Source organism: Streptomyces fulvorobeus (assembly GCF_013167895.1).
Lineage (GTDB): Bacteria > Actinomycetota > Actinomycetes > Streptomycetales > Streptomycetaceae > Streptomyces > Streptomyces fulvorobeus.
The window spans coordinates 1198762-1311900 of sequence record NZ_BLWC01000001.1 but is presented as its reverse complement, the minus strand read 5'-3'; the positions used below and the strand labels follow the sequence as shown (position 1 = coordinate 1311900).

At 71.7% G+C, this 113139-nt stretch carries 104 protein-coding genes, 8 pseudogenes and 1 riboswitch (2 of these 113 cut by a window edge); of the genes and pseudogenes, 66 read left to right on the top strand and 46 right to left on the bottom strand.

Annotated elements, in window-relative coordinates; genetic code table 11:
• The 5 genes in view from pgl to tkt are tightly spaced (at most 34 nt apart) and all read right to left on the bottom strand, a layout consistent with a single transcriptional unit that may run on beyond the window.
• Nucleotides 1-497: the 5' portion of a 6-phosphogluconolactonase gene (gene pgl / locus Sfulv_RS05885; RefSeq protein WP_173312345.1), read on the bottom strand. 286 nt of this gene lie to the left of the window's left edge; only the first 497 of its 783 coding nucleotides appear in the window; its start codon is at nucleotides 495-497; the stop codon falls past the left edge of the window.
• Nucleotides 494-1537: a glucose-6-phosphate dehydrogenase assembly protein OpcA gene (gene opcA / locus Sfulv_RS05880; protein WP_173312343.1), complete on the bottom strand. Its 1044-nt coding sequence runs from the start codon at nucleotides 1535-1537 to the stop codon at nucleotides 494-496. Before opcA ends, pgl begins: the two co-directional genes overlap by 4 nt.
• A complete protein-coding gene (zwf, locus tag Sfulv_RS05875) occupies nucleotides 1534-3066 on the bottom strand; it encodes a glucose-6-phosphate dehydrogenase (RefSeq protein WP_173312341.1) in 1533 nt (510 codons plus the stop codon). Before zwf ends, opcA begins: the two co-directional genes overlap by 4 nt.
• A 5-nt stretch (nucleotides 3067-3071) precedes the next feature.
• Nucleotides 3072-4190 carry a transaldolase gene (tal, locus tag Sfulv_RS05870; protein WP_173312339.1) on the bottom strand — a complete coding sequence of 373 codons (1119 nt, stop codon included), beginning with the start codon at nucleotides 4188-4190 and terminating at the stop codon, nucleotides 3072-3074.
• 34 nt (nucleotides 4191-4224) lie between these two features.
• Nucleotides 4225-6312 carry a transketolase gene (gene tkt / locus Sfulv_RS05865; RefSeq protein ID WP_173312336.1) on the bottom strand — a complete coding sequence of 696 codons (2088 nt, stop codon included), beginning with the start codon at nucleotides 6310-6312 and terminating at the stop codon, nucleotides 4225-4227.
• A 281-nt stretch (nucleotides 6313-6593) separates the two neighbouring features.
• Here tkt and Sfulv_RS05860 point away from each other — a divergent pair, with 281 nt between their 5' ends.
• Both Sfulv_RS05860 and Sfulv_RS05855 read left to right on the top strand, forming a co-directional pair.
• A complete protein-coding gene (locus Sfulv_RS05860; RefSeq protein WP_173312333.1) occupies nucleotides 6594-7547 on the top strand; it encodes a heme o synthase in 954 nt (317 codons plus the stop codon).
• A 98-nt stretch (nucleotides 7548-7645) separates the two neighbouring features.
• Nucleotides 7646-8002 (top strand): hypothetical protein, encoded by a 357-nt coding sequence (locus Sfulv_RS05855; RefSeq protein ID WP_173312330.1) that lies wholly within the window; start codon nucleotides 7646-7648, stop codon nucleotides 8000-8002.
• Between the two features lie 123 nt (nucleotides 8003-8125).
• Here Sfulv_RS05855 and Sfulv_RS05850 read toward each other — a convergent pair whose 3' ends face one another.
• The 3 genes from Sfulv_RS05850 to Sfulv_RS05840 all read right to left on the bottom strand — a co-directional run bounded on the left by Sfulv_RS05850 (nucleotide 8126) and on the right by Sfulv_RS05840 (nucleotide 10861).
• Nucleotides 8126-9097: a COX15/CtaA family protein gene (locus tag Sfulv_RS05850; RefSeq protein ID WP_173317612.1), complete on the bottom strand. Its 972-nt coding sequence runs from the start codon at nucleotides 9095-9097 to the stop codon at nucleotides 8126-8128.
• A gap of 73 nt (nucleotides 9098-9170) precedes the next feature.
• Nucleotides 9171-9938 carry an ABC transporter permease gene (locus Sfulv_RS05845; protein WP_173312327.1) on the bottom strand — a complete coding sequence of 256 codons (768 nt, stop codon included), beginning with the start codon at nucleotides 9936-9938 and terminating at the stop codon, nucleotides 9171-9173.
• Nucleotides 9935-10861, bottom strand: coding sequence for an ABC transporter ATP-binding protein (locus tag Sfulv_RS05840; RefSeq protein ID WP_173312324.1), 927 nt, complete (start codon nucleotides 10859-10861; stop codon nucleotides 9935-9937). The genes Sfulv_RS05845 and Sfulv_RS05840 overlap by 4 nt, the downstream gene beginning before the upstream one ends.
• A 184-nt stretch (nucleotides 10862-11045) precedes the next feature.
• Here Sfulv_RS05840 and Sfulv_RS05835 point away from each other — a divergent pair, with 184 nt between their 5' ends.
• The 12 genes from Sfulv_RS05835 to Sfulv_RS30145 all read left to right on the top strand — a co-directional run bounded on the left by Sfulv_RS05835 (nucleotide 11046) and on the right by Sfulv_RS30145 (nucleotide 22965).
• Entirely contained in the window at nucleotides 11046-11783 is a 738-nt protein-coding gene (locus tag Sfulv_RS05835) for a helix-turn-helix transcriptional regulator (RefSeq protein ID WP_173312320.1), read from the top strand.
• Nucleotides 11780-13201, top strand: coding sequence for a Fe-S cluster assembly protein SufB (gene sufB / locus Sfulv_RS05830; RefSeq protein WP_173312317.1), 1422 nt, complete (start codon nucleotides 11780-11782; stop codon nucleotides 13199-13201). The genes Sfulv_RS05835 and sufB overlap by 4 nt, the downstream gene beginning before the upstream one ends.
• A 58-nt stretch (nucleotides 13202-13259) precedes the next feature.
• Entirely contained in the window at nucleotides 13260-14477 is a 1218-nt protein-coding gene (gene sufD, locus Sfulv_RS05825; protein WP_371874635.1) for a Fe-S cluster assembly protein SufD, read from the top strand.
• Entirely contained in the window at nucleotides 14477-14794 is a 318-nt protein-coding gene (locus Sfulv_RS05820) for a bifunctional 3-phenylpropionate/cinnamic acid dioxygenase ferredoxin subunit (RefSeq protein WP_173312314.1), read from the top strand. The genes sufD and Sfulv_RS05820 overlap by 1 nt, the downstream gene beginning before the upstream one ends.
• A 7-nt stretch (nucleotides 14795-14801) precedes the next feature.
• Nucleotides 14802-15566, top strand: a complete 765-nt coding sequence (sufC, locus tag Sfulv_RS05815; RefSeq protein WP_173312311.1) for a Fe-S cluster assembly ATPase SufC — start codon at nucleotides 14802-14804, stop codon at nucleotides 15564-15566.
• Nucleotides 15563-16831, top strand: a complete 1269-nt coding sequence (locus Sfulv_RS05810) for a cysteine desulfurase (RefSeq protein WP_173312308.1) — start codon at nucleotides 15563-15565, stop codon at nucleotides 16829-16831. Before sufC ends, Sfulv_RS05810 begins: the two co-directional genes overlap by 4 nt.
• A 25-nt stretch (nucleotides 16832-16856) precedes the next feature.
• Complete coding sequence (sufU, locus tag Sfulv_RS05805) at nucleotides 16857-17312, top strand: Fe-S cluster assembly sulfur transfer protein SufU (protein WP_305961361.1); 456 nt, start codon at nucleotides 16857-16859, stop codon at nucleotides 17310-17312.
• Complete coding sequence (locus tag Sfulv_RS05800) at nucleotides 17309-17644, top strand: metal-sulfur cluster assembly factor (RefSeq protein WP_173312305.1); 336 nt, start codon at nucleotides 17309-17311, stop codon at nucleotides 17642-17644. The genes sufU and Sfulv_RS05800 overlap by 4 nt, the downstream gene beginning before the upstream one ends.
• A 208-nt stretch (nucleotides 17645-17852) precedes the next feature.
• Nucleotides 17853-18851 carry a 2,3,4,5-tetrahydropyridine-2,6-dicarboxylate N-succinyltransferase gene (gene dapD, locus Sfulv_RS05795; protein ID WP_173312302.1) on the top strand — a complete coding sequence of 333 codons (999 nt, stop codon included), beginning with the start codon at nucleotides 17853-17855 and terminating at the stop codon, nucleotides 18849-18851.
• Between the two features lie 448 nt (nucleotides 18852-19299).
• Nucleotides 19300-20817, top strand: coding sequence for a hypothetical protein (locus Sfulv_RS05790; protein WP_173312299.1), 1518 nt, complete (start codon nucleotides 19300-19302; stop codon nucleotides 20815-20817).
• Between the two features lie 135 nt (nucleotides 20818-20952).
• Nucleotides 20953-22467: an alkaline phosphatase PhoX gene (locus tag Sfulv_RS05785; protein WP_173312297.1), complete on the top strand. Its 1515-nt coding sequence runs from the start codon at nucleotides 20953-20955 to the stop codon at nucleotides 22465-22467.
• A 267-nt stretch (nucleotides 22468-22734) separates the two neighbouring features.
• The gene (locus tag Sfulv_RS30145; protein ID WP_073720249.1) at nucleotides 22735-22965 is read left to right on the top strand and encodes a hypothetical protein; all 231 of its coding nucleotides are present in this window, start codon (nucleotides 22735-22737) and stop codon (nucleotides 22963-22965) included.
• Nucleotides 22966-23074: 109 nt separating this feature from the next.
• Here Sfulv_RS30145 and Sfulv_RS05775 read toward each other — a convergent pair whose 3' ends face one another.
• Nucleotides 23075-24289: a TerD family protein gene (locus tag Sfulv_RS05775; protein WP_173312295.1), complete on the bottom strand. Its 1215-nt coding sequence runs from the start codon at nucleotides 24287-24289 to the stop codon at nucleotides 23075-23077.
• Nucleotides 24290-24411: 122 nt separating this feature from the next.
• On the bottom strand, nucleotides 24412-25221 hold the full coding sequence (locus tag Sfulv_RS05770; protein ID WP_173312292.1) for an NAD-dependent epimerase/dehydratase family protein: 810 nt from the start codon (nucleotides 25219-25221) through the stop codon (nucleotides 24412-24414).
• 256 nt (nucleotides 25222-25477) lie between these two features.
• Here Sfulv_RS05770 and Sfulv_RS05765 point away from each other — a divergent pair, with 256 nt between their 5' ends.
• From Sfulv_RS05765 to Sfulv_RS05700, 14 genes and pseudogenes are all read left to right on the top strand, one after another.
• Entirely contained in the window at nucleotides 25478-26452 is a 975-nt protein-coding gene (locus Sfulv_RS05765) for a 5-dehydro-4-deoxyglucarate dehydratase (RefSeq protein ID WP_173312289.1), read from the top strand.
• A pseudogene (locus tag Sfulv_RS05760) lies at nucleotides 26449-27626 on the top strand (hypothetical protein). The gene Sfulv_RS05765 and the pseudogene Sfulv_RS05760 overlap by 4 nt, the downstream one beginning before the upstream one ends.
• 556 nt (nucleotides 27627-28182) lie before the next feature.
• Nucleotides 28183-28839 carry a GntR family transcriptional regulator gene (locus Sfulv_RS05755; protein ID WP_173312286.1) on the top strand — a complete coding sequence of 219 codons (657 nt, stop codon included), beginning with the start codon at nucleotides 28183-28185 and terminating at the stop codon, nucleotides 28837-28839.
• Between the two features lie 32 nt (nucleotides 28840-28871).
• Nucleotides 28872-29774: a dihydrodipicolinate synthase family protein gene (locus Sfulv_RS05750; RefSeq protein WP_173317605.1), complete on the top strand. Its 903-nt coding sequence runs from the start codon at nucleotides 28872-28874 to the stop codon at nucleotides 29772-29774.
• Complete coding sequence (gene araD / locus Sfulv_RS05745; protein WP_173312283.1) at nucleotides 29771-31498, top strand: L-arabinonate dehydratase; 1728 nt, start codon at nucleotides 29771-29773, stop codon at nucleotides 31496-31498. The genes Sfulv_RS05750 and araD overlap by 4 nt, the downstream gene beginning before the upstream one ends.
• Before the next feature lie 114 nt (nucleotides 31499-31612).
• Complete coding sequence (locus Sfulv_RS05740; RefSeq protein WP_173312280.1) at nucleotides 31613-32542, top strand: carbohydrate ABC transporter permease; 930 nt, start codon at nucleotides 31613-31615, stop codon at nucleotides 32540-32542.
• Nucleotides 32539-33450 (top strand): carbohydrate ABC transporter permease, encoded by a 912-nt coding sequence (locus tag Sfulv_RS05735; protein WP_173312276.1) that lies wholly within the window; start codon nucleotides 32539-32541, stop codon nucleotides 33448-33450. The genes Sfulv_RS05740 and Sfulv_RS05735 overlap by 4 nt, the downstream gene beginning before the upstream one ends.
• A 5-nt stretch (nucleotides 33451-33455) precedes the next feature.
• Entirely contained in the window at nucleotides 33456-34631 is a 1176-nt protein-coding gene (locus tag Sfulv_RS05730; protein WP_173312273.1) for a Gfo/Idh/MocA family protein, read from the top strand.
• On the top strand, nucleotides 34628-35455 hold the full coding sequence (locus Sfulv_RS05725) for a DUF6807 domain-containing protein (RefSeq protein WP_173312270.1): 828 nt from the start codon (nucleotides 34628-34630) through the stop codon (nucleotides 35453-35455). Before Sfulv_RS05730 ends, Sfulv_RS05725 begins: the two co-directional genes overlap by 4 nt.
• Nucleotides 35452-37008, top strand: a complete 1557-nt coding sequence (locus Sfulv_RS05720; RefSeq protein ID WP_173312267.1) for a glycoside hydrolase family 43 protein — start codon at nucleotides 35452-35454, stop codon at nucleotides 37006-37008. Before Sfulv_RS05725 ends, Sfulv_RS05720 begins: the two co-directional genes overlap by 4 nt.
• 63 nt (nucleotides 37009-37071) lie before the next feature.
• Entirely contained in the window at nucleotides 37072-38406 is a 1335-nt protein-coding gene (locus Sfulv_RS05715) for an ABC transporter substrate-binding protein (protein WP_173312264.1), read from the top strand.
• 113 nt (nucleotides 38407-38519) lie between these two features.
• Nucleotides 38520-39317: a rhamnogalacturonan acetylesterase gene (locus Sfulv_RS05710; protein ID WP_173312262.1), complete on the top strand. Its 798-nt coding sequence runs from the start codon at nucleotides 38520-38522 to the stop codon at nucleotides 39315-39317.
• Between the two features lie 34 nt (nucleotides 39318-39351).
• A pseudogene (locus Sfulv_RS05705) lies at nucleotides 39352-40652 on the top strand (pectate lyase family protein).
• Nucleotides 40653-40745: 93 nt separating this feature from the next.
• Nucleotides 40746-41849 carry a pectinesterase family protein gene (locus tag Sfulv_RS05700; RefSeq protein WP_173312259.1) on the top strand — a complete coding sequence of 368 codons (1104 nt, stop codon included), beginning with the start codon at nucleotides 40746-40748 and terminating at the stop codon, nucleotides 41847-41849.
• 18 nt (nucleotides 41850-41867) lie between these two features.
• Here the strand turns inward: Sfulv_RS05700 and Sfulv_RS05695 are convergent, their stop codons facing one another.
• From Sfulv_RS05695 to Sfulv_RS05680, 4 genes are all read right to left on the bottom strand, one after another.
• Entirely contained in the window at nucleotides 41868-42581 is a 714-nt protein-coding gene (locus tag Sfulv_RS05695) for a hypothetical protein (RefSeq protein WP_173312256.1), read from the bottom strand.
• Entirely contained in the window at nucleotides 42581-43153 is a 573-nt protein-coding gene (locus Sfulv_RS05690) for a SigE family RNA polymerase sigma factor (protein ID WP_173312253.1), read from the bottom strand. The genes Sfulv_RS05695 and Sfulv_RS05690 overlap by 1 nt, the downstream gene beginning before the upstream one ends.
• Before the next feature lie 173 nt (nucleotides 43154-43326).
• Complete coding sequence (locus Sfulv_RS05685; RefSeq protein WP_173312250.1) at nucleotides 43327-43800, bottom strand: GNAT family N-acetyltransferase; 474 nt, start codon at nucleotides 43798-43800, stop codon at nucleotides 43327-43329.
• Nucleotides 43801-43803: 3 nt separating this feature from the next.
• The gene (locus Sfulv_RS05680; RefSeq protein ID WP_173312247.1) at nucleotides 43804-44574 is read right to left on the bottom strand and encodes an IclR family transcriptional regulator; all 771 of its coding nucleotides are present in this window, start codon (nucleotides 44572-44574) and stop codon (nucleotides 43804-43806) included.
• A 158-nt stretch (nucleotides 44575-44732) separates the two neighbouring features.
• Between Sfulv_RS05680 and Sfulv_RS05675 the strand changes: the two genes are divergently transcribed.
• Nucleotides 44733-46253 (top strand): aldehyde dehydrogenase (NADP(+)), encoded by a 1521-nt coding sequence (locus Sfulv_RS05675; protein ID WP_173312244.1) that lies wholly within the window; start codon nucleotides 44733-44735, stop codon nucleotides 46251-46253.
• Nucleotides 46254-46992: 739 nt separating this feature from the next.
• Nucleotides 46993-48063, top strand: a complete 1071-nt coding sequence (locus Sfulv_RS05670) for an aminotransferase class V-fold PLP-dependent enzyme (protein WP_173312241.1) — start codon at nucleotides 46993-46995, stop codon at nucleotides 48061-48063.
• Nucleotides 48064-48081: 18 nt separating this feature from the next.
• On the opposite strand, the gene Sfulv_RS05665 is transcribed toward Sfulv_RS05670, so the two are convergent.
• Nucleotides 48082-48591 carry a MarR family winged helix-turn-helix transcriptional regulator gene (locus Sfulv_RS05665; RefSeq protein WP_173312238.1) on the bottom strand — a complete coding sequence of 170 codons (510 nt, stop codon included), beginning with the start codon at nucleotides 48589-48591 and terminating at the stop codon, nucleotides 48082-48084.
• A 177-nt stretch (nucleotides 48592-48768) separates the two neighbouring features.
• Between Sfulv_RS05665 and Sfulv_RS05660 the strand changes: the two genes are divergently transcribed.
• Both Sfulv_RS05660 and Sfulv_RS05655 read left to right on the top strand, forming a co-directional pair.
• Nucleotides 48769-49836, top strand: coding sequence for an alkene reductase (locus tag Sfulv_RS05660; RefSeq protein ID WP_173312235.1), 1068 nt, complete (start codon nucleotides 48769-48771; stop codon nucleotides 49834-49836).
• A 14-nt stretch (nucleotides 49837-49850) separates the two neighbouring features.
• Complete coding sequence (locus tag Sfulv_RS05655) at nucleotides 49851-50084, top strand: hypothetical protein (protein ID WP_173310079.1); 234 nt, start codon at nucleotides 49851-49853, stop codon at nucleotides 50082-50084.
• 5 nt (nucleotides 50085-50089) lie between these two features.
• On the opposite strand, the gene Sfulv_RS05650 is transcribed toward Sfulv_RS05655, so the two are convergent.
• The 6 genes and pseudogenes from Sfulv_RS05650 to Sfulv_RS05625 all read right to left on the bottom strand — a co-directional run bounded on the left by Sfulv_RS05650 (nucleotide 50090) and on the right by Sfulv_RS05625 (nucleotide 55798).
• The gene (locus tag Sfulv_RS05650; protein ID WP_173312232.1) at nucleotides 50090-51100 is read right to left on the bottom strand and encodes a VOC family protein; all 1011 of its coding nucleotides are present in this window, start codon (nucleotides 51098-51100) and stop codon (nucleotides 50090-50092) included.
• Nucleotides 51101-51185: 85 nt separating this feature from the next.
• A pseudogene (gene thpD, locus Sfulv_RS05645) lies at nucleotides 51186-52078 on the bottom strand (ectoine hydroxylase).
• Between the two features lie 3 nt (nucleotides 52079-52081).
• Complete coding sequence (locus Sfulv_RS05640; protein ID WP_136328578.1) at nucleotides 52082-52480, bottom strand: ectoine synthase; 399 nt, start codon at nucleotides 52478-52480, stop codon at nucleotides 52082-52084.
• A 63-nt stretch (nucleotides 52481-52543) separates the two neighbouring features.
• Nucleotides 52544-53812: a diaminobutyrate--2-oxoglutarate transaminase gene (ectB, locus tag Sfulv_RS05635; protein ID WP_173312229.1), complete on the bottom strand. Its 1269-nt coding sequence runs from the start codon at nucleotides 53810-53812 to the stop codon at nucleotides 52544-52546.
• A 34-nt stretch (nucleotides 53813-53846) separates the two neighbouring features.
• Entirely contained in the window at nucleotides 53847-54311 is a 465-nt protein-coding gene (gene ectA / locus Sfulv_RS05630; protein ID WP_371874633.1) for a diaminobutyrate acetyltransferase, read from the bottom strand.
• Between the two features lie 380 nt (nucleotides 54312-54691).
• The gene (locus Sfulv_RS05625; protein ID WP_173312224.1) at nucleotides 54692-55798 is read right to left on the bottom strand and encodes a pyridoxal-phosphate-dependent aminotransferase family protein; all 1107 of its coding nucleotides are present in this window, start codon (nucleotides 55796-55798) and stop codon (nucleotides 54692-54694) included.
• A gap of 104 nt (nucleotides 55799-55902) precedes the next feature.
• Here Sfulv_RS05625 and Sfulv_RS05620 point away from each other — a divergent pair, with 104 nt between their 5' ends.
• Nucleotides 55903-57003, top strand: a complete 1101-nt coding sequence (locus Sfulv_RS05620; RefSeq protein ID WP_173312221.1) for an amidohydrolase family protein — start codon at nucleotides 55903-55905, stop codon at nucleotides 57001-57003.
• A 323-nt stretch (nucleotides 57004-57326) separates the two neighbouring features.
• The gene (locus Sfulv_RS05615; protein WP_281385752.1) at nucleotides 57327-58223 is read left to right on the top strand and encodes an SCO1860 family LAETG-anchored protein; all 897 of its coding nucleotides are present in this window, start codon (nucleotides 57327-57329) and stop codon (nucleotides 58221-58223) included.
• A 56-nt stretch (nucleotides 58224-58279) separates the two neighbouring features.
• On the opposite strand, the pseudogene cobC reads toward Sfulv_RS05615, so the two are convergent.
• A pseudogene (cobC, locus tag Sfulv_RS05610) lies at nucleotides 58280-59820 on the bottom strand (Rv2231c family histidinol phosphate aminotransferase CobC).
• Nucleotides 59821-59930: 110 nt separating this feature from the next.
• On the opposite strand from cobC, the gene Sfulv_RS05600 reads away from it, so the two are divergent.
• The gene (locus tag Sfulv_RS05600; protein ID WP_173312212.1) at nucleotides 59931-60653 is read left to right on the top strand and encodes a ZIP family metal transporter; all 723 of its coding nucleotides are present in this window, start codon (nucleotides 59931-59933) and stop codon (nucleotides 60651-60653) included.
• Nucleotides 60654-60696: 43 nt separating this feature from the next.
• On the opposite strand, the gene Sfulv_RS05595 is transcribed toward Sfulv_RS05600, so the two are convergent.
• From Sfulv_RS05595 to Sfulv_RS05565, 7 genes are all read right to left on the bottom strand, one after another.
• Nucleotides 60697-62055 carry a cobyrinic acid a,c-diamide synthase CobB gene (locus Sfulv_RS05595; protein WP_173312209.1) on the bottom strand — a complete coding sequence of 453 codons (1359 nt, stop codon included), beginning with the start codon at nucleotides 62053-62055 and terminating at the stop codon, nucleotides 60697-60699.
• Nucleotides 62049-62648 (bottom strand): cob(I)yrinic acid a,c-diamide adenosyltransferase, encoded by a 600-nt coding sequence (gene cobO, locus Sfulv_RS05590; protein ID WP_173312206.1) that lies wholly within the window; start codon nucleotides 62646-62648, stop codon nucleotides 62049-62051. Before cobO ends, Sfulv_RS05595 begins: the two co-directional genes overlap by 7 nt.
• Nucleotides 62648-64681 carry a putative cobaltochelatase gene (locus Sfulv_RS05585; protein WP_173312202.1) on the bottom strand — a complete coding sequence of 678 codons (2034 nt, stop codon included), beginning with the start codon at nucleotides 64679-64681 and terminating at the stop codon, nucleotides 62648-62650. Before Sfulv_RS05585 ends, cobO begins: the two co-directional genes overlap by 1 nt.
• Nucleotides 64678-66396: a cobyric acid synthase gene (locus tag Sfulv_RS05580; protein ID WP_173312199.1), complete on the bottom strand. Its 1719-nt coding sequence runs from the start codon at nucleotides 66394-66396 to the stop codon at nucleotides 64678-64680. The genes Sfulv_RS05585 and Sfulv_RS05580 overlap by 4 nt, the downstream gene beginning before the upstream one ends.
• Complete coding sequence (locus tag Sfulv_RS05575; protein ID WP_173312196.1) at nucleotides 66393-67337, bottom strand: cobalamin biosynthesis protein; 945 nt, start codon at nucleotides 67335-67337, stop codon at nucleotides 66393-66395. Before Sfulv_RS05575 ends, Sfulv_RS05580 begins: the two co-directional genes overlap by 4 nt.
• Before the next feature lie 125 nt (nucleotides 67338-67462).
• Nucleotides 67463-67592, bottom strand: a riboswitch (cobalamin riboswitch).
• 143 nt (nucleotides 67593-67735) lie between these two features.
• Nucleotides 67736-67963 (bottom strand): hypothetical protein, encoded by a 228-nt coding sequence (locus tag Sfulv_RS05570; RefSeq protein WP_173312193.1) that lies wholly within the window; start codon nucleotides 67961-67963, stop codon nucleotides 67736-67738.
• Nucleotides 67964-67981: 18 nt separating this feature from the next.
• Nucleotides 67982-69238 carry an inorganic phosphate transporter gene (locus Sfulv_RS05565; RefSeq protein ID WP_173312190.1) on the bottom strand — a complete coding sequence of 419 codons (1257 nt, stop codon included), beginning with the start codon at nucleotides 69236-69238 and terminating at the stop codon, nucleotides 67982-67984.
• Nucleotides 69239-69513: 275 nt separating this feature from the next.
• On the opposite strand from Sfulv_RS05565, the gene Sfulv_RS05560 reads away from it, so the two are divergent.
• From Sfulv_RS05560 to Sfulv_RS05550, 3 genes and pseudogenes are all read left to right on the top strand, one after another.
• A complete protein-coding gene (locus tag Sfulv_RS05560) occupies nucleotides 69514-70173 on the top strand; it encodes a class II aldolase/adducin family protein (protein ID WP_173312187.1) in 660 nt (219 codons plus the stop codon).
• 76 nt (nucleotides 70174-70249) lie between these two features.
• Nucleotides 70250-71377, top strand: coding sequence for an alpha/beta hydrolase family protein (locus tag Sfulv_RS05555; protein ID WP_173312184.1), 1128 nt, complete (start codon nucleotides 70250-70252; stop codon nucleotides 71375-71377).
• A gap of 183 nt (nucleotides 71378-71560) precedes the next feature.
• Nucleotides 71561-72870, top strand: a pseudogene (locus tag Sfulv_RS05550) (hypothetical protein).
• Nucleotides 72871-72906: 36 nt separating this feature from the next.
• Here the strand turns inward: Sfulv_RS05550 and Sfulv_RS05545 are convergent.
• Nucleotides 72907-73320: a VOC family protein gene (locus Sfulv_RS05545; RefSeq protein ID WP_173312181.1), complete on the bottom strand. Its 414-nt coding sequence runs from the start codon at nucleotides 73318-73320 to the stop codon at nucleotides 72907-72909.
• 216 nt (nucleotides 73321-73536) lie between these two features.
• Between Sfulv_RS05545 and Sfulv_RS05540 the strand changes: the two genes are divergently transcribed.
• The 3 genes from Sfulv_RS05540 (at nucleotide 73537) to Sfulv_RS05530 (ending at nucleotide 76674) form a co-directional block, all read left to right on the top strand.
• A complete protein-coding gene (locus Sfulv_RS05540; RefSeq protein WP_173312178.1) occupies nucleotides 73537-75135 on the top strand; it encodes an ABC-F family ATP-binding cassette domain-containing protein in 1599 nt (532 codons plus the stop codon).
• A gap of 372 nt (nucleotides 75136-75507) precedes the next feature.
• Nucleotides 75508-75729: a helix-turn-helix domain-containing protein gene (locus Sfulv_RS05535; protein ID WP_175607140.1), complete on the top strand. Its 222-nt coding sequence runs from the start codon at nucleotides 75508-75510 to the stop codon at nucleotides 75727-75729.
• 153 nt (nucleotides 75730-75882) lie between these two features.
• A complete protein-coding gene (locus Sfulv_RS05530; protein WP_173312172.1) occupies nucleotides 75883-76674 on the top strand; it encodes an enoyl-CoA hydratase/isomerase family protein in 792 nt (263 codons plus the stop codon).
• 13 nt (nucleotides 76675-76687) lie between these two features.
• Here the strand turns inward: Sfulv_RS05530 and Sfulv_RS05525 are convergent, their stop codons facing one another.
• The gene (locus Sfulv_RS05525; protein WP_173312170.1) at nucleotides 76688-77398 is read right to left on the bottom strand and encodes a hypothetical protein; all 711 of its coding nucleotides are present in this window, start codon (nucleotides 77396-77398) and stop codon (nucleotides 76688-76690) included.
• A 93-nt stretch (nucleotides 77399-77491) separates the two neighbouring features.
• Here Sfulv_RS05525 and Sfulv_RS05520 point away from each other — a divergent pair, with 93 nt between their 5' ends.
• Genes Sfulv_RS05520 through amaP form a run of 5 tightly spaced genes read left to right on the top strand, consistent with a single transcriptional unit; the run spans nucleotide 77492 to nucleotide 79836 of the window.
• Nucleotides 77492-77971, top strand: a complete 480-nt coding sequence (locus Sfulv_RS05520; RefSeq protein ID WP_173312167.1) for an Asp23/Gls24 family envelope stress response protein — start codon at nucleotides 77492-77494, stop codon at nucleotides 77969-77971.
• Nucleotides 77972-78003: 32 nt separating this feature from the next.
• Nucleotides 78004-78195 carry a hypothetical protein gene (locus Sfulv_RS05515; protein ID WP_173312164.1) on the top strand — a complete coding sequence of 64 codons (192 nt, stop codon included), beginning with the start codon at nucleotides 78004-78006 and terminating at the stop codon, nucleotides 78193-78195.
• Complete coding sequence (locus Sfulv_RS05510; RefSeq protein WP_173312161.1) at nucleotides 78192-78545, top strand: Asp23/Gls24 family envelope stress response protein; 354 nt, start codon at nucleotides 78192-78194, stop codon at nucleotides 78543-78545. Before Sfulv_RS05515 ends, Sfulv_RS05510 begins: the two co-directional genes overlap by 4 nt.
• Complete coding sequence (locus Sfulv_RS05505; protein WP_173312158.1) at nucleotides 78542-79252, top strand: DUF6286 domain-containing protein; 711 nt, start codon at nucleotides 78542-78544, stop codon at nucleotides 79250-79252. Before Sfulv_RS05510 ends, Sfulv_RS05505 begins: the two co-directional genes overlap by 4 nt.
• On the top strand, nucleotides 79249-79836 hold the full coding sequence (gene amaP / locus Sfulv_RS05500; RefSeq protein WP_173312156.1) for an alkaline shock response membrane anchor protein AmaP: 588 nt from the start codon (nucleotides 79249-79251) through the stop codon (nucleotides 79834-79836). The genes Sfulv_RS05505 and amaP overlap by 4 nt, the downstream gene beginning before the upstream one ends.
• 22 nt (nucleotides 79837-79858) lie before the next feature.
• On the opposite strand, the gene Sfulv_RS05495 is transcribed toward amaP, so the two are convergent.
• From Sfulv_RS05495 to Sfulv_RS05475, 5 genes are all read right to left on the bottom strand, one after another.
• Nucleotides 79859-80614, bottom strand: coding sequence for an SDR family oxidoreductase (locus tag Sfulv_RS05495; protein WP_173312154.1), 756 nt, complete (start codon nucleotides 80612-80614; stop codon nucleotides 79859-79861).
• A 4-nt stretch (nucleotides 80615-80618) separates the two neighbouring features.
• The gene (locus Sfulv_RS05490; RefSeq protein WP_173312152.1) at nucleotides 80619-82412 is read right to left on the bottom strand and encodes a glycoside hydrolase family 15 protein; all 1794 of its coding nucleotides are present in this window, start codon (nucleotides 82410-82412) and stop codon (nucleotides 80619-80621) included.
• A 55-nt stretch (nucleotides 82413-82467) separates the two neighbouring features.
• Nucleotides 82468-83277: an SURF1 family cytochrome oxidase biogenesis protein gene (locus tag Sfulv_RS05485; RefSeq protein WP_173312150.1), complete on the bottom strand. Its 810-nt coding sequence runs from the start codon at nucleotides 83275-83277 to the stop codon at nucleotides 82468-82470.
• A 68-nt stretch (nucleotides 83278-83345) separates the two neighbouring features.
• Entirely contained in the window at nucleotides 83346-83579 is a 234-nt protein-coding gene (locus Sfulv_RS05480) for a metallothionein (RefSeq protein ID WP_173312147.1), read from the bottom strand.
• A gap of 63 nt (nucleotides 83580-83642) precedes the next feature.
• Nucleotides 83643-84623, bottom strand: coding sequence for a DEDDh family exonuclease (locus Sfulv_RS05475; RefSeq protein WP_173312144.1), 981 nt, complete (start codon nucleotides 84621-84623; stop codon nucleotides 83643-83645).
• Nucleotides 84624-84960: 337 nt separating this feature from the next.
• Between Sfulv_RS05475 and Sfulv_RS05470 the strand changes: the two genes are divergently transcribed.
• Genes Sfulv_RS05470 through Sfulv_RS05460 form a run of 3 tightly spaced genes read left to right on the top strand, consistent with a single transcriptional unit; the run spans nucleotide 84961 to nucleotide 87062 of the window.
• Nucleotides 84961-85863, top strand: coding sequence for a sterol desaturase family protein (locus Sfulv_RS05470; protein ID WP_173312141.1), 903 nt, complete (start codon nucleotides 84961-84963; stop codon nucleotides 85861-85863).
• Nucleotides 85860-85997, top strand: a complete 138-nt coding sequence (locus Sfulv_RS05465; RefSeq protein ID WP_173312138.1) for a hypothetical protein — start codon at nucleotides 85860-85862, stop codon at nucleotides 85995-85997. The genes Sfulv_RS05470 and Sfulv_RS05465 overlap by 4 nt, the downstream gene beginning before the upstream one ends.
• Nucleotides 85998-86018: 21 nt before the next feature.
• On the top strand, nucleotides 86019-87062 hold the full coding sequence (locus tag Sfulv_RS05460; RefSeq protein WP_173312135.1) for a zinc-dependent alcohol dehydrogenase family protein: 1044 nt from the start codon (nucleotides 86019-86021) through the stop codon (nucleotides 87060-87062).
• A gap of 61 nt (nucleotides 87063-87123) precedes the next feature.
• Here the strand turns inward: Sfulv_RS05460 and Sfulv_RS05455 are convergent.
• Nucleotides 87124-88661, bottom strand: a pseudogene (locus Sfulv_RS05455) (S8 family serine peptidase).
• Between the two features lie 308 nt (nucleotides 88662-88969).
• Between Sfulv_RS05455 and Sfulv_RS05450 the strand changes: the two are divergent.
• The 3 genes from Sfulv_RS05450 (at nucleotide 88970) to moaA (ending at nucleotide 92140) form a co-directional block, all read left to right on the top strand.
• Entirely contained in the window at nucleotides 88970-89329 is a 360-nt protein-coding gene (locus tag Sfulv_RS05450; RefSeq protein ID WP_173312132.1) for a DUF485 domain-containing protein, read from the top strand.
• Nucleotides 89326-90966, top strand: a complete 1641-nt coding sequence (locus Sfulv_RS05445) for a monocarboxylic acid transporter (protein ID WP_173312129.1) — start codon at nucleotides 89326-89328, stop codon at nucleotides 90964-90966. Before Sfulv_RS05450 ends, Sfulv_RS05445 begins: the two co-directional genes overlap by 4 nt.
• 184 nt (nucleotides 90967-91150) lie before the next feature.
• Nucleotides 91151-92140 carry a GTP 3',8-cyclase MoaA gene (moaA, locus tag Sfulv_RS05440; RefSeq protein ID WP_173312126.1) on the top strand — a complete coding sequence of 330 codons (990 nt, stop codon included), beginning with the start codon at nucleotides 91151-91153 and terminating at the stop codon, nucleotides 92138-92140.
• Here moaA and Sfulv_RS05435 read toward each other — a convergent pair.
• Together Sfulv_RS05435 and Sfulv_RS05430 are read right to left on the bottom strand one after the other, a co-directional pair.
• Entirely contained in the window at nucleotides 92123-92371 is a 249-nt protein-coding gene (locus tag Sfulv_RS05435) for a hypothetical protein (RefSeq protein ID WP_173312123.1), read from the bottom strand. The two genes, moaA and Sfulv_RS05435, sit on opposite strands and share 18 nt — an antisense overlap.
• Before the next feature lie 222 nt (nucleotides 92372-92593).
• Entirely contained in the window at nucleotides 92594-92971 is a 378-nt protein-coding gene (locus tag Sfulv_RS05430) for a DUF3099 domain-containing protein (RefSeq protein WP_173312120.1), read from the bottom strand.
• A 209-nt stretch (nucleotides 92972-93180) separates the two neighbouring features.
• Here Sfulv_RS05430 and Sfulv_RS05425 point away from each other — a divergent pair, with 209 nt between their 5' ends.
• Nucleotides 93181-93459: a GlsB/YeaQ/YmgE family stress response membrane protein gene (locus Sfulv_RS05425; protein ID WP_173312117.1), complete on the top strand. Its 279-nt coding sequence runs from the start codon at nucleotides 93181-93183 to the stop codon at nucleotides 93457-93459.
• A 95-nt stretch (nucleotides 93460-93554) separates the two neighbouring features.
• Here Sfulv_RS05425 and tyrS read toward each other — a convergent pair whose 3' ends face one another.
• From tyrS to Sfulv_RS05410, 3 genes are all read right to left on the bottom strand, one after another.
• Complete coding sequence (gene tyrS / locus Sfulv_RS05420) at nucleotides 93555-94823, bottom strand: tyrosine--tRNA ligase (RefSeq protein ID WP_173312114.1); 1269 nt, start codon at nucleotides 94821-94823, stop codon at nucleotides 93555-93557.
• Between the two features lie 79 nt (nucleotides 94824-94902).
• Nucleotides 94903-96297 carry a metallopeptidase TldD-related protein gene (locus tag Sfulv_RS05415; protein ID WP_173312111.1) on the bottom strand — a complete coding sequence of 465 codons (1395 nt, stop codon included), beginning with the start codon at nucleotides 96295-96297 and terminating at the stop codon, nucleotides 94903-94905.
• Nucleotides 96294-97817: a TldD/PmbA family protein gene (locus tag Sfulv_RS05410; protein WP_173312108.1), complete on the bottom strand. Its 1524-nt coding sequence runs from the start codon at nucleotides 97815-97817 to the stop codon at nucleotides 96294-96296. The genes Sfulv_RS05415 and Sfulv_RS05410 overlap by 4 nt, the downstream gene beginning before the upstream one ends.
• Nucleotides 97818-98039: 222 nt before the next feature.
• On the opposite strand from Sfulv_RS05410, the gene fabG reads away from it, so the two are divergent.
• The 3 genes from fabG (at nucleotide 98040) to Sfulv_RS05395 (ending at nucleotide 100078) form a co-directional block, all read left to right on the top strand.
• Nucleotides 98040-98759 (top strand): 3-oxoacyl-[acyl-carrier-protein] reductase, encoded by a 720-nt coding sequence (gene fabG / locus Sfulv_RS05405; protein WP_173312105.1) that lies wholly within the window; start codon nucleotides 98040-98042, stop codon nucleotides 98757-98759.
• A 5-nt stretch (nucleotides 98760-98764) separates the two neighbouring features.
• Nucleotides 98765-99532, top strand: a complete 768-nt coding sequence (fabI, locus tag Sfulv_RS05400) for an enoyl-ACP reductase FabI (RefSeq protein ID WP_173312102.1) — start codon at nucleotides 98765-98767, stop codon at nucleotides 99530-99532.
• Between the two features lie 186 nt (nucleotides 99533-99718).
• Nucleotides 99719-100078 carry a hypothetical protein gene (locus Sfulv_RS05395; RefSeq protein WP_173312099.1) on the top strand — a complete coding sequence of 120 codons (360 nt, stop codon included), beginning with the start codon at nucleotides 99719-99721 and terminating at the stop codon, nucleotides 100076-100078.
• Nucleotides 100079-100086: 8 nt separating this feature from the next.
• On the opposite strand, the gene Sfulv_RS05390 is transcribed toward Sfulv_RS05395, so the two are convergent.
• Nucleotides 100087-100761, bottom strand: a complete 675-nt coding sequence (locus tag Sfulv_RS05390; protein ID WP_173312096.1) for a FadR/GntR family transcriptional regulator — start codon at nucleotides 100759-100761, stop codon at nucleotides 100087-100089.
• A gap of 57 nt (nucleotides 100762-100818) precedes the next feature.
• On the opposite strand from Sfulv_RS05390, the gene Sfulv_RS05385 reads away from it, so the two are divergent.
• The 4 genes from Sfulv_RS05385 to Sfulv_RS05375 all read left to right on the top strand — a co-directional run bounded on the left by Sfulv_RS05385 (nucleotide 100819) and on the right by Sfulv_RS05375 (nucleotide 103210).
• Nucleotides 100819-102105, top strand: coding sequence for a CynX/NimT family MFS transporter (locus Sfulv_RS05385; protein ID WP_173312093.1), 1287 nt, complete (start codon nucleotides 100819-100821; stop codon nucleotides 102103-102105).
• A gap of 26 nt (nucleotides 102106-102131) precedes the next feature.
• A complete protein-coding gene (locus Sfulv_RS30130) occupies nucleotides 102132-102242 on the top strand; it encodes an SGM_5486 family transporter-associated protein (RefSeq protein ID WP_256669232.1) in 111 nt (36 codons plus the stop codon).
• A gap of 146 nt (nucleotides 102243-102388) precedes the next feature.
• Nucleotides 102389-102595 (top strand): hypothetical protein, encoded by a 207-nt coding sequence (locus Sfulv_RS05380; RefSeq protein WP_173312090.1) that lies wholly within the window; start codon nucleotides 102389-102391, stop codon nucleotides 102593-102595.
• Nucleotides 102596-102691: 96 nt separating this feature from the next.
• Nucleotides 102692-103210: a SixA phosphatase family protein gene (locus tag Sfulv_RS05375; protein WP_173312087.1), complete on the top strand. Its 519-nt coding sequence runs from the start codon at nucleotides 102692-102694 to the stop codon at nucleotides 103208-103210.
• A 72-nt stretch (nucleotides 103211-103282) separates the two neighbouring features.
• Here Sfulv_RS05375 and serB read toward each other — a convergent pair whose 3' ends face one another.
• A complete protein-coding gene (gene serB / locus Sfulv_RS05370) occupies nucleotides 103283-104476 on the bottom strand; it encodes a phosphoserine phosphatase SerB (protein ID WP_173317601.1) in 1194 nt (397 codons plus the stop codon).
• A 401-nt stretch (nucleotides 104477-104877) separates the two neighbouring features.
• Here serB and Sfulv_RS05365 point away from each other — a divergent pair.
• Nucleotides 104878-107407: pseudogene (locus Sfulv_RS05365) on the top strand (ABC transporter ATP-binding protein/permease).
• Nucleotides 107408-107496: 89 nt separating this feature from the next.
• Here the strand turns inward: Sfulv_RS05365 and Sfulv_RS05360 are convergent.
• Nucleotides 107497-108252, bottom strand: a complete 756-nt coding sequence (locus Sfulv_RS05360) for a transglycosylase SLT domain-containing protein (protein WP_173312084.1) — start codon at nucleotides 108250-108252, stop codon at nucleotides 107497-107499.
• A gap of 506 nt (nucleotides 108253-108758) precedes the next feature.
• On the opposite strand from Sfulv_RS05360, the gene Sfulv_RS05355 reads away from it, so the two are divergent.
• Together Sfulv_RS05355 and Sfulv_RS05350 are read left to right on the top strand one after the other, a co-directional pair.
• Nucleotides 108759-109904 carry a GAF domain-containing sensor histidine kinase gene (locus Sfulv_RS05355; protein ID WP_173312081.1) on the top strand — a complete coding sequence of 382 codons (1146 nt, stop codon included), beginning with the start codon at nucleotides 108759-108761 and terminating at the stop codon, nucleotides 109902-109904.
• A complete protein-coding gene (locus tag Sfulv_RS05350) occupies nucleotides 109897-110541 on the top strand; it encodes a response regulator (protein WP_173312078.1) in 645 nt (214 codons plus the stop codon). The genes Sfulv_RS05355 and Sfulv_RS05350 overlap by 8 nt, the downstream gene beginning before the upstream one ends.
• Before the next feature lie 174 nt (nucleotides 110542-110715).
• Here Sfulv_RS05350 and Sfulv_RS29655 read toward each other — a convergent pair.
• A pseudogene (locus tag Sfulv_RS29655) lies at nucleotides 110716-111503 on the bottom strand (Rv1486c family protein).
• Between the two features lie 145 nt (nucleotides 111504-111648).
• On the opposite strand from Sfulv_RS29655, the gene Sfulv_RS05340 reads away from it, so the two are divergent.
• From Sfulv_RS05340 to Sfulv_RS05330, 3 genes are all read left to right on the top strand, one after another.
• Nucleotides 111649-112446 (top strand): ABC transporter ATP-binding protein, encoded by a 798-nt coding sequence (locus Sfulv_RS05340; RefSeq protein ID WP_173312075.1) that lies wholly within the window; start codon nucleotides 111649-111651, stop codon nucleotides 112444-112446.
• A gap of 67 nt (nucleotides 112447-112513) precedes the next feature.
• On the top strand, nucleotides 112514-112942 hold the full coding sequence (locus Sfulv_RS05335) for an NfeD family protein (protein WP_173312072.1): 429 nt from the start codon (nucleotides 112514-112516) through the stop codon (nucleotides 112940-112942).
• Between the two features lie 127 nt (nucleotides 112943-113069).
• Nucleotides 113070-113139 carry the 5' portion of an SPFH domain-containing protein gene (locus Sfulv_RS05330; RefSeq protein ID WP_173312069.1) on the top strand. It continues 878 nt past the right edge of the window, so only the first 70 of its 948 coding nucleotides appear in the window; its start codon is at nucleotides 113070-113072; the stop codon falls past the right edge of the window.

Sequence of the window (113139 nt, the reverse complement as noted above, 5' to 3'; positions counted from 1 at the left end):
GGCAGCTCGGGGAAGAGCGACGCGACGTGCGTGTCGGGTCCGACGCCCAGCATCAGCACGTCGAACGCCGGCACCGGGCCGTGGTCCCCCGGACCCGCGGCCGCCGCGAGTTCGGCCGCGTAACCGGCGGCGGCCGCGTCCACGTCGTCGCCGTACGGGCCGTCCGAAGCGGGCATCGCGTGCACCCGGGCCGGGTCGAGCGCCACCGAGTCCAGCAGGGCCTCACGGGCCTGCGTGACATTGCGCTCCGGATCGCCCTCGGGCAGAAAACGCTCGTCGCCCCACCACAGGTCGAGCCGCGACCAGTCGACCGCGTCCCGCGCGGGTGTGGCGGCGAGCGCGGCCAGCAGGCCGTTGCCGTTGCGCCCGCCGGTCAGCACCACCGAGGCGTGACCGCGTGCGGCCTGGGCGTCCACCACCTTCGTGATCAGCCGGGCCGCCGCGGCCTGCGCCATCAGCTCCTTGTCGCGGTGCACGACCAGTTGCGGGACGCTCACTTCGACGCCGCCTTCCTCGCGGCGACCTTCTTGGCTGCCGCGGCCGTGGCAGCGGCCGTCGCCGCCGGGCTCTCGGGCGGGGGCTTCTCCGCGGAACCCGCGGGCTTCGCCTGCGGGCCGCCGAGCTTGTCCGGACCGAACTTCACCGCCGACGCGTAGGTGTTGTCCGGGTCGAGGCGCCGCAGCTCCTCCGCGAGGAGTTCGGCGGTCTCCCGCCGCTTGAGCGCCACCCCGCGGTCCGGCTGGCCCTGCATGGAGAGCGTGGCCAGCGAACCGTCGGGCCGGTGCAGTGTGACCGTGCCCGTCCTGGTCTCCATCCGGACGGCCGTCAGGCCGGGGCCCTCGGACTGCGTCCGCTCCACCGGGACCCCGAGCCGGTCCGCGAGCCACATGGCGAGCAGCTCGCAGCTCGGGTTGTCCGACTCGCCCTCCACGGCGGCTGAAAGCACCTCAGCGGCCTGCTGGTCGAGCGCGGCGGCCAGCATGGAACGCCACGGCGTGATGCGGGTCCAGGCCAGGTCGGTGTCACCGGGGCTGTACGTCGCCCCGCGCACGGCCAGCTCGTCGAGCGGGCGGACCGCCGAGTAGGTGTCCGTGATGCGGCGCTGGGCCAGCGCGCCCAGCGGGTCCTTCGCCGGGTCGGCGGGCGCGTCCTGCGGCCACCACACCACGACGGGCGCGTCAGGCAGCAGGAGCGGGAGGACCACCGACTGCGCGTGGTTGGCCAGTTCGCCGTGCAGCCGCAGGACGACCGTCTCACCGGTGCCCGAGTCGGAGCCGACCCGCACCTCGGCGTCGAGCCGCGCGTCACGCCGGCTGCGCGGGGAACGGCTGACCCGCTTGATCACCGCGATGATCCGCGAGGGGTGCTCACGGGAGGAGTCGCTCGCCGCCTTGAGGGCGTCGTACGCGTTCTCCTCGTCGGTGACGATGACGAGGGTCAGCACCATGCCGATGGCCGGTGTGCCGATGGCACGGCGGCCCGACACGAGCGCCTGATTGATCTTGCTGGACGTGGTTTCCGTGAGATCGATCTTCATGGCCGGCGCCAGCTCCGTCCGTCTCGTGCGAGCATCTCGTCAGCCTCGGCCGGACCCCAGGTACCGGCCGCGTACTGAGCGGGCTTGCCGTGCTTGTCCCAGTACTCCTCGATCGGGTCGAGGATGTTCCAGGAGAGTTCGACCTCCTGGTGGCGCGGGAAGAGGTTGGCGTCGCCGAGCAGCACATCGAGGATGAGCCGCTCGTACGCCTCGGGACTGGACTCCGTGAAGGACTCGCCGTACGCGAAGTCCATCGTGACGTCCCGGACCTCCATCGAGGTGCCGGGCACCTTGGAGCCGAACCGTACGGTCACGCCCTCGTCCGGCTGGACCCGGATGACCAGGGCGTTGCCGCCCAGTTCCTCGGTCGCGCCCGACTCGAAGGGCAGGTACGGGGCGCGCTTGAAGACGACCGCGATCTCCGTCACCCGGCGGCCGAGCCGCTTTCCGGTACGGAGGTAGAACGGCACGCCGGCCCAGCGGCGGTTGTTGATCGTCAGCTTGATCGCGGCGAAGGTGTCGGTCACCGACTTGGGGTCGATGCCGTCCTCCTCCAGGTAGCCGAGGACCTCTTCGCCGCCCTGCCACGCGTGGCAGTACTGGCCGCGCACGGTGTGCTTGCCCAGGTCGTCCGGGAGTTCCACCGCGGTGAGGACCTTGAGCTTCTCGGCGACCAGGGCCTTGGGGTGGAAGGAGCCCGGCTCCTCCATCGCCGTCAGCGCCAGCAGCTGGAGCAGGTGGTTCTGGATGACGTCACGGGCGGCGCCGATGCCGTCGTAGTACCCGGCCCGGCCCCCGATGCCGATGTCCTCGGCCATCGTGATCTGGACGTGGTCGACGTAGGACCGGTTCCAGATCGGCTCGAACATCGTGTTGGCGAAGCGCAGCGCCAGGATGTTCTGGACCGTCTCCTTGCCCAGGTAGTGGTCGATCCTGAAGACCTCGTTGGGCGGGAACACGTCGTGCACGAGCTGGTTGAGCTCCTGCGCGCTCGTGAGGTCGTGGCCGAACGGCTTCTCGATGACGGCACGCCGCCAGGAGCCTTCCTTCTGGTCGGCCAGCCCGTGCTTCTTGAGCTGCTGGACGACCTGCGGGAAGAACTTCGGGGGCACGGACAGGTAGAAGGCGAAGTTGCCGCCCGTGCCCTGTGCCTTGTCGAGCTCCTGGATGGTGGCCTTCAGGGTCTCGAAGGCGTCGTCGTCGTCGAAGTTGCCCTGGACGAAGCGCATCCCCTGGATGAGCTGCTGCCAGACCTCCTCGCGGAACGGCGTACGGGCGTGCTGCTTGACGGCGTCGTGGACCTCCTGTGCGAAGTCCTCGTTCTGCCACTCGCGGCGCGCGAAGCCGATGAGCGAGAAGCCCGGTGGCAGCAGGCCGCGGTTGGCCAGGTCGTAGACAGCGGGCATCAGCTTTTTACGGGACAAATCGCCCGTGACGCCAAAGATGACCAGGCCCGACGGCCCCGCGATGCGCGGGAGCCGTCGGTCCTGGGCGTCACGAAGCGGGTTGGCTCCGGGAACACCAGACAAGGTGGTCAGCCCTCCGAAGGGGCGAGGCGCTTCAGTTCCGCCTCGGTGGAGTTGAGCAGGTCGGTCCAGGCCGCCTCGAACTTGTCGACGCCCTCGTCCTCCAGCAGCCGGACGACGTCGTCGTAGCTGACCCCGAGCTTCTTGATCGCTTCGAGGTCGGCGCGGCCCTGGTCGTAGCTGCCCGCGATGGTGTTGCCGGTGATCTCGCCGTGGTCGGCGACCGCGTCGAGCGTGGCCTCCGGCATGGTGTTGACCGTGTTCGGGGCGACGAGCTCGTCGACGTACAGGGTGTCCTTGAGGGACGGGTCCTTCACGCCGGTGGACGCCCACAGCGGGCGCTGCTTGTTGGCCTGCGCCTTGTCCAGGGCGGCCCAGCGGTCGCCCGCGAAGACCTCCTCGTACGCCTCGTAGGCCAGCCGCGCGTTGGCCAGGGCGGACTTGCCCTTGGCGGCCTTCGCCTCGTCGGTGCCGATCGCGTCGAGCCGCTTGTCGATCTCGGTGTCCACCCGGGACACGAAGAACGAGGCGACCGAGTGGATCGTGGCGAGGTCCAGCCCCGCGGCCTTCGCCTTCTCCAGGCCCGCCAGGTACGCCTCCATGACCTCGCGGTAACGCTCCAGCGAGAAGATCAGCGTCACGTTGACGCTGATGCCCCGGCCGATGACCTCGGTGATCGCCGGCAGGCCGGCCTTGGTCGCCGGGATCTTGATGAGCGTGTTCGGCCGGTCCACCAGCCAGGCGAGCTGCTTGGCCTCGGCGACCGTCGCCAGGGTGTTGTGCGCCAGGCGCGGGTCGACCTCGATGGAGACCCGGCCGTCCTGGCCCTGGGTGGCGTCGAAGACCGGACGCAGGATGTCGGCTGCGTCGCGGACGTCCGCCGTCGTGATCATGCGGATGGCTTCCTCGACGGTGACCTCGCGGGCGGCGAGGTCGGTGAGCTGCTGCTCGTAACCGTCACCGTGCGAGATCGCCTTCTGGAAGATCGACGGGTTCGTGGTGACACCCACCACGTGCTGCTGGTCGATCAGCTCGGCGAGGTTGCCGGACGTGATCCGCTTGCGCGAGAGGTCGTCGAGCCAGATCGCCACGCCCTCGTCGGAGAGGCGCTTGAGTGCGTCTGTCATGGGGATTGCATCTCCTACTGTCGTGATACCTGCGTCAGCGCGCGGAGGCGGCGAGGGATTCCCGGGCGGCGGCGGCGACGTGCTCGGCGGTGAAGCCGAACTCGCGGAAGAGGACCTTCGCGTCGGCGGAGGCACCGAAGTGCTCGAGCGAGACGATCCGGCCGGCGTCACCGACGTACCGGTGCCAGGTCAGGCCGATGCCCGCCTCGACGGCGACACGCGCCTTCACGGACGGCGGCAGGACGCTGTCCTTGTACGCCTGGTCCTGCTCCTCGAACCACTCGACGCACGGCATCGACACGACACGCGTCGGCACACCGGCGGCCTGGAGCTGCTCGCGCGCCTCGACGGCGAGGTGCACCTCGGAGCCGGTGGCGATGAGTACGGCCTGGAGCTCGCCGCCCTCGGCGTCGAAGAGCACGTAACCGCCCCTGGCGGTGTCCTCGTTCGCCTCGTACGTCGGCACGCCCTGCCGGGTCAGCGCCAGACCGTGCGGGGCGCCCTCGCCGAACACCTTGGTGTAGCGGCGCAGGATCTCACGCCAGGCGATGGTGGTCTCGTTCGCGTCGGCCGGGCGCACGACGTTCAGGCCCGGGATCGCGCGCAGCGAGGCCAGATGCTCCACCGGCTGGTGGGTCGGGCCGTCCTCGCCGAGGCCGATCGAGTCGTGCGTCCACACGAAGGTCACCGGCAGGTGCATCAGCGCGGACAGCCGCACGGCGTTGCGCATGTAGTCGGAGAACACCAGGAAGGTGCCGCCGTAGACGCGCGTGTTGCCGTGCAGCGCGATGCCGTTCATGGCGGCGGCCATGGCGTGCTCGCGGATGCCGAAGTGGATCGTCCGGCCGTACGGGTCCGCGCCGGGCAGCGGGTTGCCCGCCGGGAGGAACGACGACGTCTTGTCGATCGTCGTGTTGTTCGAGCCCGCCAGGTCGGCGGAGCCGCCCCACAGCTCGGGGATGACGTCGCCGAGGGCCTGGAGGACCTTTCCGGAGGCGGCGCGGGTGGCGACGGCCTTGCCGGACTCGAACACCGGGAGCTTCTCCTCCCAGCCCGCGGGCAGCTCGCCGGAGGCGACGCGGTCGAACTCGGCGGCGCGCTCGGGGTTGGCGGTACGCCACGCGGCGAAGGACTTGTCCCACTCGGCCCTGGCGTCACGGCCGCGGTCCAGCGCCTCGCGGGTGTGCGCGATGACCTCGTCGGAGACCTCGAAGCTCTTCTCGGGGTCGAAGCCGAGCACGCGCTTGGTGGCGGCCACCTCGTCGTCGCCGAGCGCCGAGCCGTGCGCGGCCTCGGTGTCCTGGGCGTTGGGGGCGGGCCAGGCGATGATCGAGCGGGCCGCGATGAACGACGGGCGCTCGGTCTCGGCCCGGGCCGCCTGGAGCGCCCGGTAGAGGCCCGCCGGGTCGAGGTCGCCGCTGGGCAGCTGCTCGACGCGCTGGACGTGCCAGCCGTACGCCTCGTACCGCTTGAGGGTGTCCTCGGAGACCGCGGTCTCCGTGTCGCCCTCGATCGAGATGTGGTTGTCGTCCCACAGCATCACGAGGCTGCCGAGCTTCTGGTGCCCGGCCAGCGACGACGCCTCCGCGGAGATGCCCTCCTGGAGGCAGCCGTCACCGGCGATGACGTAGACGTTGTGGTCGAACGGGGAGGTGCCGGGGGCCGCCTCCGGGTCGAACAGGCCGCGCTCGTAGCGGGCGGCCATGGCCATGCCGACGGCGTTGGCGACACCCTGGCCGAGCGGCCCGGTCGTCGTCTCCACGCCGGTGGTGTGGCCGTACTCCGGGTGGCCCGGGGTCTTGGAGCCCCAGGTGCGGAACGCCTTGAGGTCGTCGAGCTCCAGACCGTATCCGGCCAGGTAGAGCTGGATGTAGAGCGTCAGGCTGGAGTGGCCCGCCGAGAGGACGAACCGGTCGCGCCCGGTCCACTCCGCGTCCGCGGGGTCGTGCCGCATCACCTTCTGGAAGAGGGTGTACGCGGCGGGAGCCAGGCTCATCGCCGTACCCGGGTGGCCGTTTCCGACCTTCTGTACGGCGTCCGCGGCGAGGACACGGACAGTGTCCACGGCCCGCTGGTCCAATTCGGTCCACTGGAGGTCTGTGGTGGTCGGCTTGGTGCTCACCCTGAGTCAGGGCTCCTCTCCACTGTCGTGTACCGGTGGCTGTTACCGCACCGGGCGATGTCGAGCCTACCCCTGACACCACGCGCTGCTTTCGGGTAGTTACCAGGGTGGCGGCGAGCTGAGGAGTTCGCCTCCTGGCGGAGGGTGCCCGTTCATCACCGCGTCACTCCGACGCGAGCCCACCCCGCGAGGAGCGGTGTGTCGGCAACGTCTACAGTGGTCTGGTTCGCGCAAGTCTTTACCGGGCCCTCCCGGAGCTTGCTGGGATTTCTCTGTCAGGGGTGTGCGTGACGGCCGTCGAGTCCCGACCCGCAGGGGTCGCCTTGACTCCGAGCCCAGGGGGCCATCGCCCGTTCGGGGCCCGCATCAAGGCATTCGTGGCGCTTACCAAGCCCCGAATCATCGAGCTGTTGCTCATCACCACCGTTCCGGTGATGTTCCTCGCCGCTCAAGGTGTTCCAGACCTGTGGCTCGTACTCACTACCACCATCGGCGGATATCTCTCCGCGGGTGGTGCCAACGCGCTGAACATGTACATCGACCGCGACATCGACGCGCTCATGGACCGAACGTCGCAGCGCCCGCTGGTCACCGGCATGGTGAGCCCCGTCGAGTGCCTCGTGTTCGGTATCTCCCTCGCGGTCGTCTCCACCGTCTGGTTCGGCCTGCTCGTCAACTGGCTCTCGGCGGCACTCGCGCTCGGGGCCCTGCTCTTCTACGTCGTCGTCTACACGATGCTCCTGAAGCGCCGCACCTCGCAGAACATCGTGTGGGGCGGAATCGCCGGCTGCATGCCGGTCCTCATCGGCTGGTCAGCGGTGACCGACTCCCTCTCGTGGGCCGCGGTCGTGCTCTTCGCCGTCATCTTCTTCTGGACGCCGCCGCACTACTGGCCGCTGTCGATGAAGGTGAAGGAGGACTACGCCAGGGTCGGCGTGCCGATGCTCCCCGTCATCGCCACCAACCAGGTGGTCGCCCGCCAGATCGTCATCTACAGCTGGGTGATGGTGGCGGTGTCGCTGCTGCTGACCCCGCTCGGCTACACGGGCTGGTTCTACACGACGGTGGCCGTCCTGACCGGCGGCTTCTGGCTCTGGGAGGCGCACGGTCTGAAGACCCGGGCCAGCTCCGGGGTGACCGGCGCCAAGCTCAAGGAGATGCGGCTGTTCCACTGGTCCATCACCTACGTCTCGCTGCTCTTCGTCGCCGTCGCGGTGGACCCCTTCCTGAGGTGACCGGCGCGCGGACGCCTCCGCCGACGGGCGGGCCACGTGGCACAGACCACGCGGCCCGCCCGTCGCCAGTTGATCTACTGCTCGGTAGCATCCAGGGCATGGCAGAGACGGCAGGGACCCAGCAGGTGGACAGCAGGCAGGCGGCCCGCGCGGAGCGCAGGGCGGCGAAGCTGGCCAGGCAGATCGGCGCGTTCGCCAAGGAGCACGGCGGCGCGGAGGGCCACCTCGCGCACACCGGGCAGTCGGGCACCCGGATCGTCCTCGTCGGGCAGGACGGCGGCTGGGGCGACCTCGTGGCGCCCTCGTACGCGGTGGCCGACAGCGCGGCGCGGAAGTCCGGCATCACGATGCACGAGAGCTTCGACGGCGACTTCGCGGCCAAGGTGCGCACAGGGCCGTACGAGTGGTCCCGGATGGCCGGTATCCAGCTCGGCGGGCCGTCCGGCAACCGCTGAGCCGTCCGGGACCGCACACGGGCGATACCTGAGCCAGGGCTAGGGCGCTCACTCGTCCGGCCGTGCGTGCGCACGCCGTCGCGGGGAGCCCCGGCCGGCCCGCCGGAGCGCGGCCGCCGCAGGTCAGCTCGCGACGGTGACGGCCGGAACCTCCCGCGCGGGGGTGCCGGCCGTGACCTCCGGACGCTCCCGCATGCCGAGGAACAGCCGCAGCACGGCGATCCACATCAGCGCGGAGCCGAGCATGTGGAGGCCGACCAGGATCTCGGGGACGTCGCTGAAGTACTGCACGTACCCGATCGCTCCCTGCGCGAGCAGCACGATCAGCAGGTCACGGGCGCGCGCCCGGGTGTCGGCCGGGGCGTCCACCACCCGCAGTGCCAGCCACACGGCGACGGCCAGGGCGCAGACGACCCAGGCGGCGACGGCGTGCACGTGCGCGGCGGCGGTCCAGTCCCACGGCATGCGCGGTACGTCGCTGCTGTCACCGGCGTGCTTGCCGGAACCGGTCACCGTCGTGCCGAGAGCGATCAGGGCCACCGTGGTGACGAGGACGGCCCAGGACAGGCCGCGTACCGGCCTCGGGACGCGCGGGCGCGGCGCGCCGTCGCCCTCGCCGGTCCGCACCCAGGTGATGACGGCGACCGCGAGCAGGCAGTTGGCGAGCAGGAAGTGCCCGGCCACCGTCCACGGGTTCAGGCCCGCCCAGACCGTGATCCCGCCGAGTACGGCGTTCCCCATCACGAGCCAGAACTGGGACCAGGCGAGCCGGGTCAGGCCGCGGCGCCTGGGCTTCGCGGAACGCACCGCGATGATCGCCCAGCCGACGGCGGCGGACAGGACGTAGGTGAGCATCCGGTTGCCGAACTCGATCGCGCCGTGCAGCCCCTGCTCGGGGGTCGCGAAGAGGCTGTCGTCCGTGCACTTGGGCCAGGTGTCGCAGCCGAGACCGGAACCGGTCAGCCGGACGGCACCGCCCGTGACGATGATGAACACGCTCATCACGACTGCGGAGAGAGCGGCGCGCCGGACCACATCGGTGGACGGAGTCCAGCGCTTGGCGATGTAGGAGAGGGGGGTTTCCACGCGGACCATCGTAGGCCGGGGCTTGTGCATGTTTTCACGAGGGGTGCGGTATGCCCGGATGGTGTGGGTCACAGCCGGACGCCTACTCCCAGCGGAAGAACCTCGCCGCGGCGCCCAGCCCCAGCCCGGCCCAGAGCGCGAGGACACCGGCCTCGCTCCACGGCGTCGGCGAGCCGTGCTGGAGCACGTCCCGCAGCCCCTCGGAGAGGGCCGAGACGGGCAGCAGGCCCAGGACCGACCGGAGCGCGTCGGGGAACTCGTCGAGCGGCACGATGACGCCGCCGCCCACCAGCAGCAGCAGGAAGACCAGGTTCGCGGCGGCGAGCGTCGCCTCCGCCTTCAGCGTCCCCGCCATCAGGAGACCGAGGCCCGAGAACGCCGCGGTGCCGAGCACCAGGAGCAGCAGTACGGCGAACGGGTTGCCCTCCGGCGACCAGCCGAGCGCGAACGCGATCCCCGTCAGCAGCACGATCTGGAGCACCTCGGTGACCAGCACCGACAGGGTCTTCGCGGTCATCAGCGCCCAGCGGGGCAGCGGTGAGGCGCCGAGCCGCTTGAGCACGCCGTAGCGCCGTTCGAAGCCGGTGGCGATGGCCTGGCCGGTGAAGGCCGTGGACATCACGGCCAGCGCGAGGACGCCGGGCGTCAGGAAGTCGACCGGGTCGCCCGCGCCCGTGTCCACCACGTCCACCGTGCTGAACAGCACGAGCAGCAGCGCCGGGATGATCACCGTGAGGAGCAGCTGCTCGCCGTTGCGCAGCAGCATCCGCGTCTCCAGCGCGGTCTGCGCGGCGATCATGCGGGGCAGAGGGGCGGCGCCCGGGCGGGGGGTGTACGTACCGGCGCTCATGCGCGCAGCTCCTTGCCTGTCAGTTCCAGGAAGACGTCCTCCAGCGTGTGCCGCTCCACGGAGATGCCGGACGGCATCACTCCGTGCTGGGCGCACCAGGAGGTCACGGTGGCCAGCAGCTGCGGGTCGACCTCTCCCGTGATGCGGTACGTGCCCGCGGGCGTCTCCGCCGCCGCCGTACCGTCCGGCAGCGCCTTGAGCAGGGAGGCGAGGTCGAGACCGGGACGGCCGGTGAAGCGCAGGGTGTTCTCGGCGCCGCCGCGGCACAGTGCCTCCGGGCTGCCCTGGGCGATGACCCGGCCCGCGTCGATGACGGCGACGTCGTCGGCGAGCTCCTCGGCCTCGTCCATGGAGTGCGTGGTCAGCACGGTCGAGACGCCGTCGGCGCGCAGTTCCCGTACGAGTTCCCAGGTGGCGCGGCGCGCCTGCGGGTCCAGGCCCGCGGTCGGCTCGTCCAGGAAGACCAGCTCGGGGCGGCCCACGACGGCCATCGCGAGGGCGAGCCGCTGCTGCTGGCCCCCGGAGAGCCGGCGGTAGGTGGTGCGCCCGCAGCTGCCGAGGCCCAGCCGTTCGGTCAGGGCGTCGACGTCCAGGGGGTGGGCGTACAGCCTGGCCATGTGGCGCAGCATCTCGTCGGCCCGCGCGCCGGAGTAGACCCCGCCGGACTGGAGCATCACGCCGACCCGGGGGCGCAGCGCCGCGGCGTCGGCGACGGGGTCGAGGCCGAGGACGCGTACGGTCCCGGCGTCCGGCTTCCGGTAGCCCTCGCAGGTCTCGACGGTGGTGGTCTTGCCTGCGCCGTTCGGGCCGAGGACCGCGGTGACCGCGCCGGCCCTGACGTCGAGGTCGAGGCCGTTCACCGCGGTCTTCGCGCCGTACCGCTTCACCAGACCGGTGATCTGGACGACGGGCTCGCTGTTCATGGCCGGAAGTCTAGGTCCGGCGGTCCGGGGGGCGGGGCGCGGGTCCCGGGCGGCGGGGAGGGGCGCTAGGAGCGGTTTGATCATTTCCGCAGGTCAACTTAGGTATGCCTAAGTGACGAATCCATCACGCCATGATCGGGGCGGCGGGTTGTCAGGGTCCGGTGAATTACGCAACAATGGCGTTGTGAAATACGTTGGCGAGGCTCCGCAGGAGGAACTCGCGACCGGTGAGCGCTCGACGCGCAACCGGGTCGCGCGCTCCATCCTGGACCACGGCCCGTCCACCGCCGCCGACCTCGCCGAACGCGTCCGGCTCACTCAGGCCGCCGTCCGCCGTCATCTCGACGCACTCGTCTCGGACGGGGTCGTCGAGGCCCGGGATCAGCGGGTGTACGGGGCGCGGACCCGGGGCCGCCCCGCCAAGGTGTTCGCCCTGACCGACTGCGGGCGGGACGCCTTCGACCAGTCCTACGACAAGCTCGCCGCCGACGCCCTGCGCTGGATCTCCGAGACCGCGGGCGAGGAGGCGGTCGTCGCGTTCGCCCGCGCCCGGATGGCCGCCCAGGCCGAGGCGTACCGCGTCGTGGTCGAGTCGGCCGCCCCGGAGGACCGCACCGACGCGCTCGCCAGGGCCCTGTCGGCCGACGGGTACGCTGCTACGGCGCGAAGTGCGCCCGGCCCGCAGCAGGGCGAGCAGTTGTGCCAGCACCACTGCCCGGTCGCGCATGTCGCCGAGCAGTTCCCGCAGCTGTGCGAGGCGGAGACGGAAATCTTCTCCAGCCTGCTCGGGACGCATGTGCAGCGTCTGGCCACGCTCGCCCACGGCGACGGTGTGTGTACGACATACGTGCCGCGCAGCGGCCACGCACCAGCACGGACCACCTCAGTATCTGCAAGCACTGCCGGGAGGAACCCCGCATGACGCTCCCCACGGAGACTGCCCACCCTGAGCTCGAGGGTCTGGGCACGTACGAATTCGGTTGGGCCGACTCCGACGCGGCAGGCGCTGCGGCCAAGCGCGGCCTCTCCGAGGCTGTCGTGCGCGACATCTCGGAGAAGAAGAACGAACCCGAGTGGATGCTGAAGCTGCGGCTCAAGGGCCTCAAGCTCTTCGGTAAGAAGCCCATGCCGAACTGGGGCTCGGACCTCTCCGGCATCGACTTCGACAACATCAAGTACTTCGTGCGCTCCACGGAGAAGCAGGCGGAGTCCTGGGAGGACCTGCCCGAGGAGATCAAGAACACGTACGACAGGCTCGGCATCCCCGAGGCGGAGAAGCAGCGCCTCGTCGCCGGTGTCGCCGCGCAGTACGAGTCCGAGGTCGTCTACCACCAGATCAACGAGGAGCTGGAGGCGCAGGGTGTCATCTTCATGGACACCGACACCGCGCTGAAGGAGCACCCGGAGCTCTTCCAGGAGTACTTCGGCACCGTCATCCCCGTCGGTGACAACAAGTTCGCCTCGCTGAACTCGGCCGTGTGGTCCGGCGGCTCCTTCATCTACGTGCCGAAGGGCGTGCACGTGGAGATCCCGCTCCAGGCTTACTTCCGTATCAACACGGAGAACATGGGCCAGTTCGAGCGGACGCTGATCATCGTCGACGAGGACGCCTACGTCCACTACGTCGAGGGCTGCACCGCGCCGATCTACTCCTCGGACTCGCTGCACTCCGCGGTCGTCGAGATCATCGTGAAGAAGGGCGGCCGCTGCCGCTACACGACGATCCAGAACTGGTCGAACAACGTCTACAACCTCGTCACCAAGCGCGCCGTGGCGTACGAGGGCGCGACCATGGAGTGGGTCGACGGCAACATCGGCTCCAAGGTCACCATGAAGTACCCCGCCATCTACCTGATGGGCGAGCACGCCAAGGGCGAGACCCTGTCCATCGCCTTCGCGGGCGAGGGCCAGCACCAGGACGCCGGCGCCAAGATGGTCCACATGGCTCCGAACACCTCGTCCAACATCGTCTCCAAGTCCGTGGCGCGTGGCGGCGGCCGTACGTCCTACCGCGGTCTCATCGAGATCGGCGAGGGCGCCCCGGGCTCCAAGTCCAACGTGCTCTGCGACGCGCTCCTCGTCGACACGATCTCCCGCTCGGACACGTACCCGTACGTGGACGTCCGTGAGGACGACGTGTCCATGGGCCACGAGGCGACCGTCTCCAAGGTCTCCGAGGACCAGCTCTTCTACCTCATGAGCCGTGGACTCACCGAGTTCGAGGCCATGGCGATGATCGTGCGCGGCTTCGTCGAGCCGATCGCCAAGGAGCTGCCCATGGAGTACGCCCTGGAGCTGAACCGGCTGATCGAGCTGCAGATGGAGGGTTCGGTCGGCTAGTACGCCCGCCGACCGCGTCCCCGACTTCTTGACTGAGAAAGCGAGCACTACGACAGCCATGGCTGAGGCTCTGAACACCCCCACTCTCGGCTCCGCACGAGCGGGGGGACCCCCTCCGGCGGGCTCCACCACTGCCGGGTCCATCGCGGTGGCCGCCGAGTCGACCGTCGCCACGCGCATGAGCGCGCCGCCCTCCTTCGACGTCGCGGACTTCCCCGTCCCGCACGGCCGTGAGGAGGAGTGGCGGTTCACGCCGCTGGAGCGGCTGCGCGGCCTGCACGACGGCACCGCGGTCGCCACCGGCGACGCGGTGAAGGTCGCGGTCGACGCCCCGGAGGGGGTCACCGTCGAGACCGTCGGCCGCGAGGACTCGCGGCTCGGCAAGGCCGGCACCCCGGTGGACCGCGTCGCCGCCCAGGCGTACAGCTCGTTCACCCGGGCGTCGGTCGTCACGGTCGCCAAGGAGGCCGTGCTCACGGAGCCGATCCGGATCGCCGTGCACGGCGAGGGCGGTGTCGCCTTCGGCCACCAGCTCATCGAGCTCGGAGCCTTCGCCGAGGCCGTCGTCGTCATCGACCACACCGGTGACGCCGTGCTCGCCGCCAACGTCGACTACGTCCTGGGCGACGGTGCCAAGCTCACCGTCGTCTCGGTCCAGGACTGGGACGCGAACGCGGTCCACGTCGGCCAGCACAACGCCCTGATCGGCCGGGACGCCTCGTTCAAGTCGATCATCGTCACCTTCGGCGGCGACCTGGTCCGCCTGCACCCGCGCATCAGCTACGCGGCCCCCGGCGGTGAGGCCGAGCTCTTCGGCCTGTACTTCACCGACAAGGGGCAGCACCAGGAGCACCGCCTCCTCGTCGACCACAACACCCCGCACTGCAAGTCCAACGTGGCGTACAAGGGTGCGCTCCAGGGCCAAGGCGCGCACGCGGTGTGGATCGGCGACGTCCTCATCCAGGCCGCGGCCGAGGGCACCGACACCTACGAGATGAACCGCAACCTCGTCCTCACGGACGGCGCGCGGGTCGACTCGGTGCCGAACCTGGAGATCGAGACCGGCGAGATCGTCGGCGCCGGCCACGCCTCCGCGACCGGCCGGTTCGACGACGAGCAGCTGTTCTACCTCCAGTCGCGCGGAATCCCCGCCGAGGAGGCCCGCCGCCTCGTCGTGCGCGGCTTCTTCGCCGAGCTCGTCCAGCAGATCGGCCTGCCGGACGTCGAAGCGCGTCTGCTCGACAAGATCGAGACCGAGCTGAAGGCGTCCGTCTGATGGCCTTCGTCAAAGCCTGTGCGCTGAGCGAGCTGGAGGACGACACCCCGAAGCGGGTGGAGCTCGACGGCACGCCGGTGTCCGTGGTGCGCACCGAGGGCGAGGTGTTCGCGATCAACGACATCTGCTCGCACGCGAACGTCTCGCTCTCGGAGGGCGAGGTCGAGGAGTGCATGATCGAGTGCTGGCTGCACGGATCGAGCTTCGACCTGCGCACCGGCAAGCCGTCCGGCCTTCCCGCGACGCGCCCCGTTCCCGTTTACCCCGTAAAGATCGAAGGGGACGATGTGCTCGTCTCCGTCACCCAGGAGACCTGAGTCACTCATGGCAACGCTTGAAATCCGCGACCTGCACGTCTCCGTCGAGGCCGACAACGCCACGAAGGAGATCCTCAAGGGCGTCGACCTGACCGTGAGGCAGGGCGAGACCCACGCCATCATGGGCCCCAACGGCTCCGGCAAGTCCACCCTCGCCTACTCGCTCGCGGGTCACCCCAAGTACACGATCACCAGTGGCACGGTCACCCTGGACGGCGAGAACGTCCTGGACATGACCGTCGACGAGCGCGCCCGTGCCGGGCTCTTCCTCGCCATGCAGTACCCGGTCGAGATCCCCGGCGTCTCCGTCTCCAACTTCCTGCGCACCTCCGCCACCGCCATCCGCGGCGAGGCGCCCAAGCTGCGTACGTGGGTGAAGGAGGTCAAGGAGACGATGACCGGCCTCCAGATGGACCCGGCCTTCGCCGAGCGCAACGTCAACGAGGGCTTCTCCGGCGGTGAGAAGAAGCGCCACGAGATCCTTCAGCTGGAGCTCCTCAAGCCGAAGATCGCCATCCTCGACGAGACCGACTCCGGCCTCGACGTGGACGCCCTGCGCGTCGTCTCCGAGGGCGTCAACCGGGTCCGCGAGACCGGTGAGGTCGGCACCCTGCTGATCACGCACTACACGCGGATCCTCCGGTACATCAAGCCCGACTTCGTGCACGTCTTCGCCCACGGCCGCATCGCCGCGTCCGGTGGGGCCGAGCTCGCCGACAAGCTGGAGAACGAGGGCTACGAGGTTTACACGAAGGGTGGCGCTTCCGCGTGACTGACGCCCGACAGGGGCTCTCCGGCCTCCTCGACACCGAGGCGATCCGCAAGGACTTCCCGATCCTGGACCGCACGGTCCACGACGGCAAGAAGATCGTTTACCTGGACAGCGCGGCGACGTCGCAGAAGCCGCGCCAGGTCCTCGATGCGCTCAACGAGTACTACGAGCGGCACAACGCCAACGTCCACCGCGGTGTCTACACCATCGCGGAGGAGGCCACCGCGCTGTACGAGGGCGCGCGTGACAAGGTCGCGGCCTTCATCAACGCGCCGAGCCGCAACGAGGTGATCTTCACGAAGAACGCCTCCGAGTCGCTCAACCTCGTGGCCAACATGCTCGGCTGGGCCGACGAGCCCTATCGGGTGGACAGTGACACGGAGATCGTCACCACGGAGATGGAGCACCACTCCAACATCGTGCCGTGGCAGCTGCTCTCGCAGCGCACCGGCGCGAAGCTTAAGTGGTTCGGCATCACCGACGACGGCCGTCTCGACCTGTCCGACATCGACGAGGTCATCACGGAGAAGACGAAGATCGTCACCTTCACCCTGGTCTCGAACATCATGGGCACGATCAACCCGGTCGAGCAGATCATCCGCCGCGCCCAGCAGGTCGGCGCGCTGGTCTGCATCGACGCCTCGCAGGCGGCCCCGCACATGGTGCTCGACGTGCAGGCGCTCCAGGCGGACTTCGTGGCCTTCACCGGCCACAAGATGGTCGGCCCGACCGGCATCGGCGTGCTGTGGGGACGGCAGGAACTCCTGGAGGACCTGCCCCCGTTCCTCGGCGGCGGCGAGATGATCGAGACCGTGTCGATGCACTCCTCGACGTACGCCCCGGCGCCGTACAAGTTCGAGGCGGGTACGCCTCCGATCGCCCAGGCGGTCGGCCTCGGCGCGGCCGTGGACTACCTCTCGGCGATCGGCATGGAGAACATCCACCGCCACGAGCAGGCCATCACCGAGTACGCGGTGAAGCGGCTCCTGGAGGTCCCGGACCTCAGGATCATCGGTCCGTCGACGGCCGTGGACCGGGGGGCGGCGATCTCCTTCACGCTCGGTGACATCCACCCGCACGACGTGGGCCAGGTGCTGGACGAGCAGGGCATCGCCGTCCGGGTCGGCCACCACTGCGCGCGGCCGGTGTGCCTGCGGTACGGAATTCCTGCGACCACACGAGCGTCGTTCTATCTGTACTCCACGCCCGCCGAGGTCGACGCCCTGGTGGACGGTCTCGAACACGTCCGGAACTTTTTCGGTTAATGCCACAACTGCTGAGGGTTGACTGGTGAAGCTTGATTCCATGTACCAGGAAGTGATCCTGGACCACTACAAGCACCCCCACGGGCGCGGCCTGCGGGACGGCGACGCCGAGGTGCATCACGTCAACCCGACGTGTGGCGACGAGATCACACTCCGGGTGAGGTACGAGGGCGAGAGGATCGCCGACATCAGCTACGACGGCCAGGGCTGCTCCATCAGCCAGGCCAGTGCCTCCGTGCTGAACGAGCTGCTGGTCGGCAAGCAGCTCGGCGAGGCGCAGAAGATCCAGGGCGCGTTCCTGGAACTGATGCAGTCGAAGGGCCAGCTGGAGCCGGACGACGCCATGGAGGAGGTACTGGAGGACGCGGTCGCGTTCGCCGGTGTCTCCAAGTACCCGGCCCGGGTCAAGTGCGCGCTGCTGAGCTGGATGGCGTGGAAGGACGCGACGGCGCAGGCGCTGTCCGAAGGGAAGACCGCATGAGTGAAGAGACAGTCGCACTGAAGCCGGCCTCCGAGGAGGAGGTCCGCGAGGCGCTGTACGACGTAGTCGACCCCGAGCTGGGTATCGACGTCGTCAACCTGGGCCTCATCTACGGCATCCACGTCGATGACGCCAACATCGCCACCCTCGACATGACGCTGACGTCCGCGGCCTGTCCGCTGACCGACGTCATCGAGGACCAGGCGAAGTCCGCGACCGACGGCATCGTCAGCGAGTTGCGGATCAACTGGGTCTGGATGCCGCCGTGGGGCCCGGACAAGATCACGGACGACGGGCGCGAGCAGCTGCGCGCGCTCGGCTTCAACGTCTGACAGCCCGGCCGGGCGCACGCCTGGCCGGTGCCACGGTCCGCTGCCGCGGGGCGTCTTTCCCTTGCCGAAGGGGAGAGGCGCCCCGCGGTGCTGTGTGCGGGGTTCGTGCATGGGTCCGATGCGCCGGCCGGGAGGTCCGCCGCGCAGCGGTGCGCCGGACCCTGAGACCGGTTCGCCCGCGCGGCCCCCGGCCGGTTAGGTTCTGGTCATGACCGACACGATTTCCCAGGGTTCGCCCCGTTCCACCGGCGCCGTCGCCGCCGGCCTCGCCACCATCGCCGGTGACGGCACCGTCCTCGACACCTGGTTCCCCGCCCCCCAGCTCTCGGCCGAGCCCGGCCCGGCCGGCACGCAGCGCCTGACGCCGGACGAGGCCGTGAACCGGCTCGGCGAGGCCGCGGCCAGGGCCGTCGGTGTGGACGCCCGACGCGGTGTGGAGGTCGTGGCCGTCGCCACGGTCATCTCCTCGCTGGACGACAAGCCCCTCGACGCGCACGACGCGTACCTGCGCCTGCACCTGCTCTCCCACCGCCTCGTCCAGCCGCACGGGCAGAATCTGGACGGCGTCTTCGGCCTCCTCGCCAACGTCGCCTGGACCTCGCTCGGTCCGGTCGCCGTCGACGACCTGGAGAAGGTCCGGCTGAACGCCCGAGCCGACGGTCTGCACCTCCAGGTCACCTCGGTGGACAAGTTCCCGCGGATGACGGACTACGTCGCGCCCAAGGGGGTACGGATCGCCGACGCCGACCGTGTCCGTCTCGGTGCGCACCTGGCGTCCGGTACGACCGTCATGCACGAGGGCTTCGTGAACTTCAACGCGGGCACGCTCGGTACGTCGATGGTCGAGGGCCGCATCTCCGCGGGCGTCGTCGTCGGTGACGGCTCCGACATCGGCGGCGGCGCGTCCACGATGGGCACGCTCTCCGGTGGCGGCAACGTCCGGATCACGATCGGCGAGCGCTGCCTGGTCGGCGCGGAGGCGGGCGTCGGGATCGCGCTGGGCGACGAGTGCGTCGTCGAGGCGGGGCTGTACGTCACGGCCGGTACCCGCGTCACGATGCCGGACGGCCAGATCGTCAAGGCCCGTGAGCTCTCCGGGGCCTCGAACATCCTCTTCCGCCGCAACTCGGTCACCGGCACGGTGGAGGCCCGTCCGAACAACGCGGTGTGGGGCGGTCTCAACGAGATCCTGCACCACCACAACTAGCGGACCCGACCCGTCCTCCCCGGTCGCGGCGGTCAGCCGAGCGCGGGCCCTTCGCCGGCAGGGTCCTGGCCGTCACCGTGCCGGGGAGGCCGTCATCAGCTCGACCAGGCCGACGGTGAGCTGGTCGGGGCGGCCGGCCCCTACGGGGGTGTCCCGGCCCGCATTTGACGAGGTGCCACATCGGCGCCCCTGGGGTCACAGAGCCCAACACGCTGGGTGGACGCGGTGTCCGACGCGCTCGCCGGACCCGGCGACGGCATCGGGTCCCCGACTCCCGCCCGGCGGTAGGCGCGGACCTTCCCCGGCGTGACGGGCGGCGGGGTGAACCGCTGCACGACGGCGCCGAGCATGGTCCCGAAGGGGCGAGGCGTGAAGTACGTCTAGGCTTGGGCGGCCTGAACTCCGTACCCGCGGGCTAGGCCCGAGTCGTCCCGAGGAGAACCACCTGATGTCCGCAGAGCGCCCCTCCCTGCCGCCGGTGCGGCTGCACTCCGAGGCCGAACTGGCGCGGGACGCGCTCGCCGCCCCGCTGCTCGCCCGTGCCGTCAGGCTCGCCCGCTGGGCGGGGCCCGGGACGCGGGTCGGCGCGGGCGGGGAGCTCGCCGAGGACCAACTGCCCGCGGCGGCCGAGCACCTGGGCCTGGACGCCGACGAGGACGGTGCCGCGTACGCGAGCGAGGCGTGGCGCCTCGCGGTCGACACCGGGCTCGTGGACGTCGAGGACCCGGCGGATTCCGAGCACGGGGCCGATGGTGAGGCCGAGGGCGGGGAAGGTGCCGGCGGCCCGGAGGAGGGGGAGGCCGAGGGTGCCGTCGCCGTGGGCGAGAACCTGGCCCTGCTGACCGGTGGTTCCCCCCAGGACGTGCTGGCGATCTGGCTGGACGCTCTGGAGGCCGTGTACGCCGACGCCACCGCCCCGGCCTTCGACGACTTCGCCGACCTCGTCAACGAGGACGGCTCGGTCGACTTCGACGCCCTGGACTGGGACCCGGAGGCCGAGGCGGAGTTCCTCGACGGGGTGCTCGGCAATCTCTACCTGCTCACCGTCTCGGAGGCGGGCCCCGGCAGGGGCCCGCTGCCGCTGCCCGCTCTCGCCGCGTCGATGATCGTCCCCGACGACATGGGCGAGCCCACCGACGACGTCCTGGAGCAGGTGTCGGAGGCGATGATGCGCCTCGACGACCAGTTCAGGGTGCTCGAACCCATCGGCATCGTCGAGTACCGGCCGCTGGACGAGGCGCTGCTGACCGAGGAGGGCGAGGACGGCGCCGCGCCGGCCGACGAGGAGGACGTCACCCGCTACGGGCTGGTCAAACTGACGCCGCTCGGTCTGTACGGCGTACGGGCCCGGATGCTGGAGGCCGGGGTGGACGCTCCCGCGATCGGCGACCTCGCCGAGAAGGGGGCCGATGAGCTCCTGGCGGGCATCGGCTACTACCCCGAGGCCGCCGTCCGGGCCGAGACCGAGCTGTGGCTCGCCCGGCACGGCGGCGGCGCGGGCGCGGTGACGGCCGCGCGCGAGCTGCTGAGCGCCTCGCGCGGGGCCGACGCGGGAGCGCCGCTGCGACGGCTGCACTGCCAGCAGGCCCTGGCCCTGGCCGGTCCTGAGGCGGAGCCCGCCGTGCGCGCGGTGCTCGACGACCCCGAACTGGGCGGCCTCGCGCGGGTCTGGCTCGCGGAGCGGGGCGCGGCCGACGTACCCGCGCCGCCGGAGTCCATGATCTTCTGGCTGGCGGTCGACACGATCGCCGCCCAGCTCGACGCCGACGGCGATCTGGGCGAACTCCAGGAGCTGGTGGAGGGGCTGTCGGGTCAGCACAGCGGGTTCTTCGACGAGGTGTGGCGGGTGGACCACCCCGGCACGGCCGAGGTCCTGGAGGCGATGGGGCGGCTGCACGGCGACAAGAAGGCGGCGAAGGAAGCACGGAAGGCGGCGTTCAAGGCGCGGTCGCGCAGGAGCGGCTGACGCCCCGCGGCGCCGCCGGGCCCCTGAGCCGCAAGGATGCCGCCCGAAGTCGTTTCTTGTTCAACCTCCGTTGGTGTGCGGGAGGCAGCCTGGGCGCGCCACCACCCCCGCCAGATGCCTCACATGGAGTCCGCGATGTCCTTCACCCGCAGGGAATTCACCCGGCAGTCCGCCCTCACCGGTGCGGGCATCGCCCTCACCGGCGCGGTCGGCGCGCTCGCCACCGCGCCCGGCGCGCTCGCCGCCGACGACCCGGAACACGGCCGGGACCAGGGCTCAGGGAACGGCCGGGGCGGGGGTCACGGCCACGACAGGTCGCCCGGCTACGGGCCGCTGCTCCCCGACCCCGAGGGCATTCTCGCCCTGCCCGCCGGATTCTCGTACCGGATCGTCACGCACAGCGGTGTCACCACGCTGGAGACCGGGGAGCCCACCCCCTCCAACCACGACGGCACGGCCGCCTTCGAAGGCCCGCGCGGAGTCACGCTGCTCGTCAACAACCACGAGCTCAAGGGTCCGCGCGCCAAGTGGAAGTACCCCGTCCCGCTCACCGATGGCCTGGTCTACGACCCCGCCGCGGCCGGTGGCTGCACGGTCGTCGAGACCCGTAACGACGGCCGCACCGCCGAGTGGGTCGGCATCGCGGGCACCTCCACCAACTGCGCGGGCGGCTCCACCGCGTGGGGCACCTGGCTGACCTGCGAGGAGAACTCGGACAAGGCCGGCCAGAACGGGATGACCAAGGACCACGGCTACACGTTCGAGGTCGACCCCTACGACCGGCGCGCCAACCGCGACCCGCGGCCGATCAAGGCGTTCGGCCGGTACGACCACGAGGCCGTCGTCATCGACCCCCGGGCCGGTCACGCCTACCTGACCGAGGACGCCTCAGGCCCCAACGGGCTGTTCTACCGCTGGGTCCCGCCGCAGGGCTTCAGGCACGGCCGCGGCAGACTGCGCACCCTCGCCGACGACGCAGGTGTCCTCCAGGCCGCCAAGTGCTTCGACCGCAACGGCGTCTTCGTCGACGACCTCTCCCGCGCCACGAAGACCGGCACGGTGTACGGCGTGGACTGGGTCGACGTCCCCGACCGCGACGCGAGGACCGTGCCCGTGCGCAAGCAGTTCGGTCAGCTGGACGTCACCCGGGGCCGCAAGCTCGAAGGCATGTGGTGGGGCGACGGAGGCGCCTACGTCGTCTCCTCCTACGCCCGTGACGAGAGCCCCGTCGCGCACGACGGCCAGGTCTGGTTCTACGACCCCAAGCGCCGCACGCTGACCCTGAAGGTGCTGCTCGGCGTCAACCCCGACCCGTCCGTGGACGGCGCCTTCGACAGCCCCGACAACATCACCGTCTCGCCCTACGGCGGACTCGTGATCGCCGAGGACGGCGAAGGTGTCTCCCACCTGTTCGGGGCCACCGAGAACGGCCGTACGTACCCGATCGCGCGCAACGACCTCAACGTGGGCACGGCCGATGACCCGCGGTTCAGCGAGTTCGCCGGAGTCACCTTCTCGCCCGACGGGAAGACGCTCTTCGCCAACATCCAGACGCCCGGAATCCTGCTCGCCATCACCGGCCCGTGGAAGCGCCAGCCGAACCGGCCCCGCACCGCGGACAGCGCCACGGACACCGGTTCCTCCAGCTGACCGTTACCCAATGTGATCGAAAACACACGGTTTGTCGCAGCTTCGCAAGGGGAGGCCCGGCGGCGGGTGGGCCACGCCCCGCCAGGAAGCGAGAACCGCCACACCTTCGGGGGGCGCTCCAGGGGCGCATTCCTGGCAGCGCCCCTGGTGGCAACGGGCAGAAGCCCCGTGTGGCACCGGAACGGCTGATTACGAATCCGGCACTACTGCGCCCCCAGGAGTGGTCGGGCATGGCGTCGGGCGCTCTCAAGGCGCATACTCAAGTTAATGAAACAGTCAGCCGGTTCCCGGCGTCACCTGCCTTCCAGTCCCTTCAACCGCCCGGCCCAGGCGGCCCCACCGGTCGAATGTTTCGATGTGGGCGACAGGGTGTCGCACGACCAGTTCGGGCTCGGCAGAATCCTCGCTGTCGAGGGCGACAACGATGCGGTCCTCATCGACTTCTCTGGGCGACAGGGGAGGATTCTGAGCCCGTACTCCAAGCTGACCAAGCTCTGAGAAGCATCACGAGCTCACAAAGCGTCCGCCTGGAGAATCTCCGGACCCGGGGCACCTGAGAGTCATCAGGTGCCCCGGAAGCCGTTTCCGGGCTCGTCCCGTCGCCGGGTTACAGGGACTTGGCGGCGGGCTTCACCATGCCCCGCACCGTGCGCGACTTCACGAACTCGCCCATGCCCGTCATCTCCCACTCACCGGTGAACTGCTTGATCAGCTTGGCCATCATCACGCCGGTCTGCGGCTCCGCGCCGGTCAGGTCGAAGCGGACCAGCTCCTCGCCGGTGGCCGCGTCCATCAGCCGGCAGTACGCCTTGGCGACCTCGGTGAACTTCTGGCCGGTGAACGAGTTGACCGTGAAGACCAGGCCGGTCGCCTCGGCGGGGATGCGGCCGAGGTCCACGACGATCACCTCGTCGTCACCGGCGCCCTCACCCGTGAGGTTGTCGCCGGAGTGCTTGATCGCGCCGTTGAGGATGGAGAGCTTGCCGAAGTAGCAGCTGTCCAGGTGGTTCCGGTTGGGGCCGTAGGCGATGACGGAGGCGTCCAGGTCGATGTCCTTGCCGCGGAAGGCGGGCTCCCAGCCGAGGCCCATCTTCACCTGGGAGAGCAGCGGCTTGCCGCCCTTGACGAGGGAGACGGTCTGGTTCTTCTGGAGGCTGACGCGGCCCTTGTCCAGGTTGATCTTGCCGGAGCCCGCAGGCGCCGGGGCAGCGGCGGCCGCGACGGGCGCGGCGGGCGGGGCCTGGGGTGCGACCCGCGGGTCGGCGGGGGCGGCCTGCGGGACCGGCGGGGCCTGCGGCGCGGGGGCTGCCGCCGGGGCGGGTTCCTCCACCGACACGCCGAAGTCCGTGGCGATGCCCGAGAGTCCGTTCGCGTACCCCTGGCCCACGGCGCGGGCCTTCCAGGCGCCGTTGCGCAGATAGATCTCGATGACCACGAGCGCTGTCTCGGCGCCCAGCCGGGGCGGCGTGAACGTGGCGAGCGCCGTTCCGTCGTCCGCGTTGCGCACGGTGGCCGTGGGCTCGATGCCCATGAAGGTCTGGCCCGCGGCGTCGGGGCTCGCGGTGACCACGATCTTCTCGATGCCGGGCGGGATCGCCGCGGTGTCCACCACGATCGCGTCGGGCGCCGAGCCGCCGCCGGAGCGGTACGTCACGCCGGAGCCCGAGGGCTGGTTGTAGAAGATGAAGTCGTCGTCCGAGCGCACCTTGCCGTCGGCGGTGAGTAGCAGGCCCGAGACGTCGAGCCGCACGGGAGCGGCGACGTCCACCGCCACGCGGGCGGCGGAGAGAGGGATGTTCGAGCCGGGGGTCATTGCGGTCATGCACAGAGTAACGAACGACCCGGCTTTGCCGTTCCCTTACCTTCTCCCCGCGTGCTCCGTACGGCTCAGCGGCAGCCCCGGCCGGGGCTGCCGGGAGGGCTGCGCGGTGCCCGTGCGTCCGGTCAGTGGGGCCAGATCGGCGGGTCGGTGAGGAAGTGGCCGCCGATGTGCGCGTGCTCCGGCCTGGCGGGGTCCAGCTCGCCCTGTTCGGCGATGAGCTTCTCCGCGTACGGCTCGGAGTCGTCCTGCGGGTCGTACCCCAGGGCCCTGGCCGAGCTCAGGTCCCACCACAGGCGCGTGTTGTCCGAGGAGCCGTAGACGACGGTGTGCCCGACCTCCTCGGCGGTGAGCGCGGCGTGGAACAGCCGGGCGGCGTCGGCGGGGCTCATCCAGACCGAGAGCATCCGTACCGAGGTGGGCTCCTCGAAGCACGAACCGATGCGCACGGAGACGGTCTCCATGCCGTGGCGGTCCCAGTAGAGCTGGGCGAGGTCCTCGCCGAAGGACTTGGAGAGGCCGTAGAAGGTGTCGGGGCGCCGGGTGACCTCGACCGGGATCAGCGGGTCGCCCGGGGACGGGCGCGGGACGTAGCCGATGGCGTGGTTGGACGAGGCGAACACCGTGCGGCGCACGCCCTCCTCGCGCGCGGCCTCGTAGAGGTTGTAGGTGCCCTCGATGTTCGCCCGCAGAATCTTGTCGAAGGAGGCTTCCAGGGAGATGCCCGCGAGGTGGATGATCGCGTCGACGCCCCGCACGGCCTCGCGCAGCGCCTCCTTGTCGCCGAGGTCGGCGCTGATCGCGTCCGGTTCACCCTCGACCGGGGCGATGTCGAGGAGCCGGAGCTCGTATCCGTACGCGGGCAGCAGGGCGCGCATCAGAGTGCCGAGGCCGCCGGCGGCGCCGGTGAGCAGGACGGTGCGGGGAGCGGGCATTCGGGGATCTCCTCGGTCCGGTCGCGGACGTGACGGACGCGCGCAACACGCCAACTGCATGGATGGCATTCACATGCATGGACAAGTTACGAATGCTCGACGGATCACGTCAAGGGTTTCGTACGGCGGATGACTCCGTCTCCGGGTCGGTGTTCCTGCCTTGACCTGCACCGGGTGGCTGCTTTAGCGTGGCGCCGTTCATAAGTATGGACACTGATCATAGTTGTGCACGCCTGAACCTGCTCAGGGAGCGCCCGTGACCTCAGCCCCCCTCGCCGCCCGGCTCACCCATGTCGCCGGGCCGCTCTTCTTCCCCGTCACCGCCTACGGACCGGACGGCGCCATCGGCCCGGCCGCCTTCCGCGCGCATGTGCGCCAGGGGATCGACGCCGGTGCGGCCGCGGTCTTCGCGTGCTGCGGCACGGGTGAGTTCCACGCGCTCACGCCGGAGGAGTTCCGGGTTCTCGTCGCCGCGGCGGTCGAGGAGACGGCCGGGCGGGTGCCCGTCGTCGCGGGCGTCGGATACGGCACCGCGCTCGCCGTCCAGTACGCGGAGCTCGCCGAGGAGGCGGGCGCCGACGGACTCCTCGCCCTGCCCCCGTACCTCGTCGTCGCCGGTCAGGAAGGGCTGCTGCGCCACTACGCGGCGCTCGCCGCCGCCACCCGGCTGGAGACGATCGTCTACCAGCGCGACAACGCCGTCTTCACCCCCGAGACCGTCGTCGCGCTCGCCGGGACGCCCGGGATCATCGGGCTCAAGGACGGCCTCGGCGACCTCGACCTGATGCAGCGGATCGTCAGTGCCGTCCGCACCCGGCTGCCCGGCCAGGACTTCCTGTACTTCAACGGCCTGCCGACCGCCGAGCTCACCGGCCTCGCCTACCGGGGCATCGGTGTCACGCTCTACTCCTCGGCCGTCTTCGCCTTCGCCCCCGACATCGCCCTCGCGTTCTACCGGGCGCTCGACTCGGGCGACGACGAGCTGGTCAACGACCTGCTCGACCACTTCTACCGGCCGCTGGTCGAGCTGCGCTCCAAGGGCCACGGCTACGCCGTCTCGCTGGTGAAGGCCGCCGTCAGGCTCGGCGGACTTGACGTAGGAGAGGTGCGCACCCCGCTCATGGAACCGTCCGCCGCACACGTCGGGGAACTCACCCGGATCATCGCCGGCGGACGCGCCCAGCTGGCGGGGCGCGCGGCCCGGGCGGGGACGGCGGGGGCGCGCGGATGAAGACCTCGGCCTTCCTCTATCCGTGGGACGTCGTCGGGGACCCGGACGCGGCGGCGCGCGTCGCCGCCCTCGGCGTCCAGCAGGTGACCCTCGCCTCCGTCTACCACTCGACCCGGGCGCTGACCCCGCGCCACCCGGGCCGCCGGATCGTCACCGCCGAGTACGCCGCGGTGCTCTACCCGCCGGACCCGGCCCGCTGGTCGGGACAGCCGCTGCGGCCCCACGAGCAGTCCTGGGTGCCGGGCGCCGACCCGTACGCGGAGGCGGCGCGGGCGCTGACCGACGCCGGTCTCCAGGTGCACAGCTGGGTCGTGCTCGCGCACAGCTCCCGGCTGGGCGCCGAACACCCCGACACCTCGGTGGTCAACGCCTACGGTGACCGCTACCCGTGGGCGCCCTGCATCGCGCGGCCGGACGTCCGCGCCTACCTGGTCGCCCTGGCCGCCGAGGCGGCGGTCCGCGAGGGGACGCTCGGCACCGAACTGGAGTCCTGCGGCTGGTACGGCTACGGCCACCTGCACGCCCACGACAAGACCGCGGGTGTCGGCCTGGGGGAGGCGGCGCAGTATCTGATGTCGCTCTGCTTCTGCCCGGACTGCCGGGCCGGATACGGCGAGCACGGCGTGGACGCGGACGAGCTGCGCGCATCCGTGCGGTGGGCCCTGGAGCCCGTATGGGCCGGATCGGGCGGCCCCCGGCCACCGGCTGGTCCGGGGTCGGCGAGCTGCTCGGAGCCGGGCTCGCCGAGGCCACCCTCCAGTGGCGCGGGCAGGTCGCCCGTACGCTCCAGGAGTCCGTGGTCGCCTCGGTGCGGGAGGCGGCGGGGGCCGGGTTCCAGGTGCTCCTGCACGCCGACCCGGCCGCGTACCGCACGGGCGCCAACGTGGGGGTCGACGCCCGGCACGTCCTCTCCGTGGCCGATGGCGTGGTGCTGCCCTGTACGGGTGGCGACGCGGCGCGTGAGGCGGTGCTCGGGCCGTTCGCGGATGCCTCCGGTGTGCTCGCCGCGAACTTCGGCATCGTCTCCGGGATGGGCGGGAGCCCCGGCACGCTCGCCCGGGACGCCGCCCACGCGGCCTCGCTCGGCGCCGGCCAACTGCGGCTCTACCACGCGGGGCTGGCCTCGGACCAGGACCTCGAAGCCGTCACCGACGCGCTCCGGCACATCGGCTGAGGACGGGGGCGGGCGGGGGAGCCCTTCCAGCCACGCCCGCCCCGTTCGCCCGCCCCCGCCCCGGCCGCCTGCCCCGCCCCGTTCGCCCGCCCCCGCCCCGGCCGGCACCTCCGCCCTCGGCGCCCGCCCTCACCCGGGTCGCCGTGCCTGCCGCCGGCACCGCCGTGAACGCCCGCTCCGGCATGCGCCGCTACAGCGGGCCCCCGTCACCGGCCCGAGCCGCACGGAACCGGCGTCCCGGCCCGCGTGGAACACCCCACCCCGGTGAGCGGCATCGTCACCGCCCCCGCGCGCACCCCCGTCCCCGGTCGCGTCCCAGCCGGCCGCAGGCCACTGACTCATCCGAGCGGCCGTGCGCCGTCCGGTTGTCCGGCCGTCCGGGCGTCCGTGCGTTCAGCGTCCGCTGCCGCTCGCCACGGCCCCCTGGGTGGCAGGCCGGGAAAGTTCTTCTGTCAGAAGCGTTGACGAAACATTCGGCACCGCTCTAGCTTCATCGCGTCGTACTTCGTACGTCATATATGAGACGCGATACGCGAGATGCGAGAGCCCTTCACCCATGACCTTTGCGCCCACCCCGATTCCGTCCCGCACCCAGTACGTGCTGGAGGCGATCAAGCACGCGATCCTCACCGCGCAGCTGAGACCAGGGCAGGCGCTGGTGGAGACCGAACTCGCCGCGCAGTTCGGGGTCTCCAAGACCCCGGTGCGGGAGGCGCTGAAGACACTGGCCGGTACCGGGCTCGTCGTCATGAGCCAGTACAAGGGCGTCACCGTCCGGCTCGTCGACGCGGCCATGGCCCGCGAGGTCTACGACGTACGCCTCCTCCTGGAGCCCGAGGCGCTGCGCCGTTCGATCACCCGCAAGGGTTCGCTCGACGAGGCCCAGGAAGCCCTGGAGCGCGCCGACTCGGCGCTGGACAAGGCCGAACGCTCCCTGGCCAACCGGGACTTCCACCGGGCGCTCTACCTGCCCTGCGGAAATCCGCTGCTCGCCCGGATGCTCGACGAGGTCCGCGACCAGGCCGCTCTGGTGTCGACCGTCGCCTGGTCGGCCATTCCGACCTGGGAGCGGGAGGCGGCCGAGCACCGGGAGATCCTGCGGCTCGCGCTCACCGGAGACGGCGAGGCGGCCGCCGGGGCTCTGCACGACCACATCGCGTCGTTCGTGCGCCGCGCCTTCCCCGACGACGTGGACGGGGGTGACGTGGCGTGAACCAGCAGCACACCGACGAAAGGCCCGTCCGCATGGACCTCACACCGCTGAAGGCGGCCCTCGCAGATGTCGTGGCCATCCCGGTGACCCCGTTCGCCGAGGACGGCACCATCGACACGACGGCGCACCGCGCCCTGCTGCGACGGCTGCTCGACGGCGGCGTCCGCATCCTCACCCCGAACGGCAACACCGGGGAGTTCTATGCGCTCACGCCCGACGAGCGGCGTGCCGTCACCGAGCTGACCATCGAGGAGGCGGGCGGCCGCGCCACCGTCCTGGTGGGCGTCGGGCACGACGTGCCGACCGCCGTCGCCGCCGCCCGGCACGCCGGGGAGGCCGGCGCCCAGATGGTGATGGTGCACCAGCCGGTCCACCCGTACGTCTCCCAGGACGGCTGGACCGACTACCACCGGGCCATCGCCGAAGCCGTACCCGAGCTCGGCGTCGTCCCCTACATCCGCAACCCGCTGCTCGGCGGCGAGGCGCTGAGCGACCTCGCCGACAGCTGCCCCAACGTCATCGGTGTGAAGTACGCCGTCCCGGACGCGGCCCGCTTCGGCGCCTTCGCCCGGGACGCCGGTCTGGAACGCTTCGTCTGGGTCGCGGGCCTCGCCGAGCTGTACGCCCCCTCCTACTTCGCCACCGGCGCCACCGGCTTCACCTCCGGCCTGGTCAACGTCGCCCCCGGCGTCTCGCTGGCCATGCTGGAGGCCCTGCGGGCCGGGGACTACGTGGCGGCGATGAAGGTCTGGGAGCAGATCCGCCGCTTCGAGGAACTGCGCGCCGACCGGCAGTCCGCCAACAACGTGACGGTCGTCAAGGAGGCCCTGGCCTCGCTCGGGCTCTGCCGCCGCGATGTCCGCGCACCCAGCAGGGTGCTGCCGGAGGCGCAGCGCGCCGAGGTCGCCGACCAGGTCGCCGGGTGGTCCATATGACCGCTCGCCTCACCTCAGGGGAACTGCGCAGTCACCAGTGGTACGGCACGGACGGGCTCCGCTCGTTCAGCCACCGGGCCCGCACCCGCCAGCTCGGCTACCTGCCCGAGGAGCACCTGGGCAAGCCGGTCATCGCGATCCTGAACACCTGGTCGGACATCAACCCCTGCCACGTCCATCTGCGCGACCGCGCGCAGGCGGTCAAGCGGGGGGTCTGGCAGGCGGGCGGCTTCCCGCTCGAATTCCCGGTCTCCACCCTCTCGGAGACCTTCCAGAAGCCGACCCCCATGCTCTACCGCAACATGCTGGCGATGGAGACCGAGGAGCTGCTGCGCTCCTATCCGGTCGACGGCGCCGTGCTGCTCGGGGGCTGCGACAAGTCGACGCCCGCGCTGCTCATGGGCGCCGCGTCCGTCGACCTGCCGGCCGTGTTCGTCCCGGCGGGTCCCATGCTGCCGGGCCACTGGCGCAACGAGGTCCTGGGCTCCGGGACGGACATGTGGAAGTACTGGGACGACAAGCGGGCCGGGCTCATCGGTGACTGCGAGATGGCCGAGCTGGAGAACGGGCTGGCCCGTTCGCCCGGTCACTGCATGACGATGGGGACCGCGTCCACCCTGACGGCCGCCGCCGAGGCGCTGGGCGTCACGGTGCCCGGTGCCTCGTCCATCCCGGCCGTCGACTCCGGCCACGACCGGATGGCGGCGCAGTCGGGCCTCCGGATCGTCGAACTGGTCTGGCAGCAGCTCACGTTGTCGAAGATCCTCACGGCGGACGCGTACGAGGACGCCGTCGCCACGGTCCTCGCGCTCGGCGGTTCCACCAACGCCGTGATCCACCTGATCGCGATGGCGGGCCGCTCCGGGGTCAAGCTCACCCTGGACGACTTCGACCGCGTCGCCCGTACGGTGCCGGTGCTCGCCAACCTCCGTCCGGGCGGGAAGTACCTCATGGAGGACTTCCACTTCGCGGGCGGGCTGCCCGGCTTCCTGGCCAGGCTCACCGACGTACTGCACCTGGACCGTCCCACCGTCTCGCACACCTCGATGCGTGAGCAGCTGGACGGGGCGCTCGTGCACGACGCGGACGTCATCAGGGAACGGGACAACCCCCTGGCCGACGAGGGCGGCGTCGCGGTGCTGCGGGGGAACCTCTGCCCGGACGGCGCGGTCATCAAGCACATCGCCGCCGAACCGCACCTGCTGCGCCACACCGGCCCGGCGGTCGTCTTCGACGACTACCGGGAGATGCAGCGCACCATCAACGACCCGGCCCTGGGCCTCACGGCCGACCACGTCCTGGTGCTCCGCAACGCGGGGCCCAAGGGCGGACCGGGCATGCCGGAGTACGGGATGCTGCCGATCCCCGATTACCTGCTGAGACAGGGCGTACGGGACATGGTGCGGATCTCCGACGCCCGGATGAGCGGCACCAGCTACGGGGCGTGCGTGCTGCACATCGCCCCCGAGTCGTACGTCGGCGGGCCGCTCGCACTTGTCCGTACCGGTGACGCGATCACCCTGGACGTCGGGGCGCGCCTGCTCCACCTCGATGTGTCCGAGGAGGAGCTGACACGCCGCCGCGACGCGTGGGAACCGCCGCCCAACCGCTACGGGCGCGGGTACGGGGCCCTCTACCAGGACCAGATCACCCAGGCCGACACCGGCTGCGACTTCGCCTTCCTGGCCCGGCAGGGAGACGTGCCCGACCCCTACGCCGGCTGAACCGGCGCCCAGAACTCCTGCGCACCGCCTCGTTCGACAGGCCGAACGGCATGCGGGAAGCGCTTGCGCACCCCACGCGACACACCCGCACACCGCACAGAACGGAGACGTGTCATGGCCCAAGCCGCAGCCGTGGCCAAACCGCCCAAGGTGCCCCGGCGCCGAACGGCGAGCCCGCGCCGTCTGCCCTACCTGCTGATCGCGCCCGCCGGGCTGCTGATGCTGGGCTTCATCGCCTATCCGGTGATCAGCGTCTTCTACTACAGCCTGCAGAACTACAACGTCACCAAGCCGTGGCGGAACGGCTTCGCCGGGTTCGACAACTTCTCCCGCATCTTCACCGAGGACGACCACTTCTGGACGACGCTCGGCTTCAGCGCCCAGTGGGTCGGCGTCCAGGTCTCGCTCCAGCTCGCGCTGGGCCTCGCTCTCGCGCTCATCGTGAACCAGAGCTTCATCGGCCGCGGCATCTCCCGGGCGATGGTGTTCTCCCCCTGGGCCGTCTCCGGAGTCCTCACCAGCACCATCTGGATTCTGCTCTACAACTCCTCGACCGGCTTCAGCCGCTACCTCGCGGACGCCGGGATCGGTGACTACGGCACCTCGGTGCTCTCCGACACCGGCACCGTCTTCTGGGCCGCCACGGTCGCCGAGCTCTGGCGCGGCGTCCCCTTCTTCGCCATCCTCATCCTCGCCGACCTCCAGTCCGTGTCCAAGGAGCTGTACGAGGCGGCATCGGTCGACGGGGCCGGGCGGATGCGCCAGTTCCTCCACATCACCCTGCCGCACCTGCGCGACGCGATCATCCTCGCCACCCTGCTCCGCGGGGTCTGGGAGTTCAACAACGTCGACCTGCTGTACACCCTCACAGGCGGCGGACCGGCCGGCGAGACCACCACCCTGCCGCTCTACGTCGCCAACACCGGTATCGAGGGCCACGACTTCGGTTACGCCTCCGCGCTCACCACCGTCGCCTTCGTGATCCTCCTCTTCTGCTCGATCGTCTATCTGCGCCTGAGCAAGTTCGGAGGCGACCACAAGTGACTGCCGCACTCGCCGAGAAGCACACGGGCCCGGCCCCGCAACCCGTACGGAACAGCCCGCCGCCCCCCGCGCGGCGCGGCCGAGGCCGCGAGCGCGCCTTCGACGACGTACCGCGCTGGCAGATCTACGTCCCCCTGGGCATCTACCTGGTCTTCACCCTCATCCCCTTCTACTGGATGTTCCTCTTCGCCGTACGGCCCGCGGGGTCCACCTCGCTGGTGCCCTGGCCGATGACGGGCGAGCACTTCTCCAAGGTCTGGAACGAGCGCAGCTTCGCGGTCTTCTTCCAGAACAGCATGATCGTCGGAGTCGCCACCCTGTTCGCCACCACGCTGGTGGCCCTGGCGGGCGGCTACGCCCTGGCCCGCTTCGACTTCAGGATCAAGAACGGGTTCATGCTGGCACTGCTCTGCTCCCAGTTCATCCCGGGCGCGCTGATGCTCGTACCGCTCTTCGAGATCTTCAAGAACCTCCAGATGATCAACTCCCTCGGCAGCGTCATCATCGCCGAGACGGTCTTCCAGCTGCCGCTGTCGATCATCCTGATCAGCGGGTTCATCAAGAACGTGCCCATGACGCTGGAGGAAGCCGCCTGGGTGGACGGCTGTTCGCGCTTCCGTGCCTTCTGCGCGGTCGTGCTCCCGCTGCTGCGGCCCGGACTGATCGCCGTCGGCTCCTTCGCCTTCGTGCACAGCTGGAACCACTTCCTGTTCGCCCTGATGTTCCTCAGCGAACAGGACAAGCAGACGATCCCGGTCGGTCTGAACACCCTCATCGGCGCCGACAGCGTCGATCTGGGAGCGCTCGCCGCGGGTGGTGTCATCGCCGCCGTGCCCGTGGTGATCGTCTTCGCCTTCATCCAGAAGTGGCTGATCACCGGCTTCAGCGCCGGCGCAGTGAAGGGCTGAGCCACATGAGCGCACCCCCCACCCCTCTGCCCCTCGTCCTGGCGGGGGCCCGCGGCCACGGGCGCTGGCACCTCGCCAACATCCGCCGGCTCCAGGACCAGGGCGTCGTCCGGCTCGCCGGGATCTGCGAACTGACACCGCTCGGCCCCGGCGAACTCGGCACCTTCGCCGGGGAACCCCCGGCGCAGTCCGCCGACTTCGGGGCGCTCCTGGACTCCACCGGAGCCCGCGCCGCCGTCGTCTGCACTCCCATCCAGACGCACACCGAACTGGCTCTCACCGCCGCCGCACGGGGGGTCCACCTCCTCCTGGAGAAACCGCCCGCCGCCACCTACGCCGACTACACCCGGATGACCGACGCGGTACGGGAGGCGGGCGTCGCCTGCCAGATCGGCTTCCAGTCCTTCGGCTCGCACGCGGTACCCGCCATCCGGCAGCTGGTCCGCGCCGGCGCGATCGGCACCGTCCAGGGCTACGGCGCCGCCGGTGCCTGGGTCCGCGACGACGCCTACTACCGGCGGGCACCCTGGGCCGGCCGCCGCAGGATCGGCGGCACCGACGTGGTCGACGGGGTCCTCACCAACCCCCTCGCCCACGCCGTCGCCACCGCGCTGGAACTCGCGGACAGCGGGACGGCCGACGACGTGGCGGGCATCGACACGCAGCTGTTCCGGGCCAACGACATCGAGGCCGACGACACCTCCTGCCTCCGCGTCACCACGGCGGGCGGTGCGCCGGTCACCGCCGCGGTCACCCTCTGCGCCGAACGGGCCGGTGAACCGTACGTCATCGTCCACGGCGACCGGGGCCGGATCACCTTCTGGTACAAGCAGGACCGGGTCCTCGTCCAGCGCGCCGGCCGTGGCCCCGAGGAAGCCGTGCACGGGCGGACCGACCTGCTGGAGAACCTGGCCGCCCACCTCGCGCACGGCACCCCGCTCCTCGTACCCCCGCACCGCACCGGCGCGTTCATGCGCGTCGTCGAGGCCGTGCGCACCGCCCCCGAACCCGCCGCCCTGCCCGCCGGCGCCTGGTACACCGAGCCGGCCACGGCCACCACCGGGGCACGGCGTGTCGTACGCGGCATCGACGCCCTGGTCGCCGCGGGCGCCGACACCCTCAGCCTCTTCTCCGAACTCGGCGCCCCCTGGGCGCACCCCAGCGAGGTGAGTACACCGTGACCACCACCCTGCTCAGCTGCGCGGGCCGCACCGTCGGCCGCTACAGCCACCTGCCCGCCGCCCAGGACGGCCGCCCCTTCCTCCACCCCGTCACCACGCTGGCCGGCATCCCCGTCACGGAGGCGCGGCCCGCCGACCACATCCACCACCTCGGTGCCTCCGTCGCCGTGCCCGACGTGGCCGGGCACAACTTCTGGGGCGGACGCACCTTCGTCCGCGGCCAGGGTCCCACCGAACTCGACAACCACGGGGTCCAGCGCCACCTGGGGTGGAAGCTGCGCGACCCGGACGGCTTCGTGGAGGAGCTCAGCTGGGAGGCCGGCGGCGCCGAACTGCTGCGCGAGCACCGCACGGTGGCCGTCACCCCCCTCTCGCCCACCGCCTGGGCGCTCGACTTCTCCTTCTCCCTCACCAACCGGGGGTCCACCGGGCTCTCCATCGGCAGCCCCGCAACCAACGGCCGCCCGGGCGCCGGATACGGCGGCTTCTTCTGGCGCGCCCCCAAGGAGCCCGCGCCTCCCGTGGTGTTCGGCGCGGAGCTGGACGGCGAGGAGGCCGTGCACGGCAGCGCCGCCGCCTGGGTGGCCCTCGCCGGGGACGGCTGGACCCTCGTCTTCGCCGGGGCGACCGGGGAGACCCGGCGCGACCCCTGGTTCGTCCGCGGCCAGGAGTACCCGGGAGTGGGTTCCTCCCTCGCGGCCGTCCGGCGGCTGACCGTAGCCGCGGGGGCCACCCTGGTACGCCGTGTCGTCACCGTCGTCGCCGACGGCACACTCGACCGGGAGACCGCGGACGCCTACGTCCGCAGGGTCGTGACGGCGTGAACGGCCACAGCGTGCTCCGCTCCGCCGACCTCGGCGACGGCACCTACCGCAACCCGGTCCTGCACGCCGACTGGTCCGACCCCGACGTCGTGCGCGACGGGGACGACTACTACATGACCGCCTCCAGCTTCGGCCGGGTCCCCGGACTGCCCCTGCTGCACTCCCGGGACCTGGTCAACTGGTCCCTCATCGGCCACGCCCTCGAACGCCTGGAGCCGGCCGCCGACTTCACCGTGCCACGCCACGACGGCGGGGTGTGGGCGCCCTCGCTGCGCCACCACGACGGACGGTTCTGGATCTTCTGGGGCGACCCCGACCACGGCGTCCAGCAGATCAGCGCCGCGGACATCCGGGGCCCGTGGAGCGCGCCGCACCTCATCAAGGCGGGCAAGGGACTGATCGACGCCTGTCCGCTCTGGGACGAGGAGACCGGCGAGGCGTACCTCGTGCACGCCTGGGCCAAATCCCGCTCCGGGATCAAGAACCGGCTCACCGGGCACCGGATGAGCCCTGACGGACGCGAGCTGCTCGACGAGGGCAGGACCCTGGTCGACGCCGACCTGATACCCGGCTGGTTCACCCTCGAAGGCCCCAAGCTCTACCGCCACGACGGCCACTTCTGGATCTTCGCCCCGGCCGGCGGGGTGGAGACGGGCTGGCAGGGCGCCTTCCGCTCGCGGGACTTCTTCGGCCCGTACGAGGAGCGCGTCGTCCTCGCCCAGGGCGGCACCGGGGTCAACGGACCGCACCAGGGCGGCTGGGTGCGTACGGCGCGGGGCGAGGACTGGTTCCTGCACTTCCAGGCCAAGGGGGCGTACGGGCGCGTCGTCCACCTCCAGCCGATGCGCTGGGACGCGGAGGGCTGGCCGGTCATCGGCGACGCGGGCGAACCGGTCTCCGTACACACCAAGCCCCTCGCCCCCGAGCGGCCCCCGGAAGTGCCCGCCTTCGACGACGACTTCCCCGGGGGCCGCTTCGGCCGGCAGTGGCAGTGGACGGCGGCGCCCAGGGCCGGCTGGACGGTCGAGCACGGCGGCGACGGCCTGCGGCTCAGCTGCGTACGGACCGCGTACGCGCACGACCTGCGGGCCCTGCCCAACGTGCTGGTCCAGCGACTGCCCGCCGAGACGTTCACCGTCGGGACGGCGCTCGTCCTGAACAGTGCCGAGCCGGGCGCCAAGGCCGGAGTCGCCGTGCTGGGCGACGCGTTCAGCTGGATCGGCCTCGAAGCGGGGGAGGACGGGGCGCCGCGCCTCGTGCACCGGTACGCCGAGACGGTCGCCGGACACGAACGCGACGCCGAGCACGCCCGCCCGGCTCCGCACGGCCGGGTCCGCCTCCGCGTCGACGTCACGGCCGGCGCCCGCTGCCGCTTCCTCGCCGACACGGGTGACGGCAGCGGGTTCCGTCCCTCCGGCCAGGTGTTCGCCGCGACCCCCTGGCGCTGGGTCGGCGCACTCCTCGGACTGTTCGCGACCGCGCCCCCGGGGCCGGGACCCGCGGGAACGGCCGACTTCACCGCCTTCCGCGCCCTGGACCGGCCGCGGCACTGAACTTCCTCCCCGCATTCCCCCGATCACCAGCACGGCGAACGAACCGAGAGAGAAGAGCCGACCATGAACATCTCCAAGACGTACCGGGGGCGTACCGCGGCAGCGGTCTCCCTCACGGCAGTGCTCGCGCTGACGGCCACGGCCTGCGGTGACGACGGCAGCGGCTCGGGCAACGAGGGCAGCGGCAAGGGCGAGATCACCTTCTGGGACAACAACGGCGGTCCGCGCACAGCTGTCTGGACCGAGATCATCAAGGAGTTCGAGAAGAAGAACCCGGGCATCGAGGTCAAGTACGTCCCGATCCCGATCGCCGACGTCCAGTCCAAGTACGACACCGCGATAGCGGGCGGCGGGCTCCCGGACGTGGGTGGCGTCGGCACCGCGTACCTCTCCAACATCGTCTCGCAGGAGGCGCTGGAGCCGGTCCAGGACCGGATCAAGAGCTCCGGCCTGAACGGCAAGCTCGTCGAGTCCATGGCCGACAGCGTCAAGGTCGCCGGCGGCCGGGGCGAGGACATGTACACCGTGCCGACCTCCGCGAACAACGGCACCCTCTGGTACCGCACCGACCTCTTCAAGGCCGCGAACCTGGAGGCGCCCACCACCTGGGCGAAGTTCTACGAGGCGGCGGAGAAGCTGACCGACGCCAGGAACAACAAGTTCGGCTACACCATCCGCGGTGGCGCGGGCTCCATCGCCCAGGCCATCGACGCCTCGTACGGCCAGTCCGGCATCACGGAGTTCTGGAAGGGCGACAAGACGACGCTCAACGACCCGAAGAACGTCGCCGCGCTGGAGAAGTACGCCGGGCTCTTCAAGAGGACGACGCCGTCCGCCGACGTCAACAACGACTTCACCAAGATGGTCGCCCAGTGGGACACCGGCAGCATCGGGATGCTCAGCCACAACCTCGGCTCCTACCAGGACCACCTGAAGGCGCTGGGGCCCGACAAGTTCGCCGGAATCCCCAACCCGCTGAGTGACGGCGGCCGGCGCGTGCAGGTCTCCAACCCCGTCGACGGGCTCGGCCTCTTCCGGGCGAGCAAGAACAAGACGGCGGCCTGGAAGTTCATCGAGTTCGCGGCCTCGCACGAGTCCAACAGCAAGTGGAACGAGTCGGCCGGTGCCATCCCCGCCAACACCGAGGCGGCGAAGGACCCGTGGATCGCCGCCTCCGAGCCGACCGCGCTCGGTGCCAGGTCCCTGACGGACGGCTCCACCACGATCGTCCAGCTGCCGTACTACCTGCCCGACTGGAACAACATCAGCAAGGCCGACAACGAGCCGGAGTTCCAGAAGCTGCTCCTCGGCAAGGTCACGGCCAAGCAGTTCCTCGACAAGATCGCCGATGAGCTGAACGCCGCGCAGAAGGAGTGGAAGGAGCTGGGCAACGGCTGATCCGGCCCTCTCCGCCGCCCCCTGACCGGGACCGGCGGCGGTACGGGTCGCGCCCCGCCGCCGGTCCCACCTGACGCAGGACCACCCCACCCCCCGAGAGAGGCAGTCCCCCCATGTCCCTCACCCGCAGAAGGACGGCAGCCGCGCTGCTCGCGCTGCCCCTCGCCTTCACCGCCACCCCCGCCTTCGCGCGGAGCGGCGGCGGCCGGCCGAGGCCCCGGACCCTGCACATCGCGGGCGACTCCACGGCCGCCCGCAAGTACGCCGACGCCGCACCCGAGACCGGCTGGGGCATGGCCCTGCCCTTCTTCCTCGGGCACGGCGTGGAGGTCGCCAACCACGCGGTGAACGGCCGCAGTTCGAGGAGCTTCATCGAGGAGGGCCGGCTCGACGTGCTCCTGGCGGGCGTCGGAGAGGGCGACCTCGTGCTCGTCCAGTTCGGGCACAACGACGCGAAGAGCGCCGACCCGACGCGCTACACGGAGCCCTGGTCGACGTACCAGGACCACCTGCGGCGGTACGTCGACGGGGCGCGGGCCCGGGGTGCGCTGCCCGTGCTCGCCACCCCGGTGGAGCGCAGGAGGTTCGACGCGGGCGGTACGGCCCTGCCCACCCACGGTGAGTACCCGGCGGCCATGCGGGCGCTGGCCGAGGAGGAGGACGTGGCGCTGGCCGACATCCAGGCCGGTTCGCTCGCCCTGTGGCAGGAGCTCGGCGCCGAGCGGACCAAGGCGTACTTCAACTGGACCCCGGCCGAGCAGGACAACACCCACTTCAACCCGCCCGGCGCGATCGCCGTGGCCCGGCTCGTCGCGGCCGGGCTGCTGGAGCACCGCGCGCTCGCCCCGCGCGAAGTGCGCCGGCTCGACGACGAGATCCCCGAGTCCTGGATCACCTGGCCCCAAGCCTGAACCGTGCCTGAACCGTACGAAGGAGAGCCGCACGATGAGAAGTCAGAAATGTCATGGGCGCGTCATGATCACGCTGGTCGGCTGCACCGCCCTCGTCCTCGCCGCCACCGGGACCGCGCAGGCCGGGGGCCACCGCCCCGACCCCGCGCGCCAGACCCTCGCCGCGCAGGACGGCTGGGCCTCCGAGGGCGCCGGAACCACCGGTGGTTCGGCGGCCGACGCCACACACGTCTTCACCGTCACCACCTGGGCCGGGTTCAGGGCCGCCCTCGCCGCCGCCGGGGGCGCCCCGTCGATCATCAAGGTCAAGGGCACCATCGACGCCACCGCCGAGGGGTGCGCGTCCTTCGAGGCACCCGGCTACGACTTCGACCAGTACCTCGCCGACTACGACCCGGCGCTCTGGGGCCTCGACACCCCGCTCACCGGCGAGCAGGAGGAGCTGCGGGCCGCCTCGGCGGACAACCAGAAGCTCGGCATCATGGCGTACGTCCCCGCCGACACGACCATCGTGGGCGTGGGGAAGGGCGCCGGGATCAGGGGTGCCAGCCTCCAGATCAAGGGGGTGCGCAACGTCATCCTGCGCAACCTCACCATCGAGGCGCCCCTCGACTGCTTCCCCGCCTGGGACCCGACCGACGGTGCCACCGGCGCCTGGAACTCCGAGTACGACGCGGTCGTCGTGTACGGCTCCCAGCACGTCTGGGTCGACCACAACACCCTGACCGACGGCCGCTACCCGGACTCCACCCTCCCCTCGTACTTCGGCGAGATCTACCAGCAGCACGACGGCCTCCTGGACATCGTCCGGGGCGCCGACCTCGTCACCGCCTCCTGGAACGTCCTCACCGACCACGACAAGACCCTCATGATCGGCAACAGTGACAGCGCGGGCGCCGACGACCGGGGCAAGCTGCGCGTCACCCTCCACCACAACCACTTCGACGGCGTCGTCGAGCGCGCCCCGCGCGTCCGCTTCGGCAAGGTCGACGCGTACAACAACCACTTCACGGTCACCGAGGGCCAGAAGTACGGCTACTCCTTCGGCATCGGCATCGAGTCCCAGCTCGTCGCCGAGAGGAACTCCTTCTCCCTGCCGCCGTCCGTGCGGGCCGGCACGGTCCTCAAGAAGTGGAAGGAGGCCCCTTGACGGCCTCCGGCAACTACGTCAACGGCACCGCAACCGACCTGATCGCCGTCCACAACGCCCAGTACCCGGCCGAGCAGCTGGCGTCCGGTGCGGGCTGGACCCCCGAGCTCCGCACCAGGGTCGACGACCCGCGCGCACTGCCCGCCCTCGTCACCAGGAAGGCCGGCGCGGGCAAGGTCCGCTGACCGCACGCTCCCCGCCGGGGCGGGCGGGCACCGCACAGGCGACGCCCGCCCCGGCCCTCCCCGTCCCCGCGCCGCACCGGAGGTTCCTCCCGCATGACCGCGTACACCCCCCTCGCCCGCCGCTCCCTCCTCGCGGGCGCCCTCGCCACCGCCGGACTCGCCCTCGCGCCCCGGGCACACGCCGGGGGAGCGGCCCCCTTCGGCCGGTACGGCTCACCGTCCGGGCGGCTCACCGCGCGGACGCTCTACGTCGATCCGCTCGGCCGCGGCGACCACACCACCGTCCAGGCCGCCGTCGACGCGGCCTCCGGCACGGGCCACGTCCTGGTCCTGGCCCCCGCGCTCTACCGCGAGACCGTCACCGTCCCCGAGACCCGCACCGGCCTCACCCTCATCGGGGCGGGCGAGGACCCGCGCGCCACGGTCATCGTGTACGGCAACGCGGCCGGCACCCCCAAGCCCGACGGCTCCGGCACCTACGGCACCAGCGGATCGGCCACCACCACCGTCCGGGCCGCGGACTTCACCGCGCACCGGGTCACCTTCGCCAACGACTGGCTGCGCGCCGACCACCCGGGGACCACCGCCACCCAGGCGGTGGCCATCAAGGTCATGGGCGACCGCTCGGCCTTCCGCCACTGCCGCTTCCTCGGCCACCAGGACACGCTGTACTCCGACACGCTCTCGCTGCCCGTCTTCGCCCGGCACCACTTCTCGCACTGCTACGCCGAGGGTGACGTCGACTTCGTCTTCGGCCGGGGGACCAGCGTCTTCGAGCACTGCCGCTTCCACGCCCTGGACCGGGACGTCGATTTCACCCCCAAGGGCATGTACTTCGCCCCCTCCACGGCCCGCGCCAACCCGCACGGCTTCCTGGCGGTGCGGTGCCGGTTCACCAGCGGCGCGCAGGACGGGGCCTACAAGCTGGCCAGGCCGTGGGTGCCGAGCTCCGACCCCACCGCGCGTCCGTCACTCGTCGTACGCGAGTCGGTCATCGGACCGGGTACGGACGCCACCGCCCCGTACACCGACATGGCGTCCGGCCACCCCTGGCAGGACCAGCGCTTCGCGGAGTACGCCAACACCGGTCCCGGAGCCCGCGTCCCGGTCCCCGGGAACCGCCCCCAGCTCACCCGGGAGGAGGCGCGGCGGCACACGCGCGCCGCCTACCTGGGCGACTGGAACCCTCACCCCTGAGAATCCCCCGGGTCCCGGTCACGGGAGTTGCCGGGTGAAGGCCCCGCCCACGGCGGCCTGTCCGCCCAGGGCGCCGGCGCGGGCCGTGTAGTCGTCGCCCCGGAAGTCCCGGGCGCCCTCGGCGTGGTTGTACTGGCCCGCGAACGTGTGCGTACCGGCGGGGGCGGTCCGCCCCGGCTTCAGCGTCCAGCGGTAGACGAGGAAGCCGCCCTCCTCCCGCACCGATGCCGCGAAGTCCTCCACCGGGAGGGAACGCCAGGCCCCGGTGCTGTTCACCCCGCCCGTCTGCGCGATCCGCAGCTCCACGGTGAGCGCCGGGAGAGGGGCGGCGGTCCGCACCGTGACCCGGCTCTGCGCCCAGTACCGGTTCCTGTCCGAGCTCACCGAACCGCCCGACCGCAGCGGCCCGTCGTCGGCGGGCAGCGCGGCGCCCCGCGCGGGCGCCGTCCAGGACGGCGGAGCGGTTCCCACCAGCCGGTGCGCGCCCTTGCTGTCGTCGCGGGCCGCCGAGGTGACCGCGAGCGTGCCCGCGGCGAGCACCCCGCACACCGCCGCCGTCGCCCCCGCGATCCGCAGCCACGGCACCGGGGTACCGGGGAGACGCGGAACCCGCCCCGCGCGCACCCGGCGTTCGTCCGCCATCCCGCGCTCCAGCCGGGCCCGCATCCGTTCCCTGTCCGGCCGGTGGGCGCGTGCCGCGCCCTGGAGCCTTCGTCGCAGCTCGTCGTCCATCAGTGCCTTCCTTCGCCGCGCCGCGCCGCGGCGGCCACCCGCGCCCGCGCGGCGCCTCCGTGCGGTCCGAGCAGGCGTTGCAGCTCCGCGACACCGCGCGAGGTCTGGCTCTTCACCGTGCCGACCGATATCCCGAGCACGAGCGCGGTGTCCCGCTCGGACAGGTCGAAGGCGTGCCGCAGGACCACACACGCCCGCTTGCGGAACGGCAGTCGGCGCAGGGCCTCCTGGACGTCGACGACCGCCGGTACGTCGGGCCCCTCGGCCGCGAAGCCGTCCGCGCCGCCGCGCGGGGTCCAGAACAGCGCCACCCTGCGCCGCTCCCGCACCGCGCCGCGTATCCGGGTCCTGGCCAGGTTCGCCACGACACCCCGGGCGTACGCCACGGGGTGCTCGGCGGACCGCACCCGGTCCCACCGGTGCCAGAGCGCCAGCAGCGCGTCCGCCGCCAGATCGTCGGCGGCGTCGGCCTCGCCTGTCAGCATGTGGGCGAGCCGGGCCAGTTCGGCGTAGTGGGCCTCGAAGAACTCATGGAACTCGGCGGCAGCGGCATCGCCGACGGCTCTGTCCACGCGTACCTCTCTCTGGAGCGCCCCACGGAGGGCGGGCGGGGCGAGAGCGTACCAGCGCCCCGCGCAAGCGCTTCGACACGAGGGCGGGACCCGGCCCCGGCGGTCCTCGCGTCCGTGCCTCTGCTCACCCGTTTCCCGCGGGCCGCTCCGGGGGTGTTCCGCGGGGGCGCGGCTCAGGCGTCCAGGGTGAGGAGCACCTCGTCGGTCTCCTCCCCGCGCGCCTCGGCGAAACCGCGGTCCCCGCCCGTCACGGTGAAACCGCATTTGCGCAGCACCCGGATGGAGCCGAGGTTGTCGGCGGCGGCCCGCGCGTGCAGCGGACGCTCCGGTACGAGGGCGAGCAGCGCGCGCAGGGCGGCGGTCGCGACACCGTGACCCCAGTGGGCCCGGTCGATCCAGTACGTGACCTGCCGGTCGTCCGGCGGTCCGTACACCCCGGTGTTGCCCACCACGGCCCCGTCGGCGAGCACCGTCCGCATGAGTATGTTCCCGGCCGCCCGGATACGGGCCCAGTGGGCGTCGAAGGCGGCCCGGTCGGTGGGGTCCTTGGCCGTGAAGGCCGCGACCCGGGTCGCTTCCGGGTCGCTCATGTACACGAAGAAGAGGGGCAGGTCCCCGTCGCGCACCTCGCGCAGCGTCACATCCACGGGTCAGAGCCTGCGGGTCGCGAGGGTGAGCCGGTCGCGGGCGTCGAAGAGCGAGTCCTTGACCATCTGCTCGTGTCCCGGGGTGAGCCGGGCCACCGGCACCGAGCAGCTGACCGCGTCCCGCGCCGGGGTCCGGTAGGGGATCGCGATGCCGAAGCAGCGCAGCCCGAGGGTGTTCTCCTCGCGGTCCACCGCGTAACCCTGCTCGCGGATGACGTCCAGCTCCCCGATGAGCTTCTCGCGGTCGGTGATGGTGTGCTCGGTCAGCGCGGGCAGGGTCTGCGGGAGCAGCTTGCGGACCTGCTCGTCGCTGTGGGTGGCCAGCAGCGCCTTGCCGAGCGAGGTGGAGTGGGCGGGCAGCCGGCGGCCGACGCGGGTGAAGGGGCGCAGGTAGTGCTGGGACTGCCGGGTGGCGAGGTAGACGACGTTCGTCCCGTCGAGGCGGGCCAGGTGGATGGTCTCCGTGGTGTCGTCGGAGAGCCGGTCCAGGGTGGGGCGGGCGGCGGCGACGACCTCGTCGCCGTCGATGTAGGACGTGCCGACGAGCAGGGCCCGCACCCCGATCCCGTACCGCGTGCCCGTGGCGTCGGTCTCCACCCAGCCGAGCTCGACCAGGGTCCGCAGCAGCATGTAGAGGCTGGACTTCGGGTAGCCGACGGCCTCCTGCACGGCGGCCAGCGCGTGCATACCGGGGCTCCCCGCGAAGTACTCGAGCAGCTCGACCGTCCGCACCGCGGACTTGACCTGCGCCCCACCAGACTCGGCAACCGACATGCCCTGCGCCCCTTCCGACCCTCACGGCAAAACCCTGCGACTTCTTGCCAACACTGATCGCCCGGAAATAGAGTCCCCGGTAAGTTCACGATCAGGAACGCTGTTCAGAATACCGAACAACTCCTGGTGGTGCGGTAGAGGAGCGGGAAGGAATCACGGTGGCAGCAGCACCAGTCTGGAGCGTCGACCCCCGAACCGGGAACCCGCGCGAGCAGGTTGCGGAGGAGGCTACAGCGGAGGAGGTCGACCGGGTGGTCCGGGCCGCCCACGCCGTACGCGGCTCGCTCGCCGACCGCACGGTGCGCGCCGCGTTCCTGCGTACCGCGGCCGATCTGCTCACGGAGGCCGCCGAGCACGTCATCGAGGCCGCCGACGCCGAGACGGCGCTCGGCCCGGCCCGGCTCACCGGCGAGCTCGCACGCACGGCCGCGCAGCTCAGGGCGTTCGCGGAGGTCGTGGAAGAGGGCGCTTATCTCGACATCCACATCGACCACGAGGACGGCAGCCGGACCCCGCCCTGGCCGGATCTGCGCCGCTACAAGATCCCCCTCGGCGTCGTCGCCGTCTACGCGGCCAGCAACTTCCCGCTCGCCTTCTCCGTACCCGGCGGCGACACGGCCAGCGCGCTCGCCGCGGGCTGCCCCGTCGTCGTCAAGGCGCACCCCGACCACCCGGCCACCTCCGAACTCTGCGCCTCCGTACTGCGCCGGGCCGCCGCTCACCACGGCCTGCCCGAGGACGTGGTGAGCCTGGTGCACGGCTTCGACGCGGGCGTCGCACTGGTCAAGCACCCGCTCGTCTCGGCGGCCGGCTTCACCGGCTCGGTCCGGGGCGGACGCGCCCTGTTCGACGCGGCGGCGGCCCGGCCCACCCCGATCCCCTTCCACGGCGAGCTCGGCTCCCTCAACCCGGTGGTCGTCACCGAAGCCGCCGCCGCCGAGCGCGGCGAGCAGATCGGCGCCGGGCTCGCGGGCTCGATGACCATGGGCGCGGGCCAGTTCTGCACGAAGCCCGGCTTCGTCCTCGTACCGGCGGGCGGCACGGGAGACCAGCTGATCAAGTCCCTGACCGACGTGGTCAGCGACAGCCGGTCCGCCGTCATGCTCGACCAGCGCATGCGGGACGCCTTCGTCGCGGGTGTACGGGAACGGGCCGAACTCGCGGACGTCACGGCGCCCGTCACCCCCGGCGCGGGCGGCGAGCACACCGTCTCCCCGGGCTTCCTGACCGTACCGGCGCGGCGGCTGACCGAGGAGGGCCCGCACGACGCCCTGCTGGAGGAGTGCTTCGGCCCGGTCACCGTCGTCGCGCGCTACGAGAGCGAGGAGGAGATCACCGCGGTCCTCTCCCGCCTCCCCGGCAACCTCACCGCCACGCTCCAGACGGCTGGTGAGGAGACCGACGAGAGCGCCGCACGGCTCCTCGCCGCGCTGACCCCGCTGGCCGGCCGCGTCCTGGTCAACGGCTGGTCGACCGGCGTGGCCGTCGCCCCGGCCCAGCACCACGGCGGCCCCTACCCGGCGACCACCTCCACCTCGACCTCGGTGGGCGCGACGGCGATCGAACGCTGGCTGCGCCCGGTCACCTACCAGACGACCCCGGACGCGCTGCTGCCGCCGGAACTGCGCGAGTCCAACCCGCTGGGCCTGCCCCGCAGGGTGGACGGCCACCGCGAGTAGGTCCCGTGCTCACCCGAACCGAGTAGCGGCCGCCACCCTCCGGCTCCGGCCGGAGGGTGGCGGCCGCTGTAGCCGGCCGGACTGACGGACCGCGAACTGCTCGGGACGGCGGGCAGCGACCTGGCGCTCCCCATCTCCATCCCGGTCCGGGTGCACGTGGTGATCTTCGCGGCTCTCTCCGGGGCCGGAGCCCGGTACGGCTCCGGCCGTCCGTGTGACCAGGCGCCGTCCCAGGGGTGAGGCGGCGAAATCCCGTGTGCCGGACCGAGCCCGGGGCCGTATGCCGGCAACCGCGACACGGGCCCGTACGTCCCTCCCTTCATGATCAGAACCGCGATCCCGGACGACCTCCCAGCCGTCGTCCAGCTGCACACCGAGGCCCGAGTGTCCTGGAGATGTACCCGCTCGTGCAGTCCGGACAGTGCGACCGAAGCATCACCGCGATGCACAGCCGCATTCGCCCGTACTTGAAGAACCGCCCAGCGCGGGATCCGTATGAACGCGCACGGCTGGTGACGCCCCCGCACTCGCTCCCCGCCTAAGGACTGTCCCGCAACCGCGCTCACCACGGTGGGCCATGACGTGGCGGCCTGCGAGGCGGACGGTTCCCGCGAGGTTCCGCAGCCCGGAACCTCCGTCTTCGCGATCCGCCCGCCAGGCGTGGGCATAAGCCGTCCTTGGGTGCGCCCCGCAACTCTCGGTGATTGACTACGAGTTGAGGGGCGCCCAGGCTGGACGTATGCAGACGACCACGCTCAGCCAGGCCGCCGCCGCCGAGTTCGCGCCGCGGACCACCTACCTCAACACCTCCACCTGCGGGCTGCTGCCCCGCCGTACCGTGCAGGCCGTCAAGGCACTCGTCGACGAGAACGCCGCGGGTGTGCGGGTCGGGGCCGGCGACTTCGACGTGGTGGACGCGGCGCGGGCCGGTTTCGCCCGGCTCGCCGGGGTGGGCCCCGACCGGGTCGCCGCCGGCGGGTCCGTCAGCGTCCATGTCGGGCTGGTCGCGGCCTCGCTGAAACCCGGGACCGAGGTCCTGGCACCCGAGGGCGAGTTCAGCTCCGTGGTCAGCCCGTTCGCGCTCCGCGGCGATCTGCGGATGCGGTACGTCCCGCTGGAGAAGCTGGCCGACGCGGTGGGGCCGCGGACCGGGCTCGTCGCCTTCTCCGCCGTGCAGTCCGCCGACGGCCGCGTCGCCGACCTCGACGCCATCACGTCGGCGGCCGCCGCGCACGGTGCCCGGACACTGCTCGACGCCTCCCAGTCGGCCGGCTGGTTCCCGCTGGACGCCGGGGCCTACGACTACACGGTCACCGGCGGTTTCAAGTTCCTGCTCTGCCCGCGAGGGGCGTCCTTCCTCACGGTGACCGAGGAGGCGCAGGCCACCCTGCCGCCGCTCTTCGTCGGCTGGGTGGCCGGGGAGGACCCCTGGAGCAGCACGTACGGTCCGGTCGAACGGCTGGCCTCCACCGCCCGCGCCCTCGACGAACCGCCCGCGTTCCTCGCGTACCACGGGGCCGAGCGCTCCCTCGCCCTGCTGGCGGAGATCGGTATCGACGCCCTGTACGCCCATGCCACCGGGCTCGCCGCCCGCTTCCGCGAGGGCCTGGCGGAGCTCGGTCACGAGCCGGTCCCCGGCACCTCGGCGATCGTCGCCGTACCCGGGCTCGGTGGCCGCACACCGGCGCTGGCGGAGGCCGGGATCATGGTCTCGGACCGGGCCGGGAATCTGCGCGCCGCCTTCCACCTCTACAACTCCGATGCCGACGTGGACCGGGCGCTGGACGCCCTGGACGCTCTGGGCGGCTGAGCGGCAGGAGCGCGCCCGCTAGAGGGTGCCGGGGCAGCCGGCCGTCTCCTGGCAGAGGTTCCCCTCCACCTTGCCCAGGAGGCGGGCCAGCTCCGCGCGCTCGGCGGGGTCCAGGCCCGCGAGGGTGTGCTCCTCCAGGCTCGCCCACGCGGACCGGACGTCCGTGAGCAGCGAGCAGCTGCCGTCCGTGGCCTCGACCAGGACGGCCCTGCGGTCGTCCGGGTCCGGTCGGCGGCGGACGTACCCGGTCTGCTCCAGGCGCTGGAGCATCTTCGTCACCGTCGAGGGGTCGAGGTCCATGGCCTTGATCAGGTCCGCCTGGCGTACGGCCCCGGAGTCCCACAGGTGCATCATCAGATGCTCCTGGCCCGGGTAGAGGCCCAGGTCCTTGAGCAGTCTGCCCGCCGCGATCCGGTGCAGCCGTGCGACCCGGGAGAGGGCGTGGCTGACCGGGCCGCCGCGCGCGGCCCCGGGCGTCAGGAGCTCGGTACACGCGGGCTCTGCGGCGGCTGCGGAATCGATGTCCATCGGGAACTCCTCAGGGGTGGCGCTCGGCGGGTGCGGGGGCGGACCGCGTCGTTCGCGCCGTTCCGTGCCCCCTGCGGAAACTTTACCTTGGCCGGCCAAGTAATGGGCTAGAGTGGCGGCGGAGCGCTTACTTGGCCGACCCAATATTGGTCGACCACATATTTCTGGGAGTCTTTCGTGACCACTGTCTTCGACCCCGTCGACCTCGCGGGCACGCCGCTCGCGAACCGGATCGCCATGGCGCCCATGACCCGCAGCAGGGCGGGCGAGGGCGGTACGGCCACGGAGCTGACCGTCGAGTACTACACGCAGCGCGCCTCGGCCGGCCTCATCATCACCGAGGGCATCCAGCCCTCACCCGTGGGCCAGGGCTACCCCTCGACCCCCGGTCTGCACAGCCCCGCGCAGATAGCGTCCTGGCGCCGGGTCACCGACTCCGTGCACGCGGCCGGCGGCCGGATCTTCGCCCAGCTCATGCACGCGGGCCGGATCGGCCACCCGGTGCTGCTGCCGGACGGACTGGTGCCGGTGGGGCCCTCCCCGGTCACCGCACCCGGGCAGGTCTACACCCAGGAGGGCCCGAAGGACTTCGTGGAGCCCTACGAGCTGACCGACGCCGAGGTGCGCGCCACGATCGCCGACTTCGCCGCCGCCGCCCGGGGCGCGGTCGAGGCCGGTTTCGACGGCGTCGAACTGCACGGCGCCAACGGCTATCTGATCCACCAGTTCCTCGCGCCCAACACCAACCTCCGCCAGGACGCCTGGGGCGGTTCCGACGAGGCCCGCGCCCGCTTCGCCGTCGAGGTGGTCAAGGCCGTCGCCGCGGAGATCGGCCCGGAGCGGACCGCGCTGCGCATCTCGCCCTCCCACCCGTACAACGGGATCGAGGAGCCGGCGCCGGAAGCCGTCTACACCGCGCTCGTCCGCGAGATCGAGCCGCTCGGGCTCGCCTACCTGCACCTGCTGGAAGGCGTCGAGATCCGCGAACTGACGCTCGCGCTGCGCAAGCAGTTCAGCGGCGCCCTCGTCCTCAACGTGCGGACCGACGGCCCCACCGGCCCCGGGGACCACACGGTGATCGACGACGGAATCGCCGACCTCGTCTCCTACGGCGCCCTCTTCCTCGCCAACCCGGACCTGCCGGCCCGGCTCAAGGCCGGCGGCCCCTTCAACACCCCCGACCCCGCCACCTACTTCGGCGGCGACGCGAAGGGCTACACGGACTACGCGCCGCTCGACGCGTAGTGCCTATAGCCCTCATGGCGCCCGTTCCTACGCCGACTCGCGCCGCACCAGTGCGCGGCTGCGGCCTCGTCTCCCGTCCGGCTGTAGTCACCTCCCGCCCGGCTGTAGTCGCCGGGCACGATCAGCGCGTCGTCGGCAGCGGCTGGGACCCGGCCGACCCGTCGTCCGGCAACGCGTGGGAGAACCAGGCGGTGTTCGACTACGACGGGAGGCTCCTCCCGGCGGCGCGCTGGTTCTCCCACCGGTAGCGCACTCAGCCGAGCGGCGCGCCGTGCCACTTCCACGAGGTGACACGGTCACGGCCCGGCAGCGCGGCCCGGCCGGTGGACCAGAGCAGTACGGTCCACCGGTCCGCGTCGGCCGGGGCGTCGGGGAAGAGCCGGGCCAGCACCCGGTCGCAGAGGTCGCGCGGCGGGGCCCAGGGGAGTGAGAGGCCCGCGGCGACGTCATGGGTGTGCACGAGGGTCTCCACGACACCCATCGCGGCGAAGCCCTCCGGGTCCGACACTCCGTACGAGTGGTAGGAGCGGACGGCGGGGGAGGCGGTCCGTACCATCGCGGCCAGCAGGGCGCCGCTCGCTTCGAGCGTCTGGAGCAGTCCGGCGGTTCCCGCCTCCGGGTCCGCGAATACCGCGTTCCAGGGCCCGCCCTCGCGCTCCGGGGCCCAGCGGTAGGGGACCTCGCCCGTCAACGGCCGCTTGCGCGGGCCGAGTTGCACGGCGTACGCGAAGAGGTCGTCGCTCAGGTGCTCCACGGTCTCCCAGCAGTCCCAGTCCAGGGAACCCGCCGGGACGCGCCAGTCACCGGCAGGCGACGCCGCGAGCGTGTCCACCGCGAGCCGCACCGCAGAGGTCACATCGTCCGCGGTGACCGGCAGCCGGGTCCCGGACAGCCGGGCGCGTTCGGCGGCCCCGCACTCCACACAGAACTCGTTGCCCTCCGGGTCGGCCAGGGTCGCCCAGCCGCGCCCGTTCGGCTTGCGGTGGTCGCCCACCATCGTGGCGCCGAGCGCCAGGAGCCGCTCCACCTCCTCGTCCCGGGATCGGTCGTCGGGCTGGATGTCCAGGTGGAGGCGGTTCTTGCCGCTCTTCGGCTCGGGCACGGTGATGAACAGCAGGGCGGCGCCCGGCGCTTCGACCAGGGCCTCGGGGTCACCGGGCGCGTCCTCGTCGGAGACCCGCGTACCCAGCACCCCGGCCCAGAAGCCCGCCAGCTCATAGGCGTCGGCGCAGTCGATCGTGATGTGGCGCACATGAGAAGTCATGGACGCCACCTTCGCCTCCCGGGGTGTTCCCGGTCCAGCCGGTTGAGGGCGGTGCCCCCTGGGACACCACCCTCAACCGCACCCGTCACCGCACGGGAGTGAAGTCCCGCGCCCCGATGAACTCCGGACGGCGGACCGGGGCCGCGAAGGGCTCCTGCGCCGCGTTCTCCACGCTGTTGAAGACGATGAAGACGTTGCTGCGCGGGTACGGGGTGATGTTGTCCCCCGAGCCGTGCATGCAGTTGCAGTCGAACCAGGTCGCCGAACCGGCCGGGCCCGTGAAGAGCTTGATGCCGTGCAGGTCGGCCATCCTCGTCAGCGCCCCGTCCGACGGGATGCCGGCGTCCTGCATCTGCAGGGACTTCTTGTAGTTGTCCCGCGGGGTCTCCCCGCGCAGCCGAGGAACGTCTTGTGCGAACCGGGCATGATCATCAGCCCGCCGTTGGTGTCGTGGTTCTCGGTCAGCGCGATCGAGACGGACACGGTCCGCATGTTCGGCAGACCGTCCTCGGCGTGCCAGGTCTCGAAGTCCGAGTGCCAGTAGAAGCCCGAGGCCCCGAACCCCGGCTTCACGTTGATGCGCGACTGGTGGACGTACACGTCCGAGCCGAGGATCTGGCGGGCCCGGCCCACCACCCGCTCGTCGGCGACCAGCCGGGCGAAGACCTCGCTGATCCGGTGGACCTCGAAGACGGAACGCACCTTCTGCGACCGCGGCTCGACGATGGAGCGCTCGTCGGCCCGCACCGCCGGATCGCTGATCAGCCGGTTCAGCTCGGCGTGGTAGACGGCGACCTCGTCCGGTGTGATCAGCTGGTCGACGGTGAGGAATCCGTCCCGTTCGAACCCCTGGAGGTCCTTTACGGCGACCGGTCCTGGTGCGCCGGGCGCGGACCAGATGACCGGGTCCTGGCGGGGAGTGGTCATCTCGGCGGCGCCGCGCGACGGGTACAGGTCTGCGCGTACGTGTGTGGTCATGGTTCAGCCCTCCTCGGTCAGCAGCGGATAGACACCGTTCTCGTCGTGGTCCTCCCGTCCGGTGACGGGAGGGTTGAAGACGCAGACGCAGCGGAAGTCGGTCTTGGGCCGCAGCGTGTGGTGCTCGTGGCCGTCCAGCAGGTACATCGTGCCGGGGGAGATCCAGTGCTTCTCGCCGGTCTCGTCGTTGGTGAGCTCGGCCTCGCCCTCGGTGCACAGCACGGCCTCGATGTGATTCGCGTACCACATGGACGTCTCCGTGCCGGCGTACAGCACGGTCTCGTGGAGCGAGAAGCCCACCTTCTCCTTGGCGAGCACGATGCGCTTGCTCTCCCAGGTGCCTGAGGCGGCCTTCACATGCCGGTCGGTGTTCTCGATGTCGCTGAACGATCGGACGATCACGGTGGGTTGGTGCCTTTCTCTCTGCGGTGGTGCTTCTTCGCGCCCGCCCGGGTCTCCCCGGGGTCAGGCGGTCTCTCGGACGCAGCGGGCCAGCGTGCGCAGGCCCTCGTCCAGTTCGTCGGGGGTGATGGTCAGGGGCGGCAGCAGCTTCACGACCTCGCTGCGCGGGCCCGAGGTCTCCAGGAGCAGACCCAGTTCGAACGCGCGGGCGCAGACGGCGGAGGCGCGCGCGGGGTCGGGGAACTCCAGGCCCCAGACCAGTCCGCGGCCACGGAAGTGGCCGCCGGACGCCGGGTTCTCGTCGCAGATGGCCAGCAGGCCCTGCTCGACCTGTTCGCCGCGGGCCACGGTCTGCTTCTCCATCTGCCCGTCCGCCCAGTAGGCGTCGAGCGCGGCGGCGGCGGTGACGAAGGCCGGGTTGTTGCCCCGGAAGGTGCCGTTGTGCTCGCCCGGCTCCCAGATGTCCAGCTCCGGCTTGAACAGGCAGAGGGCCATCGGCATCCCGTAGCCGCTGATCGACTTGGAGAGCGTCACGATGTCCGGGGTGATCCCGGCCTCCTCGAAGGAGAAGAAGGCGCCGGTCCGGCCGCAGCCCATCTGGATGTCGTCGACGATGAGCAGCATGTCCTGGCGGTGGCACAGGGACTGGAGCGCGCGCAGCCACTCGGCGCGGGCGACGTTGATGCCGCCCTCGCCCTGGACGGTCTCCACGATCACTGCGGCGGGCTTGTTGAGCCCGGAGCCCTGGTCCTCAAGCAGCCGCTCGAACCAGAGGAAGTCCGGGACCTGGCCGTCGAAGTAGTTGTCGAACGGCATCGGCGTGCCGTGCACCAGCGGGATGCCGGCGCCGGCCCGCTTGAAGGCGTTGCCGGTGACGGCGAGCGAGCCGAGCGACATGCCGTGGAAGGCGTTGGTGAAGGAGACGACGGACTCGCGCCCCTTGACCTTGCGGGCCAGCTTCAGCGCCGACTCGACGGCGTTGGTGCCGGTCGGGCCGGGGAACATGACCTTGTACGGCAGGTCGCGCGGGCGCAGGATCACGTTCTGGAAGGTCTCCAGGAAGGCGCGCTTGGCCGTGGTGGCCATGTCCAGGCCGTGCGTGATGCCGTCGCGCTCGATGTAGTCGATCAGCGCGCGTTTCAGCACCGGGTTGTTGTGGCCGTAGTTGAGTGAGCCGGCACCTGCGAAGAAGTCGAGGTACGAGTGGCCGTCCTCGTCCGTCAGCCGGGCGCCCTGCGCGCGGTCGAAGACGGCGGGCCAGCCACGGCAGTAGCTCCGTACCTCGGACTCGAGGGTCTCGAAGACACTGAGGGCGGGCGGGGTGATGGTCACAGCGGATCTCCTGCGGGTGAGGGGGGTGGGGTGCTCAGGCGTGGAACGGGCCGATGCGGTAGAGCACTTCCGGCAGGTGCGCCTCCTCGGGGAACAACCCGCTGTCGAAGAGCACCTCGCGCTCCAGGGCCACGTCGTGCCGGAGCGCGTACGAGGTGAACAGCCGGTCGGACGCGGTGTTGTCCGGGGTGACGGTGGTCTCCACGCCGACCAGTCCCTGGTCGGCGGTGACCCGCGTGGTCAGCGCGTCCAGCAGGGTGGCGGCGAGCCCCTTCCCGCGGTGCGCCTGGTCGACGGCCACCTGCCAGACGACGAGCGTCTGCGGGCGGTCGGGGCGTAGGTAGCCCGTCACGAAGGCGATCACGTCGCCGTTCTCGTCGCGGGCGACCACGGAGGTCGACGCGAAGTCACGGCACCACAGCAGGTAGCTGTACGAGGAGTTGAGGTCCAGGACCTCGGAGTCGCGGGCGATGCGCCAGATCGCGGCTCCGTCCTCCACTCGTGGGGTGTCGATGCTGAGGAATTCGCTTCGGGTAGTTGCACAATCTGCTGGTGCGGCGGTCATGGGAATCGAATTTACCCAGCAAAAAACTAAATTGCATCGAGGGAAGGGGTTGGGTGAACGGAATCCTTGTGTTATCGCGCGGGCGCGTGCCCCATGCGACAGACAGGGGAATCGTCACTGTTTGTCCTGTATTTATCCGGCATAACGCCGGGAATGTGGAGTCGGTCACAGGCTATTGACCCACCGGGGATGTGCCCGAAACGCGTAGATGGATCTTGTGGAAGCTCTCACGTTTAGGGTCAGGTGCGGCGGGCAAAAGAATGCGGGAAGCTGCTTTCTTCAAAGCAGCTTCCCGCATTGGTTAATTCTCTGGTCTATTCACTGGGCCAGGTTTCCGAAACGGCGCTGCGGGCAGCCTCGACATCGACCTGCCGGCCGTGTTCGGCCAGCGCCGACCCCAGAGCGGTGAGCGAGGACAGCACCGCGCCCCGCGTCGCGTCCGCACCGTAGTGGTTGACCCGGATCATCTCCCCGGCCAGCGCCCCGCCCCCCGCGACCAGCGGCAGTGACGGGTCGGCCGAGAGCGCCCGCGCGACCAGCGAGGCGGCGTCGACACCCGCCGGGGCCCGCAGGGTCGTGGCGACCGGCGCCGCGTCCCGGGCATCCTCCACGTACGGACCGAAGCCCCCGCCGAGGGCCAGGACACCCGCCCGGGTCGCCGCCGCCGCCGAGGCGTGGCGGGCGGTCACCGCTGCCAGACCCTCGCGCTCGATCCGCTCCACGCAGGCTTCGAGCGCCAGCATCTCCAGCTGCGCGGGCGCGTGCGGCAGGACGGTGCGGCCGGCGTCGATCCAGCGCTCCTTCCAGTCCAGGAGGGAGAGGTAGGAGCGCCGGGGAGCCCGGGGGTTGGCGGCGAGGCGCTCCCAGGCGCGCTCGCTCACCGACACCGCCGACACTCCGGCGGGGCCGCCCATCGCCTTCTGCGCGCCGATCACGCAGAGGTCGACGCCCCAGGCGTCGGGCAGCAGAGGCTCGGCGCCCACCGAGGCGACGGCGTCCAGCATGAACAGCGCGCCGTGCGCCCGTACCACCTCACCGATCGCCGCCACCGGATTGGTGTTGCCGGTCGCCGCCTCGGCGTGGACCAGCGAGACGAAGTCGGTCCCGGGGTGCGCGGCCAGTGCCTCCGCCACCTGGTCCGCCGTGACCGCCGTGTGGAACGGCACCGCGAGGTCGACGACCTCGGCCCCGCAGTCCCGCAGCCAGTTGCCGAAGGTCTGTCCGTAGGGACCGGTGACGATGTTCAGCGCGGTCGAACCGGGCCGGGCGCCGCCCCGGACACAGCCTTCGAGGGGCAGCAGCGCCTCGCCCTGCATGATCACGACGTCCGCCTCCGTGGCGAGGAGGCCGGCCACCCGCCGCTCGACGGCCGCGAAGTGCGCGGCGCTGAGAGGGGCGAGGTCGAGGAAGGGGTGCGTCACGGTGGTGCTCTCTTCGGATCGGTCAGGGGTTCGCGCGCGGTCGGCCCGACCAGGTGCGAACAGTGCAGGGTCGAGGGTACCGAGGGCCTCGTACAGTGCCGCCTATGAGTGATCACGAGAAGCCGCGGGTCCTGCGGGTGAAGGGGCGGGTGCTCGTCGGCCCGGACGAGGTGCGGGACGGACTGTGGGCCGTCGGCGGCAGGATCTCCTACGAGCGGCCGCCCGGCGCGGACGACGCGGTGACCGTCACCGGCTGGGCGCTGCCGGGCCTGGTGGACGCGCACTGCCACGTCGGCCTCGACCGCCACGGCCCCGTCGACGCGGCGACCGCCGAGCGGCAGGCCCTCGCCGACCGTGCGGCCGGCACCCTGCTCATCCGGGACGCCGGATCGCCTTCCGACACCCGGTGGATGGACGACCGCGAGGAGCTGCCGAAGATCATCCGGGCAGGCCGCCACATCGCCAGGACCCGCCGCTACATCCGTGACTACGCCCACGAGATCGAGCCGGGCGACCTCGTCGCCTTCGTCGCGCGGGAGGCGCGGCGCGGCGACGGCTGGGTGAAGCTGGTGGGCGACTGGATCGACCGCGAGGCCGGGGACCTGACGGCGTGCTGGCCGCGCGGCGAGGTCGAGGCGGCCATCGCCGAGGCCCACCGGCTGGGAGCCCGCGTCACCGCCCACTGCTTCGCCGAGGCGGCGCTGCGCGATCTCGTGGAGGCCGGGATCGACTGCGTCGAGCACGCGACGGGACTGACCGAGGACACCGTCCCGCTCTTCGCCGAGCGCGGCGTGGCGATCGTGCCGACCCTGGTCAACATCGCCACGTTCCCGGCCCTGGCGGCGGGCGGTGAGGCGAAGTTCCCCCGCTGGTCGGCCCATATGCGCCGGCTGTACGAGCGCCGCTACGACACGGTGCGCGCCGCGTACGACGCGGGCGTCCCGGTCTTCGTCGGCACCGACGCGGGCGGCTCGCTGGCCCACGGTCTGGTCGCGGCGGAGGTCGCCGAACTGGTCAAGGCGGGCATCCCGCCCCTCGAAGCCCTCTCGGCCACGGCCTGGGGCGCGCGGCGGTGGCTCGGCCGGCCGGCCCTGGAGGAGGGTGCCCCCGCCGACCTCGTGGTGTACGACGAGGACCCGCGCGCGGATGTACGGGTGCTTGCGGCGCCCCGAAGGATCGTGCTGAACGGCCGTGTGATCGGCTGACCCGATGATCGGCCCGGGTGCGGCGCCGTGTTGACAGCCGGTGTTCTGGGCGGGCCCGTGCGGTGGGAGAACTCCCGCGCGCACCCCGGGTCCGTCAACCGCCGCGCCCCGGTCCCCCGTGAAACGGGTGACTCCAGGGAACGCACGTGCCGGAAGAATCGAATATCCGCACGGAAACCCCCCTTTGGGGTGAACTGACGCCAGGTGTCCGACAGTTCACCCTCCGTGCGTAAGGATTCACGGAGTCGAGGCCGTCGGCGCCCGCGATGTCCCCCGTTGGGCGGCGCAGACGGCTCCATGTCTCTTGTGGGGGTTCCACCATCTTGAACAGCAACACCTTCCGCCTCGCCGCCCTGGCGGCCGTCGCCGCCCCTGTCGCGCTGCTTGCCGCCGTCCCCGCGCAGGCCGCCACCGCGACCACGGTCACCGGCGACGGAAAGGCGAGCGCGGTCGTACTGCGCACCGCGCTCGACGTCTCACTCGCGAACAAGACGGTCAACGTTCCGCTGAGGACCACGCTCAACGAGGTGCGGGCCCCCGCGAGCGCCGGGAAGACCGCGCTCAGCGCCCAGCTCGACGGTGTGCACGGAGGGAACCCCTTCAGCGTGCTGAAGGCCGACGTGGCCACCGCCGAGGCGACCGTGGACGAGCGCGGGGCCGAGGGCCGCTCCCACCTCGCGAAGGCCACCGTCCATGTGCCGGGCCTGCCGCTCGTCCCGCTCATCGAGGTGGAGAAGGTCACCTCCAGTGCCGTCTGCCAGGCCGGCCGCAAGCCGGTCGCGGAGTCGAACGTGCTCGGGCACGTCTCGGTCCTCGGCAAGGAGGTCACGCTCACCGCGGGCGGTACCACCCGCGTGCAGGCGCCGGGCGTCGGCGAGGTGACCCTCGACCTGTCGAGGACGGGGACCACCTCGCGCACCGCAGCGGCCGTCGCTCTCCAGCTCAGGGTGTCGGTCGACCCGCTGGAACTCGGCGTCGCCGAGGTGAACGGCCAGGTGACCCTGGTGGAGGCCACCTGCGAGACCCCGAAGGCGCCGCGGAAGCCCGGCGGCGAAGTGAAGCCGCAGACCGGGACCAGCCCCGCCCCCGTCGCCGAGGAGCCGAACCTCGCGGAGACCGGCGGCAGTTCCACGACCCCCTACCTCGCGGGCGGCTCGGTGCTGCTGCTGGCAGCGGGCGCGGCAGCCACCGTGGTGGCCCGCAGGCGCTCCCAGGGCTGACGAGCGCCTGCCGGACGGGCCCGGCAAGGACAGCCGGCCCGTCCGGCACGGGGCACTCAGCCGCCGGGTCTCCTGGGCAGCGCCTGGAGCGCCTGGTCGAACGCCTGGAGGAAGCGGTTGGTCGTCACCCGGTCCCGTACGGCCAGCCGCAGCCACTGCGGCCCGAGTCCGGGGAAGGTGTCACCGCGCCGCGCCGCGAACCCCAGGGACCGCAGCCGCTCCCGGATCTCCGCCGCCCGCTCGACCCGCAGCAGGACGAACGGACCCTGGGCCGGCTCCACCACCCGTATCTCCCCGAACTCCGCGAGACCGGCCAGCAGATGGGCCCGGTCCACCGCGATCCGTTCGGCCGCCCCCGCCGCCTCGGCCAGCGCCCTCGGCTCCATGCACGCCTCGGCCGCCGCCAGCGCGGGGGAGGAGACCGGCCACAGCGGCTGCGCCTCCTGGAGGACGGCGATCGTCGCCGGGTCGGCCAGCACGTATCCGATCCGCAGTCCGGCGAGCCCCCAGGTCTTGGTGAGACTGCGCAGGACGACGAGCCCGGGGACGTCCGTGCGCCCGCAGAGTGCCTCCCGCTCACCCGGCACCGCGTCCATGAACGCCTCGTCCACGACCAGCGTCCGGCCGGGGCGGGCCAGCTTCTCCACGACACCCGCCGGGTGGAGCACCGACGTCGGGTTGGTCGGATTGCCGATCACCACCAGATCGGCGTCCTCGGGCACCATCGCCGGATCGAGCTGGAAACCGTCAGCGGGGCGCAGCAGCACCCGCCCCACCTCGTGCCCGGCCGCCCGCAGCGCGGCCTCCGGCTCGGTGAACTGCGGGTGCACGACCACCGGCCGCCGGGCGGGCAGCGCGCGGGCGATCAGCACGAACGCCTCCGCCGCACCCGCCGTCAGGAGTACCCGCTCCACCGGCACGCCGTGCCGCGCGGCGACGGCGGCCCGCGCGGGCCGGCCGTCCGGATAGGCGGCCAGTGACCCGAGGGAGAGGGCGATGCGCTCCCGCAGCCAGGCGGGGGGAGTGCCGGTGCGTACGTTGACTGCGAGGTCGGTCAGATCGTGGCCGCGTACCTCCGCGTCACCGTGGTGGCGCAGGTCGGGCCCGCTGACGTCGAGGTCCTTCGTGGGGGGTTCATGGCAGCCATGGTGAACGGCTCCGGCCCGTACGTCACCGGTGGGGCCGACATCGATTCGGCGACGGGCCGCCGGACCACCGCGCAGGTCACCGATGAGATGCCTCCGGCCCCGGGTGCCGACTTCCGTTTGGGGACCAGCAGTTCGCCGCCACCGATCAGCGCGGCGGCCTCGGCGACCGACGGTGTGCCCGTCGCGTCGCGGACCGTGCCGGAGGGGTGCGGGACCCGCACCCGGGCCAGTTCCCGCGCCCGGTGGGCGCGCACCGGCACCCCGAGCCCGGCCGCCGCGCCCACGATGCCGGGCTCGTCCGCCTTCGAGTCGACGGTGGCCAGCTCCACGACCTCCGCCGCGTCCAGCCCGGCCGTCCGCAGGGTGGCGGCGATCAGCTCAAGCACCTCGTCGGCCGGAGCCCCCCTGCGGGCTCCGACGCCCACGACGAGGGAGGCGGGGGAGGTCACGGTGCGGAGTCCTCCGGTACGCGGACGCCCCCGTCACCGGTCACGGGAACCGCCCCGGGTGAGGGCGCCCTGAGATGCGCGCGGGGGCGCCGATCGGCTAGCAAGGGGGCATGGCGGTGTTCGTCGCGCTCGGCGCGTTCCTGATGACTCTGGCCGGCGGCTGGGTCGCGCAACGCGTCACCGACCGCCGCCACCTGGTGCTCGGCCTCGCGGGCGGGCTGATGCTCGGTGTGGTCGGGCTGGACCTTCTGCCCGAGGCGGTCGAGGCGGCGGGCGGCGAGGTCTTCGGTGTGCCGGCCGCCCTCCTGCTCTTCGTGGGCGGTTTCCTGGTGGCCCATCTGGTGGAGCGGCTGCTCGCCGGACGCCAGGCGGCACACGGGGCGGGCGACGGACGGGTGCCGCAGGTCGGCCTGACCGCGGCGGCGGCGATGGTGGGCCACAGCCTGATGGACGGCATCGCGCTCGGCGCCGCTTTCCAGATCGGCGGCGGCATGGGAGCCGCCGTCGCCCTCGCCGTCATCACCCACGACTTCGCCGACGGATTCAACACGTACACACTCACCAGGCTCTACGGCAACGCCCGCCGCAAGGCGATGCTGATGCTCTTCGCGGACGCGCTGGCCCCGATCGTGGGCGCGGCGACGACGCTGCTGTTCACCCTTCCGGAGGAACTGCTCGGCTGTTATCTCGGCTTCTTCGGCGGCGCCCTGCTCTACCTCGCCGCCGCCGAGATCCTGCCCGAGGCACACCACACCCACCCGGCCCGTTCGACCCTGCTGTGCACGGTCGCGGGGGTGGGCTTCATCTGGCTGGTCGTGGGCGTCGCCGAGTGAGAGCGGCGCCACCGGACGGACCGAGGCGCCCGCTCCCATCAGCTCATCCCCGGCACTTCTCCACGAAGCGCCCGGCCACACCGGGGGACGCCGCCCAGTGGGTGTGCAGATAGCTCGCGTGCACGCCCCCCTGCACGAACCCCTCCACGCGCCGCTCCGGCTGGTGCATCCCCCAGGCGGGCGTGGGCCCCGCGCCGGGTTCCAGGACCGTGCGGTGGAACTCGTGACCGCGCATCCGGGTCCCCGCCACCGCCAGGACGCTGTCGGACACCGCCACCGCCTGCCGGTAACCGAGTGTCAGCCGCTCCGACATTCGGGCCTCCGCGTCCAGCACCCCGCACATCGGCCGCCCGTCCAGCTCGCGCGCCAGGTACAGGAGCCCGGCGCACTCGGCGGCTACCGGGGCGCCGCTCCGCGCCAGTTCCGTCACCGCCAGGCGCAGCGGTTCGTTCGCCGACAGCTCCGGCGCGTACATCTCGGGGAAGCCGCCTCCCACGACGAGCCCCGAGGTCCCCGCGGGGAGCTTCTCGTCGCGCAGCGGATCGAAGACGACGACCTCGGCACCGGCCGCCGTGAGCAGTTCGGCGTGCTCGGCGTACGCGAACGTGAACGCCGCCCCGCCCGCCACGGCCACCACGGGCCGCTCACCCGCCACGGGGACCTCGTCCGCTCCCCGCTGAGGCTCCCAGACCTCCTCGGGCAGCGCGGGCGCGGTCCGGGCCAGCGCCAGCAGCGCGTCCAGATCGCAGCCGGCCCGGACCCGCTCGGCCATGGCCCGTACGGCATCGACGGCGTCCGTGGCCCGCTCGGCCACCGGGACGAGACCGAGATGCCGGGACGGCGTCGCCATCTGCGCGGACCGCCGCAGCACCCCGAGCACGGGCAGCCCCGACTCGTCGAGCGCCTCGCGGAGCAACGCCTCGTGCCGGTCGGACGCCACCTTGTTCAGGATCACCCCGCCGATCCGCACCCCCGGGTCCCAGGAAGCGAAACCGTGCACCAGCGCCGCCACGGAACGCGACTGCGACGAGGCGTCCACCACGAGCACCACGGGTGCCCGCAGCAGCTTCGACACCTGGGCGGTGGAGGCCAGTTCACCCTGGCCCGACGCGCCGTCGTACAGCCCCATGACGCCCTCGATCACCGCGAGGTCGCAGCCGCCCGCCCCATGGGCGAACAGCGGGGCGATCAGCTCGGGACCGCACATGTACGCGTCGAGGTTGCGGCCCGGGCGGCCGGTCGCCAGCGCGTGGTACCCGGGATCGATGTAGTCCGGGCCCACCTTGTGCGGGGACACGGCGAGGCCGCGGCCCGCGAAGGCCGCCATCAGCCCCGTGGCGACGGTGGTCTTGCCGCTGCCGGACGCCGGAGCGGCGATGACCAGACGCGGAACGCTCACCACTCGATGCCCCTCTGGCCCTTCTGGCCCGCGTCCATCGGGTGCTTGACCTTCGACATGTCGGTCACCAGGTCGGCGGCCTCGACCAGCTTGTCCGGAGCGTTGCGCCCCGTGATCACCACATGCTGCGTCCCGGGACGGTCGCGCATCACCTGGACCACCTCGTCGGTGTCTATCCAGCCCCAGTGCATCGGGTAGGCGAACTCGTCCAGGACGTACAGCTTGTACGTCTCGGCGGCCAGGTCGCGCTTGACCTGCTCCCACCCCTCGCGGGCCTTCTCCTCGTTGTCGAGCTGGTTGTCCCGCTGGACCCAGGACCACCCCTCACCCATCTTGTGCCAGTCGACGGTGCCGCCCTCCCCGCTCGCGCCGAGCACCTTCAGGGCGTTCTCCTCACCGACCTTCCACTTCGCCGACTTCACGAACTGGAACACCCCGATCGGCCAGCCCTGGTTCCAGGCGCGCAGCGCCAGGCCGAAGGCCGCGGTCGACTTCCCCTTGCCTGTGCCGGTGTGCACGAACAGCAGCGGGCGATTGCGCCGCTGACGGGTGGTGAGCCCGTCGTCCGGTACCGATGTCGGCTGTCCCTGTGGCATCAAGCGGCCCTCCCGGCTGCGGATACGTCCTTCACGAGCCCGACGATCGTGTCGGCCCGCAGTTCGTCGAGCGTGACGGCGCTGCCGCCGAGATCCCGGGCCAGCTGTGCGGCGAGCCCGAGCCGTACGATCCCCGACTCGCAGTCCACGACGACGGAGGCGGTGCCCTCGGCGGCGTGCAGCCGTCCCGCCCGCGCCGCCAGCGCCAGCGGGTCGGGGCCCCCCGTGGCCCGCCCGTCCGTCACCACGAGCAGCAGCGGCCGCCGCGAGGGATCACGCAGCCGCTCCACCCGGAGCACGTCATGGGCCTTCAGCAGCCCCGCGGCCAGCGGGGTGCGCCCGCCGGTCGGCAGGGACTCCAGCCGCGCGGCGGCCGCGTCCACCGACGACGTCGGAGGCAGCACCACCTCGGCGTCCTGGCCCCGGAAGGTGATCAGGCCGACCTTGTCCCGCCTCTGGTAGGCGTCCAGCAGCAGCGACATCACCGCGCCCTTGACGGCGCTCATCCGCTGCCTGGCCGCCATCGACCCGGAGGCGTCCACGACGAACAGCACGAGATTGCCCTCGCGCCCCTCCCGCGTCGCCTGCCGCAGATCGTCGCGCCGGACCACGAGCCCCCGCCCCGACCTGCCCCGGGCGCGCTGATGCGGCGCGGCCGCCTGCACGGTCGCCGCCAGGTGCAGCTTCGTCAGCGCCCCCTGGGGCCGCCGCGAGCCGGTCGTACGGCCGTGCTCGGTACGCGCCCGCGAGCGCCGTCCCGCCGCGCCCTCGCCCAGCCCCGGCACGCTCAGCATCTTGGTGCGGAAGGGCTCCGCCGCGCGTACGGGCCGCTGCTCACCGCCCCCGGCCGGCCGGCCCCCCGCGGGCGTGTCACCGCCACCGTCCGACGACTGTCCGGGCGCGTCGGGGCCGTCGCCCTGAGGCGGCACGCCACCGCCGCCGCCCCCGTCCGGCCCGTCGGGCTCCGGATCGTCGTCCCCCTCTCGTTCGCCCTCGCCCGTGTCCCCGCCTGTGTCACCGTCCGGCGCGGCGTCCTGGAGGGTGTCGTCGAGCTTGTCCTCGTCGAGTCCCGGCGCGTCGAACGGATTGCGCCGCCGCCGGTGGGGGAGTGCGAGCAGCGCCGCCTGGCGCACGTCCTCGGCGAGCACTTCGTCGCGCCCTGCCCAGGCGGCCAGCGCCGTGGAGGTACGCGCCATGACGATGTCGGCACGCATCCCGTCCACCTCGAAGGCCGCGCAGGTCGCCGCGATCTGCCGCAACACGCCGTCTCCGAGGACGACATGGGGCAACAGGGCGCGCGCGGCGGCGATCCGCTCCCGCAACTCGCCCTCCTGGCCGGCCCACCGGGCGGCGAATCCGGCGGGGTCGTCGTCGTAGGCGAGCCGCCGCCGTACGACCTCGACCCGCAGATCGGTGTCGCGGGAGGCCGCGACCTCGACGGTGAGCCCGAACCGGTCGAGCAACTGGGGCCGCAGCTCGCCCTCTTCGGGGTTCATCGTCCCCACCAGCAGGAAACGCGCCGCGTGCCGTACGGAGACGCCTTCGCGCTCCACGTACGAGGCGCCCATGGCGGCCGCGTCGAGCAGCAGGTCCACGAGGTGGTCGTGGAGCAGGTTGACCTCGTCGACGTACAGGATGCCGCGGTGCGCGTCGGCGAGGAGCCCCGGCTCGAACGCCTTCACGCCCTCGGAGAGCGCCCGCTCGATGTCCAGTGCCCCGACGAGCCGATCCTCGGAGGCCCCGACGGGCAGCTCGACGGTCCGCGCGGCCCGCGACACACCGCCCGCGCTCTCGTGGGGGCCGTCCGGACACGCCGGGTCGGGCCCCGCCGGATCACACGAGAACCGGCACCCCGCGACCACGGAGACCTCGGGCATGAGCGCGGCGAGGGCCCGCACGGCGGTGGACTTGGCGGTCCCCTTCTCCCCCCGCACGAGGACCCCGCCGACCGCCGGACTGACGGCGTTCAGCAGCAGCCCGAGCCGCAGATCGTCCTGCCCGACGATGGCGGTGAAAGGATAGGGCGTACTCACAGGGCCTCCTCAGTCGCATGCACATCTGTTTCCATGACCACACGCCCGGCGCCATCGATCCCGGCGTCATCGATCCCGGGCCCGGCCTTCTCAAGCCCGTCCGGCGATCGATGACCGGGGCCCGGGGCGGAGCCCCGGTCACGGGAAGGGGCGGGGAGGGGAAGACCCGCCGCAGGCGCACCAACAGGCGTACCCGCAGACCCCGCACCCACCGGCGCACCCGGCGGTACGAACGGCAGCCCCCGCGGCGCCCCGCCCTCGATCAGCCGCCACAGCGCGTCCGTGTCCGCGTGCTCCTCGACCAGATCCCCCAGCCGGTCCAGCTGCTCCTCCCGCAGCGCCTCGAACTCCGTGTCCGGCGCCGCCACGAACCGCCGCCCCGCCGCCCGCGCGACCTCCGCGAGGAACCGCCGCCGGAACGCGTCGCTCTCCAGCGACCCGTGCCAGTGCGTCCCCCACACCGCGCCGACCCGGCAGCCGTCCAGAAACGGTTCGCCGCCCCGCACGTCGGCGACCCCGTGATGGATCTCATACCCTTCGACCGGTTCTCCGAGTGCCGAGCCGACCGGCCGTGCCAGCGTCTTCTCCCGGTCGAACCTGATCCGCACCGGCAGCAGGCCCAGCCCGTCGACCCGCCCGGCCCGCGACTCCACCTCGTCCTCGATCTGCTCGCCGAGCATCTGGAAACCGCCGCAGATCCCCAGCACCGGGCGCCCTTCGGCGGCCCGCCGCACCAGGGCGTCCGCGAGCCCCCGCTCGCGCAGCCAGGCCAGTGCCCGCACCGTGCCACGCGTGCCCGGCACGATCACCAGATCCGCGTCGGCCAGTTCCGCCGCCCGGTCCACGAACCGCACGACGACACCCGGCTCGGCGGCCAGCGCGTCCACATCGGTGAAGTTCGACATCAGCGGTACGGCGCACACCGCGACCCGCAGCACGTCCTCGCCGTGCGGCGCGCTGACGGCGGACTCCCGTACGGAGCCGCGCAGCGACACCCGCAGCCCGTCCTCCTCGTCGATGCCAAGGCCGTGGGTGAACGGCAGCACCCCGTAGGTCCGCCGCCCCGTGAGCTCGTACAGCATGTCGAGCCCCGGCTCCAGCAACGAGACGTCACCCCGGAACTTGTTCACGAGGTAGCCCGCGACCAGCGCTTGGTCCTCCGCGCTGAGCAGGGCCGTCGTACCGAAGAACGAGGCGAAGACGCCACCGCGGTCGATGTCCCCGACCACCAGCACGGGGAAGCGCGCGGCCCGTGCGATGCCCATGTTCACGATGTCCGTACGCCGCAGGTTGATCTCGGCCGGACTGCCCGCCCCCTCGCAGATCACGGCGTCATATGTGCCCCGTAGCTGCTCCAGGCAGTCCACGACGGTCCCGAACAGCGATTCCTGCCGCCCCCCGTGGTAGCCGCGCGCGCTCATCTCGCCCACCGGTCTGCCCATCAGGACCACCTGGCTCGACCGGTCGCTGCCGGGCTTGAGCAGCACCGGGTTCATCAGCGCGGTCGGCTCCACCCGGGCGGCCTGCGCCTGCATGGCCTGGGCGCGCCCGATCTCTGCGCCGCCACGGGTGACGAACGAGTTCAGCGACATGTTCTGCGCCTTGAACGGCGCGACCTTCACCCCCTGCCGAACCAGCCACCGGCAGATCCCCGCCGTGACCACGCTCTTGCCCGCGTCCGACGTGGTCCCCGCGACCAGCAGCCCGCCGCTCATATCCCTCTCCGTCCCACGATCAGCCGGCCGGCCACACAGACGCCGAGGGCCAGCGCACTCACCCGGCGCGACAGCCGCACCGCGCGTTCGATATCCGCGGTCTCCACCGCGCGGCCGGCCGCCCCGTTGAGCACCGGCCGGTGCTCAACCCGGCCGCCGTACGCGACGGTTCCGCCGAGCCGTACGCCGAGCGCGCCGGCGAACGACGCCTCGACCGGTCCCGCGTTGGGGCTCGGGTGGCTGCCCGCGTCCGCACGCCAGGCCCGGACCGCCTGCCGGGGGCGGCCCCCGGCGGCGACGGCGAGCGCCGCGGTGAGCCGGGCCCCCGGCCAGCCCGCGAGGTCGTCGAGGCGGGCGGAGGCCCAGCCGTAGCGCCGGTACTGGGGTGACTTGTGCCCGACCATGGCGTCCAGGGTGTTGACGGCCCGGAAGGCGACGAGACCGGGTACGCCGCCCACCGCGCCCCAGACGAGGGCGCCGACGACGGCGTCGGAGGTGTTCTCGGCGACGGACTCGACCACGGCGCGGGCGATCTGGGGCCCGTCGAGCGCCTGCGGATCGCGTCCGCACAGGTGCGGCAGCCGTTCGCGGGCCGTGTCCAGGTCTCCGGCGGCGAGCGCGCCACCGATGGCCCGCGCCTCGCGGCCCAGGGTGGTGCCGCCGACGACGGACCAGGTGGCGGCGGCGGTCAGCGCGACGGCGGCGGCGGGCCGGCCGCGGACGGCGCGGGCGGTGAGCGCGGCGGCGCCGGCGGCTCCTCCGGCGCAGATCAGGGTGTGGAGCGCGCCCCAGCCGCGGTGGTCGCGCCAGAGGCGGTTCTCGACCTCGGCGGCGGCCCGGCCGAACACGGCGACGGGGTGGCCCCTGCGGGGGTCACCCAGGAGCAGGTCGCCGATCAGACCGGTCGTGGCGCCGTACGCGAAGATGCGGTCGGCACGCATGGCTCAGCCCGCCGATGCACGGGGCGTTCTGCTGACGGGTGACAGGGGATCGGGCACACAGCGGCCGGGCATGACGTATGTCCTCACTCAGGGTCCGCGCCCTGGTTCGACGTGACCGGCGACGAGAGTCTCCTGGCTTCCGGATCGGCAGTTCCCCCCGGCCTTCCAGTCCGCGGACGGACCGTGACTCCGGTGTGGGGGGAGTGCTCCCCGGTGACAGTGGCGGGACCGCGCCGGATTCGCACCGGCTTCCTCTCCTGTCGCCGTAAACGGCACGGGCAGTCCACCACGCTCCGCGAACGCCCGTCAACTCGCCGTTGACCCGGGGGACGGCCCGCGGGTCAACGGCGAGGGAGGTCAGGGAGGTCACGGAACGGCCGCGCGCCTGGGCCGCCCGGTCAGACGACGATCAGGTAAATCCCGTAGGTGACCGCCGCGGCGCAGAGGCCGAAGCAGAGGTACGCGCCGGCGCGGGCGAGGGCGAACGAGCCGGCGCTGCCGGCCGTGGCCGTCGCCGCCTGCTTGGACAGGCCGATGATGCCGAGGGTGAAGAGACCGACGAGCGCCACGGTGACCACGAGGCTGACGCCGAAGACGGAGGCGAGAGCTGCCCAGTCGATTTTCATGGTGGTGGTTCCTGCCCTCTAGACCGTGGCCGGGCGGGCCGGGTCGGCGGTGGTACCGGCCGGGGCCGGGATGGTGGACTCGAACTCCATGACGGCGGTGCCGGTGGGCGGCGGCGTCACGGCGGCCATGGCCATCGTGACCACGCCCGCGGGCTCGGCCTCCTGGGTGTCCATGACGTTGGTGTGGTCGACCGGCTTGCGGCGCGAGAGCAGCCAGATGGCACCGGAGCCCGCGACGAGCAGGACGGCGACGACGGCGACGCCCCAGCTGCCCTGCTTGGTGAGGAGCTCGGCGCCCGCGCCGACCAGGCCGGCGGCCGGCAGGGTCAGACCCCAGGCGATGAACATCCGGGTGGCGGTGGACCAGCGGACCACGCCGCCCTTGCGTCCGAGGCCCGCGCCCATGACGGCGCCGGAGCAGGACTGGGTGGTGGAGAGGGAGAAGCCGAGGTGGGAGGAGGCCAGGATGACCGTGGCCGCACTGGTCTGGGCGGCGAAGCCCTGCGGCGGCCTGAGCTCGGTGAGGCCGCTGCCCATGGTGCGGATGATGCGCCAGCCGCCGAGGTAGGTACCGAGGGCGATGGCGACGCCGGCGGAGACGATGACCCAGACCGGCGGGTTGGAGCCGGGGGCGAGGACGCCGCCGGTGACCAGGGCCAGGGTGATGATGCCCATGGTCTTCTGCGCGTCGTTCGTGCCGTGGGCGAGCGAGACGAGCCCGGCCGAGGCGATCTGGCCTGCCCGGTAGCCCTTGGCGGTCGACTTCAGCTGCCCCTCGTCGGTGACCTTCCGGTTGATCCGGTACGTCAGCCTGGTGGCGAGCAGGGCCGCGAGCCCGGCGACGAGCGGGGCGGCGATGGCGGGCAGCAGGACCTTGGTGACGACGGTCCCGCCGTCGATGGAGGACCATCCGGCCGACATGACCGCGGCGCCGATGAGACCGCCGAAGAGGGCGTGCGAGGAGCTGGAGGGCAGACCCACCAGCCAGGTCAGCAGGTTCCACAGGATGGCGCCGACGAGCGCCGCGAAGATGACCTCTGTTCTCAGGCCGTCCTCGTTGACGATCCCGCCGGAGATCGTCTTCGCGACCTCCACCGAAAGGAACGCGCCGATCAGGTTGAGGACGGCCGACATGGCCACCGCGGTCTTGGGCTTCAGAGCGCCGGTCGAGATGGTGGTGGCCATCGCGTTGGCGGTGTCATGGAAACCGTTCGTGAAATCGAACACGAGAGCTGTCACGATCACAATCGCAAGCAGCAGTGTGATGTGTTCCATTTACCCAGGCAATCGCTCGACGTCAGTGGCACGTGGACCCTAGGCAACCTGAGTGAACGGAAGGTGAACTGGGCGGGGCGCTGTGGTGGCCCCAAACGGAGAGTGGCCATTCCGCTTGTGCGAGGAAGAGGGCACGCCCCGTCCGGCGCCCGGAAGGAGCCCTTCCGCCACCCCTTGACGACGAACGTTTTCGGTCACTTTTCCTTCCGGGGAGATCCTGGTCACGAGAGCCGGGTATCCGGCGCCCGTCCACCCCGGACTCCTAGGATTTCCCTATGAGCGATCAGCAGCGGGAAGAGCTCCAGCGGGCCTGGGACGGCGTCGTCGCGACGGCCCGCAGGACGGCGGCCGACGGCCTCGTCGTCGGGACCTCGGGCAACGTGTCGGCCCGGGTCCGGGACGTCGTCCTGGTCACCCCCAGCGGCGTGGCCTACGACCGGCTCGGCCCCGGCGACGCGGTCGGGGTGGACCTCGGGGGCCGTCAGGTGCTCGGCGAACTCGCCCCCACCAGCGAACTCCCCCTCCACCTCGCCGTCTACGCCGACACCGGGGCCACCGCCGTCGTCCACACCCACGCCGTGCACGCCACGGCGGTCTCCACGCTCGTCTCCGAGGTCCCGCTCGTGCACTACGCCGCCGCGATGCTCGGCGGCCCCGTCCGCACCGCCGCCTACGCGCGCTACGGCACACCGGAACTCGCCCGGAACATGCTCACCGCCCTGCGCGACCGCACGGGCTGCCTGCTCCAGAACCACGGAACCGTCACCTACGGGGACACCCTCGACCAGGCGTACGACCGCACCGCCCAGCTCGAATGGCTGTGCAGGGTCTGGATCACGGCGAGCTCCGTCCCCGGCCACCGTCCGACGCTGCTCTCCGCCGCCCAGCTGCGGGAGGTCCAGGAGGCCCTGCAGGGCTACGGCCAACAGGGCTGACGCCCGAAAGCACGTTCCGGGGCACCGGACGGCCCCGCCCACTGGCATCGCGCCCCGGGCGCCGGGACACTGAAGCATGCGCCCGGCTACAGCGACGGCAGCGGCCGTCACCACGATCCTCGGCGTCGGTGCGGCAGCGGTCGCGGCCGGCAGGTACGCCAGTGACGCCGCCCTCACGGTGCCGTCCGGACGCCCCTTCCCCGGCGACCGCCGCCTCACCGTGCACGCCACGGCGGCCGGACAGGTCGTCCTGACTCGCTCCTTCGCCGCGCTCAGGCCCGGTACGTACGGTCTGGTGGGCCCGGGCGTCCACGCCGTGGTCGGACCGGTGATCGAGCAGGCGGAGCACGGCGCCGACACCGTCGTCCGCAGGCTGGAGCGCGTCGTCCACGGCAGCCTGGAAGCGGGCGCCGAGGTCCAGCTCACCCCCGAGCTGTACAGCGGGGACCCGGGCAGTGCGCTGGGGCTCGACTTCAAGGAGGTCGAGATCCCCGGCGAGCTGGGCGTCCTGCCCGCCTGGTTCGTGCCCGCTCCCCGTGACGTCTGGGTGATCACCGTGCACGGCCTCGGGACCACCCGCGCCCACCCCATGAACCTGATGGGATTCTTCAACGACCAGCAGTTTCCGGTACTGGACCTGACCTACCGCGGCGACGCCGGGGCCCCCCGCCCGGCGGACGGCCTCGGCCACCTCGGCGAGTCCGAATGGCGCGACGTCGACGCCGCCATCCGCTACGCGGTGCGCTACGGGGCCCGCAGCGTCATCCTCCACGGCTGGTCCACCGGCGCGTCGATGGCCCTGCGCGCCGCCGCCGACTCCGCGCTCCGGGACCGCGTCGGCGGCCTCGTCCTCGACTCGCCCGTCCTGAACTGGCGGGTCACCCTGCGCGCCCTGGCCGCCGCCCGCGGTGTCCCGGCCGCGCTGCTCCCGCTCGGGATCCGCGCCGCCCAGGGGCGGACCGGGCTGCACGGCGCCCGGCTGCTGGACCCCGCCCTTCCCGACGCGCTGCGCGCCCCCACCCTGCTCTTCCACGGTCCCGACGACACCATGGCTCCATGGGCGGCGTCGCGGGTCCTCGCCGGGCTCCGACCCGGCCTGGTCGACCTGCACTCCGTACCCGAGGCCCCGCACGCGGCGATGTGGAACGCCGACCCGGCCCGGTACGAGGAGACGCTCCGGCGCTTCCTCACCCCTCTGATGTGAGGGGTTGTGACCGATAGGCCCGGTTGGTGAACGGTCTCCGGGGGCCCCGCAAACCGTTGGGTCGGCTTCCGTTTGGGCTTTCGGGCCGACAGAGGCAAGACTGCTCCCGTGACGTCCCGTAACCCGCGCGACTCCAGGCTGCGACTTGTCCGCCCGCGACCCCTTGCCACCGCCCGCAAGGCCGTGACGACCCGGCGCACCAGGCCGGCCCCCGCCCTCCCGAGGGCACCCCGCCCCCGGCGGAACTGGCGCGTCAGGCCAGGACCGTGCTCGCCGACGCCGTACGGCTCGCCCACTGGGCCGCCGACGGCGCGGGCCCGGGAACAGCCCCGCTGACCTCGCACGCCCTCGAACGGGCCGCGGCGGCACTCGGACTCACCCCGGCCCAGGTACGGGCGGGCTGGGACCGCGCCAGGCTCGCGGGGCTCGTCGAACTGCACGGGGACACCGTGCGCCCCGGCTGGCGGCTGCGCGCCTGGGAACGCGACGACTCCGCCGTGCTCCGCGGCTGGGTGGCGCTCTTCGACGCCTGGTCGCTCGTCCACGCGGCGCCCCGCGGCATCGAGGCGACCACCGTCGCCGAAGCGGTCGAGGCCGTACCCCAGGTGCTCTCGCTCCTCCAGCTCTCGGCCGGCCCGGTCACCGTGCCCGCGCTCCTCGATCTCCTCGGCCAGCGCGTCGCGGAACTCCACGAGGAGCGGTGCGAGGTGGCCTACGGCCCGCACCTGCCCACCACGCCCGCCACCGGCCGGGCCGCCGCCGACGCCACCGAGCTGAACGCGCTGCTGCTCGACTGGGCGCTCGAAGGGCTGGCCGCGGTCGGCGCCCTCACCCTCGGCGCGGGGCACGCCACCCTCACCCCGCTCGGCAACTGGGCGGTCTGGGTCAAGCTGGAGCAGATCTGCGTCGCCGCGCAGAGCCCGGCGGGCAACATCGAGCAGCCCGCGGCCGACATGCTCCTCGGCTGCGCCCGGCTGACCCCAGGACCGGCCCGCGCCGAGTACCGGGCCTGGCTCGCCGCACGCCCCGTGGGCAGCGCCGTCGCGGAGCTCATCGCCGTGGCCCGCGGCGAGGACGCGCTCCTGCGCGGCCTCGCCTTCGAGGCGCTCCGCGTCGTCGGCGCCCCCGCCGAACCGGTGGTGCGCTCCGTCGTCACCGACGCGTCGCTGCGGCCCTACGCCCTGCTCTGGCTCGCCGAGTACGAGGGTGCCGACCCGGACGACGCCCAGGAGGTCCTGAGCCGCGAGGAAGCCACCTGGCTCTGGGTCGACACGGCGGCGGCGGTCGCCGACCACGGTGAGACGGGGCTGCTGGTCCGCCACCTCGACTCCGCCGTCCAGGGGACCGTCCCGGCCCTGCTCGACGAGATCCGCGCCGTCGGCCACCCGCGCACGGTCCAGGTGCTTGTCGCGCTGGCCGCCGCACACCCGGACCCCGCCCTGGCCAAGGCGGTACGCCGCGCCGCCTTCCAGGTGCACACCGGCGGCGTCTAGGCGCGAGGGCCCCGGCCCCCACGCACGCCCCCGGGGTCAGCCCGACGACCCCGGGGCGTACGTTCCAAAGCTCCACACGTTGCCCTCCCCGTCACGCGCCATGTAGTCCCGGGAGCCGTAGTCCTGGTCCGTGGGCGGCATCAGGATCTCCACCCCGTGCTCCACCGCCCGCGCGTGGTGCTCGTCGACCTCGTCCACGACGACGTACACCCCGGCCGGTCCCGCGCCCTCCATCGCCTTGGCGAAGACACCCTCGCGCCCCTTGGAGCCGAGCATCACCCTGCCGTTGCCGCAGGACAGCTCGGCGTGGAGCACCTGCCCGTTCTCCCCCTCGTACACCGCTTCCTCGGTGAAGCCGAGGCCCTGGGTCAGGGTCCTGATCGCCGCCTTCGCGTCCGCGTACAGCACCGTCGGGTAGATCGTCGGTACGCCCTCTGCCGCGCCTGCCATGACGCTCACCCTCTTCCGCTTCCCGCGTGCCGCCACTCATGTGATCTCTGTCTCAGTGTCCCACCGGGCACGGGCAACGCCCCGCAGCACGCGGGAAAGGAGTTGCACACCGCCAGTAGAATGGCCCCATGGCAATTCTCCTTGTGCATTAGACGGCGTCGAGTCGTGAACCCGTAGTCCGCCCTCCGCCGTCCACACGCCCCTGGAGTTTTCCCCGTGATCACCGCATCCGGCATCGAGCTGCGCGCCGGCGCCCGCATCCTCATCGAGTCCGCCTCCTTCCGTATCGCCAAGGGCGACCGCATCGGCCTCGTCGGCCGCAACGGAGCGGGCAAGACCACCCTCACCAAGTGCCTCGCGGGTGAGGGCACCCCCGCCGGCGGCACGATCAGCCGCTCGGGCGAGGTCGGCTACCTCCCGCAGGACCCGCGCACCGGCGACCTCGACGTCCTGGCCCGCGACCGCATCCTCTCGGCCCGCGGCCTCGACGCCATCCTGCGCAAGATGCGGGAGAACGAGGAGCGGATGGCCAGCGGGCAGGGCGCCACCCGCGAGAAGGCGATGAAGAGGTACGAGCGCCTGGAGACGGAGTTCCTCACCAAGGGCGGGTACGCCGCCGAGGCCGAGGCCGCCACCATCGCCGCCGCGCTCAGCCTGCCCGACCGGGTGCTCGGCCAGCCCCTGCACACCCTCTCCGGCGGTCAGCGCCGCCGCGTCGAGCTGGCCCGCATCCTCTTCTCGGACGCCGACACCCTCCTCCTCGACGAGCCCACCAACCACCTCGACGCGGACTCGATCGTCTGGCTGCGCGACTACCTCAAGACGTACCGCGGCGGCTTCATCGTCATCTCCCACGACGTCGAACTCGTCGAGACCGTCGTCAACAAGGTCTTCTACCTCGACGCCAACCGCGCCCAGATCGACGTCTACAACATGGGCTGGAAGCTGTACCAGCAGCAGCGCGAGGCCGACGAGAAGCGCCGCAAGCGCGAGCGCCAGAACGCCGAGAAGAAGGCCGCGACCCTCAACGCGCAGGCCGACAAGATGCGCGCCAAGGCCACCAAGACCGTCGCCGCCCAGAACATGGCCAAGCGCGCCGACCGGCTGCTCTCGGGCCTGGAGGCCGTACGCGTCTCCGACAAGGTCGCCAAGCTCCGCTTCCCCGATCCCTCTCCGTGCGGCAAGACCCCGCTGATGGCGGAGGGGCTGTCCAAGTCGTACGGCTCGCTCGAGATCTTCACCGATGTCGATCTCGCCATCGACAAGGGCTCCCGGGTCGTCATCCTCGGCCTCAACGGTGCGGGCAAGACCACCCTGCTCCGGCTCCTCGGCGGCGCCGAGAAGCCCGACACGGGCGAGATCATCGAGGGCCACGGACTCAAGCTCGGGTACTACGCCCAGGAGCACGAGACCCTCGACCCGGACCGCACCGTCCTGGAGAACATGCGCTCCGCCGCGCCCGACCTCGACCTCGTCGCGGTCCGCAAGACGCTCGGTTCGTTCCTGTTCTCCGGGGACGACGTCGACAAGCCGGCGGGGGTGCTCTCCGGCGGCGAGAAGACACGTCTCGCGCTGGCGACCCTGGTCGTCTCCTCCGCCAACGTCCTGCTCCTCGACGAGCCCACGAACAACCTCGACCCGGCCAGCCGCGAGGAGATCCTGGGCGCGCTGCGCACGTACAAGGGCGCCGTCGTCCTCGTCACGCACGACGAGGGCGCGGTCGAGGCGCTCCAGCCGGAGCGGATCATCCTCCTGCCGGACGGTGTCGAGGACCTGTGGGGTGCGGACTACCGCGACCTGGTCTCCCTGGCCTGACCCGCTCCGGGAGCGGCCGGCCCCGGCTGATCCCTCACTGATCCACTCGCTGATCCACTCCGTATGGATCATTCGGCCTACGCGTGATCCATCATCTGAGTGAGTCGGCTTCGTACCCCGGCGTGGTGCCCGGCAGATACCTGCCGGGCACACCCATGTCCGGCCGCCGCACACCCACAGCTCTGACCTGGCCGTTCTCGCGACCGCGTTCCCCGGACGCTCAGCCGGCCCCAGGGAATCCGGCAGTCCGTTCGTGTCGACGTGTTCCCGGACCGTCGAACCGCCCGCACAGACCTTGCCGAATGGGTGGCCAGACAGCGCGGGAGGGGTGATCATGAGAGTCCAGAGCGCACTTCCTATGAGGAGGCACGGGTGGCCGAGACTCTGAAGAAGGGCAGCCGGGTGACCGGCGCCGCGCGTGACAAGCTCGCGGCAGACCTGAAGAAGAAGTACGACTCCGGTGCGAGCATCCGGGCGCTGGCCGAGGACACCGGCCGCTCCTACGGGTTCGTCCACCGGATGCTCAGCGAGTCCGGAGTGACGCTGCGGGGACGCGGCGGAGCGACACGGGGCAAGAAGGCTCCCACGGCCTGACCGTCGCCGACGGTCGGGGCGGTTTCACGGGGCTGCTCCACGACTCACCGGAAAATCGTGGTGGCCACCCGCTCGGCCGTAAGGCCGTCCGGGTGGTTACTGTTCAGTCACTTACCAGTGAAGTGCTGACAGCACCCGATCCGGAGGCGTCCCATGACCTCGCTCGACCCTGTGCTCGACAAGGACGGCGTACGGCTCACCGTCGAAGACGCGGTTGCCACAGTGACTCTCACCAACCCGGCCAAGCGCAACGCTCAGTCTCCCGCTCTGTGGCGGGCGTTGACAGCGGCCGGACGGGCACTGCCAGGCAGTGTGCGGGTCGTCGTGCTGCGCGCTGAGGGACAGTCCTTCTCCGCGGGGCTCGACCGGCAGGCGTTCACCCCGCAAGGGTTCGACGGTGAGCCGTCCTTCACCGACATGGCGCGTGGCCCGGAGGCCGAGCTCGACGCGACCATCGCCGAGTACCAGGAGGCGTTCACCTGGTGGCGCCGCAACGACATCGTGTCGATCGCGGCCGTCCAGGGGCACGCGATCGGTGCCGGCTTCCAGCTCGCCCTCGCCTGTGATCTGCGGATCGCCGCCGACGACGTGCAGTTCGCCATGCGCGAGACCAGCCTCGGTCTCGTCCCCGACCTCACGGGCACCCACCCCCTGGTGAACCTCGTGGGGTACGCCCGCGCGCTCGAGATCTGCGCCACCGGCCGCTTCGTCCACGCGCAGGAGGCCGAGCGCACCGGTCTCGCCAACCTCGTCGTCCCCGCCGACCAGCTCGACGGCGCGGCCCGCGACCTGGCCGCCGCACTCCTGGCGGCCCCCCGCGACGCCGTGGTGGAGACCAAGGCCCTGCTGAGCGGCGCCGCCTCCCGTACGTTCGAGGAGCAGCGCGCCGCCGAGCGCGCCGCCCAGGGCCGCAGACTGCGTGACCTCGCGGGCGTCACCGACTGAGCGGGCGCCCCCGTCAGTCCGTCGCGACCACGGCGGTGACCAGGACGGAGACCGGCGGCCGGCCCTCCGTCGCCGCTGTCACCGCCGCGCGTACGGCCTGGGCCACGTCCAGCGCCCGGTGGTCCCCGGACGTCGCCACCTCGACCCGGACGTGATCCTCGCCCGTGTGCACGGCGCTGCCCAGGACCCTGGTCAGCGCCACGACACCGGGCACGGCGGCCGCAGCCGTCGCCGCGGCCCCCTGCACCGCCGCCGCGCGCACCTCGGCCGCCGGGGTCTCGACCGGTCCGGGGCCCGAGTCCAGCAGCTCCGTCACCCGGAGGTCGGCCCCGGTGACCACCATGCCGAGCCGCTCCCGTGCCGCGTCCAGCAGCACCGAGCGCAGCGCCTCGGCCGTGGCGGGCAGGGGCCGTCCCAGCGTCGCCGAGAACTCCGCCTCGATCCGCAACGGTCCTGCCGGATACGCGCTGGGGGGAGCGGGCACCACCGCCCCCTCCGCCGCCGGAGCGGCGCCCGCTCCCAGCTCCGCCGGCCCGATCCTGAGCCTGCCCAGGACCGCGTCCTGGCCCGCGGCTGCGTCGCGCAGCACCGAGGCCGCCGCGCGCTCCGCGATCCATGTTCCGTCCCCTGGACCGCCCAGAGGGAGCAACCGGCCCAGGCCGAGTCGCTGCCGTACCGCAGCCGTCCATCCATCGGCCCGCTGGGGGCTGTCCGCCGTCGTCATGGACCCAGCCTGCCGTATCCACGGCGCGGAACGGGGCAAGCGCACCTAATGTGGGCAGCGAAGTCCAACCCTGTCCCGAAGGGAAGAGCGGCGATGACCGAAAGCCAGCAGCGCACCCCTGACAAGGAATCCGGCGGAGACGACCGCAGGAGTCAGCTGACCCGGCGTGGCGGGGGAGCCCCCGCGACCCGGGGCCGCACCACCATCGCCGACGGCGTCGTGGAGAAGATCGCCGGAATGGCCGCACGTGATGTGTCCGGGGTCCACGCCATGGGCAGCGGGCTGTCCCGGACCTTCGGCGCGGTCCGCGACCGCGTCCCCGGCGGCGGCAAGTCCGTCACCCGGGGTGTCAAGGCCGAGGTCGGCGAATCGCAGACGGCGCTCGACCTGGAGATCGTCGTCGAGTACGGCGTGGCGATCGCCGACGTCGCCCGTGACGTACGGGAGAACGTGGTCGCGGCGGTCGAGCGCATGACCGGTCTGGAAGTCGTCGAGGTCAACATCGCGGTCAGCGACGTCAAGCTGCCCGATGAGGAGGACGACGAGGACGAGCCCGAGCCACGTCTCCAGTAGTCCCGCGCCGAAAGGCAGTTGAGGAGCGCACGATGAGCATGGCTGTAGTCGGCCTGTTGGCCGGTATGGCACTGGGATTCGCCGGATACTTCGGCGGATTCGGGGCCTTTCTGCTGGTGGCCGCGCTGGGCGCGATCGGCTTCGTCGCCGGCCGCTTCCTGGACGGTGACCTGGAACCCGGCGACTTCTTCCGGAGTCGCGAGCGCGGCGACCGGCGACGGTGACCGCGGTGAGTGACCGGGTCGCCGCCGCTGAGCGCGGGGAGACCCGGATCGCCGACCGGGTCGTCGCGAAGATCGCCGCCCAGGCGGCCAGGGAGGCGGTCAGCGAACCACCTCCGGAGGGCGCCGCCCCGCACGCCACGGTCACCGTGCACCGGGGCGCCGCCCGCGTACGGGTAGGTCTGGAGCTCGGATACCCGTCCGACGTCGGCCGCCAGTGCGGGGCCGTGCGACGTCACGTCGTCGAACGGGTACAGGCGTTGGCGGGAATGGAGGTGCCCGAGGTGTCCGTGCAGGTCGAGCGGCTCCACATCACAGGACCGGGCGCCGCGGCGCAGGGGAGGATCCGATGAGTGAGCCCCGGCACGGCGAGAGCCCCGGGCGGACGGGCAGCACCGAGAGCGGCACGCGGCGGCTGCCCGCCGCCGGCCCCCTGGCCGACGGCGAGGTCCGGGAACAGGACCGGCCGGCTTCGGCCGCCGAGCACGAACCGGTGCCCACGCTGGAACAGGGCGGCAGGGCGGGCCGGTTCTGGTCCGCACGCCGTATCCCCGCCGCCCTCCTCGCGCTGCTGGTCCTCGGCGGCGCGGGACTCCTGCTGTACGACATCGCCGCGGTGCGCGCCGGCCACCCCGCCATGGGGTGGCGGCGCTCGCTCGCGGACGAGCTGGCCCGGCGGCCCCTGGACGACGTCCGGGTACTGACCGGCGCCGCCGTCGCGGCGGCGCTCGGCCTGTGGCTGATCCTGCTCGCGGTCACTCCCGGGCTCCGCGGTCTGCTCCCGATGCGCCGCGACCACGTCGACGTCAGGGCGGCGCTCGACCGCAGGGCCGCCGCCATGGTGCTGCGCGACCGGGCCGTGGAGGTGTCCGGGGTGCAGTCCGTGCGGGTCAGGATGGGCCGCGCCAAGGTGAGGGTGCGGGCCGTGTCGCATTTCCGTGAACTCGATGACGTACGGGCCGACCTCGACTCCGTACTCGCGACGGGCATCGAGGAGCTGGGCCTGGCCAGGCCGCCGCGCCCCTCCGTACATGTCCGCCGGCCGGCGAAGAAGGGGTGAGCGGCGTGCGCAGGACCGTCAACCGGGTACTGCTCGGCCTGTCCGGACTGGTACTGACCGCCGTGGGCGGCGCGGTCCTCGCCGCCGGGCTCGGTGCGGGCGTGCCCTCGTGGTGGCCGTGGGACGGCAGGAAGGACGTGCTGCTCAGCGAGGCCGGCCGGGAACGCTGGCGCGACAGCGGCTGGTGGTGGCCGACGGTGATCGCCGTCCTCGCCGTCCTGGTCGTCCTCGCCCTGTGGTGGCTGCTCTCCCAGCTGCGCCGCGCCCGCCTCGCCGAAGTGCTGGTGGACAGCGGGGACGGCGAAGGGGCGCAGCTGCGGGGCCGGGCCCTGGAGGGTGTGCTCCGCGACGAGGCGGGCACCCTGGACGGCGTCTCGCGCGCCCACGTCGTGCTGACCGGCCGGCGCTCCGCACCGCACGCCGGTATCCGGCTGCTGATGGAGCCGCACGCCCGCCCGGACCAGGCGCTGCGCGGCCTCGCCGACCAGGCGCTGGCCCACGCAAGGGACTCCGCGGGCCTGGACGAGCTGCCGGCCGAGGTCCGCCTGACGGCCGTCAGACACCGTGCCCAGCGGGTGAACTGACGCCGGCCCCGGTGCGGAGCGGTCAGAAGCCGTGCCGGGAGCCGCCGTCGACGGGGACCATCAGGCCCGTCAGATAGGACGCGGCGGGTGAGAGCAGGAAGGCCGCGGTCTTCCCGAACTCCTCCGGCGTGCCGTAGCGGCGCAGCGGGATACGGGCCTCGTTGGCGGTACGGGCCGCCTCCGCGTCACCGGACAGCGCGTCGAGTTCCCGCACCCGGTCGGTGTCGATCCGGGCCGGCAGGACCCCCACGACCCGGATGCCGCGGGGGCCCAGCTCGTTGGCCAAGGACTTGGCGAAGCCCGCGAGTCCCGGGCGCAGCCCGTTGGAGATGGTCAGACCCGCGATCGGCTCGTGCACCGAGCCGGAGAGCACGAAGCCGATGACGCCGCCCTCACCGAGGGCCGCGGCCGTCGTGCGCGCCAGACGGACGGCACCCAGGAAGACCGACTCGAAGGCCGTCCGCCACTGCTCGTCGCTGTTGTCCGCGGCGAAGCCCGGCGCGGGCCCGCCGACGCTGATGAGGATGCCGTCCAGCCGGCCGAACCGTTCCTTCGCGGTGTCCACGAGGAGCTGGGCGGCTGCCGGATCGGCGTTGTCGGCGGCCAGCCCCACGGCGTCCGGCCCCAGGGCGGCGGCTGCCGCCGTCACGCTCTTCCCGTCCCGGCCGGTGATGACCACCTTCGCGCCGTCCGCGGCCAGGGCGCGCGCGGTGGCGTTGCCCAGCCCGCGGGTGGCGCCGGTGACGATGTACACACGGTCCTTCAGTCCAAGATCCATGGCCCTATCCTGCCGGGTCGTGCGCGGCGAGTGCGACGGCGGTGTTCACCAGCCCGATGTGGCTGAACGCCTGCGGGAAGTTGCCGAGCTGACGGCCGGCCACCGCGTCGTACTCCTCCGACAGCAGCCCCACGTCGTTGCGCAGCGCCAGCAGCCGCTCGAACAGCCCCTCGGCCTCGGCCGCGCGGCCGGTCCGCAGCAGCGCGTCCGCCAGCCAGAACGAGCACACGACGAAGGCGCCCTCACTGCCCGGGAGCCCGTCGGCCGAGGCGCCGTCGGTGCTGTAGCGGCGCACCAGGCCGTCGCTGCCCAGCTCCTCCCGGACCGCGTCGACCGTGCCGACGACCCGGGGATCGTGGGGCGGCAGGAACCCGCTCCGCACGATCAGCAGTGTGGCGGCGTCCAGTGCCGTGGAGCCGTAGGACTGCGTGAAGGTGTTGCGTACGGGGTCGTAGCCCTTCTCGCAGACCTCCGCGTGCACCGCGTCCCGCATCACCCGCCACCGGTCGGCGTCCCCGGGCAGCTCCGGGTTCTCCTCCAGGGAGCGCACCGTACGGTCGGCGGCGACCCACGCCATCACCTTGGAGTGCACGAAGTGGCGGCGCTCCCCGCGGATCTCCCACAGGCCCTCGTCCGGCTCGCGCCAGGTGGACTCCAGGAAGCCGAGCAGACTGAGCTGGAGCTTCCAGGCGTGCGACTTGTCCGCGAGACCGGCGTCACGGGCCAGCTTGAGCGAGTCGATGACCTCTCCGTACACATCGAGCTGCCGCTGGCCCACCGCCTGGTTGCCGGTGCGGACCGGGCGGGAGTGCTCGTACCCGCGCAGCCACGGCAGCTCCGTCTCGGGGAGCCTGCGCTCGCCGGCCAGGCCGTACATGATCTGGAGGTCCGCGGGGTCCCCGGCGGCCGCCCGCAGCAGCCAGTCCCGCCAGGCGGCGGCCTCGTCCAGGTATCCGGCCGCGAGCAGGGCGCCGAGTGTCAGGGTGGAGTCGCGGAGCCAGCAGTAGCGGTAGTCCCAGTTCCGTACGCCTCCGATCTCCTCGGGCAGCGAGGTGGTGGGGGCCGCCACGATGCCGCCGGTCGGGCCGTAGGTGAGCGCCTTCAGCGTGATGAGGGAGCGCAGGACGGCCTCGCGGTGCGGACCCCGGTAGGTGCACCGCTCTGCCCACCGCGCCCAGTCGGACAGCGTGTGCCCGAGCGCCTTGTACGGGTCGATCAGCTTGGGGCGCGGCGCGTGCGAGGCGTGCCAGGTGAGGACGAACGCCACCTGCTCGCCCTCGGCCACGGTGAAGGAGGAGCAGGTGGAGAACTGCTGCCCCCAGGTCCTGACCGGCGGATCGCTGCGCAGCCACACGGAGTCGGGGCCCGCGACGGCCACCCGGTGGCCGTGCGAGCGGCGCATCCAGGGCACGATCGAACCGAAGTCGAAGCGCAGCCGCAGCACGGAGCTCATGTCCACACTGCCGCTGACCCCCTCGACGATCCGCATGAGGTCGGGGGCCTTGTCGCGCTGGGGCATGAAGTCGGTCACCTTGACGGTGCCGGTGGGGGTCTCCCAGAACGTCTCCAGGACGAGGGAGTCGCCCGCGTAACCGCGTCGCGTGCAGGTGTCCGAGCTGTCCGTGCCCGTGGGGGCGATGCGCCAGTGGCCGTTGTCCTCGTCGCCGAGCAGGGCGGCGAAGCAGGCACCGGAGTCGAAGCGGGGAAGGCAGAGCCAGTCGACGGAACCGTTCCTGCCGACCAGGGCGGCGGTCTGGAGATCGCCGATGAGGGCGTAGTCCTCGATGCGTGGAGTCACGCTCTGGCGTGTTCCCGAAGCCGCGTCTTGTTAAGCAGGCCCGGGGAGCGAGGTGTCAGACCGCCGCGCCGGCGGTCGCGGGGCGCCCGGGTTCCGTGGCGTCCCCGTCCCGTGCCGCGGCCTCCTGGCGGTCGTGCTTCTCCCGGCGTACGAGGATCACCCAGCCGACCGGCACCCCGGCGGCGAACAGCCACCACTGCACGGCGTAGGCCATGTGCGCCCCGATGGAGCTGTCGTCGGGGGAGGCGATCTGTTCGGGAAGGCCCCCGGCGGGCTCGGGCCCGGTCTGTTCCAGATAGCCGCCGAGTACGGGCCGGGACAGCAGCTCGGACTGCTGGCCGCTGTTGATCAGCATGACCTGGCGCTCCGGCAGACCCGACAGGTCCTTGATGCCGCTGCTGCCCGTCGTCTCGTCGGCCTTGAGCCGTCCGGTGACGGTCACCTCGCCCCTGGGCGGGGCGGGGACCTCGGGGAACGCCCGCTGGTCACCGTCGGTCGGCACCCAGCCGCGGTTGACCAGGACGGTGCCGCCGTCCGTGAGGTCGAACGGGGTCAGGACGTGCGCCCCGAGCCGGTCGTCACCGGAGGTCCGCCGCCGTACGACCACTTCGTGCCCGGTGTCGAACGTTCCGGTGGCCGTGACCGCACGCCAGTAGTCGGCTCGCGGGACGGTGTGCCCGGGGGAGGTCAGCTCGGCGACCGGGACCGGCTTCGCCTTGAGGTTGTGCGAGATCAGCGAGTTCTGGGCGACCCGGTGCTGATGCCGGTGGAACTGCCAGAAACCCAGCTCGACCATCGTCGGAATCAGGACGAGCGCGAGCAGGGTGAGGATCACCCACTGCCGGGTCAACAGGAAGCGGTACACCCCACGACGGTACAACCGGGGTCATGGGGCGCGGTACGCAGGGGTGGGAGCGGCGCTGTACCGGACCGTCATACTTTGTCCACGATGCCCGTCCTTCCCTCGGCCCGGGCGCAGTGCGCCCCGCAGAACCAGTGGCCCTCGACCTCGACGCCCTGTCCGATGACCTGCACCCGGCAGTGCTCGCAGAGGGGCGCCATGCGGTGGATGGCGCAGGCGAAGCAGTCGAAGACGTGCACCGCGCCCTGCGCGTGCACCTCGAAGGACATGCCGTAGTCGTTTCCGCAGACCTCACAACGTGCCATGCGCCACAGGGTGGGGCGCATGGCGGCGGCGGGCGAGCGGATACCGGGCGAGTCGCGTCCGGTTCACTCCGATGACGGCGCCGGCGCAACGTCCCGCAGCAGATGGGTGAAGGCGCTCTCCTCCAGGATCGGAGTGCCGAACGACTTGGCCTTCACCGTCTTGGAGGTCGCGGCGTCCGGGTCGTTGGTGACGAGCAGGCTGGTCAGCCGGGAGACGCTGCTCGCCACGTGCAGTCCCGCCTCCACCGTCCGGTCCTCCAGCAGTTCGCGGTCGATCGAGGTGTCACCGGAGAACGCCACACGCATGCCCTGCATGAGGGGTCTGTCCTTGTCGTACCGTCCCGGATTCGGGTACGGGCAGGCCGGGAGCCTGCGCGAGGCCCGCCAGCTGGTCTGACCGTGCGAAGCCTGGTAGCCGACCCGGGGGGTGACCGGGGAGTCGGACCACTCGGTCAGCGGCCGGCACTCCAGCAGCGGCAGCCGCACACCGCCGAGCGCCGCCGCGTGCAGACTGGGCCGGAACGCCTCGGCGAGCACCCGGGCGTCGTCGAGCGCGTGGTGCGCGCGCTGCTGCACCACGCCGAAGTGCGCGGCCAGCGACTCCAGCTTGTGGTTGGGCAGCGGCAGCCGCAGCTCCTTGGAGAGGGCGATGGTGCACAGCCGCTGCGCGACGGGGGCGACGGCCGAGGCGCGCGCGTACTCCCGGGCGATCATCGACCAGTCGAACGCCGCGTTGTGCGCGACGAGCACCCGGTCCGCGAGCCGTTCGGACAACTGCGCGGCCACCTCGGGGAAGAGCGGCGCGCCTTCCAGGAGCTTGGTGGTCAGCCCGTGGATCCAGACCGGGCCCGGATCCCGTTCGGGGTTGACGAGCGTGTACCAGTGGTCCTCGACGTTGCCCTGGGCGTCGAGCCGGTAGACGGCAGCCGACACTATCCGGTCGTCGCGGGCGAGTCCGGTGGTCTCCACGTCGACGACCGCGTACCCCTGTGGGTAGGCGGTCGGCCACGGCGCTGCGGTCTGACGGTCGTCGAGCATGGTCACAGAGAATACGGGCCGCGACTGACAGTCCCCTATTCGGCCGTCTCCGTGAACAGGCGGGGCGCGGGCGGGGATCGCGCCCCGCCACGGCATACACCGGCGCCCGCCGGCCAACTCCCCCGCCGCGAGGACCGGTTCGCCGCACCGCCCGGCCATCCTCCGGATGACGGGCACAGGTTCACGGGGAAGCCCGCGGCGGGGGGCGAGCGGTGCCAGGTACGCGGCGGGCGGGTGGGTGGCGCTCCCGGCGGAAGGCACCGAAGCCTGCTGACGCACCGTCTCGCATACTTGTGGGTAACAACATCTGGCGGCGGCCGTCCGGCGCCTCTACGGTGCTCGCATGGAGCCGAACCTGCCCGATGTCGTGCTGTGGTCGATACCTGCCTTCGTCCTGCTCACCGTGGTCGAAATGGTCAGTTACCGGTTCCATCCGGACGAGGACGCCGCCGGTTACGACGCCAGGGACGCAGCCACCAGCGTCACCATGGGGCTCGGCAGCCTGGTCTTCGACCTGCTGTGGAAGATCCCCATCGTCGCCGTCTACACGGCGGTCTTCGAACTGACCCCGCTGCGCGTCCCCGTCCTGTGGTGGACGGTCCTGCTGATGCTGCTCGCCCAGGACTTCTTCTACTACTGGTCCCACCGGGGACACCACGTCGTACGCGTCCTCTGGGCCTGCCACGTGGTCCACCACTCCAGCCGCAGGTTCAACCTCACCACCGCGCTCCGCCAGCCCTGGACCTCGCTGACCGTCTGGCCGTTCTACGTCCCGCTCATCGCCCTCGGCGTCCACCCGGCGGCGCTCGCCTTCTGCTCGGCGGTCAACCTCGTCTACCAGTTCTGGGTGCACACCGAGCGCGTCGACAAGCTGCCCAGGCCCTTCGAGTACGTACTCAACACCCCGTCCCACCACCGGGTGCACCACGCCTCCCAGGGCGGCTACCTCGACCGCAACTTCGGCGGCATCCTGATCGTCTGGGACCGGCTGTTCCGCTCCTTCACCCCCGAGACCGAACGGCCCGTCTTCGGACTGACGAAGAACATCGAGACGAACAACCCGCTGCGCGTGGCGACTCACGAGTACGCGGCCATCGCCCGCGACGTCCGGGCGGCCCGGAACTGGCGGGAGCGCGCCGGGCGGGTCTTCCGGGGACCGGGCTGGCAGCCCGCCGGCCCCGGCGCCCCCACCGCCGCCCCGGCCGCCCCCGCCGTGACCGCTCCGGCCGCGGAACCCACCCGATGACTGCTTCCGTCCCGCGCGGCGACCGGCTCGCCCGCTCCCTGTTCCTCACGTTCCTCCTCGCCCGCCACGCACCCGGGGCGGGCAGCGGCCCGGACGGCGGCGGGGCGTACCGTGAACGGCGTATCAGCGTCTGAGACCAGCGAGGACCCCACCGCATGCGCGCCATCGTCATCCAAGCCCCCCACGACATCCGTGTGCGGGAGGTGCCCGACCCCACGATCCAGCAGCCCACCGATGTGGTCCTGCGGGTCCTGCGGTCCTGTGTCTGCGGCAGCGACCTGTGGGCGTACCGGGGCGAGTCCGCCCGCCGGCCCGGCCAGCGCATCGGCCACGAGTTCCTCGGCATCGTCGAGGAGGCGGGCCACGAGGTGAACGGCTTCGCACCCGGTGACCTCGTGGTCGTCCCGTTCCGCTGGTCCGACGGCACGTGCGCGTACTGCGCGGAGGGTCTCACCACCTCCTGCCCGCAGGGCGGCTTCTGGGGCTCGGTGGGCTCGGACGGCGGCCAGGGCGAGGCGGTCAGGGTGCCGTTCGCCGACGGAACCCTCGTCAAACTCCCGTCCGCCGCTGCCACCGACGACCGGCTGCTCACCGCGCTCCTCGCCCTCTCCGACGTGCTGGGCACCGGCCACCACGCGGCCGTCGGCGCGGGCGTGCGGCCCGGGAGCACGGTCGCCGTCGTCGGCGACGGAGCGGTCGGCCTGTGCGGCGTCATGGCCGCCAAGCGCCTCGGCGCCGGGCGGATCATCGCGCTCGGCCGCCACAGCGCCCGTACGGACATCGCGCGCACCTTCGGCGCCACGGACGTCGTCGCCGAGCGCGGCGATGCGGCACTCGCCGCCGTACGGGAACTGACCCGCGGCGAAGGCGCCCACTGCGTGATCGAGGCGGTCGGCACCGAACAGTCGATGCGCACGGCGATCGGCGTCGTCCGCGACGGCGGGGCCATCGGTTACGTCGGTGTCCCGCACGGCAGCGGTACCGGTCTGGACCTCGACGCCATGTTCGACCGCAACATCACCCTGCGCGGCGGCGTCGCCCCCGTGCGCGCGTACATCCCGGAACTCCTCCCGGACGTCCTGGACGGCACGATCGACCCCTCGCCGGTCTTCGACCTGACCGTGGGCCTGGACGGGGTGGCCGATGGCTACAAGGCGATGGACGAGCGTACGGCCCTGAAGGTGCTCATCAAGCCGTGAGCCGCGCGCGGGAAGGGCCGGGGACCGCCGTCCCCGGCCCTTCCCCACGCCGTGCGGCGGATCAGCGGCGGACGGCGTCCAGTGCGTCCACGACACCGGCTCCGTAGAAGCCGTTGTAGTTCGTGCCGCCCTCACAGACCGCGTCGACGGCGCCGTCACCGTCGATGTCGTACGGCGCCCCGCACGCGGTGGCGTCGGCCTGGTGCGTCAGCAGCGCCTTGACCTGGTACGCCGAGGCACGCGGGTGGGTCGACTTGATCAGCGCCACGACACCCGCGACGTGCGGGGCTGCCATGGAGGTACCGGCCTTGTAGCCGAACTTCCCGCCGGGCAGCGTGGACAGGATCAGCCCGCTGGTGGCCGGCGGCGCGGGCGTCTGGAACCTCGTCGAGTCGCCGCCGGGGCGGCCACGTCGATGACGCCGAGGCCGTAGTTCGAGTACGAGGACTTCAGACCCTTGGCGCCCGTCGCGGCGACGGTCACGATGCCCGGCAGCTGGGCCGGGATGTCGAGGCACTCGGCCGGGTCGATCGTGCGCGTGACCGGCGTGGTGTCGTTCGGGCTCGTGGTGTCCTCTATCGCGTCCGCGGCCAGGTCGTGGTCCGAGTTGCCGGCCGCCGCGACGTTGACGGTGCCCTTGCGCTCCGCGTAACGGGAGGCACGGGCGACCGCCTCGACCAGGGCACCCTGGTCGGGGTCGTTCTTGCAGTTGAACAGCCACGGGTCGGTGTAGTAGCTGTTGTTCGTCACCTCGACGCCCTGCTCGGCCGCCCACATGAAGCCGCACACGACGGCCTCGGTGTAGAAGAAGCCGCTCGGCGTCGACACCTTGATGCCGGACACCTTGACCCCGGGCGCGACACCTGTCACGCCGACGCCGTTCTTCGCCGCCGCGATGGTTCCGGCGACGTGCGTGCCGTGGTCGCTCTCGCCGGCCGCGGGACGCCAGGAACCCTCGGTGGTGTCCGGCGCACCCGTCACGCAGTTCGCCGATGCCGCACGGTCGAAGTTCGGGGCGAGGTCGGGGTGCGTGTCGTCGACACCCGTGTCGATGACCGCGACCGTGACCTCGCCGCTGCCCTCGGATATCTCGTGGGCCTTGTCCGCCTTGATGGCGGGCAGGTCCCACTGCAGGGGCTCCAGCGGGTCCTGGGCCGCCGTCGCGCCGGCCGCGGCGGCGGCGGCCTGGGCGGCGGTGAGCGGCTGCGCGGCGGAGCCGACGTCCTTCGTCGCCTGGGGCACGATCGGGTTGGTGCGCGTGGCACCGGCCGAGGTGACCCCGCGCGCCTGCCGGATCGTCCTGGCGAAGTCCGGGTTCTGCGAGTGGACGACGATGACGCCTATTCGGTCGTACGAGATGACGACCGTGCCGCCCGCGTCGGCTATGGCCTTCCTGACGTGCTTGACCGCACCTGAGCCGAGCTTGGTGTTGACGACGTAGGACAGCTTCGGCCCGTCGGCCGTGACCGCCGCGGTGGACGGTCCGTCCGCCGGAGCGGCCGAGGCCACCGCCGTCGGAAGGAAGCCCAGCGAAGCGGTGAGTGCGAGTCCGACGGGCAGCGCGAGTGCGCGCGTCCGCCTGGATGCCAGATGAGCCATGGGTTCTCCACATCATCCGTGCCAGTCGACCGGACACGGGCGTGCCTGGTCGAGTACATGACGAGTGAAGTTAGCGCTGATCATCCCGGTGCATCAATGACTCAAGGGCAAGTGAGTTCGATTCGATATGTGACGCTCCGGACAGGTGGCCGAAGAGGCGAGCGGGATACGGGGAGAGGACCGGTGAACCGCTTCGCGCCGCTCTCCGTGCCGTTGTCAGGGGGAGTCGTTCCACCACCCCCGATACGAAGGCCCCCTTGAACAACGCCCTTCCCACCACCGCCGCACCCGCGTCGCGAGGAGATTCCGTGGCTACCGATGCACCCCCGCCCCCGGCCAGTACGGGGCCTGTCCAACCCACCACCGAGGCTTTCGTCGCGGTGCAGGAGAGCGCGGAGTTCGGTGCGCTGCGCCGCTCGCACCGCGCCTTCGCCTTCCCCCTGACCGTCGCCTTCGTGCTCTGGTACCTGCTGTACGTGCTGATGTCCAGCTACGCCGGGGACTTCATGGGCACCAAGGTCGTGGGCAACATCAACGTGGCCCTGGTCTTCGGGCTCCTCCAGTTCGTCACCACGTTCCTCATCGCCTGGCTCTACTCGCGCCACGCCTCCACCCAGCTCGACCCGAAGGCCGCAGCGATCAAGTCCCGTATGGAGGCCGACGTATGAGCGCCGCCGCTCTCACCCACCCCGGTGTCCAGCTCGCCGCCGAAGGAGCGAGCGAGCACCGGCCGCTGATCATCGCCCTGTTCGGGGTGTTCGTCGTGGCGACCCTCTTCATCACCGTCTGGGCCGGCCGCCAGACCAAGAGCGCCTCGGACTTCTACGCGGGCGGACGCCAGTTCACCGCCTTCCAGAACGGCCTCGCGGTCTCGGGCGACTACATGTCCGCCGCGTCGTTCCTCGGCATCGCGGGCGCCATCGCCCTCTTCGGATACGACGGCTTCCTCTACTCCATCGGCTTCCTGGTCGCCTGGCTCGTCGCCCTGCTGCTGGTCGCCGAGCCCCTGCGCAACTCCGGCCGCTACACGATGGGCGACGTCCTCGCCTACCGCATGCGCCAGCGCCCCGTCCGCACCGCCGCGGGCACCTCGACGATCGTCGTCTCGATCTTCTACCTGCTGGCCCAGATGGCGGGCGCCGGCGTCCTGGTCTCCCTGCTGCTCGGCATCACCAGCGACGGCGGGAAGATCGCGATCGTCGCCCTCGTCGGCCTGCTCATGATCGTGTACGTCACCATCGGCGGCATGAAGGGCACCACCTGGGTGCAGATGGTCAAGGCCGTCCTCCTCATCGCGGGCACCCTGCTGATCACCTTCCTGATCCTGCTGAAGTTCAACTTCAACATCTCCGACCTGCTCGGTACGGCGGCGAGCAACAGCGGCAAGGGCACCGCCTTCCTGGAGCCCGGCCTGAAGTACGGCGCCACCGGCACATCCAAGCTGGACTTCATCTCGCTGGGCATCGCCCTGGTCCTCGGCACGGCGGGCCTGCCGCACATCCTGATCCGCTTCTACACCGTGCCCACGGCCAAGGCCGCCCGTAAGTCCGTGAACTGGGCCATCGGCATCATCGGCGCCTTCTACCTGATGACGATCGTGCTCGGCTTCGGTGCGGCGGCCCTGCTCAAGCCGGACGACATCATCGCGTCGAACAAGGCGGGCAACACGGCGGCCCCGCTCGCCGCCCTGGAGATCGGCGGCGGTGCGGGCTCCACCGGCGGCGCCATCCTGCTCGCCGTGATCTCCGCCGTCGCCTTCGCCACGATCCTGGCCGTCGTCGCCGGACTGACCCTGGCGTCCTCGTCGTCCTTCGCGCACGACATCTACGCCAACGTCATCCGCCGGGGCAAGGCCACCGAGAAGGAGGAGGTCCGTGCCGCCCGCTGGGCGACCGTCGCCATCGGTGTCGTCTCCATCGCCCTCGGCGCACTCGCCCGGGACATGAACGTCGCCGGCCTGGTCGCCCTCGCCTTCGCGGTCGCCGCCTCGGCCAACCTGCCGACGATCCTCTACAGCCTGTTCTGGAAGCGCTTCACCACCCAGGGCGCCCTGTGGTCGATCTACGGCGGTCTCGCCTCGTCCGTCCTGCTGGTGCTGTTCTCCCCGGTCGTCTCCTCCAAGCCGTCGTCGATGTTCCCCGGCGTCGACTTCGCCTGGTTCCCGCTGGAGAACCCGGGCCTCATCTCCATCCCGCTGGGCTTCCTGCTCGGCTGGGCCGGCTCCCTCATCTCGAAGGAGGAGCCGGACAAGGGCAAGTACGCCGAGCTGGAGGTCAAGTCCCTCACCGGCACCGGAGCGCACTGAGAGCAGGAGTTCACGGAGCCGTTCCGCTCCCGCACCACCCCGTCGGCCCGGCCGCGTCGTAGAGTCCTACGACGCGGCCGCGCCGTACCTCGTGGCAAACGGGCCCTCGCGATGTCACAGGTCTCGCGTAGGCTCGGAACAGTCAGACCACAACCGCGCACATCACCGGGGGAGGGGGCCCACAGTGCTCATCGACACCTATGGCCGGGTCGCCACCGACCTGCGTGTATCGCTGACGGACAAGTGCAATCTGCGATGCACCTACTGCATGCCCGAAGAGGGCCTGCAGTGGCTCTCCAAGACCGAACTGCTCAGCGACGACGAGATCGTCAGGCTCATCCGGATCGCCGTCACCGACCTCGGAATCCGCGAGGTCCGCTTCACCGGGGGAGAGCCCCTGCTCCGCCCCGGTCTCGTCTCCATAGTCGAGCAGTGCGCCGCCCTGGAGCCGCGCCCCAGGATGTCGCTCACGACCAACGGCATCGGGCTCAAGCGCACCGCCGCCGCCCTCAAGGCGGCGGGTCTGGACCGGGTCAACGTCTCCCTGGACACCCTGCGCCCCGACGTCTTCAAGACCCTCACCCGCCGTGACCGCCACCAGGACGTGCTCGACGGCCTCGCGGCGGCCCGGGACGCCGGCCTCACCCCCGTCAAGGTCAACACCGTCCTGATGCCGGGCCTCAACGACGACGAGGCACCGGAGCTGCTGGCCTGGGCCGTGGCCCACGCCTACGAGCTCCGCTTCATCGAGCAGATGCCCCTCGACGCCCAGCACGGCTGGAAGCGGGACGGGATGATCACAGCCGGTGACATCCTCGCCTCGCTGCGCACCCGCTTCACGCTCACCGCCGAAGGCGACGAGGAGCGAGGCTCCGCACCGGCCGAGCGCTGGACCGTGGACGGCGGACCACACCGCGTGGGCGTCATCGCCTCCGTCACCCGGCCGTTCTGCGGGGCCTGCGACCGCACCCGGCTCACCGCGGACGGACAGATCCGCACCTGCCTCTTCGCCCGCGAGGAGACGGACCTGCGCGCCGCCTTGCGTTCGACGGCTCCCGACGAGGAGATCGCCAGGATCTGGAAGCTCGCGATGTGGGGCAAGAAAGCCGGCTCGGGCCTCGACGACCCGGCCTTCCTCCAGCCCGACCGTCCGATGTCAGCGATCGGCGGCTGAGGACTCCCACTGCGCCAGGGTGACGACGTCCTTGAGGAAGCCGCGGACGTCGAGGAACGACGACAGATGCGCCCGGTGCTCGTCGCAGGCCAGCCAGGTCTTGCGGCGCTCGGGGGTGTGCAGCTTCGGGTTGTTCCAGGCGAGCACCCACACCGCGGCGTCGCGACAGCCCTTGGCGGAGCAGACGGGCGAAGGGGCGGCGCTCTCGGGACGGGTCTCGAAGATGTTCACGGGGTCAACCCTAGGCCAGCCGTCACAGCGGCCGGCCGACGCGTCCCCGCCGGAGAAAAGGCGACGCCGAGCAGCCACGGGGGGAGCTGCCCGGCGTCGGTCCGTCGCTCCGACGGGGGATGCGGAGCGCGTACGAAGTATGCCACGGGGACCGGGGTGCGGTGCACCGGAACCTGATGATTGACCTCAGCCGTATCGGGGCTCCGAGGACGCCGTGCGAGGTCAGCCGCCGGCATGCGGAATCGGGGCTTCCCGGGGCGTCCCGGCTTCCTCCCCGGCCGCTGTCCCGCCTGCCGGGGGAGCGGCGTCCAGAGCGGGCAGCACCGGGGAGGCGACGAAGGCCGAAGGGAGCGAAGTGGCGTTCTCCCGGCCCCCGTTGGCGATGACGACCGCCACGTACGGGAGGAGGACACCCAGCACGAGCGCCACGACCGCCACATGCCGCTCGACGTTCCACAGCACCGCCGACAGCACCACGGCGAGGGTCCGCACGGACATCGAGATCACATAGCGCCGCTGCCTGCCCCGCACGTCGTCGGCGAGGCTCTGCCGCGCGCCCGTGATGCGGAAGACCTCCGCGTCGCTCCGCTTCCGCCTCATGCTCCACCACCAGATCACTGCGCCGGACACTCCGGGACCGGGTCCCTTCCACGGTACGCCCGGGATGCGCGCGGATCGAGACCGGGGGCCCGTCCGTGCGACCGCGGCCACTGCGGTGCGCCACGTACGGACCCCTACGGCGTGCGCCGTACCCGAGACGGCCGGAGACTGGCCGGACGTGCGCACACTGCGCCGCACGAGGAGGCGAAATGAGCTGGTTGTGGGCAATCATCGTAGGTCTGGTGCTCGGTCTGCTCGCCAGAGCGATCCTGCCGGGCAAGCAGAACATCCCCCTGTGGCTGACGGTGGTGTTCGGCATCATCGGCAGTGTCCTCGGCAACGCCGTCGCGACCTGGATCGGTGTCAATGACACCAAGGGCATCGACTGGATCCGTCACCTGCTGCAACTGATCGGTGCCGTGGTGGTCGTCGGCGTGGGAGACATGCTGTGGAACTCGATCCGCGGCGGTGGCAAACGGAGAACCTGACCGTCTCACCGGCGCGGCACAGCGGCCGGACACCGGATGTGTGTCCGGCCGCTGTGCCGCGCAGGTCCGGGGATACGGAGGCGGTCCGCCCGGTGTCAGCCGGCCGTGAGCTCGATCGCCGCCAGGTTCTTCTTGCCGCGGCGCAGCACGAGCCAGCGCCCGTGCAGCAGCTCCTCGCGCGCCGGAGCGCTCTCACCGTCCGTGACCTTCACGTTGTTCAGGTAGGCGCCGCCCTCCTTCACCGTGCGGCGGGCGCCCGACCTGCTCGGCGCCAGGCCCGTCTCCACCAGCAGGTCGACCAGCGGTCCGAGCTCGGTGACCCGCGCGTGGGGCACCTCGGAGAGCGCGGCGCTCAGTGTCGCCTCGTCCAGCTCGGCCAGGTCGCCCTGGCCGAAGAGGGCCTTCGACGCGGCGATGACGGCGGCGCACTGCGCGCCGCCGTGCACCAGCGTGGTCAGCTCCTCCGCCAGTGAGCGCTGCGCGGAGCGGGCCTGCGGACGCTCCTGCGTCAGCTTCTCCAGTTCCTCGAGCTCCTCACGGCTCTTGAAGCTGAGGATGCGCATGTACCGCGAGATGTCCCGGTCGTCCGCGTTCAGCCAGAACTGGTAGAACGCGTACGGCGTCGTCATCCCGGCGTCGAGCCAGACGGCGCCGCTCTCGGACTTGCCGAACTTCGTCCCGTCCGCCTTCACCATGAGCGGCGTCGCCAGCGCGTGCACCGAGGCGCCCGGCTCCAGGCGGTGGATGAGGTCGAGGCCCGCCGTGAGGTTGCCCCACTGGTCGCTGCCGCCCTGCTGCAAGGTGCAGCCGTAGCGGCGGTACAGCTCCAGGAAGTCCATGCTCTGGAGCAGCTGGTAGCTGAACTCGGTGTAGCTGATGCCCTCCTCGGACTCCAGCCGCCGGGCGATGGAGTCCTTCGTGAGCATCTTGTTGACCCGGAAGTGCTTGCCGATGTCCCGCAGGAACTCGATCGCGGACATGCCCGCGGTCCAGTCCAGGTTGTTCACCATGACCGCCGCGTTGTCGCCCTCGAAGGAGAGGAACGGCTCGATCTGGGCCCGCAGCCGCGAGACCCAGGCGGCCACCGTCTCCGGGTCGTTCAGCGTGCGCTCGGCGGTCGGGCGCGGGTCACCGATCTGACCGGTCGCCCCGCCCACCAGGGCCAGCGGCCTGAGCCCGGCCTGCTGGAGCCGGCGCATGGTGAGCACCTGGACCAGGTGCCCGACGTGGAGACTGGCGGCGGTGGGGTCGTAGCCGCAGTAGAACGTGACCGGACCGTCCGCGAGAGCCTTGCGCAGGGCGTCCTCGTCGGTGGACTGGGCGAACAGCCCGCGCCACTTCAGCTCGTCGACGATGTCCGTCACGGTTCCGTGTCTCCTCTACTCGGGTCTACTCGGGTCTACTCGGGTATGGCGGTGCGCCAGTCCGGTCAGTCTAGGTGGGTCATACCCCGAGGCTGACCGAGCTCATGTTGAAGTCCGGAATGCGCAGCGCGGGCATCGCGGCCCGGGTGAACCAGTCGCCCCACTCCCGCGGCAGCGTCTTCTCCGTACGGCCCGCTTCCGCGGCCCGCGACAGCAGGTCGACGGGCGACTCGTTGAACCGGAAGTTGTTCACCTCGCCGACGACCTCCCCGTCCTCGACGAGGTACACCCCGTCACGGGTCAGGCCGGTCAGCAGCAGCGTCGCCGGATCGACCTCGCGGATGTACCACATGCAGGTCAGCAGCAGGGCGCGGCCGCTCGTCGCGGCGACCATCTCCGCCAGGGAGAGCTCACCACCGGCGTCCAGCACCAGATTGTCGATGGCCGGAGCGACGGGCAGCCCCGTCAGCCCCGCCGAGTGCCGCGTCGTGGTCAGGCGCTCCAGCCTGCCGTCCTTCATCCAGTCCGTCGGTGCGAGCGGCAGACCGTTGTCGAAGACGGAACCGCCGTCCCCCGACGCGTGGGCGATCACGAACGGCGCGGACTCCAGACCCGGCGCGTGCGGGTCGCTGCGCAGGTTCAGCGGCAGACCGGAGAGCTTCTCGCCGAGCCGCGTGCCCCCGCCCGGCCGGGAGAACACCGTCCGGCCCTCGGCCGCGTCCCGGCCGGCCGACGACCACAGCTGGTAGATCAGCAGGTCGGCCACGGCGGTCGGCGGCAGCAGCGTCTCGTACCGCCCGGCGGGCAGCTCGACACGGCGCTCCGCCCAGCGCAGCCGCTGCGCCAGCTCCGCGTCCAGCGCCGCCGGGTCCACGTCCTCGAAGTCCCGGGTGGAGTGGCCCGCCCACGCCGAACGCGTACGGTCGGGGGACTTGGCGTTCAGCTCCAGCGTGCCGTTCGGCTGGTCGTGCCGCAGTCGCAGCCCCGTCGACGTACCGACGTACGTCGAGGTCATCTCGTGGTTGGCGAAGCCGTACAGCTCACGGCCCCCGGCCCGGGCGCGGGCGAAGGCGTCACCGAGGGCCGGGGCGAAGCCGGCGAACACGGCGGCGCCCGTCTCGGCCGGCGCCTCCGTGAAACCGGGGGAGGCGGGCACCCCGGTGACCAGCGGCTGGGCGTCCTCGGCCGGACCGGCGCCGCGCGCGGCGGCCTCGGCGGCGCGGACCAGCGGTTCCAGCTCGTCGGCGGTGACGGCCGAGCGGGACACCACGCCGGAGGCCGTGCCCTCGGCGCCGTCGACCGTGGCGATGACGGTCAGGGTCCGGCCCCGGGTCACCCCGTTCGTGGTGAGCACGTTGCCGGCCCAGCGCAGATTGGCGGAGGAGGTCTCGTCGGCGATGACGACGCACCCGTCGGCGGTGGAGAGCCCGAGGGCCCGCTCGACGATCTCGTACGGCTTGCTGACCCGGCTCATCGTCCGGCCTCCTGCGTGGTGTTGAGAATGTTCACGCCTCGGAAAAGGGCGGACGGGCAGCCGTGCGAGACGGCGGCGACCTGGCCCGGCTGGGCCTTGCCGCAGTTGAAGGCGCCACCCAGGACGTACGTCTGAGGGCCGCCGACCTTCTCCATCGAGCCCCAGAAGTCGGTCGTCGTCGCCTGGTAGGCGACATCGCGGAGCTGACCGGCCAGCCGGCCGTTCTCGATCCGGAAGAACCGCTGCCCGGTGAACTGGAAGTTGTAGCGCTGCATGTCGATCGACCACGACCGGTCGCCGACCACGTAGATCCCGCGCTCCACCCCGCCGATCAGGTCCTCGGTGGAGAGTCCGCCGGGATCGGGCGCCAGCGACACGTTCGCCATGCGCTGGACGGGCACATGGCCGGGGGAGTCCGCGAACGCGCACCCGTTGGACCGGCCCAGACCCGTCAGCTTCGCGATCCGGCGGTCCAGCTGGTAGCCGACCAGCGTCCCGTCCTTCACCAGGTCCCACGACTGCGCCTCCACGCCCTCGTCGTCGTACCCGATGGTCGCGAGCCCGTGCTCGGCGGTGCGGTCCCCCGTGACGTTCATGACGGGGGAGCCGTACGCCAGCTTGCCCAGCTGGTCGAAGGTGGCGAACGACGTTCCCGCGTACGCCGCCTCGTAACCCAGCGCCCGGTCGAGCTCGGTGGCGTGGCCGATCGACTCGTGGATGGTCAGCCAGAGATTGGACGGGTCCACGACCAGGTCGTACGTCCCCGCCTCGACGCCCGGCGCCCGCATCTTCTCGGCGAGCAGCCCCGGAATCCGCTCCAGCTCGGCGTCCCAGTCCCAGCCGGTGCCCGTCAGGTACTCCCAGCCGCGCCCGGCCGGCGGAGCGATGGTCCGCATCGAGTCGAACTCACCGGTCGCCCCGTCGACCGCCACCGCGGTGAACTGCGGATGCAGCCGCACCCGCTGCTGGGTGGTGACGGTACCCGCGGTGTCCGCATAGAACTTGTTCTCGTGGACGGTCATCAGCGAGGCGTCCACATGCGCGACGCCCTCGGCGCCCAGCAGCCTGGCGCTCCACTCGGCGAGCAGTTCCGCCTTGTCCTCGTCCGGTACGGAGAAGGGGTCGGTCTCGTACGCCGAGACCCAGGTCCGCTCGCCGTGCGAGGGCTCGTCCGCCAGCTCCACCCGCTCGTCGGAGCCCGCCGACGCGATCACCTTCGCCGACAGCTTGGCCATGGCCACGGCCTGCGAGGCCACCTTCGCCGCCGCGTCCATGGTCAGGTCGACCCCGGACGCGAACCCCCAGGCCCCGCCGTGCACGACCCGCACCGCGTACCCGAGGTCGGTGGTGTCCGACGACCCGGAGGGCCGGGCGTCACGGAGCCGCCGGCTCGCGCTGCGCACCCGCTCGAACCGGAAGTCCGCGTGCACCGAGCCGAGCGCGCGGGCGCGTGCGAGCGCCGCGTCGGCGAGGGCACGCAGCGGCAGCGCCAGGAATGACTGATCTACCTCGTGGGCCACGTGGGCCTTCCCTTCTCACCTCTGCAATGTCCCCGCAGTGAATCATGAGGGGTACGGCCGCCCGGGGCCTTCGCTTTTAACCGGCCGGTTTGCCCGCCGCGCGCTGTTCTGTAGGAACCCCACAGAGGCCGCCGGGCGGCGCTGTCAGAGGGCGAGTCCCCGCGCGCGGCACGGTACCGATAGGTTTTCGCTGTACCAGACCGCCAAGGAAAGGGTGATCCGTTGAGCCGCTCGGTTCTCGTCACCGGAGGAAACCGGGGCATCGGCCTCGCCATCGCCCGCGCTTTCGCCGACAACGGCGACAAGGTCGCGATCACCTACCGCTCCGGCGAGCCACCGAAGGAACTCACCGAAGCGGGCTGCCTGGCCGTTCGCTGCGACATCACGGACACCGAGCAGGTGGAGCAGGCATACAAGGAGATCGAGGAGAAGCACGGTCCCGTCGAGGTGCTGGTGGCCAACGCCGGTATCACCAAGGACCAGTTGCTGATGCGGATGTCCGAGGACGACTTCACGTCGGTGCTCGACACCAACCTCACCGGCACCTTCCGGGTCGTCAAGCGCGCCAACCGCGGCATGCTGCGCGCCAAGAAGGGCCGCGTCGTCCTCATCTCCTCCGTCGTGGGCCTCCTCGGCTCCGCCGGACAGGCGAACTACGCCGCTTCCAAGGCGGGCCTCGTCGGCTTCGCCCGGTCGCTGGCCCGTGAGCTCGGCTCGCGGAACATCACTTTCAACGTCGTCGCGCCCGGGTTTGTCGACACCGACATGACCCAGGGGCTCACCGAGGAGCAGCGCAAGGGCATCGTCGCCCAGGTGCCGCTCGGCCGCTACGCGCAGCCCGGGGAGATCGCCGCAGCGGTGCGCTTCCTCGCCTCCGACGACGCGTCGTACATCACTGGAGCCGTCATCCCCGTTGACGGCGGATTGGGCATGGGTCACTGATCACCATGAGCGGAATTCTCGACGGCAAGCGCATCCTCATCACGGGTGTGCTGATGGAGTCGTCCATTGCATTCCACACCGCGAAGGTGGCCCAGGAGCAGGGCGCCCAGGTCATTCTGACCGCCTTCCCACGGCCCACGCTGACCGAGCGCATCGCCAGGAAACTGCCTGAGCCGGCGAAGGTCATCGAGCTGGACGTGACCAACGACGAGCACCTGGACCGCCTCGCCGGTCTGGTCCGCGACGAGCTCGGCTCGCTCGACGGCGTCGTGCACTCCATCGGCTTCGCCCCGCAGGACGCGCTCGGCGGCAACTTCCTCAACACGCCGTTCGAGTCGGTCGCCACGGCGATGCACGTCTCGGCGTTCTCGCTGAAGTCGCTCGCCATGGCCTGCAAGCCGCTGATGAGCGACGGCGGCTCGATCGTCGGACTCACCTTCGACGCGCAGTACGCCTGGCCGCAGTACGACTGGATGGGCCCGGCCAAGGCCGCGCTGGAGGCCACCTCCCGCTACCTCGCCCGTGACCTGGGCAAGGACGGCCTGCGCTGCAACCTGGTCTCCGCCGGTCCGCTCCGCTCCATGGCCGCCAAGTCCATCCCGGGCTTCTCCGAGCTCGCGGACGTCTGGAACCACCGCTCCCCGCTGGCGTGGGACATGAACGACCCGGAGCCGGCCGGCCGTGGTGTCGTCGCGCTGCTCTCGGACTTCTTCCCGAAGACCACGGGCGAGATCATCCACGTCGACGGTGGCGTGCACATGATGGGTGCCTGACCCTTCGTACACACGAAGGCCGCGTACCGCTTCCCCGGCTTCCCGGCGGCGGTGCGCGGCCTTCGCGCGTTCCGGGCGGGGCCCGCCGTCCGGGACGCTCCGCCCGCCTCAGGTCGAGAAGATGGCCGATCCCCCGCAGAATGGGCAGGAACCGGACTTGTGGTCAGGCTGCGGGAGGAGACCGCTGTGCGCCTCACGCGTCGCCGGGCCTCGGCCCTGCTGGCCGTCCCGGCCGCCGTCGCCGCTCTCGTCGCTCCCGTGGGCGGGTACGCGGCGAACCGGGCCGCCGCCCCTCCCGCCCCCGTCCCGGAGCCCGCCGGTTCCGAGTGCCGTACGTCGGTGGAGGGCTCCCGCACCATCGCGTACTGCCACAACCCCTACCCCTCAATCGACCTGGTGCGGCTGCACACCGAGTGTGTCCGCTGGTGGGACGTCGACGCGGACGGCAAGGCGGTGGCGGTGGGTCCCGGCGAGACCGTACGGCTCGACGACCGCTGCTGGAAAGAGGTCGCCTCGGCCTGGGTGAGCCACCGCCGGGGCTCCTGAAACCCCGCTCAGACCCGGTCCACCAGGCAGCTCAGCGCATGGCTCGCGGCTTCCGCCGCGGCCGTCTCCGCGTCGCCCGCCCGGATCGCCTCGACCAGCCGCGCGTGGTCCATGTGCTTCTCCGGCCGCAGCTCGGGGCCGACGTCGTCGCGCAGGTAGTCGCGCAGGAGATCCCCCAGGTCCGCGTAGAGCTCCGTCAGCACGTCGTTGTGGGAGGCGGCGACCACGGCCAGGTGCAGCGTCGCGTCGGCCGCGACGAACGCCTCCGCGTCCCCCGCGGCCCAGGTCTCCTCACGCCGCGCCATGAGCGCATCGAGCTGCCGCAGATCCCGGTCCGTGCGCCGCGCCGCGGCCAGCCGCGCCGCCGACGACTCCAGCGTGGAGCGCAGTTCGGCGACGTGGCGCGGATCGGCGGACGCGAAGCGCCGGTGCATCACCCCGGCCAGCTCGCTGGTGGCGGCGACGTAGGTGCCCGAACCCTGCCGGATGTCCAGCAGCCCGTTGTGCGCGAGCGCGCGAACCGCCTCACGGACGGTGTTGCGGGCCACCCCGAGCTGCTCGACCAGCTCGGGTTCGGTGGGAATCCGTGAGCCCACGGGCCACTCGCCGGAGGTGATCTGGGTCCTCAGCTGGGCAATCACCTGATCGGCGAGAGCCGAACGCCGGGGAGACGTCAGCGCCATGGTGCTCCTTGTTCGGGATTGGACAACCAATCATCCCATGATTCTATGATGGGTGTCATGCCCGACGACGAGACACGGACCCCCACGCTCGGTGAAGCGCCCGCCACGACCGCACCGCCGTCCGGGCGCACCCCGCCCGGACAGCGGCCCACCGGCCCCTCCCCGTGGTTCCTGCGCCTGGTGATGGCCGGACTCGTACTCGCCGCCCTCAACCTGCGCCCCGCCATCACCAGCCTCGGCGCCCTCCTCGAAGAGGTACGGGACGGGCTCGGCATGAGCGGCAGCGTCGCCGGTGTCCTCACCTCCGTACCACCGCTCTGCTTCGCGCTCTTCGGCGTCATGGCGCCCCGGCTCGCCCGCCGCTTCGGCGCCGGCGCCGTCGTCTGCGCGGGCATGGTGGCCATCGCCGTGGGCCTGGCGGTCCGCCCCTTCACCGGCGGCGCGGCCGGCTTCCTCGCGGCCAGCGCCCTCGCCCTCATGGGGATCGCCGTCAGCAACATCCTGATGCCGGTGATCGTCAAGCGCTGGTTCCCCGACCGAGTCGGCACCATGACCGGCCTCTACTCCATGGCCCTGGCCCTCGGCACCGCCCTCGCCGCGGCCGTCACCGTGCCCATGACGGACGCGCTCAGCGGCAGCTGGAAGGCCGGGCTGGCGCTCTGGGGCGTCCTGGCCGCCGTCGCGGTCCTGCCGTGGACCGCTCTGGTGCGGGACCGGGGCAACGCACCGGGACAGCCCGCCGCACACCGGCGCAAGGGCCCGGCCCCGCGCATCACCCGCAGCAGGACCGCCTGGGCCCTCGCCTCCTTCTTCGGCCTCCAGGCCACCGCCGCGTACATCACCATGGGATGGATGCCGCAGATCTTCCGCGATGCCGGGGTCTCGGCGGGTACGGCGGGCCTCCTGCTCGCGGTGACCATGGCGATGGGCGTACCGCTCGCCTTCGTCATCCCCCGCGTCGCCTCCCGCATGCGCAACCAGGGCCCGATCGCCGTCTTCCTGAGCGCCTGCGGGCTCGTCGGCTACGCGGGCCTCTACCTCGCGCCCGCGGCCGGCGCCTGGGTCTGGGCGCTGCTGCTCGGCGTCGCCAACTGTGCCTTCCCGCTCGCCCTCACGATGATCGGCCTGCGCTCGCGCACCGGCGCGGGCGTGGTCAGGCTGTCGGCCTTCGCCCAGTCCACCGGCTATCTGATCTCGATCCCCGGCCCGCTGCTCGTCGGCGTGCTCTACCAGCACAGCGGCGGCTGGGGGCTGCCGATCGGCCTGATGGCGGCCCTCATGCTGCCGCAGATGATCGCGGGCGTACTCGCCGGACGGGACCGGACGATCGAGGACGAGTGCTGAGATGCGAGACTGAAGCCATGTCTCCTGTGCTCGACCCGAACCCCCAGAACGGCCAGAAGAAGCTTCTCCTCGTCTTCGGGGCGATGCTGCTCATCACCGTGATCATCGGTGTGATCGCCTCGATCGCCTCCCCGTGACGGAGCGCTGACCGCCGGGGACGGTGGGGCTGGCCCCCATCCCCTAGGGGGACAGGTTCAGGGTGAAGTGGGTGGGCCACCGGATGGGACCGGCGCCGCCGGGTCCGTAGGTTCTGAGTACCGAACCGAACACCCACGGAGGCGCCATGCCGGCCCGCACGCACACCCGGTCCACCACGCCAGCGGCGGACGGCGTCGAGATCCGGCTGCCGTGGTGGGCCGTCGTGCTCCCCGCCCTCGCGTTCGCCGCCCTGCTGCTCCTGATCGCCGGCCCGGGCGAGGCACGCGCCGCCACCGGTGATCCCTCGCTCGGCCGCCTGCTCGCGCACCTCATGGACCTGCTCTCCCGCTGACGATCGCCCGGAGGGCCGATCGAGTGGTTCACCCGGACCGGGAGAGCACCTCAACCCCCTGCGCCACGCGGCACATTTCGTGCGAAGCTGAGGTGTATGAGCGTCGATACACCTCGCAGGATCGTCCTTCTCAGGCACGCAAAAGCGGAATGGTCGCAGGAGTCCGACCACAAGCGGCCGCTGGCGGAACGCGGCCGCAAAGAGGCGCCCGTCGCGGGCCGCAAGCTCGCCGACTCCGGCACCGACTTCGATCTGGCCCTGTGCTCGACCGCCGTCAGGACGCGCGAGACCTGGAAGCTCGCGGTCCACGAGTTCCCGCACCGCCCCAGGACCGTGTACGAGGAGAGGCTGTACGACGCCTCCCTCGGCGATCTGATCGCCGTGTTCAACGAGACCCCCGACGAGGTCCGCAACCTCCTGGTCATCGGCCACAACCCCGGCATGCACGCCGCCGTGGACGCCCTCTCGGGCTCGGCGGCCGGGGAGGAGCTGGCGCGGGTGGCCAGGGACGGATTCCCGACCGCCGCCTACGGTGTCGTGGAGTTCTCCGGCGCCTGGAAGTCGCTGGGGCACGGCGCGGGCAGGCTGGTCGAATACTGGACGCCGAACGACTGACCCGGGGACAACGGGGAAGGGCCCCGGCGCGGTTTTCGCGCCGGGGCCCTTCCCTGTGCCGTGCCCGTCCGGTCAGTCGATCAGGCCGTCCGCCGCCTCGACCTCTTCGCGCGTGATGCCCAGCAGATACAGCACCGTGTCCAGGAACGGGACGTTCACCGCCGTGTGCGCCGCCTCCCGCACGACCGGCTTGGCATTGAACGCCACACCCAGCCCTGCGGTGTTCAACATGTCCAGGTCGTTGGCACCGTCACCGATGGCCACGGTCTGGGCGAGCGGCACCCCGGCCTGCTCGGCGAAGCTCCGCAGCAGCCGTGCCTTGCCCGCCCGGTCCACCACATCGCCGACGACCCGGCCCGTCAGCTTGCCGCCCACGACCTCCAGCGTGTTGGCGGCGGCGAAGTCGAGGCCGAGACGTTCCTTCAGGTCGTCGGTGACCTGGGTGAATCCGCCGGAGACGACGCCCACCTGGTAGCCGAGGCGCTTCAGCGTACGGATCAGTGTGCGGGCGCCTGGCGTCAGCCGCACCTCCGCCCGCACCTTGTCCACCACCGACACGTCGAGCCCGGCGAGCAGCGCGACCCGGGCGTGCAGGGACTGCTCGAAGTCGAGCTCGCCCCGCATCGCCCGCTCGGTCACGGCGGCGACCTCCTCCTCGCAGCCCGCGTGCGCCGCGAAGAGCTCGATCACCTCGTCCTGGATCAGTGTGGAGTCCACGTCCATGACGACCAGCCGCTGCGCGCGGCGGCTCAGCCCCGCCGACACGACGGCGACGTCGACACCGATCTGGGCGGCCTCCGTCGCCAGCGCGGTCCGCAGCTCCTCGGTCCCCGTGCCGGAGACGGCGAACTCGACCGCGGTGACCGGGTACTTCGCGAGCCGGAAGATCCGGTCGATGTTGCCGCCGGTCGACGTGATCCTGGCCGCTATGGCGGCGGTCGACTCCGCGGTGAGGGGGTGCCCCAGCACGGTCACATGGGAACGGCCGTAGCCACGCGGCCGGTTGTCGCCCCGGCCCGAGATGATCTCGGCCTGGAGCTTCAGCGACTCGGCCCAGCTGTGCACGGTCGCCCGCAGGTCGCCCTCGGAGGTACCGCCCGCGGTCGGGGCGGTGACCAGGGCGCACAGGACGATGCGACCACGGGTGACGACCTGCTCGATGTCCACGACATCGACGGAGTACGCGGCGAGTGTGTCGAAGAGCCCGGCGGTGATACCGGGACGGTCCTTACCGAAGATCTTGACGAGGACGGTGGGTTCGTCGATGCCCTGACGGGACTCAGGGAGCTCAGGAGACGGGGAGGCTGAGGTGGCTGAGATGCGCTCATGGTGCTCCCACCGTATCGGTCCCGCCCGGCCCCCGGCCCGCTGTCCCGCCACCCGGACACCCGGGGGCGGCCCTCCCGCGGACCCGGGCCCCCGCGGTGCCCCGGACGTGCACCGCCCGGCCCCCGCCCGTCCACCCGCGACCGTCCCACCCATGCCGAGATATCACGGTCCGAGCCGATTTGGGCCGAGTCGCGGGGCGGCGCCGCGGGTCTCTGCGCGGTCTTCACGCCGCCCGGCTTTCCGATCGGCGACCTGTCCTGGAATAGTTCCCCACGATGTTCAGCATCCCTGGACTTCCTTTGACGGGAGTCCTTCGGGGACAACTAGTGGGGCGCGGAGTGCCGGAACTCGTACTGGAATTGAATGGCAGGACCTGGACGCTCGATCCGTCCCGGTCGTACACCCTCGGACGTGATCCGCAGGGCGATCTCATGGTCGACGACGCCAGGGTGTCGTGGCGGCATGCCACGATCAGTTGGAGCGGCCGCGGCTGGTCCATAGAGGACCACGGCAGCACCAACGGCACCTACGTGCAGGGCCAGCGGATCCACCAGATGGAGATCGGGCCCGGCTCGGCGGTGCACCTGGGCAACGCCACCGACGGACCGCGGCTCCGCCTCAGCGCCGCCGCCGGCCTCTACAGCGGCCAGGCCGCGGGCGCCCAGCAGGCCCCCGCCCACCCCGGACAGGGCGCCCCGGCGGGGCCCGGACCGATGCAGCCTCCCCAGCAGCAGGCGTGGCAGCCGCCCCAGCCCCAGCAGGGACCCGTACAACCGCAGGTCCCGCACCAGACGGGCGTCCCGAACACACCCGGCCCGGGCGGCCCCGGTGGCGTCCCGAGGGCCGGCCGGTCTACGGGGACCGCAGCCCCACCACGTTCCACCAGCTCGACCTCGGCCGGGTGATGCGCATCGGCCGTGCGCTGGAGAACGAGCTGGTCGTCTCCGACCTCCAGGTCTCCCGCCACCACGCCGAGTTTCACGCGACGCCAGACGGCCGCTTCGAGATCCGGGACCTCGGATCGCACAACGGCACCTACGTCAACGGGCAGCCGCTCAGCAAGTCCGGCTCCGCGCTCCTCGGCCCGAACGACATCGTCGGCGTCGGTCACTCGACCTTCCGGCTGGTCGGCGGCCGGCTCGAGGAGTTCGTCGACACCGGTGCGGTCTCCTTCGCCGCCCGTCACCTCACGGTCACGGTCGACGGCGGGAAGCAGATCCTCCAGGACGTCTCGTTCGGCGTCCCGGAGAAGTCGCTGATCGGCGTCATCGGCCCCTCGGGCTCCGGGAAGTCCACCCTGCTCAAGGCGCTCACCGGCTACCGGCCCGCCAACCAGGGCGACGTCCTCTACGACAACCGGAACCTGTACAAGCAGTTCGCCGAGCTGCGCCAGCGCATCGGTCTCGTCCCGCAGGACGACATCCTGCACAAGGAACTGACCGTCACCCGCGCCCTGAAGTACGCGGCCAAGCTCCGCTTCCCCGCGGACACCACCGAGGCCGAGCGCCAGGCCCGCATCCTCGAGGTCCTCGCCGAGCTCAAGCTCGACATCCACAAGGACAAGAAGGTCACCTCGCTCTCCGGTGGCCAGCGCAAGCGCGTCTCCGTGGCGCTGGAGCTGCTCACCAAGCCTTCGCTGATCTTCCTGGACGAGCCGACCTCCGGTCTCGACCCGGGCATGGACCGCGATGTCATGCAGCTGCTGCGCGGCCTCGCCGACGACGGCCGTACGGTCCTCGTGGTCACGCACTCCGTGGCCGAGCTGGCCATCTGCGACAAGCTCCTGGTGATGGCGCCCGGCGGCTCGGTGGCCTACTTCGGTCCGCCGGAGGAAGCGCTCAACTTCTTCGGCTACACGAGCTGGGCCGACGTCTTCTCCGCGTTCGAGAACTACCGCGACTACGACTGGGCGGGACGCTGGCGCGGCTCCCAGCACTACCAGATGTACGCGGCGGACATCGACGCGGTCGCGGCCCAGCCCGTACACATGCCGTCCCCGCAGCAGATGCGCCCGCCGAAGCCGCAGGGCTGGGGACGCAGCTGTGGACGCTGATCCGCCGCTACTCCTCGGTGATCGCGTCCGACAGGGGCTTCATGGGCCTGATGGTGATCCTGCCCGCGGTCCTCGGCGTGGTCAGCGTGGTCATCCCGGCCGACTTCGGCCTGGCCCCGCCCACCCCGCCCTCCCGCTTCAACGGCGACGCCGGAACGATCATGCTGATCCTGGCGGTCGGCATGTGCTTCTCCGGCGCGGCCAACTCCGTACGGGAGCTGATCAAGGAACGGGTCATCTACGAGCGCGAGCGGGCCACCGGCCTCTCCCGCTCCGCCTACCTGATGTCCAAGGTGATCGTCCTCGGAGTGATCACGGCCATCCAGGGCGTCATCATCTGCGGCATCGGCTTCGCCACCCGCGATCTGCCGGCCGAGGGCCTGATCATGCCGCCGGCCGTCGAGCTCTGCGTCACGATCATCGCGCTCGGCTTCACCTCGATGATGTTCGGCCTGGTCATCTCCTCGCTGGTGAAGACCTCCGAGAAGACGATGCCGCTGCTCGTCATGTTCGCGATCGTCCAGGTCGTCTTCACCGGCATCCTCTTCCAGGTCTACGGTTCGCCCGGCCTGGAGCAGTTCGCCTGGCTCATGCCCTCGCGGTGGGCCATCGCCGCCGCCGGATCGACGCTCGACCTCGCCCACCTCATGCCGCCGTGGGACCAGAAGGACCCCACCAACCTGGACCCGCTCTGGGAGAGCACGGCCGGCCAGTGGGGCTTCAACATCTCGGTCCTGCTGTTCATCGGCGTCCTGTGCGGCCTCGCGGTCGCGCGGCTGCTGCGCCGCCACGAGCCCGAGGTCATGCGCAAGTAACGCGCCCGGCCGCACGCACGGACGCCGGAGGGCGGCACCCCGCACGGGGTGCCGCCCTCCGGCGTGTGCCGGGTCCGGCCGGGGGCCGGTCAGTACGCGCTGTTCACGTTGTCGATCGAGCCGTACTTGTCCGCGGCGTAGTTGGCCGCGGCCGTGATGTTGGCGACCGGGTCGTACTGGTCCTTGGGCGTGCCGGCGACGTGGTAGAAGTCGAAGGTCGGCTTGATGACCTGGAGCAGGCCCTTGGACGGGACACCGTTGATGGCGTTGATGTCCCAGTTGTTGATGGCACGCGGGTTGCCGCTGGACTCACGCATGATGTTCTTGTGCAGCCCGTGGTACGTGCCGGGGATGCCCTTCTCCTTCATGATCGCGAGGGCCTCGCGAATCCAGCCGTCCAGGTTGTTGGCGTAGACGGGCTTACGGGCGACGCTGCGGCTCGCGGCCTGGGAGGAGCGCTTCTTGGCGTCGGCCTTCGCCTTCGCGGCGGCAGCGGCCCTGGCCTTGGCGTCAGCGGCGGCCTCGGCCTTCGCCTTCGCCTGCGCGGCGGTCTTCGCCTTGGCGGCGGCGGCCTTGGCCCGGGCGGCGTCGGCGGCCTTCACCAGGCTCTCGGCGGTGGAGTGCTGCTCGATGATGCTGGCCTGCACGGTCCTGGCCTGCGGGGCGCCGTCCGCGACGACGACCGGAGCGGCGGTCAGGGCCTGGGTGCTTGTTTCGGCGCCCGCTTCGGCGGGAACGAGGGAGAACGCGAGGGCAGCCGCACCAAGTGCGGAGACTCCGGCAACGGAGAGCTTCTGGGTCTTGTTCAGACGACGGCTACGGCCGGGGGTGCTGGACGCGAGCATGCAGACGTACCTCTTCGAATCGCAGGAGTCCTCACGGAGGACGAAGACGGAAGCGCCGCGTTGCGCATCTCCGTCGGGGACAGGTGCAATTCTTAGCTCCAGCAAAATGCTGTGGCAAAGGTGTGACGTACGAAGCCGGATAGTGGATCAGGTGCCCGCTCTGACCGGCTTGGCCGCACTCGTACCCGGCTGATTGCCCGTTTTGTATCCACTAGTGGACTTCGTAAGTGATGTGGATCCTATGCCCGGGCTCACACGGGGCCTGGTGCGAACTCACGTGATGTTGCTCAAGCAATGCGGAGCGTAAGGTTCCGGCAGTTCCTTCTCCGCCCCCGCCGGGCCGGCCGCCTGCCCGCCCCGCAGCCGTACCCGCGCCCCCGGGCCCCTACGGGTCCAGGTCCCGGGACCCGGCCACCCCCATAGGCCGGAAGTCCTGGTCCCCACGTCCCCGGAGCGGCCGTCCACAGCCCGATACGCCTGTCGCACCCCGCCGGTACGGTGACCCCATGAGCCCTCACCCACCGTCGGGTCTCGCCGCCGTGAGTGCCGCGCTGCTCGCCATGAACCGGCATCTCGACATGCGTGACGTCCTGAAGACGATCGTCGCCTCGGCCCGTGAACTGCTCGACGCCGAGTACGCCGCCCTGGGCGTCCCGGACGACCACGGCGGCTTCGCCCAGTTCGTGGTCGACGGTGTGAGCGACGAGCAGTGGAAGGCCATCGGCCCCCTGCCCAGGCAGCACGGCGTCCTCGCCGCCATGCTCCACCAGGCGAAGCTCGAGCGGCTCGCCGACGTCCGGGAGGACCCCCGCTTCGAGGGCTGGCCCGACGCCCACCCCGACATGTCCGACTTCCTCGGGCTGCCCATCCAGGACGGCGACGAGACCATCGGCGCCCTCTTCCTGGCCAACAAGCGCTGCCCCAAACCGGCGGGCACCTGCGGTTTCACCGCCGAGGACGAGGAACTGCTGTCGATCCTCGCCCAGCACGCCGCGATCGCCCTCACCAACGCCCGGCTCTACGAGCGGAGCCGCGAGCTCACCATCGCGGAGGAGCGCTCGCGGCTGGCCCACGAGCTCCACGACGCCGTCAGCCAGAAGCTCTTCTCGCTCCGGCTGACCGCGCAGGCCGCCGCGGCCCTGGTCGACCGGGACCCCGCCCGCGCGAAGGACGAGCTCCAGCGGGTCGCCGCCCTCGCCGCGGAAGCCGTGGACGAGCTGCGCGCGGCGGTCGTGGAGCTGCGGCCCGCCGCACTGGACGAGGACGGCCTGGTCGCCACGCTCAGGACGCAGATCCAGGTCCTGGACCGGGCGCACACCGCCCGGGTCACCTTCGAGAGCGCGGGCGTACGGGCCCTGCCCGCCACCCGGGAGGAAGCGATGCTGCGGGTCTCCCAGGAAGCCCTGCACAACGCCCTGCGCCACTCCGGCGCCGCGCACGTGGCGGTCTCCCTCATCCGCCACGGCGCCACCGCCGCGCTGCGTATCCGCGACGACGGCAGCGGATTCGACGCCGCCGCCGTCCGGCACGCCGGCCGCCACCTCGGCCTCGTCTCCATGCGCCACCGGGCCGGCAGCGTGGGCGGGAAACTCACCGTCGCGTCGGAGCCAGGAAAGGGCACCACGATCACGATGGAGGTGCCCTGTGGCTGACAGGATCATCAAGGTGCTGCTGGTCGACGACCACCAGGTGGTGCGCCGCGGACTGCGTACGTTCCTGGAGGTCCAGGACGACATAGAGGTCGTCGGCGAGGCCGCGGACGGAGCGGAGGGCGTGGCCCGCACGGAGGAGCTGCGCCCGGACGTCGTCCTGATGGACATCAAGATGCCCGGTACGGACGGCATCGACGCGCTGCGCAAGCTCCGCGAACTGGCCAACCCGGCCAAGGTCCTCATCGTCACCAGCTTCACCGAGCAGCGCACGGTGGTCCCCGCGCTGCGCGCCGGAGCCTCCGGTTACGTCTACAAGGACGTCGACCCGGACGCCCTGGCCGGCGCCATCCGCTCGGTCCACGCGGGACACGTACTGCTCCAGCCGGAGGTGGCCGGCGCCCTGCTCGCCCAGGACGACGCGGGCAGCGGTACGGGCCGGGGGAGCACCCTCACCGAACGCGAGCGCGAGGTGCTCGGTCTGATCGCGGACGGCCGGTCCAACCGCGAGATCGCCCGCGCGCTGGTCCTCTCGGAGAAGACGGTGAAGACGCACGTGTCGAACATCCTGATGAAACTGGACCTCTCCGACCGCACCCAGGCCGCCCTGTGGGCCGTGCGGCACGGGGCGGCGGGCTGAGAGCCGGGATCCGTACTGGTCCCGGTCCAGGTGAACGCGGCGGGCAGCACCGCCGACGTGATCGGGCTGCTCGCCCCGGTGTCCGGCGACTTCGGCACCACCCCGGCCCACTCCAGCCCGTCCGGCGTCCGAGGAAGGAGCGGCGCCCCCCACCGCCCGGTGCGGCCCGCGCGACTACCGCCACCCCCGCTCCGCCTCCTCCACATACGCGTTGTACGCCGCCACCTGCGCCCGCCGGGCCACCCGCTCCACCGGCCTCAGCGCCTCACCCCGCGCCGCGATCTCCGCGGCCGTCACCGCGCCGCCCGGCCCGTGCTCGTACGCCACCGAGACCAGCAGCCCGACCCGCTGGGCCAGCTCCAGCACGCGCACCGCCCGCGGCGGGTACCCCGGCGCCAGCACCTCGCGGCCCCGCTCCGCCCGCGCCCGGTACGCGTCCACCGCCGCCGCGGCCACCGGTCCCGATCCGGCCACGTCCAGCCGCGCCAGCACCGCCGTGGCGTCCCGCAGCGCCTCGGCCAGCTCCCGCTCGGCCTCGCCAAGCGACGGCACGTCGGCGGGCGGCGCCTCCCGCACCGGCAGACACCGCCACACCACCTCCACGTGCAGATCCCCGCGGGACCCGCCTCGTTCACCTCGGGCACGAACCCGTACGGCACCCCGGAAGCCACCACCGCCTCCTCCGCCTCCAGAGCTCTCGTGTTGAACTCCGGCGGCCCGCTCAGCCCCAGCGGATGCCCCGCCACCGGCAGCGCGACCCGGAACCCGGTCACCCCCAGCGCCCGCAGCCGCCCGAGCGCCAGCGTCAGTCCGACCGGCCCCGCCTCGCCCGGCACCCCCTCCACGCGGTGCACCGCGTCCTCCCCGACGATCGCGAGCGCCGCGTCGTCCGGTGATACGAGTCCTGCCACGAGCGCGTTTCCCCAGGCGGCGAAGAGCCCTGAGCGTGGTTCCGAAAGCATGGCGACAGCCTAGGGAATGCGCGCCCGGCCCGTCATCACACCGGCCCAGCGGCCGGAGCGCTCCCGGGGTGGCGTAGGTTTTCCCTGGGAGCTGTGCCCACAGGCACGCGACGATCTCGACACTGCATGGGGAGACAACGCGCTCATGAGCGATGTACTGGAGCTGGTGGACGTATCCGTGGTCCGCGACGGACGCGCTCTGGTGGAAGACGTCTCCTGGTCGGTCAAGGAGGGTGAGCGCTGGGTCATCCTCGGACCGAACGGCGCCGGCAAGACCACCCTCCTCAACATCGCCTCCAGCTACCTCTTCCCCAGCACCGGAACCGCCACCGTCCTCGGCGAGCGGCTCGGCGGCGTGGGCACCGACGTGTTCGACCTCCGCCCCCGGATCGGCATCGCGGGCATGGCCATGGCCGACAAGATGCCCAAGCGCCAGACCGTGCTCCAGACGGTGCTCACCGCCGCGTACGGCATGACCGCCACCTGGCACGAGAACTACGACACCGTCGACGAGGACCGCGCCCGCGCCTTCCTCGACCGGCTCGGCATGACCGGCTTCCTGGAGCGCAGGTTCGGCACCCTCTCCGAGGGCGAGCGCAAGCGCACGCTGATCGCCCGCGCGATGATGACCGACCCCGAGCTCCTCCTCCTCGACGAGCCCGCGGCCGGCCTCGACCTCGGAGGCCGCGAAGACCTCGTCCGCCGCCTCGGCCGGCTCGCCCGCGACCCCCTCGCACCCTCGATGATCATGGTCACCCACCATGTCGAGGAGATCGCACCCGGTTTCACCCACGTCCTGATGATCAGGCAGGGCAAGGTCCTGGCGGCGGGCCCCATGGAGACCGAGCTCAGCTCCCGCAACCTCTCCCTCTGCTTCGGCCTGCCGCTCATCGTCGAGCACACCGGCGACCGCTACACGGCCCACGGTCTGCCGCTCTCCTGACACCTCACCGAACAGCCGCACGCGTGCGCCCTGTTGGCGGAGGCACCCGCGGTCCTACGATGAGTCCGTGGAAATCGACGCGTGGGTGTGGTGGCTGATCGCGGCGGTGGGACTGGGCATCCCACTCGTCCTCACAGCGATGCCCGAATTCGGGATGTTCGCCGCCGGAGCCGTCGCCGCGGCGATCGTCGCCGCTCTCGGCGGTGGAATCGTGGCCCAGGTCCTCGTCTTCGTCGCGGTGTCCGTGGCGCTCATCGCCGTGGTGCGCCCGATCGCCGCCAGACACCGCGGCTCCCGCCCCTCGCAGGCGACGGGCATCGACGCCCTGAAGGGCCGTCAGGCCGTCGTGCTGGAACGGGTCGACGGCAGCGGCGGGCGCATCAAGCTGGCCGGTGAGATCTGGTCCGCCCGCACACTCGACGGCGACCAGAGCTTCGAACCGGGTCAACAGGTCGACGTGGTCGACATCGACGGAGCGACCGCCGTCGTCATGTGAGCGAACTGGACGCACGGCAGCCGGAGTTCTGACAAACTCGATGTCGATCATCATGAGAGTCCGACCGTCATGAGATCTCGACCGAGATCACCGCGATCCGTCGGCAACCGAAGGGCACGAGGCAACGATGCAACCGATCATCATCGTCCTGATCATTCTGGTGGTGCTCGTCTTCATCGCCCTGATCAAGACGATCC

Bases quoted from the DNA above. Each gene is read 5' to 3' on its own strand.
- Sfulv_RS05555 (WP_173312184.1), top strand. From the start codon at position 70,250: ATGCGCCCGGCTACAGCGACGGCAGCGGCCGTCACCACGATCCTCGGC.
- Sfulv_RS05665 (WP_173312238.1), bottom strand. From the start codon at position 48,591: ATGGACATCGATTCCGCAGCCGCCGCAGAGCCCGCGTGTACCGAGCTC.
- Sfulv_RS05470 (WP_173312141.1), top strand. From the start codon at position 84,961: ATGGAGCCGAACCTGCCCGATGTCGTGCTGTGGTCGATACCTGCCTTC.
- Sfulv_RS05355 (WP_173312081.1), top strand. From the start codon at position 108,759: ATGAGCCCTCACCCACCGTCGGGTCTCGCCGCCGTGAGTGCCGCGCTG.
- sufB (WP_173312317.1), top strand. From the start codon at position 11,780: ATGACGCTCCCCACGGAGACTGCCCACCCTGAGCTCGAGGGTCTGGGC.
- Sfulv_RS05800 (WP_173312305.1), top strand. From the start codon at position 17,309: ATGAGTGAAGAGACAGTCGCACTGAAGCCGGCCTCCGAGGAGGAGGTC.
- Sfulv_RS05390 (WP_173312096.1), bottom strand. From the start codon at position 100,761: ATGGCGCTGACGTCTCCCCGGCGTTCGGCTCTCGCCGATCAGGTGATT.
- Sfulv_RS05515 (WP_173312164.1), top strand. From the start codon at position 78,004: ATGAGCATGGCTGTAGTCGGCCTGTTGGCCGGTATGGCACTGGGATTC.
- tal (WP_173312339.1), bottom strand. From the start codon at position 4,190: ATGACAGACGCACTCAAGCGCCTCTCCGACGAGGGCGTGGCGATCTGG.
- Sfulv_RS05560 (WP_173312187.1), top strand. From the start codon at position 69,514: ATGAGCGATCAGCAGCGGGAAGAGCTCCAGCGGGCCTGGGACGGCGTC.
- Sfulv_RS05655 (WP_173310079.1), top strand. From the start codon at position 49,851: ATGGCGCCCGTTCCTACGCCGACTCGCGCCGCACCAGTGCGCGGCTGC.
- Sfulv_RS05575 (WP_173312196.1), bottom strand. From the start codon at position 67,337: ATGCGTGCCGACCGCATCTTCGCGTACGGCGCCACGACCGGTCTGATC.
- Sfulv_RS05340 (WP_173312075.1), top strand. From the start codon at position 111,649: ATGAGCGATGTACTGGAGCTGGTGGACGTATCCGTGGTCCGCGACGGA.
- Sfulv_RS05730 (WP_173312273.1), top strand. From the start codon at position 33,456: ATGAGCGCACCCCCCACCCCTCTGCCCCTCGTCCTGGCGGGGGCCCGC.
- opcA (WP_173312343.1), bottom strand. From the start codon at position 1,537: ATGAAGATCGATCTCACGGAAACCACGTCCAGCAAGATCAATCAGGCG.
- Sfulv_RS05565 (WP_173312190.1), bottom strand. From the start codon at position 69,238: ATGGAACACATCACACTGCTGCTTGCGATTGTGATCGTGACAGCTCTC.
- Sfulv_RS05740 (WP_173312280.1), top strand. From the start codon at position 31,613: ATGGCCCAAGCCGCAGCCGTGGCCAAACCGCCCAAGGTGCCCCGGCGC.
- Sfulv_RS05790 (WP_173312299.1), top strand. From the start codon at position 19,300: ATGTCCGCAGAGCGCCCCTCCCTGCCGCCGGTGCGGCTGCACTCCGAG.
- Sfulv_RS05695 (WP_173312256.1), bottom strand. From the start codon at position 42,581: ATGGACGACGAGCTGCGACGAAGGCTCCAGGGCGCGGCACGCGCCCAC.
- Sfulv_RS05465 (WP_173312138.1), top strand. From the start codon at position 85,860: ATGACTGCTTCCGTCCCGCGCGGCGACCGGCTCGCCCGCTCCCTGTTC.
- Sfulv_RS05385 (WP_173312093.1), top strand. From the start codon at position 100,819: ATGCCCGACGACGAGACACGGACCCCCACGCTCGGTGAAGCGCCCGCC.
- Sfulv_RS05840 (WP_173312324.1), bottom strand. From the start codon at position 10,861: ATGAACAGCGAGCCCGTCGTCCAGATCACCGGTCTGGTGAAGCGGTAC.
- Sfulv_RS05850 (WP_173317612.1), bottom strand. From the start codon at position 9,097: ATGGTCCGCGTGGAAACCCCCCTCTCCTACATCGCCAAGCGCTGGACT.
- Sfulv_RS05620 (WP_173312221.1), top strand. From the start codon at position 55,903: ATGAGTGATCACGAGAAGCCGCGGGTCCTGCGGGTGAAGGGGCGGGTG.
- Sfulv_RS05445 (WP_173312129.1), top strand. From the start codon at position 89,326: ATGAGCGCCGCCGCTCTCACCCACCCCGGTGTCCAGCTCGCCGCCGAA.
- Sfulv_RS05670 (WP_173312241.1), top strand. From the start codon at position 46,993: ATGCAGACGACCACGCTCAGCCAGGCCGCCGCCGCCGAGTTCGCGCCG.
- sufD (WP_371874635.1), top strand. From the start codon at position 13,260: ATGGCTGAGGCTCTGAACACCCCCACTCTCGGCTCCGCACGAGCGGGG.
- Sfulv_RS05755 (WP_173312286.1), top strand. From the start codon at position 28,183: ATGACCTTTGCGCCCACCCCGATTCCGTCCCGCACCCAGTACGTGCTG.
- Sfulv_RS05715 (WP_173312264.1), top strand. From the start codon at position 37,072: ATGAACATCTCCAAGACGTACCGGGGGCGTACCGCGGCAGCGGTCTCC.
- Sfulv_RS05480 (WP_173312147.1), bottom strand. From the start codon at position 83,579: ATGGCACGTTGTGAGGTCTGCGGAAACGACTACGGCATGTCCTTCGAG.
- Sfulv_RS05380 (WP_173312090.1), top strand. From the start codon at position 102,389: ATGCCGGCCCGCACGCACACCCGGTCCACCACGCCAGCGGCGGACGGC.
- Sfulv_RS05495 (WP_173312154.1), bottom strand. From the start codon at position 80,614: ATGGATCTTGGACTGAAGGACCGTGTGTACATCGTCACCGGCGCCACC.
- Sfulv_RS05525 (WP_173312170.1), bottom strand. From the start codon at position 77,398: ATGACGACGGCGGACAGCCCCCAGCGGGCCGATGGATGGACGGCTGCG.
- Sfulv_RS05710 (WP_173312262.1), top strand. From the start codon at position 38,520: ATGTCCCTCACCCGCAGAAGGACGGCAGCCGCGCTGCTCGCGCTGCCC.
- Sfulv_RS05530 (WP_173312172.1), top strand. From the start codon at position 75,883: ATGACCTCGCTCGACCCTGTGCTCGACAAGGACGGCGTACGGCTCACC.
- Sfulv_RS05600 (WP_173312212.1), top strand. From the start codon at position 59,931: ATGGCGGTGTTCGTCGCGCTCGGCGCGTTCCTGATGACTCTGGCCGGC.
- Sfulv_RS05425 (WP_173312117.1), top strand. From the start codon at position 93,181: ATGAGCTGGTTGTGGGCAATCATCGTAGGTCTGGTGCTCGGTCTGCTC.
- sufC (WP_173312311.1), top strand. From the start codon at position 14,802: ATGGCAACGCTTGAAATCCGCGACCTGCACGTCTCCGTCGAGGCCGAC.
- Sfulv_RS05750 (WP_173317605.1), top strand. From the start codon at position 28,872: ATGGACCTCACACCGCTGAAGGCGGCCCTCGCAGATGTCGTGGCCATC.
- Sfulv_RS05430 (WP_173312120.1), bottom strand. From the start codon at position 92,971: ATGAGGCGGAAGCGGAGCGACGCGGAGGTCTTCCGCATCACGGGCGCG.
- Sfulv_RS05580 (WP_173312199.1), bottom strand. From the start codon at position 66,396: ATGAGCGGCGGGCTGCTGGTCGCGGGGACCACGTCGGACGCGGGCAAG.
- Sfulv_RS30145 (WP_073720249.1), top strand. From the start codon at position 22,735: ATGAAACAGTCAGCCGGTTCCCGGCGTCACCTGCCTTCCAGTCCCTTC.
- Sfulv_RS05845 (WP_173312327.1), bottom strand. From the start codon at position 9,938: ATGAGCGCCGGTACGTACACCCCCCGCCCGGGCGCCGCCCCTCTGCCC.
- Sfulv_RS05820 (WP_173312314.1), top strand. From the start codon at position 14,477: ATGGCCTTCGTCAAAGCCTGTGCGCTGAGCGAGCTGGAGGACGACACC.
- dapD (WP_173312302.1), top strand. From the start codon at position 17,853: ATGACCGACACGATTTCCCAGGGTTCGCCCCGTTCCACCGGCGCCGTC.
- Sfulv_RS05460 (WP_173312135.1), top strand. From the start codon at position 86,019: ATGCGCGCCATCGTCATCCAAGCCCCCCACGACATCCGTGTGCGGGAG.
- Sfulv_RS05375 (WP_173312087.1), top strand. From the start codon at position 102,692: ATGAGCGTCGATACACCTCGCAGGATCGTCCTTCTCAGGCACGCAAAA.
- Sfulv_RS05360 (WP_173312084.1), bottom strand. From the start codon at position 108,252: ATGCTCGCGTCCAGCACCCCCGGCCGTAGCCGTCGTCTGAACAAGACC.
- Sfulv_RS05520 (WP_173312167.1), top strand. From the start codon at position 77,492: ATGACCGAAAGCCAGCAGCGCACCCCTGACAAGGAATCCGGCGGAGAC.
- fabI (WP_173312102.1), top strand. From the start codon at position 98,765: ATGAGCGGAATTCTCGACGGCAAGCGCATCCTCATCACGGGTGTGCTG.
- Sfulv_RS05770 (WP_173312292.1), bottom strand. From the start codon at position 25,221: ATGCCCGCTCCCCGCACCGTCCTGCTCACCGGCGCCGCCGGCGGCCTC.
- Sfulv_RS05680 (WP_173312247.1), bottom strand. From the start codon at position 44,574: ATGTCGGTTGCCGAGTCTGGTGGGGCGCAGGTCAAGTCCGCGGTGCGG.
- Sfulv_RS05855 (WP_173312330.1), top strand. From the start codon at position 7,646: ATGGCAGAGACGGCAGGGACCCAGCAGGTGGACAGCAGGCAGGCGGCC.
- cobO (WP_173312206.1), bottom strand. From the start codon at position 62,648: ATGCCACAGGGACAGCCGACATCGGTACCGGACGACGGGCTCACCACC.
- Sfulv_RS05415 (WP_173312111.1), bottom strand. From the start codon at position 96,297: ATGAGCCGGGTCAGCAAGCCGTACGAGATCGTCGAGCGGGCCCTCGGG.
- Sfulv_RS05545 (WP_173312181.1), bottom strand. From the start codon at position 73,320: ATGGCAGGCGCGGCAGAGGGCGTACCGACGATCTACCCGACGGTGCTG.
- Sfulv_RS05775 (WP_173312295.1), bottom strand. From the start codon at position 24,289: ATGACCGCAATGACCCCCGGCTCGAACATCCCTCTCTCCGCCGCCCGC.
- Sfulv_RS05505 (WP_173312158.1), top strand. From the start codon at position 78,542: ATGAGTGAGCCCCGGCACGGCGAGAGCCCCGGGCGGACGGGCAGCACC.
- Sfulv_RS05650 (WP_173312232.1), bottom strand. From the start codon at position 51,100: ATGACTTCTCATGTGCGCCACATCACGATCGACTGCGCCGACGCCTAT.
- Sfulv_RS05785 (WP_173312297.1), top strand. From the start codon at position 20,953: ATGTCCTTCACCCGCAGGGAATTCACCCGGCAGTCCGCCCTCACCGGT.
- araD (WP_173312283.1), top strand. From the start codon at position 29,771: ATGACCGCTCGCCTCACCTCAGGGGAACTGCGCAGTCACCAGTGGTAC.
- Sfulv_RS05570 (WP_173312193.1), bottom strand. From the start codon at position 67,963: ATGAAAATCGACTGGGCAGCTCTCGCCTCCGTCTTCGGCGTCAGCCTC.
- Sfulv_RS05700 (WP_173312259.1), top strand. From the start codon at position 40,746: ATGACCGCGTACACCCCCCTCGCCCGCCGCTCCCTCCTCGCGGGCGCC.